The 115,343-nt window shown below is 45.9% G+C and carries 92 protein-coding genes and 1 other RNA gene (1 of these 93 cut by a window edge); 11 read left to right on the forward strand and 82 right to left on the reverse strand.

Translation table 11 applies throughout. From position 1 onward, the window contains the following. The 6 genes from thiI to MHH50_RS23730 all read right to left on the reverse strand — a co-directional run. Nucleotides 1-45: the 5' portion of a tRNA uracil 4-sulfurtransferase ThiI gene (gene thiI / locus MHH50_RS23705; RefSeq protein WP_340034636.1), read on the reverse strand. Its footprint begins 1,236 nt before the window's first position; 45 of the gene's 1,281 nt are visible here — the first part of the coding sequence; the start codon lies at nucleotides 43-45; its stop codon lies beyond the left edge, outside the window. Between the two features lie 9 nt (nucleotides 46-54). Next, nucleotides 55-1,206: a cysteine desulfurase family protein gene (locus tag MHH50_RS23710; RefSeq protein WP_076129021.1), complete on the reverse strand. Its 1,152-nt coding sequence runs from the start codon at nucleotides 1,204-1,206 to the stop codon at nucleotides 55-57. An 82-nt stretch (nucleotides 1,207-1,288) separates the two neighbouring features. Then, the gene (locus tag MHH50_RS23715) at nucleotides 1,289-1,993 is read right to left on the reverse strand and encodes a lytic transglycosylase domain-containing protein (protein ID WP_038572880.1); all 705 of its coding nucleotides are present in this window, start codon (nucleotides 1,991-1,993) and stop codon (nucleotides 1,289-1,291) included. A gap of 186 nt (nucleotides 1,994-2,179) precedes the next feature. Continuing rightward, complete coding sequence (locus MHH50_RS23720) at nucleotides 2,180-2,590, reverse strand: hypothetical protein (protein ID WP_038572882.1); 411 nt, start codon at nucleotides 2,588-2,590, stop codon at nucleotides 2,180-2,182. A 12-nt stretch (nucleotides 2,591-2,602) separates the two neighbouring features. Next, a complete protein-coding gene (locus MHH50_RS23725; RefSeq protein WP_036683762.1) occupies nucleotides 2,603-2,824 on the reverse strand; it encodes a DUF1540 domain-containing protein in 222 nt (73 codons plus the stop codon). A 166-nt stretch (nucleotides 2,825-2,990) separates the two neighbouring features. Continuing rightward, a complete protein-coding gene (locus MHH50_RS23730; protein ID WP_036683764.1) occupies nucleotides 2,991-3,488 on the reverse strand; it encodes a YpuI family protein in 498 nt (165 codons plus the stop codon). Nucleotides 3,489-3,804: 316 nt separating this feature from the next. On the opposite strand from MHH50_RS23730, the gene MHH50_RS23735 reads away from it, so the two are divergent. Next, the gene (locus MHH50_RS23735; protein ID WP_340033520.1) at nucleotides 3,805-5,739 is read left to right on the forward strand and encodes a S8 family peptidase; all 1,935 of its coding nucleotides are present in this window, start codon (nucleotides 3,805-3,807) and stop codon (nucleotides 5,737-5,739) included. 5 nt (nucleotides 5,740-5,744) lie between these two features. Here MHH50_RS23735 and MHH50_RS23740 read toward each other — a convergent pair whose 3' ends face one another. Beyond that, nucleotides 5,745-7,175 (reverse strand): PLP-dependent aminotransferase family protein, encoded by a 1,431-nt coding sequence (locus MHH50_RS23740; RefSeq protein ID WP_340033522.1) that lies wholly within the window; start codon nucleotides 7,173-7,175, stop codon nucleotides 5,745-5,747. A 93-nt stretch (nucleotides 7,176-7,268) separates the two neighbouring features. Here MHH50_RS23740 and MHH50_RS23745 point away from each other — a divergent pair, with 93 nt between their 5' ends. Beyond that, entirely contained in the window at nucleotides 7,269-8,489 is a 1,221-nt protein-coding gene (locus tag MHH50_RS23745) for a PLP-dependent aminotransferase family protein (RefSeq protein WP_076278785.1), read from the forward strand. 1,410 nt (nucleotides 8,490-9,899) lie between these two features. On the opposite strand, the gene rnpB is transcribed toward MHH50_RS23745, so the two are convergent. From rnpB to MHH50_RS23895, 30 genes are all read right to left on the reverse strand, one after another. Continuing rightward, nucleotides 9,900-10,302, reverse strand: an RNA gene (gene rnpB / locus MHH50_RS23750) — RNase P RNA component class A. A gap of 64 nt (nucleotides 10,303-10,366) precedes the next feature. Beyond that, nucleotides 10,367-11,482, reverse strand: coding sequence for a Nif3-like dinuclear metal center hexameric protein (locus MHH50_RS23755; protein ID WP_076098536.1), 1,116 nt, complete (start codon nucleotides 11,480-11,482; stop codon nucleotides 10,367-10,369). Next, nucleotides 11,458-12,228: a class I SAM-dependent methyltransferase gene (locus MHH50_RS23760; RefSeq protein ID WP_076192145.1), complete on the reverse strand. Its 771-nt coding sequence runs from the start codon at nucleotides 12,226-12,228 to the stop codon at nucleotides 11,458-11,460. The genes MHH50_RS23755 and MHH50_RS23760 overlap by 25 nt, the downstream gene beginning before the upstream one ends. A gap of 5 nt (nucleotides 12,229-12,233) precedes the next feature. Beyond that, nucleotides 12,234-13,058, reverse strand: coding sequence for a hypothetical protein (locus tag MHH50_RS23765; protein WP_036683797.1), 825 nt, complete (start codon nucleotides 13,056-13,058; stop codon nucleotides 12,234-12,236). A gap of 110 nt (nucleotides 13,059-13,168) precedes the next feature. Then, on the reverse strand, nucleotides 13,169-14,302 hold the full coding sequence (gene rpoD / locus MHH50_RS23770; RefSeq protein ID WP_036683799.1) for an RNA polymerase sigma factor RpoD: 1,134 nt from the start codon (nucleotides 14,300-14,302) through the stop codon (nucleotides 13,169-13,171). A 40-nt stretch (nucleotides 14,303-14,342) separates the two neighbouring features. After that, entirely contained in the window at nucleotides 14,343-16,178 is a 1,836-nt protein-coding gene (gene dnaG, locus MHH50_RS23775) for a DNA primase (protein WP_232061436.1), read from the reverse strand. Between the two features lie 24 nt (nucleotides 16,179-16,202). Beyond that, nucleotides 16,203-16,682 (reverse strand): DUF188 domain-containing protein, encoded by a 480-nt coding sequence (locus MHH50_RS23780; protein ID WP_076306386.1) that lies wholly within the window; start codon nucleotides 16,680-16,682, stop codon nucleotides 16,203-16,205. 162 nt (nucleotides 16,683-16,844) lie between these two features. After that, a complete protein-coding gene (gene glyS / locus MHH50_RS23785; protein ID WP_076129007.1) occupies nucleotides 16,845-18,920 on the reverse strand; it encodes a glycine--tRNA ligase subunit beta in 2,076 nt (691 codons plus the stop codon). Then, a complete protein-coding gene (glyQ, locus tag MHH50_RS23790) occupies nucleotides 18,913-19,800 on the reverse strand; it encodes a glycine--tRNA ligase subunit alpha (protein WP_036683820.1) in 888 nt (295 codons plus the stop codon). The genes glyS and glyQ overlap by 8 nt, the downstream gene beginning before the upstream one ends. Before the next feature lie 420 nt (nucleotides 19,801-20,220). Further along, on the reverse strand, nucleotides 20,221-20,976 hold the full coding sequence (recO, locus tag MHH50_RS23795; RefSeq protein ID WP_036683821.1) for a DNA repair protein RecO: 756 nt from the start codon (nucleotides 20,974-20,976) through the stop codon (nucleotides 20,221-20,223). 36 nt (nucleotides 20,977-21,012) lie between these two features. Further along, nucleotides 21,013-21,156: a YqzL family protein gene (locus MHH50_RS23800; RefSeq protein WP_076098533.1), complete on the reverse strand. Its 144-nt coding sequence runs from the start codon at nucleotides 21,154-21,156 to the stop codon at nucleotides 21,013-21,015. Between the two features lie 113 nt (nucleotides 21,157-21,269). Beyond that, on the reverse strand, nucleotides 21,270-22,163 hold the full coding sequence (era, locus tag MHH50_RS23805) for a GTPase Era (protein ID WP_036683823.1): 894 nt from the start codon (nucleotides 22,161-22,163) through the stop codon (nucleotides 21,270-21,272). Between the two features lie 674 nt (nucleotides 22,164-22,837). Next, nucleotides 22,838-23,257: a cytidine deaminase gene (locus tag MHH50_RS23810; RefSeq protein WP_076129005.1), complete on the reverse strand. Its 420-nt coding sequence runs from the start codon at nucleotides 23,255-23,257 to the stop codon at nucleotides 22,838-22,840. A 241-nt stretch (nucleotides 23,258-23,498) separates the two neighbouring features. Continuing rightward, entirely contained in the window at nucleotides 23,499-23,894 is a 396-nt protein-coding gene (locus MHH50_RS23815; protein WP_076129003.1) for a diacylglycerol kinase family protein, read from the reverse strand. Further along, nucleotides 23,894-24,391 carry an rRNA maturation RNase YbeY gene (ybeY, locus tag MHH50_RS23820; protein ID WP_076306385.1) on the reverse strand — a complete coding sequence of 166 codons (498 nt, stop codon included), beginning with the start codon at nucleotides 24,389-24,391 and terminating at the stop codon, nucleotides 23,894-23,896. The genes MHH50_RS23815 and ybeY overlap by 1 nt, the downstream gene beginning before the upstream one ends. Beyond that, entirely contained in the window at nucleotides 24,388-26,643 is a 2,256-nt protein-coding gene (locus MHH50_RS23825; protein WP_076185262.1) for an HDIG domain-containing metalloprotein, read from the reverse strand. Before MHH50_RS23825 ends, ybeY begins: the two co-directional genes overlap by 4 nt. A 14-nt stretch (nucleotides 26,644-26,657) precedes the next feature. Further along, the gene (locus MHH50_RS23830; RefSeq protein WP_036683834.1) at nucleotides 26,658-27,629 is read right to left on the reverse strand and encodes a PhoH family protein; all 972 of its coding nucleotides are present in this window, start codon (nucleotides 27,627-27,629) and stop codon (nucleotides 26,658-26,660) included. 15 nt (nucleotides 27,630-27,644) lie between these two features. Further along, nucleotides 27,645-28,826 (reverse strand): sporulation protein YqfD, encoded by a 1,182-nt coding sequence (yqfD, locus tag MHH50_RS23835; protein ID WP_076128997.1) that lies wholly within the window; start codon nucleotides 28,824-28,826, stop codon nucleotides 27,645-27,647. Next, on the reverse strand, nucleotides 28,823-29,116 hold the full coding sequence (yqfC, locus tag MHH50_RS23840; RefSeq protein WP_036683844.1) for a sporulation protein YqfC: 294 nt from the start codon (nucleotides 29,114-29,116) through the stop codon (nucleotides 28,823-28,825). Before yqfC ends, yqfD begins: the two co-directional genes overlap by 4 nt. A 172-nt stretch (nucleotides 29,117-29,288) precedes the next feature. Next, nucleotides 29,289-29,867, reverse strand: a complete 579-nt coding sequence (locus MHH50_RS23845) for a hypothetical protein (protein WP_340033523.1) — start codon at nucleotides 29,865-29,867, stop codon at nucleotides 29,289-29,291. Nucleotides 29,868-29,885: 18 nt separating this feature from the next. Further along, entirely contained in the window at nucleotides 29,886-30,890 is a 1,005-nt protein-coding gene (floA, locus tag MHH50_RS23850; protein ID WP_036683849.1) for a flotillin-like protein FloA, read from the reverse strand. Between the two features lie 55 nt (nucleotides 30,891-30,945). Continuing rightward, nucleotides 30,946-32,331 carry an NfeD family protein gene (locus MHH50_RS23855; protein WP_076306383.1) on the reverse strand — a complete coding sequence of 462 codons (1,386 nt, stop codon included), beginning with the start codon at nucleotides 32,329-32,331 and terminating at the stop codon, nucleotides 30,946-30,948. Nucleotides 32,332-32,449: 118 nt separating this feature from the next. Then, nucleotides 32,450-32,893 (reverse strand): GatB/YqeY domain-containing protein, encoded by a 444-nt coding sequence (locus tag MHH50_RS23860; protein WP_036683862.1) that lies wholly within the window; start codon nucleotides 32,891-32,893, stop codon nucleotides 32,450-32,452. Between the two features lie 15 nt (nucleotides 32,894-32,908). Next, nucleotides 32,909-33,082, reverse strand: coding sequence for a 30S ribosomal protein S21 (rpsU, locus tag MHH50_RS23865; protein ID WP_036657994.1), 174 nt, complete (start codon nucleotides 33,080-33,082; stop codon nucleotides 32,909-32,911). A 139-nt stretch (nucleotides 33,083-33,221) separates the two neighbouring features. Then, on the reverse strand, nucleotides 33,222-33,581 hold the full coding sequence (locus MHH50_RS23870) for a histidine triad nucleotide-binding protein (RefSeq protein WP_036683863.1): 360 nt from the start codon (nucleotides 33,579-33,581) through the stop codon (nucleotides 33,222-33,224). Nucleotides 33,582-33,935: 354 nt separating this feature from the next. Beyond that, entirely contained in the window at nucleotides 33,936-37,352 is a 3,417-nt protein-coding gene (locus MHH50_RS23875; protein WP_340033524.1) for an AAA family ATPase, read from the reverse strand. A 1-nt stretch (nucleotide 37,353) separates the two neighbouring features. Then, nucleotides 37,354-38,535: an exonuclease SbcCD subunit D gene (locus tag MHH50_RS23880; RefSeq protein ID WP_076128988.1), complete on the reverse strand. Its 1,182-nt coding sequence runs from the start codon at nucleotides 38,533-38,535 to the stop codon at nucleotides 37,354-37,356. 40 nt (nucleotides 38,536-38,575) lie between these two features. Beyond that, nucleotides 38,576-42,619 (reverse strand): helicase-exonuclease AddAB subunit AddA, encoded by a 4,044-nt coding sequence (gene addA / locus MHH50_RS23885; RefSeq protein WP_340034637.1) that lies wholly within the window; start codon nucleotides 42,617-42,619, stop codon nucleotides 38,576-38,578. A gap of 2 nt (nucleotides 42,620-42,621) precedes the next feature. Further along, the gene (gene addB / locus MHH50_RS23890; RefSeq protein WP_340033525.1) at nucleotides 42,622-46,134 is read right to left on the reverse strand and encodes a helicase-exonuclease AddAB subunit AddB; all 3,513 of its coding nucleotides are present in this window, start codon (nucleotides 46,132-46,134) and stop codon (nucleotides 42,622-42,624) included. Nucleotides 46,135-46,920: 786 nt separating this feature from the next. Next, nucleotides 46,921-48,345 (reverse strand): class I SAM-dependent rRNA methyltransferase, encoded by a 1,425-nt coding sequence (locus MHH50_RS23895; RefSeq protein ID WP_076281218.1) that lies wholly within the window; start codon nucleotides 48,343-48,345, stop codon nucleotides 46,921-46,923. A 99-nt stretch (nucleotides 48,346-48,444) separates the two neighbouring features. On the opposite strand from MHH50_RS23895, the gene MHH50_RS23900 reads away from it, so the two are divergent. Further along, entirely contained in the window at nucleotides 48,445-49,431 is a 987-nt protein-coding gene (locus tag MHH50_RS23900) for a Na/Pi symporter (protein ID WP_340033526.1), read from the forward strand. 54 nt (nucleotides 49,432-49,485) lie between these two features. Here MHH50_RS23900 and MHH50_RS23905 read toward each other — a convergent pair whose 3' ends face one another. The 4 genes from MHH50_RS23905 to MHH50_RS23920 all read right to left on the reverse strand — a co-directional run bounded on the left by MHH50_RS23905 (nucleotide 49,486) and on the right by MHH50_RS23920 (nucleotide 55,038). Then, entirely contained in the window at nucleotides 49,486-50,316 is an 831-nt protein-coding gene (locus MHH50_RS23905) for an energy-coupling factor transporter transmembrane component T (protein WP_076128979.1), read from the reverse strand. Next, nucleotides 50,313-52,019: an ABC transporter ATP-binding protein gene (locus tag MHH50_RS23910; protein WP_076278795.1), complete on the reverse strand. Its 1,707-nt coding sequence runs from the start codon at nucleotides 52,017-52,019 to the stop codon at nucleotides 50,313-50,315. The genes MHH50_RS23905 and MHH50_RS23910 overlap by 4 nt, the downstream gene beginning before the upstream one ends. Nucleotides 52,020-52,100: 81 nt before the next feature. Continuing rightward, complete coding sequence (locus MHH50_RS23915) at nucleotides 52,101-52,661, reverse strand: ECF-type riboflavin transporter substrate-binding protein (RefSeq protein ID WP_340033527.1); 561 nt, start codon at nucleotides 52,659-52,661, stop codon at nucleotides 52,101-52,103. Nucleotides 52,662-52,812: 151 nt separating this feature from the next. After that, entirely contained in the window at nucleotides 52,813-55,038 is a 2,226-nt protein-coding gene (locus MHH50_RS23920) for a hypothetical protein (RefSeq protein ID WP_076278796.1), read from the reverse strand. A gap of 209 nt (nucleotides 55,039-55,247) precedes the next feature. Between MHH50_RS23920 and MHH50_RS23925 the strand changes: the two genes are divergently transcribed. Both MHH50_RS23925 and MHH50_RS23930 read left to right on the forward strand, forming a co-directional pair. Next, nucleotides 55,248-55,982, forward strand: coding sequence for an AzlC family ABC transporter permease (locus tag MHH50_RS23925; RefSeq protein ID WP_036683898.1), 735 nt, complete (start codon nucleotides 55,248-55,250; stop codon nucleotides 55,980-55,982). Continuing rightward, nucleotides 55,973-56,299 (forward strand): AzlD domain-containing protein, encoded by a 327-nt coding sequence (locus MHH50_RS23930; protein WP_076192109.1) that lies wholly within the window; start codon nucleotides 55,973-55,975, stop codon nucleotides 56,297-56,299. The genes MHH50_RS23925 and MHH50_RS23930 overlap by 10 nt, the downstream gene beginning before the upstream one ends. Before the next feature lie 341 nt (nucleotides 56,300-56,640). On the opposite strand, the gene mtaB is transcribed toward MHH50_RS23930, so the two are convergent. From mtaB to MHH50_RS23965, 7 genes are all read right to left on the reverse strand, one after another. Then, nucleotides 56,641-57,984 carry a tRNA (N(6)-L-threonylcarbamoyladenosine(37)-C(2))-methylthiotransferase MtaB gene (gene mtaB, locus MHH50_RS23935; protein WP_076192111.1) on the reverse strand — a complete coding sequence of 448 codons (1,344 nt, stop codon included), beginning with the start codon at nucleotides 57,982-57,984 and terminating at the stop codon, nucleotides 56,641-56,643. A 3-nt stretch (nucleotides 57,985-57,987) separates the two neighbouring features. Then, nucleotides 57,988-58,752 (reverse strand): RsmE family RNA methyltransferase, encoded by a 765-nt coding sequence (locus tag MHH50_RS23940; RefSeq protein WP_340033528.1) that lies wholly within the window; start codon nucleotides 58,750-58,752, stop codon nucleotides 57,988-57,990. A gap of 179 nt (nucleotides 58,753-58,931) precedes the next feature. Beyond that, nucleotides 58,932-59,615 carry a site-2 protease family protein gene (locus tag MHH50_RS23945; RefSeq protein ID WP_076128966.1) on the reverse strand — a complete coding sequence of 228 codons (684 nt, stop codon included), beginning with the start codon at nucleotides 59,613-59,615 and terminating at the stop codon, nucleotides 58,932-58,934. 2 nt (nucleotides 59,616-59,617) lie between these two features. Continuing rightward, entirely contained in the window at nucleotides 59,618-60,670 is a 1,053-nt protein-coding gene (gene prmA / locus MHH50_RS23950; protein ID WP_036683907.1) for a 50S ribosomal protein L11 methyltransferase, read from the reverse strand. 209 nt (nucleotides 60,671-60,879) lie between these two features. After that, nucleotides 60,880-61,458 carry a DNA-3-methyladenine glycosylase I gene (locus MHH50_RS23955; protein WP_076192116.1) on the reverse strand — a complete coding sequence of 193 codons (579 nt, stop codon included), beginning with the start codon at nucleotides 61,456-61,458 and terminating at the stop codon, nucleotides 60,880-60,882. 104 nt (nucleotides 61,459-61,562) lie between these two features. Next, a complete protein-coding gene (locus tag MHH50_RS23960; protein ID WP_139329916.1) occupies nucleotides 61,563-63,239 on the reverse strand; it encodes a DUF4179 domain-containing protein in 1,677 nt (558 codons plus the stop codon). After that, nucleotides 63,199-63,759 (reverse strand): RNA polymerase sigma factor, encoded by a 561-nt coding sequence (locus tag MHH50_RS23965; protein WP_076128962.1) that lies wholly within the window; start codon nucleotides 63,757-63,759, stop codon nucleotides 63,199-63,201. Before MHH50_RS23965 ends, MHH50_RS23960 begins: the two co-directional genes overlap by 41 nt. Nucleotides 63,760-63,913: 154 nt before the next feature. Here MHH50_RS23965 and MHH50_RS23970 point away from each other — a divergent pair, with 154 nt between their 5' ends. Together MHH50_RS23970 and MHH50_RS23975 are read left to right on the forward strand one after the other, a co-directional pair. Then, nucleotides 63,914-64,168: a hypothetical protein gene (locus MHH50_RS23970; protein WP_340033529.1), complete on the forward strand. Its 255-nt coding sequence runs from the start codon at nucleotides 63,914-63,916 to the stop codon at nucleotides 64,166-64,168. 98 nt (nucleotides 64,169-64,266) lie between these two features. Then, nucleotides 64,267-64,422: a hypothetical protein gene (locus tag MHH50_RS23975; protein ID WP_179088332.1), complete on the forward strand. Its 156-nt coding sequence runs from the start codon at nucleotides 64,267-64,269 to the stop codon at nucleotides 64,420-64,422. An 87-nt stretch (nucleotides 64,423-64,509) separates the two neighbouring features. Here the strand turns inward: MHH50_RS23975 and MHH50_RS23980 are convergent, their stop codons facing one another. The 4 genes from MHH50_RS23980 to MHH50_RS23995 all read right to left on the reverse strand — a co-directional run bounded on the left by MHH50_RS23980 (nucleotide 64,510) and on the right by MHH50_RS23995 (nucleotide 67,163). Beyond that, nucleotides 64,510-65,421, reverse strand: a complete 912-nt coding sequence (locus tag MHH50_RS23980) for a methyl-accepting chemotaxis protein (protein ID WP_076281213.1) — start codon at nucleotides 65,419-65,421, stop codon at nucleotides 64,510-64,512. A 692-nt stretch (nucleotides 65,422-66,113) separates the two neighbouring features. After that, complete coding sequence (locus MHH50_RS23985) at nucleotides 66,114-66,488, reverse strand: hypothetical protein (protein WP_076281212.1); 375 nt, start codon at nucleotides 66,486-66,488, stop codon at nucleotides 66,114-66,116. A gap of 97 nt (nucleotides 66,489-66,585) precedes the next feature. Continuing rightward, nucleotides 66,586-66,765: a YfhD family protein gene (locus MHH50_RS23990; RefSeq protein ID WP_340033530.1), complete on the reverse strand. Its 180-nt coding sequence runs from the start codon at nucleotides 66,763-66,765 to the stop codon at nucleotides 66,586-66,588. A gap of 38 nt (nucleotides 66,766-66,803) precedes the next feature. Next, nucleotides 66,804-67,163, reverse strand: a complete 360-nt coding sequence (locus MHH50_RS23995; RefSeq protein WP_036683926.1) for a hypothetical protein — start codon at nucleotides 67,161-67,163, stop codon at nucleotides 66,804-66,806. 283 nt (nucleotides 67,164-67,446) lie between these two features. On the opposite strand from MHH50_RS23995, the gene MHH50_RS24000 reads away from it, so the two are divergent. Next, on the forward strand, nucleotides 67,447-72,003 hold the full coding sequence (locus MHH50_RS24000; protein WP_340033531.1) for a S8 family serine peptidase: 4,557 nt from the start codon (nucleotides 67,447-67,449) through the stop codon (nucleotides 72,001-72,003). Nucleotides 72,004-73,915: 1,912 nt separating this feature from the next. Here MHH50_RS24000 and dnaJ read toward each other — a convergent pair. The 16 genes from dnaJ to gpr all read right to left on the reverse strand — a co-directional run bounded on the left by dnaJ (nucleotide 73,916) and on the right by gpr (nucleotide 94,222). After that, nucleotides 73,916-75,040: a molecular chaperone DnaJ gene (gene dnaJ, locus MHH50_RS24005; RefSeq protein ID WP_036677487.1), complete on the reverse strand. Its 1,125-nt coding sequence runs from the start codon at nucleotides 75,038-75,040 to the stop codon at nucleotides 73,916-73,918. A 253-nt stretch (nucleotides 75,041-75,293) separates the two neighbouring features. After that, the gene (dnaK, locus tag MHH50_RS24010; RefSeq protein WP_036677488.1) at nucleotides 75,294-77,141 is read right to left on the reverse strand and encodes a molecular chaperone DnaK; all 1,848 of its coding nucleotides are present in this window, start codon (nucleotides 77,139-77,141) and stop codon (nucleotides 75,294-75,296) included. A gap of 175 nt (nucleotides 77,142-77,316) precedes the next feature. Continuing rightward, complete coding sequence (grpE, locus tag MHH50_RS24015) at nucleotides 77,317-77,898, reverse strand: nucleotide exchange factor GrpE (RefSeq protein ID WP_036677491.1); 582 nt, start codon at nucleotides 77,896-77,898, stop codon at nucleotides 77,317-77,319. A gap of 48 nt (nucleotides 77,899-77,946) precedes the next feature. Next, nucleotides 77,947-78,978 carry a heat-inducible transcriptional repressor HrcA gene (gene hrcA, locus MHH50_RS24020; protein ID WP_036677493.1) on the reverse strand — a complete coding sequence of 344 codons (1,032 nt, stop codon included), beginning with the start codon at nucleotides 78,976-78,978 and terminating at the stop codon, nucleotides 77,947-77,949. 103 nt (nucleotides 78,979-79,081) lie between these two features. Beyond that, a complete protein-coding gene (locus MHH50_RS24025; RefSeq protein WP_051490987.1) occupies nucleotides 79,082-79,573 on the reverse strand; it encodes an N-acetyltransferase in 492 nt (163 codons plus the stop codon). Between the two features lie 93 nt (nucleotides 79,574-79,666). Next, entirely contained in the window at nucleotides 79,667-80,839 is a 1,173-nt protein-coding gene (hemW, locus tag MHH50_RS24030) for a radical SAM family heme chaperone HemW (RefSeq protein WP_076105910.1), read from the reverse strand. Between the two features lie 185 nt (nucleotides 80,840-81,024). Then, on the reverse strand, nucleotides 81,025-83,301 hold the full coding sequence (locus tag MHH50_RS24035) for an FAD-dependent oxidoreductase (protein WP_340033532.1): 2,277 nt from the start codon (nucleotides 83,299-83,301) through the stop codon (nucleotides 81,025-81,027). 19 nt (nucleotides 83,302-83,320) lie between these two features. Further along, nucleotides 83,321-84,148, reverse strand: coding sequence for a carbohydrate ABC transporter permease (locus tag MHH50_RS24040; protein ID WP_076129699.1), 828 nt, complete (start codon nucleotides 84,146-84,148; stop codon nucleotides 83,321-83,323). 63 nt (nucleotides 84,149-84,211) lie between these two features. Continuing rightward, nucleotides 84,212-85,096, reverse strand: a complete 885-nt coding sequence (locus MHH50_RS24045; protein ID WP_249267723.1) for a sugar ABC transporter permease — start codon at nucleotides 85,094-85,096, stop codon at nucleotides 84,212-84,214. Between the two features lie 91 nt (nucleotides 85,097-85,187). Then, the gene (locus tag MHH50_RS24050; RefSeq protein ID WP_340033533.1) at nucleotides 85,188-86,492 is read right to left on the reverse strand and encodes an extracellular solute-binding protein; all 1,305 of its coding nucleotides are present in this window, start codon (nucleotides 86,490-86,492) and stop codon (nucleotides 85,188-85,190) included. Between the two features lie 95 nt (nucleotides 86,493-86,587). Continuing rightward, nucleotides 86,588-87,355, reverse strand: coding sequence for a response regulator (locus MHH50_RS24055; RefSeq protein WP_149647635.1), 768 nt, complete (start codon nucleotides 87,353-87,355; stop codon nucleotides 86,588-86,590). After that, a complete protein-coding gene (locus tag MHH50_RS24060; protein ID WP_340033534.1) occupies nucleotides 87,340-89,145 on the reverse strand; it encodes a histidine kinase in 1,806 nt (601 codons plus the stop codon). The genes MHH50_RS24055 and MHH50_RS24060 overlap by 16 nt, the downstream gene beginning before the upstream one ends. A 105-nt stretch (nucleotides 89,146-89,250) precedes the next feature. Further along, nucleotides 89,251-91,065 carry a translation elongation factor 4 gene (gene lepA, locus MHH50_RS24065; protein ID WP_036677511.1) on the reverse strand — a complete coding sequence of 605 codons (1,815 nt, stop codon included), beginning with the start codon at nucleotides 91,063-91,065 and terminating at the stop codon, nucleotides 89,251-89,253. Between the two features lie 140 nt (nucleotides 91,066-91,205). After that, the gene (locus MHH50_RS24070; protein ID WP_076185487.1) at nucleotides 91,206-91,691 is read right to left on the reverse strand and encodes a hypothetical protein; all 486 of its coding nucleotides are present in this window, start codon (nucleotides 91,689-91,691) and stop codon (nucleotides 91,206-91,208) included. A gap of 35 nt (nucleotides 91,692-91,726) precedes the next feature. Then, complete coding sequence (locus MHH50_RS24075; RefSeq protein ID WP_340033535.1) at nucleotides 91,727-93,064, reverse strand: stage II sporulation protein P; 1,338 nt, start codon at nucleotides 93,062-93,064, stop codon at nucleotides 91,727-91,729. Between the two features lie 156 nt (nucleotides 93,065-93,220). Next, entirely contained in the window at nucleotides 93,221-94,222 is a 1,002-nt protein-coding gene (gpr, locus tag MHH50_RS24080) for a GPR endopeptidase (protein WP_036677518.1), read from the reverse strand. 304 nt (nucleotides 94,223-94,526) lie between these two features. Between gpr and rpsT the strand changes: the two genes are divergently transcribed. Continuing rightward, entirely contained in the window at nucleotides 94,527-94,799 is a 273-nt protein-coding gene (rpsT, locus tag MHH50_RS24085) for a 30S ribosomal protein S20 (protein ID WP_036677521.1), read from the forward strand. Nucleotides 94,800-94,957: 158 nt separating this feature from the next. Here the strand turns inward: rpsT and MHH50_RS24090 are convergent, their stop codons facing one another. From MHH50_RS24090 to MHH50_RS24115, 6 genes are all read right to left on the reverse strand, one after another. Further along, on the reverse strand, nucleotides 94,958-95,446 hold the full coding sequence (locus tag MHH50_RS24090; protein ID WP_076281207.1) for a hypothetical protein: 489 nt from the start codon (nucleotides 95,444-95,446) through the stop codon (nucleotides 94,958-94,960). Nucleotides 95,447-95,483: 37 nt separating this feature from the next. Further along, nucleotides 95,484-96,503, reverse strand: a complete 1,020-nt coding sequence (gene holA / locus MHH50_RS24095; RefSeq protein WP_036677525.1) for a DNA polymerase III subunit delta — start codon at nucleotides 96,501-96,503, stop codon at nucleotides 95,484-95,486. 276 nt (nucleotides 96,504-96,779) lie between these two features. Further along, nucleotides 96,780-98,036 carry a zf-HC2 domain-containing protein gene (locus MHH50_RS24100; RefSeq protein WP_076310168.1) on the reverse strand — a complete coding sequence of 419 codons (1,257 nt, stop codon included), beginning with the start codon at nucleotides 98,034-98,036 and terminating at the stop codon, nucleotides 96,780-96,782. Next, complete coding sequence (locus MHH50_RS24105; RefSeq protein ID WP_036677530.1) at nucleotides 98,033-98,581, reverse strand: sigma-70 family RNA polymerase sigma factor; 549 nt, start codon at nucleotides 98,579-98,581, stop codon at nucleotides 98,033-98,035. The genes MHH50_RS24100 and MHH50_RS24105 overlap by 4 nt, the downstream gene beginning before the upstream one ends. A 308-nt stretch (nucleotides 98,582-98,889) precedes the next feature. Continuing rightward, complete coding sequence (locus MHH50_RS24110; protein ID WP_038572950.1) at nucleotides 98,890-99,126, reverse strand: hypothetical protein; 237 nt, start codon at nucleotides 99,124-99,126, stop codon at nucleotides 98,890-98,892. A 235-nt stretch (nucleotides 99,127-99,361) separates the two neighbouring features. Next, nucleotides 99,362-100,003, reverse strand: a complete 642-nt coding sequence (locus tag MHH50_RS24115) for a bifunctional 2-keto-4-hydroxyglutarate aldolase/2-keto-3-deoxy-6-phosphogluconate aldolase (protein WP_038572952.1) — start codon at nucleotides 100,001-100,003, stop codon at nucleotides 99,362-99,364. 346 nt (nucleotides 100,004-100,349) lie between these two features. Between MHH50_RS24115 and MHH50_RS24120 the strand changes: the two genes are divergently transcribed. Then, on the forward strand, nucleotides 100,350-101,300 hold the full coding sequence (locus MHH50_RS24120; protein ID WP_076179379.1) for a sugar kinase: 951 nt from the start codon (nucleotides 100,350-100,352) through the stop codon (nucleotides 101,298-101,300). A gap of 587 nt (nucleotides 101,301-101,887) precedes the next feature. On the opposite strand, the gene MHH50_RS24125 is transcribed toward MHH50_RS24120, so the two are convergent. From MHH50_RS24125 to MHH50_RS24155, 7 genes are all read right to left on the reverse strand, one after another. Further along, nucleotides 101,888-102,904: a LacI family DNA-binding transcriptional regulator gene (locus tag MHH50_RS24125; protein WP_076278809.1), complete on the reverse strand. Its 1,017-nt coding sequence runs from the start codon at nucleotides 102,902-102,904 to the stop codon at nucleotides 101,888-101,890. A gap of 72 nt (nucleotides 102,905-102,976) precedes the next feature. Next, the gene (locus MHH50_RS24130; RefSeq protein WP_076310165.1) at nucleotides 102,977-104,095 is read right to left on the reverse strand and encodes a hypothetical protein; all 1,119 of its coding nucleotides are present in this window, start codon (nucleotides 104,093-104,095) and stop codon (nucleotides 102,977-102,979) included. Beyond that, nucleotides 104,092-104,631 (reverse strand): RNA polymerase sigma factor, encoded by a 540-nt coding sequence (locus MHH50_RS24135; RefSeq protein WP_076307220.1) that lies wholly within the window; start codon nucleotides 104,629-104,631, stop codon nucleotides 104,092-104,094. Before MHH50_RS24135 ends, MHH50_RS24130 begins: the two co-directional genes overlap by 4 nt. A gap of 134 nt (nucleotides 104,632-104,765) precedes the next feature. After that, complete coding sequence (locus MHH50_RS24140) at nucleotides 104,766-106,829, reverse strand: glycosyl hydrolase 115 family protein (RefSeq protein WP_256717518.1); 2,064 nt, start codon at nucleotides 106,827-106,829, stop codon at nucleotides 104,766-104,768. A gap of 705 nt (nucleotides 106,830-107,534) precedes the next feature. Then, nucleotides 107,535-110,264: a ComEC/Rec2 family competence protein gene (locus MHH50_RS24145; protein WP_081390564.1), complete on the reverse strand. Its 2,730-nt coding sequence runs from the start codon at nucleotides 110,262-110,264 to the stop codon at nucleotides 107,535-107,537. 60 nt (nucleotides 110,265-110,324) lie between these two features. Then, entirely contained in the window at nucleotides 110,325-110,843 is a 519-nt protein-coding gene (locus tag MHH50_RS24150) for a dCMP deaminase family protein (RefSeq protein ID WP_076137388.1), read from the reverse strand. Between the two features lie 113 nt (nucleotides 110,844-110,956). Next, nucleotides 110,957-111,658 carry a ComEA family DNA-binding protein gene (locus MHH50_RS24155; RefSeq protein WP_076308797.1) on the reverse strand — a complete coding sequence of 234 codons (702 nt, stop codon included), beginning with the start codon at nucleotides 111,656-111,658 and terminating at the stop codon, nucleotides 110,957-110,959. Nucleotides 111,659-111,845: 187 nt separating this feature from the next. Between MHH50_RS24155 and comER the strand changes: the two genes are divergently transcribed. After that, nucleotides 111,846-112,697 carry a late competence protein ComER gene (gene comER, locus MHH50_RS24160; protein WP_036677548.1) on the forward strand — a complete coding sequence of 284 codons (852 nt, stop codon included), beginning with the start codon at nucleotides 111,846-111,848 and terminating at the stop codon, nucleotides 112,695-112,697. Nucleotides 112,698-112,758: 61 nt separating this feature from the next. Here the strand turns inward: comER and leuS are convergent, their stop codons facing one another. Continuing rightward, nucleotides 112,759-115,209, reverse strand: coding sequence for a leucine--tRNA ligase (gene leuS / locus MHH50_RS24165; RefSeq protein ID WP_340033536.1), 2,451 nt, complete (start codon nucleotides 115,207-115,209; stop codon nucleotides 112,759-112,761). Nucleotides 115,210-115,343: the final 134 nt, after the last annotated feature.

A 115,343-nucleotide genomic window follows, 5' to 3' on the forward strand; every position in this document is an offset into this window, starting at 1 on the left:
TTCTATACTATGGGCTCTGCCTTCTGCAGATTCCTTGTTCATCATGCTCATTTGTTACTTCATTCCTCCTTCAGCAATCTTTAAAGCTTGTACCGCAGTGGTTAATGCTTGCTCAAGCGCAGCGACATCCTCATCTGTATGACTGTCGCCAAGGCTAATACGAATCCCACCTGAAGCACTGGAGACATCTTTACCCATAGACAATAATACACGACTAGGCTCAGCCAGTCGTGAGGAGCAGGCCGAACGGGTGGAGACAGCCATCCCCAGTTCCTCTAGCTTGCGGGCGAATACCTCTCCCTTCATGCCAGGGTAAGAGAAATGCACAATATGGGGAGCTCCATCCTCTCTGCTGTTTATAACAAATTCAGGAACGGTTCGCAAGAAGCGTAATAATCGATCTCGGAGTGGAACCAACTGGGCAACGAAGGTTTCGCGCTGCTCACCACTCATGCGGATAGCTTTGGAGGATGCGACAATCGCAGGTACATTTTCAGTTCCAGCGCGTTGTCCTTCTTCATGAGAGCCCCCTGTAAGCAATGGGAATAGCTTAATTCCCTCTTTGATATACAGTAATCCCACTCCACGTGGGCCTCGAAGCTTATGAGGAGACAGGCTATAAAGATCCACCTGCCAATCCTTTAAGTCAACTGCAAGCTTACCATATCCCTGAACACCATCTACATGAAATAAGGTTCGCGGATTCACAGCTTTAATCAGCTTCCCCATCTCTTTAAGCGGTTGTATCGTTCCAATCTCGTTATTGACATGCATCACACTAACAAGCACTGTGTCGCGCCGGACAGCAGCAGCTACGCGCTCAGGATCAACAACCCCAGTGCTATCGGGTGCTACAAAAGTAACCTCCCAGCCCATTCGCTGCAATTGCAGGAAACTCTCATATACAGAGGGATGCTCTATTTTTGTAGTTACCAAATGGCGACCTCTAGTCTGATATTGCAGAGCAGCGCCTTTTATCGCCAAATTATTGCTTTCCGTTGCACCAGAAGTGAATAGAATCTCCTGCGGTTGTACAGATAAAGCAGTAGCGCATACTTCACGCGACCGTCTGATCAGCTTACCCGCTTCACTGCCCGCACGGTGCAAAGAGGAAGGGTTCGCATAATGCAGCTTCATAATTTGTTCCATCGTCTGCACCACTTCTTCATAGGGCGGTGTAGCGGCGGCATAATCCCAGTAAAGCATATGTCAAATGTCTCCTTTACTTCGTTGAGTGAACTTATTATCGAAAAAGGATCAAACGGTGTTTCCCGTTTGATCCTTTTTATTATACCGCGTATTGAGCGCGAGCGCGTTCTATTTTAAAGATATAAGATTGTGTCTCTTTTGGAAGCAGGCTAAGTTTCTCCAATAATTCCTGATCATTGGTTACTCCCAGATCTGTTACCCGTCCCGGCCCTGCGTTGTACGCTGCAAGTGCCATCTTTTCCTCTCCGCCAAAGCGTTTCAGTTGATAAGATAAATAACGTACGCCGCCATCAATGTTTTGCGCCGGATCGAACGAATCAGTAACCCCTAAGCCGCTCGCGGTCCCATCCATAAGCTGCATTAAACCTTTAGCCCCTGCCGAAGAGACCACATTAGGATTAAACGAAGATTCAGTATCAATCACTGCTTTGATCAGATCAATCGGCACGCCATATTTAGCACTCGCCTTCTGGATGAGATCATCATAGCTCGTAGGTGTGGAACCCGTTATTTCCCCGGAAATTATGTTATTGAAGGTTTCTGTTGTCCCGCCTATCTGCTGCCATAACAAGCTGCTGACTGAAGTTGCATCCGGGAGAGAAGTCAAATAGCTTGAACTTTCACTACTCGTTGACATTGCCTGAAGCATTGTCGCAAATCCAGAAGCTGAAACTCCCGTTGACCGTTCATTTCCATTCGCGGAGCTAGTTTTTTCGGTTGTAGCCTTAAGGTTGATCCATTTAAGCTGCCCTAACCCGTCGGTTACAGCGGGATTGATCTGCATGCTGGCGCACTCCTTTTTTGTCCTACTCGAATCATATATAAGGTTTCGCGTTGAAATTTCGATGAATTACGGCTTAATCTTACATTTTATCTGAGATTATTGCTATATGTTGGAATGAAAAAACAGACTTCAGACCCTGATATTTAGGTCTAAAAGCCTGTTTAGATCAAAGCCATTCAGTTCTTTCTAGCGCGCAAAGGGAATCATCACGAAGTAACTTAGTGTCGCAACAATCCCTAAGCCCATTGCCCATGCCCCAAGCGTTTTTTGCTCTTTGACATAGGAATAATAACCAACTACGGCAGCGATGGGTCCGAGAATAAAAGACCAGATGAACAATGAGGCGATCCCCATCCCCAGTCCAACATACCCCATTACCCGGCTTCCACTATATTCCGCTTCACTGTCCTTGCGTTCTTCCACTATCCGCGGGGCATCCCGAACCTGCATTGGAACCGGATTTACCTCAGCAGCGTATTCTTCGCGATGCTCTCTGTCCCGCCGAGGATAGTCCACTCTCCGCGGACGAAGAATGACTTTTCTCGGACCGGATTGTTCCCGTGATGAGCTTGATTCATTATCCTTTTCTGTGTCCATTCTGGCGGCCTCCTAAGCGTTCGGCTTAAACGTCAGACAACATGTTGCAGATGATGTACTGGCATGATCGCGGTGACCTTCATTTGTCATTTCTTCAGCATATTCTTCCTTATAACCATTGCCTACGTGCTTATCGATCTCGATGACAATTTCTTCAGCCCGGCATAAATTATGCTCGCCCCAATAATGACAATTGCTCACGCTACATTTTACTAATGGTTTTTCACTCGACATAATTATCACCTCGGCTTCATTATGTCCGCTCCATTTACCCGCTATTCGACAGAGTGGTTTCCAGTTGATGTATCGAGACAGGGCTTTTAATCCACGCAAAAAAGGACCAGCTCATTGTCATTACAAAATGACAAAGTGCTGATCCCTTTAGATCACTATTTAGAAGTTAAACCTGATTTTGCATACGTTTCTCGGTCAAATAGTCGTTCTCATAATAAATGAGATCATCGCGAAGATCTTCATACGTTTTGGTGATTTCTAGGATGATATCACGCGCGGGACGTACTGGCTTTTTGCGGAAACGGATTGCATCCTGACCTGTATAAGCGTAACGGCCATCTTCAGAATAGCTTTCATTTTTCGGATAAAAGAAGTTGTTCACGCCATAGTGATATACATTATAAAGCGCTTTCTGTGCAAAAGATTCATCGAATGTCGCACGACGCAGCGCAACGCCTAATTTCTCATATGACATTTCCGAGAACACTAATAGGTGACGAAGATCGGACAGAAAACCTTGGTAAAATTGTACGGTTTCCTCATCTCCCTCAACTACAAGCTGAGGCAATGCATGCTCATTTAGAAATACTTCCATTTTGTCGATTACCACTTTAAGTTTATCTCTCGTCGATTCACATAATTTCTGCACATTGGCTGCTGACATAGCGGTTGCTCCTCCTTATTATTCCCTGCTCTTGTAGTCAATAAAGTTAATCCTCTGAAAGAAACCGCCCTAAAGACGTATCTCTTTATTCTTGCAATATCAGGATGTGAACACAGAGAAGTCTAACCTTCTGAACAATTATTAAGAACAACATCTAATGAGGTATCTCTTACAAAATCAAGAAGACAATTCGAGATACTTATTCTCTCTGATATTATCATAAAAAACGTTAGGAAGGTATCCTTTTCTAAGATGCATAAAAGATACGCTCTCTTCTAAACCTATAGACATTACATTGCATAGAGGAGCGGAAATCATGTCACGAAAAAATCTAACAGTTGCAGGTTTGGTTACAGCAGCTTTTACAGTTGGGTTACTTACCTTTGCCCTGCGCCCTGCCACTAATGGGACGACCAGAGATGTCGCAAAAGTCGCTGTTCAGAATCCGGCTCCAACTTCAGCTTTGCATTCACCTCCAAATCCCTCTCAGGAAAAAACATTAAAGAAAACCTCCTTAAGCCAGGATGTGGAGGCAACAGATCATCTGAATAGAGTCGATGTCAGTAGACACTTAACTAAACTCCTGTCTGAAACAGACGGGATGTCTTCGATTCATGATAAATCAGTGTATGCGAAACGATTGCAGCAAGACCACGGGTTTATCTCCATGCTGATGTGGATCGATTTCCGCACACAAAAGACTGAGACCTTTAAGTCGTCTTTTCCAAAAGGAACCGAACAGGAGAACAAACAGCTTCTAAAATATCTCAATACGGCAAAATCAGCAATCCACGGTCATCAATCCTATGAATCTCCAACGTTTACAATCGGTAAAGAAAAATATTACTTTATCGCTCAGCGGAACAAAGAGAAAAATGTAGGGATTATTGCTCTTATTAACCAAAAGGTGCTTGGGCGTGTGGCAGACCATCAGCTGAAGAACCTGCGTCTCATTCCGTATCCTAAGGAAGGCAAATACCATGTGGAATCAGTCCATACCGATAATTTAAAGGACATCACAGTCAAGACCGGCCATGATAACGAAAATGCCAGCCATTTTTATGAGAATGAAATTGTAGTCCGTTTTAAGGGAAATGCTCCGACTCAGGGACAGCTCCAGACGATAACCGCCGATATCCACTGCAAGCAGCCACGCAAGCTGGGATATGCCTATATCTTTCGCTCTGAGAAGATGACCTATTATCAGCTGAAATCCTATTTCACCAACAAATGGCATCCCGAGTATACGGAACCTCACTATATGTATTTAACCAATGATACCATCACTAAAAACGCTGAAGGAACTGTCACGCCTAACGACATGTTATTCTCCACTTACCAATGGAACCTTCCGGCGATTGAAACTGAGCTAGGGTGGAATCTTTCCAAGGGTAGCAAAGAAGTGGTTGTCGCCGTAGTCGATACGGGAGTGCAGATTAGTCATCCTGATTTACAAGGTAAGCTTTTGACTGGTTATAATGCCATTACCAATGGTTCCACACCCGAGGATGATGTAGGTCACGGTACACATGTATCTGGAATCATTGGCGCACTTGTTAACAACGGGGAAGGTGTAGCTGGCATCAGCTGGTACAATAAGATCCTCCCTGTAAAAGCGCTAGATAACTCAGGTGCCGGAACGACTTATTCCGTAGCAGAAGGTATCATATGGGCAGCTGACAATGGCGCAAAGGTTATTAACTTAAGTTTAGGGAATTATGCCGACTCGCAGTTCCTCCATGATGCGATTAAATACGCCTATGACCGGGACATCGTGCTTGTGTCTGCAGCAGGCAATGATAATACAGAACGGCCTGGATACCCTGCAGCTTATCCCGAAGTGATTGCAGTGGCTGCTACAAATGCTTCAGGGGAAAAAGCCTCCTTCTCCAACTACGGCGATTATATTGATGTCGCTGCACCCGGAGAAAGCATCGCAAGCACCTATCCGGACAGCCAGTATGCCGCTTTATCCGGCACGTCGATGGCCAGTCCCCATGTCGCTGCGCTGGCGGGTCTGGTACGTTCACTGAATCCTAATCTGACGAATAAGGAAGTTATGGACCTTATGACCAAAAACGCTGTTGATCTGGGAACTTCCGGCCATGATAAATACTTTGGCTGGGGTCAGGTCGATATTTATAAAACGCTACAAGCGGCAAGCGGCAATCAAGTCCCATTGCAGCTTTTTCCGCAACATGTACGCCAGCAAATGAATCAATTAAAACAAAGAACAAATAACACCCCATAACCGTATCATTGCAAAAACCGGCCAAGTAAGCGCAGAAACCGCTGTAACCCTTCCTCCATTTCGAGTTCCTTCATTTGCGAATAGCAAAGACGGATGTGGCGGGAAGCCGTTTCCGCAGAGTAACAGACATCACCGGGTAAAAAAGAAATGCTCTCCTGCTCCGCCAAGTCATGCAGGCTTGCGATATCAGGAGAAGGGGGCAGCTCCAGCCAGAGATTAAGTCCTCCCTCTGGTAGAATATAGTTCACTCCAGGCGGCGCGTACAGCTTCAGAAGCTTCGCCGCCTTTTCCATACGACCACGGAGTGTAATTCGTAGCTGTGCTGCGTAGGCGTCGTATTTTTCAGCGATGAAGGGTAATACGGCCTTCTGTGTCAGCAAGGGACTTCCTAGATCACTCGCAGATTTAGCGGCGATCAGCCGGGACAGAATATTTCCTTCTGCAGCCACACAGGCGATTCGGCAACCAGGTGCAAGTACTTTGCTAAAGCTTTTCATATAGACTACATGTCCATCGGGATCCATTGATTTAATCGCCCTAGGTGGTGGTGCATGGAAATATAAATCACTAAATGGGTCATCCTCAACAATGAGGCAACGGTAGCTGCGCGCTAATTCCAGCAGTCGTTGTCTTCTTGTGATGCTCATAGTTACGCCGCTTGGATTTTGAAAAGTAGGGATAGTATAAATTAGCTTTGGCGGTCTTTGATCACACATTTTTGTAAGAACATCCACTCGCATCCCTTCACTATCCGTAGGCACAAAAATCATCTCTGCACCTCGTCCCGCAAAAACATCAATAGCACCAGTATAGCTAGGCGCCTCAAGATAGACTGTATCTCCAGGACCAACAAATGTACGAGCCACCAGATCAATGCCTTGCTGGGTCCCGCTGGTTATCATCAAATCGGAAGAAGTGAGTGAAACCCCACGCGATTTCAAATGTTCTCTCATGACATTCCGCAGCTCAAGATCTCCCTGAAAATTCCCGTAGGTTGCCATAAGCTCCGGTTGCTCTTTGACCAAGGATGCATAGGTGTCACCAATATCTTGAAGTGGCAGCAGCTCACTGTGGATGGCGGCTAAATGAAAGGGATATTTCACTTCTGAAACATCAAAATTCCGCCAAAGCTGAGCCCGCGGCAAATAATCATCATATAAATCCTGCCAGCAACCCTCTTCTTGACGTCTATTATGGGTTGGATCGGCTACAAAGCAGCCTTTACCCTGTCTGCAGTAAATAAGTCCTCGTTTCTCAAGCATATCGTAAGCCTTGCTTACTGTAACCTGACTCACGTTCAAGGTTATAGCTAGACTTCTAACGGAGGGCAGCCGGACACCTTGCTGAAGCAGTCCTGATGAGATCCGCTGACTGAGGGTTTCACTAATTTGATGGGGCAGAGTTTTGCTGCCGCTGCGATTCAAATCGATATGCATGAACCCTTCACCTCCACTGTTATATTCAACGCTTTACTGTTATACAGCACTCCTATTATGATAGCATCAAATCGAAAGGTGGAGAACTAATTTATGGATATCAAATACTCAACGGCAGCCAATCATCTAGGATCATCAGCAGTTCGGGAGATTCTAAAAGTTACACAAGGCAATGACATTATTTCACTTGCAGGCGGGCTGCCTGGGGAGGATTTGTTTCCCTTGGAGGCCGTACGTGATGCCTATAATCGTGTGCTCTCCAGCGACACCTCAGCGCTTCAATATGGGCTTACCGAGGGTTTTACTCCACTACGTGACAAAATCGCTGAAAGGCTTACCCGGCAAGGCATCCCGGTTACAGCCTCTGAGATGGTATTGACTACAGGCTCACAGCAAGCTATAGATCTGTTATGCAAAATATTGCTGGATCCCGGCGATGCAGTTTTTGTGGAAGCGCCCACCTATCTGGCAGCACTACAAGTGCTCGGTTCTTACCGGGCTGCTATACATTCGATACCAAATGATGAACATGGCATTCTGCCGGATCAGTTGGAAGAGCAGATTCGGATACATCGGCCAAAACTGCTATACGCAGTTCCGACCTTCAACAATCCGTCTGGAGCAACCTGGAGTAAAGAACGCCGCGAGAAGGTGGTTGAAATCTGCCGCCGTTACGGTGTTCTTATTCTAGAGGACAATCCCTATGGAGAAATAACCTTTGATGAAGATAAAACTCTATATCCACCCTCATTAGCCTCCATCGATAGAAGCTTCGGCGGGGATCATTGTGTAGTCTACACAGGGACCTTCTCCAAGATCGTCGCCCCTGCCCTACGCACCGGCTGGATTATCGGCGATTCCGAACTAATCAAGACCATCGCCAAGGCAAAGCAAGCAGCCGATCTGCATTCCAGCACCATCGACCAGCGTGCTTTAGATGAACTGCTGTTGCATTTTGATATTGAGCAGCATATCCGCCTCATCTCAAGAGAGTATCATTCGCGTATGAAGCTCCTGTCCGCGGAACTCAGATCACATAACTGGAAAGGAGCACATTTCCTCGAGCCAAGAGGCGGCATGTTCCTATGGCTTACCCTTTCCAAAGAGATCAATACTAAGGAATTACTCCCGCTGGCAGTGGAAAACGGAGTAGCGTTCGTACCCGGAGAGGTATTCTATTCAGCGGAGCCTCACAAAAACAAAATGCGCCTTAACTTCACACACACGCCACCAGAGCAAGTTCCTGTTGCTGTCCAGCGTCTAGAGAAAGCATTGGTACAATGGCAGCAAAATCAAAACATCGTTCGGTCGTAAACAACTGCTCGTAATCAATACCTACGATGGCAAAATAAAACGGCTTCTCCATCCTTTATTGGACGGGGAAACCGTTTTTTGTGAGCAGATTTCTGAGCTTTCACTTTTGCGCATTTGCAGAATGTTACATTTACGCATTTCTGCAAATCACATTTTTGTATTTTTACTTTTGTGGCACTACATAGCTCATTTCGTAATTTCACATTTCACATTTCACATTTCACATTCAGCAATTTTTGCTCGTCACATTTCGAATTGCCATTATTCAGCGCCTCTGTACAGCTTATTTCGTATTTCCACATTTCAGCGTTCCTGCACATCTCATTTCGTATTTCCACATTCGCATTTCTACACATCTCATTTCGTATTTCCACATTCGCATTTCTACACATCTCATTTCGTATTCAGCAAATTTGCACGTCATACGTCATATATCCCATTTCCCACATTTCGCTTTCCGCATCACCAAACATCCTCTAGTTACTCAACACATCTACCACTCAATTAACTCCGATTTCACAGCGAAGTACAGCCAGAGGTTCTTATTGATATGATGCTTCTGATACCAATCTTTCCGCAGAAGATTAGCCAAGCTCCGCATTGTTACAGTTTGCTAGCTACTAGTCTAATTCTGGCGTCAAAGTAACCATGGCGTTCGGAAGTTCGGGAGTTCTGAATTCTGGAGTTCTGAGTTCTGGAGTTCTGGAATTCTGGAGTTCTGGAGTTCTTGAGTTCTTGAGTTCTTGAGTTCTGGAGTTCTGGAGGTTTGTATCGGACCCCAGCGCTCTTATTTGCATCAATTCCGCTCATTTGGTTTGCTATCGGACCCCATAGTCACTATTCGATCCAAAACGCCCGATATCCACCCTATTTATGCCGAATAACGGCTCTCCAGTCCGAAACTCCTCCAAAAAGGCATAAAATACACAAATAGCTGCATCTCGGTCCGTTAGCATATCAGCTCATCAAACCATCAACCATCATCCATCATCCATCAACCATCAACCATCATCCATCAACCATCATCCATCATCCATCATCCATCATCCATCATCCATCATCCATCATCCATCATCCATCATCCATCATCCATCATCCATCATCCATCAACCATCATCCATCAACCATCAACCATCAACCATCATCCATCAACCACCAGCCATCTGCTCATCAACCACCAGCCATCTGCTCATCAACCACCAGCCATCTGCTCATCAGCCCATCAGCCGCTAGCAATTCTTCTAAAAAGTCTAATTTCTGCATATCACGTTCCAAATCCCTGCATGTTATCGCATTCACCGCTTTATATATTTGCCGTATCCGCATTTGTTTGCAACAAAAAAGGCGGCGTAAGCCGGGTTACCGGGATACGTCGCCGTTTGTATGGTGTTGTTATTATAACGTTGCAGTTAGGAAAGTTTGCCGTAAGCCGGGTTCTGTGCTCGTCGTGGTTCGATCGGGAACTACCCTCCCACCATAAGCGACAATCATCTATCTAGGCCATACATTACTGCACAGCTCCAGCGACCAACCTAGACGCGCCTCAGGCTAAGGCTGCTTATTCAGCTGCGTCTCATTAGGTCTTGCTCCAGATGGGGTTTACCAGGAACGAAGTCACCAGCGTTCCTCGGGGTCTCTTACACCTCGGTTCCATCCTTGCCTGTGCCGCCCTAAGGCGGCCATCGGCGGTCCATTTCTGTGGCACTATCCTTCAGCTCGCGCCGACTGGACGTTATCCAGCATCCTGCCTTATGGAGCCCGGACTTTCCTCCCGTGACGTCTTCACGTCACCGGCGATTGTCTGTCAAACTTTCCGAACAACATTATATATTATACAGACATCACATGTCTGGCACAAGCATTATTAAATGGCAATTTTATAGGAACTTAAATGGCTCCGTATTCACCTGCGAAGCATGCACAGCTGTATCATACTTATGCTCGGCCAATTTTCCAGCCATCCACTCCGCTACTTTCTCTTTCATGATCTTCTCCGCATTATGTCCCGGATCAATCAGAGTGATTCCGGCGAGCGCAGCATCCTGAACTGTATGATAATCCAGATCCCCAGTAACCAGGACATCCGCACCGCGGAAAATAGCACTGTTATAATACTTTCCACCCGAGCCGCCGAGAACGGCAGCTTTACGAATCGGACGGTCCAAATCACCAACAACCCGTACATGGTCTACCTTCAGGCCTTTTTTTACCGTCTCCACGAATTGTCCAAGGGTTGTAGGCTCTTTGAGCTTTCCTACCCGCCCAAGTCCTAAGCTGCGGCCTTTAAGATCCATTGAGTACAAATCATAGGCAACCTCTTCATAAGGATGGGCCTTAAGCATAGCCTGCACCACTTTATTGCGGATGGAGTGCGGGACGATCGTCTCAATACGAATTTCCTCGGCACGTTCCATCTTACCTTTTTCCCCGATATAAGGATCCGTGCCTTCTCCTGGAATAAAAGTACCGTATCCCTCGATATTGAAGCTGCAATGACTATAGTTGCCAATTGCCCCTGCTCCAGCATTCAGAATAGCATCCAGAACCTTCTGATGATGATCCTTCGGCACAAATACTACCAGCTTTGATAATTGCTCGGAGTGAATGTCTTTGATGGGTACTCCGTTTTCTATGCCAAGAGCTTCAGCCATCCAATCATTCATTCCACCTTCGGTGACATCCAGATTCGTGTGGCTGATGTACACCGCAATGTCATTCTTGATTAATTTTTCATACATTTTGCCCGCCGGTGTGTCTGTCTGGATTCCTTGCAATGGACGGAAAATAATCGCATGATGCGCAATAATCAAATTGCAGCCTAGACGAATCGCTTCTTCAACTACCTCATCATTCACATCTAAAGCAACTAATACATTAGTGATTTCTTTTTGCAGCGTGCCCAGTTGAAGGCCAATTTTGTCCCAATCCTCAGCTAAATGCTTAGGAGCCAGTTGCTCCATATACTGAATTACTGTTTGTCCCTTGGCAAACATTGTAGCACCTCCGTAATTTCCCTGATCTGACCTTGAATCTGTTTCCGTTTATGCTCAGCAGATTCGAGTTCTGAACGTGACAACGATGTTAAAATGCCTTCCAATTTCTGAATCTCACCCTGCCACTTAGCAAAAAACACAGCATTTGGCGCTTGAAGCAGCCATGGTCCCATTTGAAGCAAGGCCTCTTGCCCAAGGACTTTAGCGGAATCCCCCAAGGTTAATTCACGATATACACTTTCATTTGTAATTCCAGCTTCCGTATTTTCTGGTACAGCCGTCAATACTTCATATAGCTTCCCGTCTTCTTCCAAAATTCTCTCAGCTACGAGTACCCATTTATTATTTAATAACCAGCGGCGCAAAATATCCTCGCCTACATTCGGTTGAAGCAAAAGGGTTGTAACCTCTTTTAGCTTCCCCTGGCTTTGACCCCGGTCCAGAATCGCGGCAATTAATGCGCCTCCCATGCCAGCAATCGTGATACAATTGACTTCACCAGGTTCCAGAACCTCAAGGCCATCTCCACGGCGCACCGAGATCACCTTCCCTAGTCCAGCCTCTGCAACGCCCTTACAAGCAGCATCAAAGGGACCCGGGTTTACTTCACCTGCAATTGCAAACACAGCCTTACCGCTTTCGACAGCGGCCACAGGAAGCAAGGCATGATCGGAACCGATATCTGCTAATCTGCTTCCTTGCGGAATTTGCTCCAGCAATTGCTGAAGCCGATCTGATAATTTCACATTGTTCATGTTGCCACCCACGTTATCCATTTTTTTCGAAACCCAAACAACAAAGCTAACCCTGCTGCAATCTTTAGGATCAGCATCAATGAAATCCACTGCGGATAATCCTGTCTTAATAAAAGAGCGTCAAGCTCTGGCATGATCCAAAGCGATACTCCCACTGCAAAATAAACACTGGCAACACCTCTTACCTTATGATGCAAAAGCCAGCTTAACCATACCATCAGCACACACAATGGCAGCCATAGGAACTCCAGTTCAAATATAGAGGCCTCCGGGCTTCTTCCACCGAAGAACCCTGCATACAGTAATGCCCAAAAAGCAAAACCACAGTACTGCAACAAACCTATCCGGAGTAAAAATCCCAAAATACACCATAACAAGCCGCAGCACCCAATTAGAATAGGCCTCCAGAGCTGAGGATCCAGATCATGCAAATCAATCAGCCATAGCCCAAAACCAAGCGTTAAAACACTGCCCAGCCCCGCTAGGATAAGACTGATAACATTGTTCCGGTCCTTATAAACGGCGGAGTATCCATAACAAATAATTAATACAGATAGTGCGGTTGCAAGTTGCAAAGGCCAGGGAAAAACGCTAAAATAAAGACTAATCAAGAAAATCAAGGAAATAATTCCAAAAGAAAACAGCCAAATTTTGATGCTTCCTTGCTGTAAATTTCTCAGCGAAATTGGATTGTTATCCTTATTCGCATCCTCATCGTCATACAGATTGGTTAAGAAATCGCAATACTGCTCTGGCAGCAACCGGCTTTTTCTCCAATACTGAATCTCTTTTATAATGATGTCGCGTTTTTCCAAATTCACTGGCTCATCCTTCTTTCCAGATACACAAGGTCAACACATTTTTTACCAGCGTAAATTCAAATAAAAGAACCTCCTGCCACTGAGCAGCAGAAGGTCCAGTTCATGAAATACTATTCAAGGAAATCCTTAAGCCGTTTACTGCGGCTAGGGTGACGAAGTTTGCGCAATGCCTTGGCTTCGATCTGGCGGATCCGTTCCCGGGTAACACCAAACACCTTGCCGACTTCTTCAAGCGTTCTTGTCCGTCCATCATCAAGGCCAAAACGCAGACGAAGTACATTCTCTTCACGCTCCGTGAGCGTGTCCAGCACATCCTCCAGTTGTTCCTTCAGGAGTTCATAAGCCGCTGCATCCGCAGGAGCCAATGCTTCCTGATCCTCAATGAAGTCTCCTAGATGAGAGTCATCTTCTTCACCAATTGGTGTTTCCAAGGATACAGGTTCTTGGGCAATCTTCATGATCTCTCTAACTTTCTCCACCGTCAGTTCCATCTCAGCCGCAATTTCCTCTGGGGAAGGTTCGCGTCCCAGTTCTTGCAGCAATTGGCGAGAAACCCGAATCAGCTTGTTGATCGTTTCCACCATGTGTACAGGAATACGAATGGTACGCGCCTGATCCGCAATCGCACGAGTGATGGCCTGGCGAATCCACCAAGTCGCATACGTACTAAATTTGAATCCCTTGTTATGGTCAAATTTCTCTACTGCTTTGATCAGACCCATATTACCTTCCTGAATCAGATCCAGGAACAGCATACCGCGTCCGACATAACGTTTCGCGATACTTACTACGAGACGCAGGTTCGCTTCTGCAAGACGGCGTTTAGCTTCTTCATCGCCATTCTTAATCCGCATAGCAAGCTCAACTTCATCGTCAGCCGACAACAAAGGAACGCGTCCGATTTCTTTTAGATACATACGGACAGGGTCATTAATCTTGATCCCTGGTGGCAGCGACAGATCGTCATCAAAGCTGAAATCATCGCTGTCTTTATCCTCATTATCCTCACTTGGTCGGAGGCTGTTAACCTCTTCATCGTTCTCGTTTACAACCTCAATTCCCAAATCACTGAGTTGCTCGTAGAACTCCTCCATTTGCTCGGGGTCTTGATCAAACGGCGATAATTTCTCCATAATATCTTTGTAATTTAATGATGATCTTTTCTTACCTTGCTCAATGAGCTGATCCTTAACCTGATCCAAAGTAAATTCTGCTTCCAATTCAGTATGCTGATCGTTCGCCATAATTCGACTCCCTCCTCCCTAGGTACATCCTGTCAACATGTCATTGTCTCTCTAGGGCTATAATCTCACTTGCTATTTGTGCCGCACGCAAAAAGTCACCTGACTTTTCAGCCTGAATCATCTCTTCACGCTTCTGTTCCATTTTGCGTTGCAGTGGGTATTTCCGCACTTCACGAATACAATCATCTAGAACCTGCATATTCCAGTCCGGAGGGGTATCCATCATGGATATTGATGTCGCAGTTTTCTCCAGACGATCATCCTGAAGTGATGATAGAAACCGACTAATGCCGGGTGGTTTGCCTTGCGCGTAATAGGCATATAGATAAGCAGCAATTGCCGCATGATCAACGATGTTGAAATCTTCTCCGAGGCGTTCGCCTACATACGTGGCGGCTTCCGGGTCCTGAATCATAAAGGACAATAGACGCCGTTCCGCGACATGATAAGCGGGTAGTAAGGTCGGTGTCTGCACCTGCCCTTTTTTATGCCTACCATTATTCCACCTTTTGTCGTTATTATCCCCTTCAGGGATGTTTTTTTGCATCGATGCCCTAAGTAAATTACAATCCTGCTTCAAACTATCATAGGAAAGTTCGAGTTCAGCAGCGATTTCCTTCAGATAAACCTCTCGCTCTGTTGAGGAATGCAGTGAAGCAATAACTTCTAAGGCTTCCTTGACATAGGCGATTTTGCCATCTTCCTCTAGGAGTATATGGTTTTTTTTTAGATATATAAGCTTAAATTTTATGGATGAAACTGCTGAATCAATAACCTGATCTTTAAATCTTTCTCCTCCATGCTTGGAGATAAATTCATCCGGATCCACCCCGCTTGGCAGTAAGGCGATCTTTACACGCAGGCCGCTGCCTTCAAGCATCGGAATGGCCTTCATGGCTGCTGCTTGTCCCGCCCGGTCACCGTCGTAAGACAGTATAATTTCATCAGCCAGGCTTTTCATCAGTGCCACATGACCCTCCGTCAAGGACGTTCCCATCGTTGCTACGCCGTTATGCACACCCGCTTCCCAGGATGAGATGACATCTCCGTATCCTTCAAACAGGACGATTTGTCGAGTTTTGCGAATGGATGCTTTGGACTGGTGCAAATTGTACAATATCCGGCTTTTGTTAAACAATCTACTCTCCGGAGAATTTAAATACTTAGGTTGACCCTCTCCAAGTATTCTTCCGGCGAATGCGATTACCTTGCCTGTACGGTTGGCAATCGGAAAGATAATCCGGCCACGGAAACGATCCAAATAGCCTTTGCCCTCACCGCGGGCTGACAGAAGTCCGCCTTTCTCCATTTCCGCAAGATCAAAATTTCGTTTCTCCAAAAACTGCAGCAAAGTATCCCAGCGGTCCGGAGCATATCCGATCTGAAACTGATCAATCATTTTATCACTGAAGTTCCGGCCTCTTAAATAGTCCATAGCGGCTTTGCCGTGTTCCGTGTTCTTCAGCAAGTAATGATAGAACTTTGCCGACCATTCATAAGCTTGAATCAACCGGTCGCGTTCCGGATCAGGAGGAGACATCATACCTCCCTTACCTTCTGGAACGGGAATATCACTTTCTTCAGCCATTATTCTGACAGCTTCGGGGAAGGTTAATCCTTCGATTTCCATCCTAAATTTGATGGCATTTCCACCCATACCGCAGCCAAAGCAATGAAATACTCCCCGGTCGGGGGTAACAGTAAAGGAAGGGGTTTTCTCCGAATGGAACGGGCAGAGGCCCCATAAATATTTCCCCTGCTTGGACAAATGAACAACCTTACCGACTGTATCGACTATATCATGACGCGCAAGCACGCTTTCGATAACCTCTTCCGGAATATTGCCGTGTCCGCTAGCCACTTCAACCACCTTCATCTCTTAACAAATAAATATAATTCGCTATTGCTCCACATTCTCCTGCAAAAGTATTAAAAGTTTTGTCAGTTTATGTTGAAAATAAGTTTTTTCTTCTGCCGTTATGGGTTTTGGACCCTTGGAATAATGTCCCCGTCTTCGTTCCACGGCCCTGGCATGTCTTCCCTCCAACATAAAATCCATCTTGGAATTGTCGTATTTCTGACCACGAAATGAAAGCACACTGCACCGTTTACCTAATGCAAGTGCCGCAAGACCATAATCTTGAGTCAATACCACATCTCCTGCAGTAATATGATTGGCAATATATAGATCGGCACTCTGATCTCCTCGATCCACCTGCACAACCGTTACACCCTCTTCAGCTTTCAGTGCATGGTCATAAGAAGATACCATAAGTACCGGAACACCAAAGGTGCGACCTACCTCAGCGATCTCTTTTTTGACCGGACAAGCATCCCCATCCACCACTATCGTTCTAGACTGGGACTTCTCCATGATCATCACCAATTTCCCGTGTAATATATATACGCCCTCTCCGCAAGAAATCCTTCTTTCTAAGCATAAATACGGAACGGATGTCAAATGACGCATTGGCACCGTTCCGTATATTTATACCCCAAACCAACATTCTATACCATAAGATTCAAATTTTCTTGATTAAAATTACCAGACAAGCTTCGCAAAATCAGCGAACGACTTGGAGTCAGCATCAATACCCGCAAGCAGAGCCAAACGGTTAGCACGCACTTGCTCGTCCTCCGCCATAACCATAACGGAATCAAAAAATGTTGTAACGGCGTCTTTTAGACCCGAAAGAATCCGAAGTGCTTCTTCGGCATTTTTTGCCGCCATAGCTTCAAGGTAAGGTGCGTGAAGCTCCTGCCATGTATTAAAAAGCTGCAATTCAGCATCTTCTTTAAGTAAAGCAGGATCAATCACTTCACTGGTTGCTTTACTTGCCAAATTACTGACACGAGTAAGCGAATCTACGGTAATCTTGAAATCTGCTTGGTCGGACACAGCAGCCATAAGAGCACGGCTTCTGCCCACAACATCTACCACGTCGTCAAAACCAGCCGCTGTAACAGCGTCCACAACATCATAGCGTACATTGTCAGATAAAAGACGTTTTACACGCAGACCGAAGAACTCGTACAGGTTTATACGTAATTCATCTCCAGAATGTTTCGTATTTCCTGAATTTTCATGAATTTCAATCGCCGCTTCAAAAATTTCGCGCAGCGTAATTGGCAATTTATGCTCAAGCACAATTTGGACAATACCTGCAGCCTGACGGCGCAGGGCATATGGATCTTGAGATCCTGTCGGAATGATGCCGATGGAGAAGCAGCCAACAATCGTATCGATTTTGTCCGCTATGCTGACAACTGAACCTGCTTCTGTTGAAGGTACAGCATCTCCTGCAAATCGTGGCTGATAATGCTCGAAGATCGCTTTTGCCACAGTTTCAGGCTCGCCTGCTTTACGTGCATAATCTTCACCCATTGTTCCTTGCAGCTCAGGAAATTCATAAACCATTTGTGTTACAAGGTCGAATTTACAAATATCCGCAGTGCGACTTACTTCGGACACAGCAGTAGCTGACAGTCCAAGCTTCACAGCCAGACGATCAGAGATTTGGCGAATACGGCGCACCTTATCCCCTACGCTGCCCAAATCTTCATGGTAAACAATGTTCTCAAGCTTGGCTAACGCATCGTCAATCTTCATCTTTTGATCTTCTTGATAGAAGAATTTGGCATCTGATAGACGAGCACGAAGCACTTTTTCATTTCCCTTAGCGATAACATCCAAGGATTCTGCATTCCCGTTACGCACAGTTACAAAGAATGGCAGTAGCTTGCCAGCTGCATCAAAAACAGGGAAATAACGCTGATGCTCACGCATCGAGGTAATCAGCACATCCTGAGGAATCTCTAAGAAAGATGGATCAAAGGTTCCAAAGAGCACGGTTGGTGTTTCTACCAAGAACAGTACTTCTTCCAAAAGATCTTCTTTAATTGCAATCGTCCAGCTTTTCTCTTCAGCCAATTTGTTGATTTGATCCAGGATAAGCGTTTCCCGTTCCTTCACATCCACAAGTACATGCTGCGCACGCATGCTCTCCACATATTGTGCAGGCTCCGAGATTACAGTCTCTGTACCCAGAAAACGATGTCCACGGCTCACATTACCCGCTTTTACATCCGTAATTTCCAAATCTATGATCTCTTTACCAAAAAGAGCAACCATCCAGCGAATCGGACGAACGAATTTAAAATCGTAAGCTCCCCAGCGCATGTTCTTCGGGAAAGTCATTGCATTTACAATACCCAGAAGTCCTTCTGTGAGCAAAGAAGCAGTCTCTACACCCGCACTATTTTTTGTGGCATAAATATATTCCACGCCAGCTAGCTCTTTAAATGTAAATTGCTCTGGAGATACACCTTGACTGCGGGCAAATCCTAGTGCAGCTTTACTCCAGTCACCGTTAGCATCCAGCGCAATTTTGCGTGAAGGTCCTTTGACCTCTTCGCTAATATCCTCTTGCTTCTCAGCCGCGTCCTTAACAAATACAGCGAGACGACGTGGCGTCGCATATGCAGTAACTCCAGCATGGTTTATACGTGCAGAATCCAACCACTTGGACATTCTATCTTGCAGCTGTTCCATCGCAGCACGGATAAAACGTGCAGGAATTTCCTCCAGACCGATCTCAAACAGGATATCTTTAGACACGGTCAGCACCTTCTTTCTTCAGCAGCGGGAAGCCAAGCTTCTCGCGTTCCTCAAGATATGTTGCCGCTACGGAGCGGGCAAGATTACGCACTCGGGTAATAAATCCAGTCCGTTCAGTTACACTAATTGCCCCACGCGCATCGAGTAGATTAAAGCTATGTGAGCATTTCAACACATAATCGTAGGCTGGAAACACAAGATGTTTCTCCATCGCTCTACGTGCTTCCTCTTCATACATGTTGAACAGCGAGAATAACATTTTTACATCCGATACTTCAAAAGTGTAGGTAGAATGCTCGAACTCCGGCTGATGAAAAACATCACCATAAGTCATACCGCTTACCCATTCAAGATCGAACACATTTTCTTTATCCTGAATGTAAGAGGCTAAGCGCTCCATCCCGTAAGTGATTTCTACAGCAACAGGGTTAGCTTCGATGCCACCTACCTGCTGGAAGTAAGTAAATTGAGTGATCTCCATACCGTCCAGCCATACTTCCCATCCCAGACCCGCACAGCCCAGTGACGGATTCTCCCAGTTATCCTCTACAAAACGGATGTCATGCAAGAGCGGATCAATACCGAGTGCTTTCAAGCTATCCAAATAGATCTCTTGAATGTTATCTGGTGAGGGTTTGATGATTACTTGGAATTGGTGATGCTGATATAGACGGTTCGGGTTCTCTCCGTAACGACCATCGGAGGGACGACGTGAAGGCTCTACGTAAGCCACTCTCCAAGGCTCAGGACCTAGCGAGCGTAAAAAAGTCATTGGGTTCATCGTGCCGGCGCCTTTTTCTGTGTCATAAGGCTGTACGATGATACAGTTCTGTTCAGCCCAGAACTGTTGCAGTGTCAAAATCATCTGCTGGAAGTTCATAATACCGTCTCCTTCACTTTACAAGTTTTTCACAACAGCTTGCCTAAAACTTTCTACCATGGAGGCGGCACTTTTAGCTTCTGACAGCAACAAAAAGCCCCCGCCCCCATGCCTGATTAACAGACATAGGGACGAGAGCTTAACTTATTCTCCCGCGGTTCCACCCTACTTGATTTCATACCTTGTATAAGCAAGTTTGCTGCCAAAACAAGAACGAAATCCACTTTCATTCGCCGCATTCGTACTCCCGGGTGCCATGTTCATGAACGTTGTCCCGCTAGGCTTCCACTGCCCCCAGCTCGCTGAATAACGACAATACAGTCCACTACTTTCCCGATCAATGCACGCCTCTCCCCATTTGGAGCATAACGACGATCATATAATAAACTGAGCCTATAGTAACGGAAAAATCAGCTTTCGTCAAATCTTGTACTTGTCGAGCTGGTCTAGGAAACTTTGTGACTTCAGCTTTAATCCGAGTTGCACATCCATAAAGGCCCGCATAATTTTTTTCAGCTCATCCCGGCTGCTTTCCTTTACATCCACATTGCCTAGTCTAGTCAGATCAAGTCTGGCGAATAATCGCAGCAGCTTCAACGCACGAGCAGAGACCTCCATGGCTGGAGGGTCATTATGTTTACAACTGCGGCACAGTGCTCCACCAAGGCGAGGGCTGACCAGCAGTTGATCATCCGGCTTCTCGGCACCACAAATTACACAAGAATCGAATTCAGGACCATAACCGGCTGCCTGTAAGATTTTCATTTCAAAGACATTTATGATAACGCCGGGTTCCTTGTCCTCTTCAAGTGCATTAAGACAGGCCGTAAGCTGGCGAAACCAGAAGCTTCCCGTTTCCTCATCATGCAGAACACGATCAAGCAGTTCACACGCATAAGACGCATAAGCAGCTTTGATCAAATCCTCACGCAGCGGATGGTGCGACTTCGTAATTTCGCCAGAATTCAGTGTCCCAAGTCCTCCATTATTTCTAAAAAAAACAAATTCCCCAACGGTGAACAGTTGGATCAATGCAGCATGGCGGCTTTTGACCTTCTTTGCGCCACGCACCAGAACCCCTACTTTTCCCGCGTTCTCGGTGCAAAGCGTAATAATTGCGTTCCCCTCGCCGTAGTCCATGCTGCGGATGACGATCCCTTCCACCCTGTGTAGCATGCCTCTTCCCCCAACCATTCGGCAAGCAACCAGTCCTTATTGCGCTTCTTCATCACAGGCCTTCTCTTCCTCCACTAGCTGTAATCCACTATCTTCAAGCGGATGGCCAGCTTCCTTATACAGCAGGTAAGCATCGACGTCTCCTGTCATTGCAAAATACTTCCACGAAAAGTTTCGCATTCGTATTCATCCTTTCTTGGGAAAGACGATGTCTCTTATCAAGAATTAGGATGGTGCGATGGAGCAGGTTCTATCCTTGCAATTCCTACCAAACGAGGAATAACGGAATTAACTTAAAGGTCTTTATGGAAGCCCAAATCCCGCAGAACGCGGTCCTGATTGCGCCAATCTTTTTTCACTTTTACCCATAGCTCCAGAAAAATCTTCGAACCCAGCAGGTTCTCAATATCTGTCCGAGCCCGTCTGCCGACCTCTTTCAGCATTGCCCCTTGCTTGCCGATAATAATTCCCTTTTGCGAATCACGCTCAACAAAAATAACAGCTGAAACATGCACCACTCCATTAGGCTCAACCTTCATATCTTCGATGGCTACAGCAATAGAGTGCGGCACTTCTTCACGAGTCAAATGCAGAATTTTCTCCCGGATTAATTCCGCGCAGACAAATTGCTCGGGGTGATCCGTGATTTGATCTTCCGGATAATACTGAGGGCCTTCCGGCAAGTACTTGGCAACCTGCTCTAACAGCGTGTTAACATTGCTGCCCATCTTCGCAGAAATCGGAATAATTTCGGCAAAATCATGCAGCTTGTTATATTGAGCCATAAGCGGGAGCAGAGCTTCCGGCTCTATTTTATCGATCTTGTTGAGCACTAGAATCACCGGTGTCTTCAGACCATTTAATTGCTCGGCAATGTAACGGTCTCCACCGCCCAAGCCCTCTGACGCATCCACAAGGAATAACACTGCTTCTACTTCACCCAGTGTACTCATTGCAGTCTGGTTCATGTAGTCGCCTAGCTTGGACTGTCTTTTATGAATCCCCGGTGTATCCAGGAATACGATTTGTGAAGTGTTTGTTGTGTAAACACCATGGATTTTGTTTCTGGTTGTTTGTGGCTTATCCGACATAATAGCAATCTTCTGGCCAATGACCTGGTTCATGAGTGTTGATTTACCTACGTTTGGTCTGCCGATAATTGCGACAAAGCCTGATTTGAATTTCATATTATCTTCCTTCCATACTTACCTTCTAGTTCAATCTTTTTCAATCATTCAATCTTTTTTTAAAAGCTTTTTCGCTGCCCCTAAATCCCCCTTACCCAAGGGGACTCCACGGGTCCCGGTCCTCTGGACACCCGGAAATAGGAGCACCTGCAACGTTCGGCAGGATTAGAGGGACGGTCGTGCAGGAGCGCTTTTGTGCCCTGTTGGGAACACGCTACACTGTCACTTATTAACACGGTTCGCATTAAGCTCACCATAGATAAAGATTACTGAGATGCAGCTTACGGTCAGGGTTCAAGTTACGATGTGCAAAGTATCGCTGGCGGCTTTTGCCGTGGCGCTTACCTCGTAATGTTACTCTAAAAACACATAGTTTGCACCAGTTTAGCCTAACTTGGTAGAACTAGAACACTTTTAATTGTACTTTGTACAACTAATTTTAGGTTGAGTTTATGTTTTTGGTGTTTTAGTTGTATTTTGTGCAATTAAATCCTGTCTTAAGAGCCAAATATGGGCTTTATCATAAATTTAATTGTACTATCTGCAACTAAATTCATTTTTGTCGCGAAAGAGTAGCAATTTAACTGTACATTGTGCAATTAAAGTAGCAACCTTCGTCTAACTATGCCTGATTTGCCCTTAAACAGGCACAGGCATTAAATCAAAATCTCATTTTATTCTGGAGCTTGTCCTTGCTTCAGATCTACGGGACCAAAAGCGCCTGGAAGCAATTCTCCCACCGTAGTCTCAACGATATCACCCTTCATGTTCCCAAGAATAACCTTCATATCCGGCGAACACAACTCAATCATTACTTGCCGGCACACACCGCAAGGTGAAACGGGGCCGTCAGAGTCAGCTACTACGGCAATTGCTTTAAAAGAACCAACAGCGTGTCCATCCGCAATCGCACGGAATAGTGCTGTCCGTTCCGCACAGTTGGTTGGCCCAAAAGCAGCATTTTCCACATTACAGCCGTGGTGAATATGACCATCCTGATCAAGAAGGGCAGCTCCCACTCCGAATCGGGAATATGGAATGTAAGCTTTTGCTCGTGCTTTAATCGCCTCTTGCATAAGAAGAGTAGAATCCATATTTTGACCTCCTAAAGTTTTGTGAGTATTGACTTCATTGATTTTTCTTCGCACAAAACACACTTCGTAAACATCTAATTAGTTTCGTTTATCGTTATTTTTTCAGCGTGCGCTAAATTTTATCAGTGTACTTCATGAGATATATTCGGGTACATAACTCACTTCAAATTATTCAGTAACGAAAGAGGCGGAATCGCAAAACGCGGGTCCGCCTCTCCCCTGAATTGATTTTGTATCCTGATTATGACATAAGTCCGCTAATCCAGTCCATCACAGGGTGATAAAAAACATAGATCCCGACTAAGACAGCAAACACCGCCGTGAGAAGCACAGCTCCTGCGGCGGTATCTTTTGCTCTCTTAGCCAGTGGATGAATCTCTGGCGAGATCAGATCAACCGTCGCTTCAATCGCCGTATTGAGCAATTCGGCAGTTAGGACAAGCGTGATCGAGAACAGCAGCAACATCCAACTGGCCAGCGGAAGTCTGAACACGGCAGCGGCTATTAGCACAACCACCGCTAAACAGCAATGCACCTTCATGTTAAGCTCGGATTTGAATGCCGACACTAAGCCTTGCGATGCAAACCGAAAAGAGTGCCAGAACTTCTTGTGCCCTACCGCCGTGTTCTTCACCATTAGCGCGTCAACCCAACCTGAGATAGTACTTTTTCTTGCTTGGACATCATCTCTGCTTCTGAAGCTTCATCCTGATGATCATATCCTAACAAATGCAGAAATCCGTGAACGAAAAGAAAACCAAGCTCTCGTTCCAGTGAATGGCCATATTCCAGCGCCTGCTCCTGCGCACGAGTTACGGAAATGATTATATCCCCAAGTACGTCTGGAACATCTTCCAGCGCCTCGCCTTCCTCTACCTCGTATATAATGTCCAGCTCGTCCTCTCCGCTTTCATTCATAGCAAAAGAAAGCACGTCCGTCGGACGGTCAATTCCCCGATACTCCATATTCAACTCATGTATACGAGCGTTATCGACAAAAGTAAGAGCTACCTCGCCCTGATCGATCCCTTCTGCTTCACCTGCTTTTTGCAAAATGCTCTCCAGCAGCGTAATGAGATCGTCCTTTATCTCGTATTCTTCCTGCTCGTTATCCCAAACGATCTCCAAACTCATGGGTTAGGTGCCCCTTCCTCTTTTTTCGGCTTACGCACATCTTCTGGATATTCGATCCGTGAGTGGAAAATTCCCATAACCGTCTCCTTCAGAGTCCGTGCAATAATATCCAATTCTTTAATCGTCAAATCACATTCGTCAAACTGATGATCATCCAGTCGACTTTTAATAATCTTCTCAATCATCGTTTCCACCTGCAGAACAGTTGGCTTACGCAATGATCTCACTGCAGCCTCGACACTGTCGGCAATTCCCACTACAGCCGCTTCCTTCGACTGGGCTTTCGGTCCAGGGTAACGGAAATCTTCCTCGGTAAAATCAGGCTCGACACCTTTTTCTTCCGCCAGCTTCAGTGCCTTATGGTAAAAATAATGCAGGAACGTTGTTCCATGATGCTGCTCCGCAATATCACGGATTGGTTTTGGCAGCTTATATTCTCGTTGCATTTCCACCCCGTCACGGGCGTGGGCAACGATGATAGATTTACTAAGCTTCGGTTCAATAGAGTCATGTGGATTTTCCATATTATTTTGATTCTCGATAAAATAAAACGGACGTTTTGTTTTGCCAATATCATGATAATACGATCCAACCCGGCACAATAGCCCATCTGCTCCAATCGCTTCCGCGGCAGCTTCTGACAGGTTACCTACCATTACACTATGGTGATAGGTTCCCGGCGTTTCGGTAAGCAGTTTGCGCAGCAGCGGGTGGTTTGGATTAGACAATTCTACCAGCTTCAATGCCGATAGAATACCAAAGGTTGCCTCGAAAAAAGGCATTAGCCCAATCACAAGTACAGCCGTCAATAGTCCCCCTGCAAAAGCAAAACCAACCGAATACAAGGTACCTACCTCTTTCCATGCTCCTCCACCTAACAGTATCTGCATAAAGACTGTCAGACAGCCAAAAAGCGATACCATAATCCCGCCTTTAAGGAGCGTGGAGCGTTGACCCGCACGGTGAGTCGCAAAGATAGCCACGTACGAAACCACGATAGCAAAGAAACCAAAGTTAAAATCAAAGATTGAGTTCTGCTGCACATTCAAAATAACACTCGCCAGTACACTGAATAGAATGGAGCAGAAATAGGCCAAAGGCATGTCCAGAAGCATTGCAATTAACATTGCGCCAATCGCCACCGGTGCCAGGAATCCGATATAAGATCGGACATCGGTCTGCAAAACAGCGGCCAGCCGCATAGAGATAATAGTTATAACAAATACAAGCACCAGCATCAATAGCTGAGAATTGTTGTACTTAAAGCCTGAGGTGCCGCCTGAATAACGAATGAACGCAAGCAAACCGACGGAGAGCATCGCAGAGAGAATCAATAGGCCTAACTGTGGCCAGTAATTCACCTCATTGCTTAGTAGTCCATTCTCATCCAAAAGAGTGTAGAGCTCTGGAGTAATTAGCTGCCCCTTAGCAACAAGCGTGTCCCCTTGCTCAATGAATACATCAGGTGTGTTCTCCCGGGCTTGTACCTTTGCTTCCTTGGTAGCATCCTCATCGTAGAACTTGTTACTTGTGATCACAAGACGCACAAGCTCCTGAACAACCTCACGCGCTGTACGCTGGCTTAGAGAACTAATACTGACCTGTTCCGCTACCTTGGCGCGAGCGGTCTGCGCATCCGTAATCTGATCATTCATCAGCCTAGTCACAATATCTCGGGCGACAGGCTTCATCTCGATAATGTCCTGAGAGGTCAGGCGCGGAATCTTAATGTAAGTCTCTTCCGGAATGACATAGGTCTGCTCTTTGATGACAGATTGCATTTCATCCAAGAGGTGATCTGAATATGTAGCGCTGCCCCGATTGGAAGCTACGAAATTCAAGATGAAATCGCTGGCTCTCTGCGGGATTTCATCACGATAAATCCCCGTCTTATCGCTTTGCGAGATCAGATCATCCTGATTGAGGCGATCTATCCGGTCCAGCAGCGAGGTCACTAGGTTGTCTGCCCTCATCGGGATAATTTTGTACTTGGGAGATACGCTTTCGGCCGCTTCCTCAGCCGCTTTTAACGTAGCTTTGGTGTCCTTAATTTGTTTCGGTGCCGTTATTTCCTTTGCACTGTAAGTATTCTCTTTAATATCATATTTCTTAGGTAGCAATTCTGGCGACAAGCTGAAGTAGAACACTAGTCCGAGTAACAGGAAAAGAGCATAGCGTGTCACTGCGCTATACTTCCATCCGTTGTTCGTATATACAAATCCGCTTAATTTAGATGGTTGCTTTGAAGCCATGAAGACAATCCCCTTTATTGGAGGTTTTCGGCAGAGCGGTCATAGGCAACGATAATTTTCTGCACCAGGGAATGCCGTACTACATCCTGTTCCGCGAAGTAGACAAAGCCAAGTTCTTCTATGCCGGATAAAATCGCTTTGGCTTCAATCAAACCGGATTTCTTGCCGCGGGGCAGGTCAATCTGGGTAACGTCACCTGTAATCACCATTTTGGACCCGAAGCCGAGTCGAGTCAGGAACATTTTCATTTGCTCAGGTGTTGTATTCTGCGCTTCATCCAAGATGATAAATGAATCATCCAATGTACGTCCGCGCATATAAGCCAGCGGAGCAATCTCAATCAATCCCCGTTCAAGTGCCTTAGCCACCTGATCGGGCCCCATAACGTCGTATAATGCATCATAAAGCGGACGCAGATATGGATCTACCTTTTCTTGCAAATCCCCTGGAAGGAATCCTAGACTCTCTCCTGCTTCTACTGCGGGACGCGTAAGAACAATACGCTTAACCGAACCTTCTTTCAGTGCCGTAACTGCAAGCACCACTGCCAAGTAGGTCTTCCCCGTTCCTGCAGGACCGATTCCGAATACAATATCACGCTTCTTGATCGTTGTCACATAATGCTTCTGGCCGACCGTTTTGACACGGATAGGCTTTCCGCGAAAAGTTGTAGTAATTTCTCCTTTGAACAAATCGAGCAATTGATCAGCACGAAAATCTTTCGCCAGTTCCACAGCGTACTGCACATCACGTTCAGTAAGTATGTAACCGCTCCGAATGAGGGACAGTAGCACATTAAACAATTGCCCCAGCATGTCTACTTCCCGCTCAGCTCCACGAATCGTTAGCTCTGCTTCACGCGAATCAATAATGGCGGGAATTTCACTCTCGATGATTTTTAAGAATCCATCCTGCGGGCCAAACAGCGATTGCGCTTCTCCCGCATTTTGCAAAGATATACGAATGCTTGCAGTCTGTTCTGACAAGTAGCCTCATTCTCCTCAATTGTTTACTATTGGCAGTTCTTCGGAAATTTTTTCTTCTACTTCAAAGATCACTTTCATATAAACTTTACCATTCTCTTTCTTCTCATGCAAAACTTTTTGACTTTTGATGACGCTATCAACACCATATCGAGCTAAAATATCATTCTTCGCCCGCTCAATTCCCCTCGCTACTCCAGCTTCTGGAGTTATCGTATCCTTTGTTTCATTGATCTCCATTTCTTTCTCAGTCATCAGGCCCAGCGGCAGCTCAATAGAGCGCCAAGATAGCGGATCATGCTCTGTGAGCGTCTTTGAATTCTCAAAGGAGGATTTGCCATAACCCCACAGCTGAATAGCCCATTTCCCCAACACGAGATAGGTGCGATCCTTACGCTCCCCAGTGTAGGTGCTATTGGTTGTTTCAAGCGGAACCTCGATATTGTACTCATGCCAAACCAACCCCTTAACCTCACCCTTGGCTACCACATACTCTACATTTTCTTCGTCTCCAAGAGCACCGGAAATCAGGATATCCCCTTTTTTCACACGCGAATTACGCGCTACTACCGGTCTGCCCTGCTCCGCATATATTTCTGTTACCACCGCATCTGTTCGGCTAATTAAATGCCGTTGGCTAAGCAAAGGTTTGATATCGGGCTGTTTAGCCTCTACAACCTGAATTTTGATGCTCGTCCCCGTCCGTTGCAGCCCTATCCAAGAAACACCCGGTAAATGGGCCAGCAGCCCCTTAGAGAGCTTGTCCGGCTCCTCCAGACGCCATATCCACTGAAAAGGATACACACCCTCCTGGCGAGCGGCAGCCAATATATCCTCAGAAGCAATTTTTTCATTCCCTTCGACTCTAATACTCCATACCATCGTAGATAACATAAAAAGTGTAATTCCAAACATCAAAATACCTATGCCAAAAAATTTCCTTTTCCACAGCCGCGCCATAAGAAATGGAAGTCCGCTTCTACCGGTAACGTGCATACGACAGCCTGTCTTTTTTAAAATCGGCCGGAGGACATAAAAATCATCCAGAAGCAGCTTAAGGGAAGCGCCGCCCTCAGCGGGCCTCACATCCCAAATCATGATTCCTGCTTCAGAAATGAAATTAATAAATCGCTCCACCTGAGGTCCCGTCACATGCAGTGTAACGAACCCCCGCAGTGATGACAGAGGTGGCTCCTTCATGATCTCTCCTCGCTTTCGTTATATCTGATCTCCCCGATAACGCCTTCTACAGCCAATTCCTGGCCTAGAATATTTCGGATGACAAGTCCCTCGCCCGTGATTTCAAGCGATCCTTTAGCTAACGCGAGCTTAAGCTGACCAGAGGAAAAATGCAGCACGCCGCGATGATTCTCAATATGCAGTTCCTTATTGCCGATCAGGGTGATCCGGGGCATTTCCTGTAATAAGTCCTGTGGTAGATCCAGTACCCCGTTTGTCCATCCCCGCAGCCTGCGGCCAATACGGGTCATAAGTAGACGTTCCCCCTTCCTGCCTTCTGTACACCTTATGCGGCAACGCTTTTTTTTATGAGAAGAAGTAACAAAGGAGGACCCTTCTAGTGTGAAAAAAGCAAAAAAAGCCCCGGCAACCTATCGTAAAGATAGGAAACCGAGGCTTGATTGTTACTATGATCCGTAAATATTATCTTCGGGTGGAATGCGGCTGACGAGAACGCGGTGGACCCAGAATCTCTGCCCAGACTACACCATTGCGCAGGTCGTCCCGACTCCCTGTTCCATGTGTCTGGTCTGCCGCAGAGGGTGAGTTTGTGTTCTTATTCTTATTTGATCTTTTGGTATCTGCACCCGCTATCCCGTCAAAAGCAGATTGAAGGCGCCGTACCTCTTCTTGCATTCTTTGTGTGCGTAATTCAACTCCGTCATCGGCATGCTCCAAAGACATTCCTTCTCCAGTAGAATAATCTGGAGTTGGTATATACGCGGGTTCTGGAAAGGCAGGAGAGGCATCATACTCCCGGTTATCCTCTGACCTCAACTGTCGGGAAGAGGTGCTAACAGGAGCAGGAAATCCACTGCCAGACTCCGCTTGGCCCCCTCCATCGATATCCGGGCGCTTTACCCGGCGGAGCGGAGAATCCTCTCCGCCCCCAAAAGTGGGCATTCCCCCGCGAGGAGCTCCTTTGGGCTTGTTTTTAGTTGCTTTATTCACATTGGATACGATCGCGAATATAATAACCGCAATAATATAGATCCAGCTCATGGAGATTCACATCCCCTTTTATTTATTATTGTTAGGACGGTTATTGTCGTCCTGATCATTCATTTTGCCGAGAGAGCCCCGCATTTGGGTATCTGCCTCGATGTTTTTGATATTCATATAATCCATCACGCCGATTTGGCCATTTCTGAGCGCCTCAGCCATTGCCATAGGCACCTGAGATTCAGCTTCCACAACAAGCGCCTTCATCTCTACTACGCGCGCCTTCATCTCTTGCTCGTGAGCGACAGCCATCGCTCTGCGCTCTTCCGCTTTGGCTTGGGCAATGCGTTTATCTGCTTCTGCTTGCTCGGTTTGTAGATAAGCACCGATGTTCTTGCCTACATCGATATCCGCAATATCAATGGAGAGGATCTCAAAAGCAGTACCTGAGTCCAGACCTTTGGACAATACCGTCCGCGAAATCAAATCCGGGTTCTCAAGGACATCTTTATGGGAATCACTCGAACCTACTGTCGTTACAATCCCTTCACCAACACGGGCAATAATCGTTTCTTCACCCGCACCACCCACGAGGCGGTCGATATTGGCACGAACAGTTACGCGCGCTTTTACCTTAACTTCAATCCCGTTCTTAGCAACAGCCGCAACAACCGGTGTCTCAATTACACGAGGGTTAACGCTCATTTGCACAGCCTGCAGCACATCACGACCTGCAAGATCAATGGCTGCTGCGCGAGTAAATTCCAAAGGAATATCTGCACGTTGTGCTGCAATAAGCGCATTAACAACACGGTCTACGTTACCACCTGCGAGATAGTGACTCTCCAGTTGATTAATGTTCAGTCCAAGACCTGCCTTAGTCGCTTTAATCATTGGGTTAACGATACGACTTGGGGTTACACGACGCAGTCTCATCGCCACCAGCGTAATAATACTGATTCTAACGCCCGATGCTAATGCTGAAATCCAGAGCATAACCGGGAAGAAACTTAAAAACACGCTCAATACAATAATCACCACTACCGCGATGAACAGAATAGGAATCAAAGATGCTTCACCCATACTATATAACCTCCGTAAATTTGTTGTAGAACTATTATTGGTTCCAGTGTTTACCTTATTCCTTGATTTCTTTCACAACAATCCGTCCGCCCTCTACTTTAATAACAGAGACCGGTGCATTAGCACTAATAAAACTACCTTCTGTAACAACATCCACTCGTTCGCCGCCTATCATAGCTGTTCCTGAGGGACGAAGTGGAGTAATACTGGTTCCTGTAGCGCCTAATAAGCTAAGCTTCTCTTCTACAGGCACAAATCCCTGATCTTTAGTAAGGCTTTCCTTCAAAATAAATCTGTTCCATATCCCTCGTTCTTTAAAAATGACCGCAACAATTACTACAACTATAGTCGCAGCTACGAAAGAGATACCTAGACTGAGCAGTGCATGCTTATAGCTGTAAGCAGCTCGTACAACACCCGCTACAAGGCTGACAGAACCTAGGAGCCCCAATATTCCGAAGCTAGGCACAAAGAGCTCCAGCACAAGCATGACAAGCCCAATGATAAACAAGAGCCAAGTTTCCGCTCCGGCGAATCCTGCAACATAGTTGCCGAAGAAATATAACACAAAAGCCAACGTCCCGATAATTCCTGGCGCACCAAAGCCTGGAACAATCAGTTCAATGACAACGCCTGTAATCCCAATGAACAGCAGAATCGTCATAATAATCGGATTGGTCAGAAATTGCGACATTTTTTCCGCACCGGTATGCTCTACGCGAAAGATGTCGTCTGTAGTATATCCAAGCCACTGAATTGCCTCTTCAGGGGTATCTGTAATTTGATCAGCGTAACCAGCTTTTAAAGCTTCTTCACTAGACAAGGCAATGATTTCTCCCTGTGTCTTAGTCACTCCAAGCTCTGGCTTATCCACGACCAAATTATTATCCACCATTCCAGCAGCAATGTCTGGATCACGATCATTCAGAGCAGCAGCGCCGATCATTTTAGATCTCCAGTAGGATATCATTTTGGCATCATCGACTTTTTGACCATTCATGTCTACCAAGGAAGCGGAGCCGATCATACTGCCCGGCTTCATGATTATTGCACCTGCATTAAGTGCTATGTAACTGCCTGCAGAAGCGGCATCACCTTTAATATAGGCAGCTGTTGGTATTTCACTCTCTCTTACCATCGTCCCAATCTCTTCTGCCGATTTCACCAGCCCTCCAGGTGTATCGACCTCTAGTAGAATAAGGACTGCTCCATAATTAGCGGCTTCTTCAAATCCTCTTTCCAAAAAGCTTTGCAAACCCCGTTCAATCTTTTGATCTACCGGAATAATAAACACGGGACCTTTTTTCAGCTCACTGTTCGTAACCCCCGGTGTTTTCGGGGCTGCCCCGTCAGCGCTTACATTCGTTGCAAAGGGTGTCAGGAGGAGTAACAGCAGGACCACAGGAATGCTAGCTAACAGTATTTTCCGTAATCTTCTCAATGATTTTACCTCCCTTCTTTAGCTTGACCCAGAACTCATAACCCTTAATACGCTGAAATTGGATTTACGTTTCATAACATAGAAAAGCACCCCTTTTGCAAGGGGTGCTAGTGCTATATTATTGCAGAAATTGCAGAACCGCCTGGTTCACGAGTTTACCATCAGCGCGACCTTTGACCTTAGGCATCAGTGCGCTCATGACCTTCCCCATTTCGCTCTTCGAAGAAGCACCGGTTTCCTGGATGGTCTGCTGTACAATTACTTTAATTTCTTCTTCGGAAAGTTGCTCGGGAAGATATTTAATAATAATCTCGATTTCTGCTTTTGTACTCGCGGCAAGCTCGTCGCGACCCGCTGATTCAAATTCTTGGAGGGCATCTTTGCGCTGTTTGATTTCACGACTAAGGATATCAAGCACTTCGTTGTCGTCCAATGTTCTCTTCAGATCTATTTCAAGATACTTTATTGTAGAACGAACCATTCGAATCGTGGAGAGCGTGAACTTGTCCTTACTCTTCATCGCTTGCTTCATATCTTCGTTCAATCTCTCGCTAAGATTCATGCGTGGGTAATCCTCCTAAAACTTTCTCTTACGAGCAGCCTCAGACTTCAGCTTTTTCTTAACGCTCGGCTTTTCGTAATGTTTGCGTTTCTTCACCTCAGCCAAGACACCATCTTTTGCGATGGAACGTTTAAAGCGACGAAGTGCAGCATCAATTGTCTCGTTTTTGCGAACTTTCGTTTCAGACACAGGTTTCCCCTCCCTCCGACCATACCGTCCAAGAGCATAACACGGTTTATCAAACTCCATTATAGGTCAAACGGAAATAACGTGTCAACCTTCGTGCTATTCTTTTTTCTGGCAAGTTCTTCAACATTAAATGATTATGCTATGCGTGCGAAGCTGAGTTTCCAGTGAGCGCACCCAGCTTGGCTCCACCCAGCAGGTGATAATGAAGATGAGGCACAGCTTGTCCACTATCAGGTCCGCAATTATTGATTAAACGATAACCAGACTCAGCAATTCCAAGGTCTTTGGCGATCTGTTGGGCTACACTGTGGATTTCAGCAATTAGCGGAAGATCCTCAGGTGTAACATCATTCATTGAAGCAATGAACTTCTTGGGAATGATCAACACATGTACCGGTGCAGCCGGCTCGATGTCGTAAAATGCAAGAATACGTTCATTCTCAAATACTTTTTTGGAAGGAATAGTACCCTCAATAATTTTGCTAAACACGGTCTCCATAGAGTGCTTGCCTCCTAAAAATTGGTGAAATCCCACTTCATCATAAGATAATCATACAGGATAATCATCAAATACGAAAGCAGCAAGCAAACTCAGCATAATCTGCCCTAAACTGTATCTGTTACAGAATGAACCATTAAATAAATATATCAACACCGTTAGGCCTAAAAAAGACAAAAAAAAGAGAAACACCCTTCACAGCTTATAAAGCTGATTCGGCGGCGGACGTATGAAAAGGAGTTCATTCCCTGCCATACGTCCGCCGAGGTGTTTCTAAAGTAATGTCGGCTTAGCTGTATTATAACAGCGCGTTGATACTGTATCTGTGATAAGAATCACACACATTATAGATCTTCACATTTTTTCCAAAAGGATCCGAGATCCCCCTCCACCCTGTTCAGCAGGTACTACTACCAGCTTGCGTGGCAGTCGTGCCCGAAGCTCTGGAACATGGCTGATAATGCCGACAGACAGTTGGTCGTTATGCAGTCTTTCCAGTGAGGTAATTACCGTATCGAGCAATTCCGGATCCAGCGTACCAAAGCCTTCGTCCAAAAAGAAAAATTGCAATGGATACTGCCCCCGCAGCTGAATCTGTGCCGAAAGTGCAAGTGCAAGTGACAAGGAAGTTAAGAACGTCTCTCCGCCGGAAAGCGTGGAGACCGGTCTTCTTACACCACCGTTTCCATCATCACGGATTACAAAGCCACCACCCGAATCAACCTCCAGCGCATAACGCTGTTTGCTCAGGAAACGAAGCCGCTGGGAAGCAGACTGGCATACCTGCATCAATTGTTCCTCCGCAATATACTCAACAAAAGCATTTCCACGTAAAACCGTCTGCAATTTGGACAAATGATCCTGTAGAGAAGCATGTTCTAGCCGCTGGGCTTCGAGCTCCATCCAGCGAATATGCCGATGCCGCAGATCCTCCAGATCTCGCTCTGCGCGCGCTCTTGCTTGCAGCGACATTTCATCCTCTGACTTACACACGCTTAAGCTCTCCTGGCTAACTTGCCACTCCTCTTCACTTAAGCTGGCTCCGTCAAGCTTCTCTTCAATATTGCGCAGCTGCAATGAAAGTTCAGCTTCTTCCGCACGATGGGCACGTACCCGAGAAGAAGAAATTTCCCGCTCTTCAGGTGCGAGAGCTGCTCCTTCAACCTCAGCGGCGGAACTAAAAGGTGAAGAGGTTAAGCTTTGCTCCCACAGATGGCTTGAAGTCACATAATGCTCTCGAGCAGATTCTGCAGCCTGGCGGGTAATCGCTGCCTCCTTGATCTCATGCTGCGCTTTTTCAGCTGCCGTGAGATGTAATCGTTGGCTGGTCTCCACAGCTGCTAACAATTCCTGCAGACGACGCTCACACTCTGCTAGAAGAGGGGCAGCAGCGCGGCCATTAGTCCACTCCAAAAGACGCCGTTCTTTTTCACGCTGCAATTCTTCTTTGCCTTCCATCTGTGTATTCCACTGAGTAAGCTCTTTATCGAGTCCGGTGATGGTCTCCTGAAGATTCTGCACCGAAGCGCTTTTCTCATCCAGAAACTTGACACTGATTTCCAGTCGGGATCTAATTTCCTCAGCTTGAGCATCCTTGGCTAACAGCTCACGATAAGCTTTTTCTACCTCTTCCGGTGCCAAATCAGGGAACTGCTGTACCCAGTTCTGCCGCAATGCGGCTAGTTGGCCACTCAGTTCCTCGGCTTTGGCGGTTAGGCCTTCTACCCAGCTTCGCTCACCTTCGGCACCCGCTGCTTCTTTGAGGCATAGCTGCTGAACTTCCTGCATCGATTGCTGCCACTGTATCGCTGTACGGCGCAGTTCTCCAGACTGGCTTTTTAATGCTAAAAATGCAGCATCAAGTTCTGCCAAAGCCTTTTCATCTGGAATGGACTTATCGGTAGAGGAAACCTCAGTAGTGCTGACTTCTGAGCCTGCCGCTGCAGGATGATTTACCGTATCAAAAGCTCCATCACCAAACACCTGCTCCAGCCAAACCAGGTCCTGCTCCCGCAGACCACGGAACATATGGCGTGCTTCCAAAGCACGTCTGGACAACACCCGAGCCTGTTGAAGCTTTAACTCCAGTTCCTGTTGCTCTACGTTATCCTGCAATACAGCAGGGGCCGGGTGGTGTTCGCTGCCACATACAGGGCAAGGTTGTCCTGCTTCCAATTCTTTAGCCAATCCAAGCGACAGTCTGTGCAACTCATGCCCCTTGAGGGCCGCTTCCAAAGAACTGATATGTTGCTCCAGACTTTCTGCTGCGGTGCACGCAGCTTCTTCTGTCGCCAGCAGCTTCTCTTGATGCATCGCCGCCTCGCGGATCTGCTGCCCGCGAGAAGCTTCCTGCTGCCCGCGACGGCCCTCGGCCTCCGCGAGGCGCGCCTGCGCAGCCGCGAGTGCAGCGGCACGCTCGCGGCGCTCCTTCTCCGCCTTATCCCACTGGGATTCGGCGGAGTGCAGCCCTTGCAGTCTCTGCATCGCTTCTTGCAGAGACTGCCGCTCCTGGGAGCGGACACCGAGCGGCTGCAAGCTCTGCTGCAGCTCTTGCTGGCGCTTTTGGCCCTTGGCCAAAAGCTCACGCTCCCGGGCCATGCCCTCCCGCAGCTCCGTCAGCTTGCGGGAGGCCTCTTCGCGGCGCTCGCGCAGAGCCGCGAGTTCGCGCCGCAGGGCGCCGAGCTCGGACTCGAGCTCGAGCGCGCGGCGATAGGTGTCGGCCCCCTGCCGGAGGGCCGGCTCTTCCGCCGCAAGCGCGGCCTGCGCAGCAGCTGCGGCCGCAGAGGCATGCGCCGCCTCCTGCTCGGCAGCGGCGGCCAGCACCTCTTGACCCTCCGCGCGGGTCAATCGGCTCTTGAAGGCATCTTCCGCGCTTCGCCATGCTTTCAGCGCGGGAAGCCTAGCCTCGGCCTCGTCAGCTTGGCCGAGCTTCCGTTCAAGGAGGAGAATCTCCTCCTCCTTGGAGAGCAGTCCCTGCCGCTGCAATTCGCGGCGGGTCCGTTCCTCTTGCAGCTCGCGAATGCGCGTGAAACGCTCCGCGACCTGCAGCGCCGCCTCCAGCTTGCGGCGGCATTCCGCAGCATGCTGGGCTGCTTGTTCGAGGCGCTCCGCCGCTGCCTTTACATCCTCTTTGCCTGCGCTGCCAAGCCCCTGCTGCTCCGCTTCGAGTGCGCGGAGCGCAGCCTCATTCTCCTTCACCCGTCGGCTAAGCTTCAACGCAAGCTGATCGCCATACTGTTCCAAATGGAACAGGCGCTGCAGCATTTGTCGGCGGTCTACGCCCCGAAGCGATAAGAATTCGGCGAATTTCCCCTGCGGCAATACAACTGCTCGCGTGAAGTCATCCATTTTGAGCCCAATATGCTCTTCCACACAACGTGTAACATCTGCGAGTTTATCCGCCATAACGTTATCCCCGTCAGGTGTAACTTCAATGAAACGGCTAATGGTGTTACTGACTGTTTGCTCACCTGTCCGCTTGAACTTACGTTCAACGCGATAACGATGTGCCCCAGCGGAAGAAGTGAGCTCAAAGGTAAACGCCACGCTGAGTGAATCCTCAGAGTGATTCATAATCCCCTGTGTTCCATTAACGGCGCGCTCCACTTTGCCGTACATTGCCAAAGTAATAGCATCCAGCAAACTGGACTTGCCGCTGCCCGTAGGTCCAAAAATCCCAAACAGCCCGGTCTCACACAGACTTTCAAAATCTATTTCCTGCATTTCTCTATAACTCTGCAATCCTGCCACTTTTAATAAAATAGGCTTCACCTTAGTTCTCCTCTCCTTCCTCCGGCTGCTGCCGTTCTTCTTCGGTTAGCTGTAAGAACAGCTCAATCAAACGATCCTCCGGCTCCGCCCCGCCCGTCTGGCGCTGATAGAATTTACGGAACAATTCTTGTACAGGCATACGTGAACGGGAAATTTGTTCGAGCTCCAGCTCCATTTGCGGATAAATCGGACGAATATGAATGATCCCCTCACGTGATTTACGCAGGCGCTGAATATCATTCATCGACATAGCTTCACTGAGCCGAATCTCCAAATCTATAAAAGCGGTAGCATCTCTACCTTCATCCAACCAGTTATATACCTCTTGCAATCCCCCCGTAGAGCTCCATCTTACAAGTGGACGCCCACAGCGAAGATAGATTTCTTCGAAGGTCGGCTCACCGCCCGGCGCAACATCAATCAGCGTCACCGACTTGGCTTGTCCTGCTTCCGAAAAGCTATATGCCAGCGGGGATCCGCTATAACGGATCATCCCTTCCCCTTTTACACGCTGAGCGCGATGAAGATGGCCTAGTGCAGTATATTGCGCTCCACAGGATAAAGCAGAAGGGTCTACAGTGTAAGCCCCGCCCACCTGAATTGGGCGTTCCGAATCACTCTCTACACCTCCAAGCACATAAATATGGCTCATCGCCAAATTCACGGTTTGTGGCGTAAATTCCCGTCCCAACAGTTGCATAAGTTTGCCTACCCGTGCGCTGTAAGCTAGTCGAAGCTCCTCTTCCCCGCTGTCCCCAGCAAGCAACTCACCGAGACGTGCCTCAGAGGGATAGGGAAGGGCTGCGATTTTGGCAATCTCACCTGTCCGCGCAGCATGAACTGTCACTGGCTCTGAGGTTGGAAGTCCTACCAAGGTAATCCCCTGCCTTAATACAAGCGGGGAGACTGAAGATACGCGCTCCGGTTGGTCATGATTGCCGGCAATCACCACAAGGGGCCTGCCCCCTGAAGTCAGCCTGGCAGCAGCCTCATAGAATAATTGCTCCGAAGCCGCTGGCGGATTAACGGAATCGTACACATCTCCCGCCATCATAATCAAATCCGCCTTATGAAAATCGGCGATCTCCACCAATTCATCTATGAACTGCTCTTGCTCCTTCTGGCGGCTTCTTCCCTCCAGCGTACGGCCCAAGTGCCAATCCCCCGTATGCAATATCCGCATCTTCGTCCTCTTTCCCCGCTCCTATGCGGCAATGAATAATTTATAATTTCACAGCATGATCGCCGTCAAAAAAGTACAGCCAAATCTCGCTGATCGGTTCTCCCAAAATATCATGTAATGCCTTGCTGTATAACTCTAGCTGAAAACGATATTTTTCCTTAAGTGCCTCTAAGCCGCCCTGATGTTCTAATACAGAGTCCGTCTTATAATCTAGCAGAATAATCCGGTCCTCTTCACGGAACAGGCAGTCAATGACCCCTTGAATTAGCACAGCCTCACTAAAGCCTTCCTTATTGTTCTCAGGGGAAAGCTCCGAGACGGCTTCATTCATATAATCGAGCCCTCGATAAGCCTCACCTGCGGGAACCATATAACTGAACGGCATTTCTCTAAGCTTCCAAGAAGAAGCTATTAATCTACGTCCCAGTTCATTAGTATAAAAAGCTTCTATCTGATCGGGAGCTACAGCCTCCACCTGCTCAGCAGTTAGAATAGCCACTCTCTGAAGTCGGGCTAAGGTTTCTTCCACAACCCTAGGATCAACTGAACCCTCCAGCGGAATATGCTGCATGACTGTATGGTATGCTGTCCCGCGTTCCGCTGGGGTTAGACTGCGTTTTTCCATAAATTTCGGACGCCGCAAATGAAGACTGTCCGCACCTGCAACACTTGGACGTTTATCGGTTTCTATTGAGGTTGTAGAATTGCCTTCTTCCAGCAGATCAAAAGAGGGCTGCTCCTGCAACGACAACAACGCTTTTAACTCCGTAACAGAAGTTTTAGCCGGAATACCTGAGGCTGCCGCATACGGATAATTCCATTCCAGTCTTCTAGCAATTTCATCGCTAGTCTCTGTTTCATATATATTTACAGCTTCACCCTTATGCAGTGCTTCGAGTACAGCTTGCCGTTCCTCTACCTTCTCCTCAGTCTGATCCGTTGGCAGGAACGCCCCAGAATTAAGTTCGGAAGCATTTTGCACACTGATGCTCCAGTTGGAGACATCGTTGTGCAGCACCGTGGAGACGGTACCTTCTGAACCGCCCAGCTTACGAAGAATCGCCGCCGCAGGGTGCCGGATCAATGCCGGTCCAACCCAGTCCAAATAGCTGCGCCCTCGGGCCAGCAGATGATCTGCAAGCAGCAGCTCATCCCGGTTCTGTACGCTGCTCCAGCTAGCGATTTTGCGCGGCAAATCTCTTACAGTGCCTACTAGAATCATTTTATCTCTCGGACGAGTTAACGCTACATATAATACACGCATCTCCTCCGCTAATAATTCAAGCCGTGTACGCCGGTTAATAGCCAGATAAGGAAGTGTTGGGTAGCTAACTCGCGTTTCCCGTTCCACAAAACGCGGCCCAAAGCCAAGCTCTTTGTGCATAAGAAATGGCGAATGCAAATCTTGTCGATTGAACTGTTTTGCCATCCCGGCTACAAAAACAACAGGGAACTCCAGCCCTTTGGATTTATGGATGGTCATGATTCTGACGCCATTGCCTTCTTCACCGCCACCGCCAGCTACACCCAGATCTCCGCCGTTCTCACGAAGCCGTGAAATGAACACCAGAAAACGGAACAATCCACGCGCTGCGGTGTCATTCTCAAATTGCACAGCCCGATCATACAAAGCTTTAAGATTGTTCTGGCGCTGCGAGCCTCCAGGCAGTCCTCCAACCCATTCCAGATAGCCGCTCTCCCCATAGATACGCCAGATCAGCTCACTGAGACTACCTTGTCTAGCCGCATTTCTCCAGCTTTCCAGCTGTTCTAGGAAATGTCTAAGCTTGCGCTTCAGTTCTGGACTGATCTGCGGCAGATCTTTATCAGGTAAAACATTATTCTCGACGGTGCTTGCGGATTCAATCACATGAGCCGAGAAGAGGTCATACTCTTCTTCAGCCTCTTTTGCATATTGCATATCCACCGCCATCTGTACTGCTTGAAAATAAGGACCCTGACTACACATACGCACCGTAGCCAATTCTTCTTCCGTTAATCCGACCACAGGTGAACGAAGTACGCCAGCCAGCGGAATGTCCTGCTGAGGATTATCAACTATTTTTAAGAGGGAGAGTGCAATTTCCACTTCTGTAGCTTCAAAATAACCTTTATTCAGATCACCATAAGCAGGGATTCCTTCCATCCGAAGCTCTTCGATGATTAGAGGGGTCCAGATTCTTGCCGAGCGAAGCAGGATTACGATATCACCGTAAATAACCGGGCGCATAATCTTGAGTCCTTTATCGTAGATAAGCAGCGGCGATCCACCGGTCATCCCCGTCATTTGTGAAATACGCCGGGCAATTGCCCGTGCTTCCAGCTGCGCCGTCTCGCTCTCAATGGCTTCACTCTCCTGAAGTGGCGCCTCACCGTCTTCAGAAGTCTCTTCTGACTTCCCTGCTGTTGAACCACGATCTATCAATAATAACTCCGGTGCAAAAAAGGTATCGGGACCCTTCTCTGCTGCACCTGGGAAATTCGCTCCGTAAACAAGCTCAGCGCGTTCGTCATAATTAATCTCCGCTACCGTCTCATTCATAATCTGCCGGAAGATCATATTAACGGCATTCACAACCTCCATGCGACTGCGAAAATTACGGGCCAGATCGATAACCGAACCGCTAGACGATTCATTAGTAATTTCAGATGGATCATCGATTGGGTGTGAGCCAAAGCTGCGGTATTTATCCAGGAATAGCCCCGGCTCCGCCAGACGGAATCGATAGATACTTTGCTTCATATCTCCGACCATAAACCGGTTACCGGGTGTTTCACGGGATATTAGCCGCACAATCTCCTCTTGCACACTATTCGTATCCTGATACTCATCCAGCAGAACCTCATCGAATTGAGCACGGTATTCCATAGCTGCATCAGAAGGCAGGGAATGACCGGGCGTAGAGTCCGGATGGCGTAGAATTTGCAGACAATAATGCTCCAAATCACTGAAGTCGACTAGACCTCTTCCTGCTTTTTCAATTCTATAACGTTCACCGAATGCTATCACTGTCTCTGCAAGCTCTGCCATCAGTGGAGCCGCTTCGTTCAGCTCTTTCAAAAAAACCTCAGGCGGACGGCCAAACAATGCTTTCTGAAGATCTAAAATACTCTTCTTCACACTGTCGCGCAGTTCCTTCACCATCTCCTGCAGTCCAGGATCTGTCGAATCCTTCTTACAAGCCTTTAATTTTCCAAAATATACTTCCATAAAAATATCATATAATTCTGCCCAAGGTCGTTCGTTTACGGCATCCTGCAGTGCATTTACCATCTCAAGATCAGTGGTTAAATTCTCAGCATAGGGTGCCGGACCACCCGGTTGTAGTGCAATCTCCCGGCCTTGCATCAGCTGACTGGCTGCACCCGCAAGTGTCAGCTTCGCTTCTTCAAGAATGCTCAGCACCCATGGCGTTCCACCCAGACTTTCGGTGTCTGGCAATGAGAAATCAGCTGCAGTATCACGGAGCCATTGCGCTGGCCAAGGATGGCTGCGGGCGTAATCATGCAATCGCTGTATGAGCGCATGCACTGCATCATCACTGCGTTCACCACTGAACCAATCAGCGAGCTGCACAAATATGCTATCCTCGCCATCCGCACCTACCTCACCGTACTTTTCCTCCAGCAACTCTTCGAGCAGCTCCTGCCGCATCATCTCCGCTTCATGCTCATTTAATATGCGGAAACCCGGATCAATCGGAATCATTTGATAATAACGCCGGATCACTTCCAGACAGAAGGAGTGCAATGTTGTAATCGAAGCTTTGCCCAGCAGGGATAGCTGACGGCGCAAATGGTCGTTCTCCCCGTTCTCCTCCAGCTCCCGATCAAGGGCTTCCCTGATCCGCTGCCGCATTTCGGCAGCCGCAGCTTTGGTAAACGTGGCTACTAGTAGCCTGTCTACACTGAAGCCGTTCTCTTCCTTACTGATCTTTCGAATAATCCGTTCTACCAGCACCGCCGTCTTGCCGGAACCTGCTGCCGCAGCAACGAGGATGTCATCACCGCTCTCCGCAATGGCGCGCCACTGGTCATCACTCCATATACTTCCTTCCGGTTTCGCTTCTATTTCAGCCTTCATACTCAAGGTGTAGTTCCTCCTTTGCGGGACAGCAGATCCCATATAACGTCCTTCCCTGGCTTACCCAGATTGTTATAGCTGTTACCTTCCACAGCTTCATCGAACTGGCAGACAGGTCTAAAGGAACAGAATGTGCAGGCGGTCTCCTGCCCAATTCGGTACGGCTCAATCGCCACATCACCCTCTGTAATCCGTGTCCCGATATCCGAGATCGTCCCTCTAACGGAGGATAATAGATGGCTCCACTGCTCTGGTGTAGCTACTGAAGCACTGCTATAAAAGCTGCCGTCAGCTTTTACTGCTACAGGCACGATAGAAGAATACCCTTTGTCTAAAGTGGTATCCATCAGGGAGACAACCTCACGATCAGCTGTAAGCAGTCCTTTCATCTTGAAGCGTTTCAACAGCTCTTGCTCAGCCTGTTCCTTGTTCATCCCGTTGGATGAAGTTAACAACGGATCATGCACATGGAAATAAAGTGTGCCTGCTGGAAGTGCCGGCTGCCCCAGCCATTGCTCCGAATATGTCAGCAGCACATCCAAATAAGTCAGCATTTGCAGCGACAATCCATAATACACCTCATGCAGCTTGAGATCCTTTTGGCTCGATTTATAATCAATTACCCGCAGAAGAATTCCGTTCTCTCCACGGGCCATGTCTACACGGTCAATCCGGCCAACGACCTCCATCACACAGCCATTCGGCAGCGTAATTCTTAAAGGCGGCAACTCCTTATCCGGTCCAAAATCCAGCTCCAGCCCTACTGGCTCAAAGCTGCCCCGGCGGGCGTGCTCGCCCAGAATCACAGAAGCACGTCCAACAATATTCTTAAGCTTACGGGAGATGTACCCGTAACGTTTGGAGCTCATTAGAATTTCACCCTGCAGCATCGGAGATAGCCGTTCTACTGTCTCACTGGCCTCACGCCGACATTCATCCGGAGATAAGCTGCCCCAGCCCCGTCCCTCTTGTTTCAGTCTTATCGCCATATCACTTAGCGCAGCATGGAACAGCTGTCCAATATCAGGTGCTTGCAGCTTATATAACTGGCGCTCTTTCAGTCTTAGTCCGTAGGACGCAAAATGGGAAAATGAGCACGCAACAAATTTCTCCATCCGGGACACACTGCCCCGCAGTATTGAGCCACCATACAATCTGAGGCTTGTGCCACGCTTTAGCTTCGTTCCCTCATTACGATAGAACAGTGAACTTAGCAAACGTTCCAGTTGAAATTTACGATCTTCGTTCTTAGTAAACCAGTTATACACATCCCACCATAGCTCCGGAATTTCTGTTCCTTGGCGCCACTGCCGCAGCTGCATAATCAATGCGCGAAGACTCTGTTCTGGTTGACCAATGAAACCGAGATGGATAGGATTTCCGACTTCTATAGGTAGTCCCGAAGGGGGAAGTGCTGACAAGCTGTGCTCTTGAACCCTTGGGAACATTCTATGCAAATGCCGGATAACCTCAGAGGGAAGGAGAGCTTTGCCCTCATCATCCGCTGTAGCGTAGCTAATCCAGAGCTTTCGGCTTCCTGTCGTTAGTGCATTATAGATCAGAAACCGCTCGTCCAGCAGTTTACGAGAAGCGCCGGGAGCAAGCTCCATTCCAGCATTCTCTAGTACGGAGCGTTCACCTTCCGAGAGAATTCCATCTTCCTTAAACTGCGCAGGCACAACACCTTCATTAAATCCAAGCAAAAAGGCGTATTTAACCCCCGTTGGGCGAGTCCGATCCATATTGCCGACCAATACTTGATCCAGTGCGGGCGGAACTAGTCCCATTTTAAGTTCAGCAAGACCTGTCTCTAGAACTCCAGTGAACACTTCAAACTCAAGTCTTTCATTGCCCATCATTTCTACTATCTGATCTAGCAGATCAAGTACCTCACCCCACAACTGGCTATGTTCCCTAGCCTTCTCGGGTTGGCCCTTCTCCATAGACTTAACACTGAGTTTCTCCAGCTTTCGCGCAACATCCGTCTCTTCAAGCAGCTTGTACATTGCCGTACATAGTTCAAGGCCGCTTCGGCTTTTCTGGATTCGTTTCTCAAAAGCAAATAATGGACCTGTTATACTAGCACGGCATCGTTCCATAGTAGCAAGCAGTTCATCATCCATCTGTCTGCCGCCTTCCAGCGACAAGCTAGGAATACCTTTCCAGGAGCGGCCATCTGTCCAGCGGTACCCCTGAATCCCACAAGCCAGCACATAGTTTTCTAAAGCATCCATATCTTCACGCGTAATACTACCGTCTAGCGGAAGCAGAAGCTCCGTCTTTACGCAACGGAATACATCCTCATAACGCCAGCGACGACGCACTACATCCAATGCGGAACGTATAAACTCCACTAGCGGATGATGCAGCTCATTCACCTTCTGGTCCAGAAAAAATGGCACTCCATAATCTTGGAACAACGGCTGAACCAGCTGCTCGTAATCGCCAATATTGCGCATCAATACGGCCATTTCGCCATATTTTGCACCTTCATCCCGCGCCAGTCTAGTCATTTCGCGCAGGGCTCCCTCAACCTCTGCTCTGTGCGAAACTGCGGCGCCTATGGATATAGCCTCTCTTGCCAGTTCATCCGCATCTATCCAAGCCTTCCGGCGATCATATCCCCGTTCAAGGTGAGCAAGTACTGGACTTTCTTCAAAACGTGGAAGAACCATTGGCTCCAGCAGCTCGTCCCATACATCAATGCCCAGCTCTTCAGCAATTCCACGCAGTTTAATGTAAGTAACCGCAGTTGGGTGAAACAATTCAAGCTCATTCAACTGATCTCCATAGGGGTAAGGACGATCAATTGTAAGCGAAACCGTCAGCTTCGAAGCTTGCTGCATCAATTCTCGAAGCACTACGAATTCCTGCGGAGTAAATCCATGGAACCCATCTACCCAAATCTCTGCCCCGCGAATGTAGGAGGAATCTGGAATATGCTCAGCCAGTTCTGCTAAACGATCCTCTTCATCGATATAAAGACGGGACATTTCCTTCTCTAAATCGCTAAATACCAGCTGCAAATCATCCAGCTTACCCTCAAGAATAGGACTTCTTGCAATAGCTCCTCGCATAGCGGACAGCTGTTCCTCTAAATCAGTGGAACCCAAACAGCAACGTTTCATCTCCGTGTGCAGTTGGTTCAGACGTTCCACAAAACCCGGTCTGTCTGCTGAGGCACCGAATAATTTCAGTTCCTCTTTGCGGCGACTGATGATTTTGTAAATTAACATTTTCTTACCTTCTTCACTGATTGGCAGACTTGCACTGCCACCAGTTTCCTGCTTCACACGATAGGCAAGCCGCGAAAAACTCAGTGTCTGCGCCCGAAGGCTTCCCTTCACATTCCCTACGGTCAGAAGCCCCCGTTCTGCTCCAAAAGAACCTTGCTCTGGCACAAGAATAATAATCGGCGCACCAAGCGGTTCCTTTTCTAAGGAAGAAGAGATAGATTCCCATATTTTTGTTGTCTTGCCACTGCCCGAGCGGCCTAGTAAAAAGGTTACCGGCATAAATGATAGACTCCTTCCGTAGCGGAGAAAATATATAGAATACAGGGTGAAATATCCACCCATTGATTACACTCCAATTAAAAAAGTTCAGTGATTCCTCGTCCCCTCAGTATATCATAACCACACTAATCGGAACATGTGTTTGCTAGTATTTTCTAATGTTTTACAAAGGATAAACAGCTATGAGTACAAATAAAAAAAGCAAACCTCCGGATTTTGGCGGCTTGCTTTTTAGAGTGTTTAGTTTGTTTTTAATGCCAGTTGTGCAACGTTAGATAGGAGCTGCCAATGTCGGAGCATAGGGTCAATGTTAGACTGTTGGCGTTCAGCGTTCAGCGTTCAGCGTTCAATACTCAACACCCCGCACTCAACATTAGCACTCTACGCCGATCGTTTTGTAATCCGCATTCCGCATATCATAATTCAATAAGCATCATTCGTTGTTTACTATTTAGTATTCCGAATTTAACACTCAACATTTCGGCTAGGCTTGTTTCATTAATTACTTAGGGACCCAGGAGCCGTTATTCGTGGATTCAGTGCTGTTATGGCAACTTTTCGGACCCCACTGACGCTATTCTTCGAAAATGTGCTGCATTACGGGTGTTATTGGGGCAATAGCGCCTTTAGGGTCCGTAAGAATTCAATAATGGGCTGTTTACGCTAAATAGAGTCATCTGAGTCCGTTGGCAACTCCTTGCCTTACAGTCGACTCACGGTCACCCTACGACCAGCCCTTTTATCTTATTTGTTACTTGGCACTGTAAACCTTTTTGACCTTCAGGCTTATTTTTTACTCCGCACTTCAAAAATCGCAAACTTCAGATAGTGTCCTTCGTTAACGCCAAGTATTTGTGGATGGTCTTTGCCTGCGGCCCGCCATTCTACAAGTCTCAACACCTTGCCAGCATCTTTAGCTGCATCAGCAATCGTTTCGAGGAACAGATCTGGCTGCATATGGTAAGAACAGCTTGCGGTAACCAAATAGCCGCCTTCGTTCACCAGCTTCATCCCGTGCAGATTGATATCCTTGTAACCACGGCAAGCGCCAGCTACTGCACTTTTGGTTTTGGCAAACGCCGGAGGGTCCAAGATGACTACATCCCAAGTTCTTCCTCCACCTGCCGTCATCGGCTTGGATGTGTCGGTTTTGGCTGTTTTGCCTCCGGATTTAGGATTTGTAGCAGCTGCTGCCGTATCTGTTCCACTGGCAACTGTCGCCCGTTCAGAACGTTCCTCTAGTCCTTTAACCTGATTCCGTAGATATGCAAAAGCATCATCCACTACGAATTCAACACGATCGCTAAAGCCGTTCAGCTCCACATTCACTTTGGCACTCTCAATGGCGTGTGCTGAAACGTCAAGGCAGGTTACTTTTTTCGCGCCATACTTGCAGGCATGCAGCGTGAAGCTGCCCGTATGCGAGAAGCATTCCAGCACTGTCGCACCGTCCCAATAAGGGAACGTTACATGTTTGCCGCTCTTATTAACTGGTAAGGTCTGTAGTGAACCATCCTCAGTTTCAATTTCCTGTAGCGTAATGCCGCTTCGTCCTCCCCAGCCTTTCATGAGCGGAGCAATGGAAGCTCTATTCTCACGTTGGTCAAAGAAGTAACCTGTCTTCTGGCCCTCTTCAATATCAACGACCAGCTTCAGGCCATTCTCGCTCACGGTTACATGCCTTGGACATTCCCCGTACAGCACACCCGTTGTCTGCTCCATACCTTCAAGCTCGCGCACACTAACATCACTGCGCTCATAGATTCCGCGCGGTGCCATAACCTGCACCAATGCTTCGACGATTTCTGCACGCCGCTTGTCCATTCCGAGGGTAAGCAGCTGCACAACCAAAATATCTCCGAATCGATCTACAATAAGCCCCGGCAAAAAGTCCGCTTCACCATAAACCAAGCGATAAGCATCCGCACCCGGAAGGAACCGGTTTCTGTGTTGCAGACAATTCGCAAACCGTTCTGCAAAAAAGGCTGTATCCATGATCGCAAGGGGTCCCTGCGATACAATTCTTACCCGAATTTGTGACGCTGGATTGTAATATCCTACGGCCAAAAATCGGCCCTGATGATTAAGGACATCTACTAATCCCCCCGCTTCCGGATTTCCTTCTACCGATGCGACTTCACCTGCATAGACCCACGGATGGCCCTGTTCCAGTCTTTTTTTGCGATTGCGTTCTAAAATAACCGATGGCAATGACTTCAACTCCCTGTTTTTCTAAAAATGTTTTTATACATGTCCCATGCAATACATTCATATATTGGTGTACAACCCTCGTCCAAAGGAGTATGCCCTATGTTCAGTGATTTGCTGTTCCCTATCATATATGGTCTTGTTATCTTTCTAGCCGGCATGAAGCTGATGGAAACGGCGTTGTCCAAGCTAGCAGGCCCTCTATTAACTACAAGCCTAAATAGAGCTACCTCAACCCCTATTAAAGGAATGATTGCCAGCAGCCTGTTGTCCGCCTTACTCCAGAGCAGTACTGCTGTAACGGTGTTGACTATCGGCATGGTCAATGCCGGCCTGCTTACCTATGCCCGCACACTTGGCATTATCCTGGGCAGCAACATCGGCACCACATTAACTACAGAATTGATCGGACTTCAGATCAATACCATGGCCATGCCCTTGCTGGCAGCCTCGCTCAGTCTGTGGGCAGCGGCAGTTATTGCAGGCGAACTGCCGCCTACATCACGAGTGGCAGAGCTCTGCCACAAAATATCCCCGCCGCTGCAATTTATCAGTCTGGCTGTATCAGGCTTCGCCCTCGTCCTATGGGGCATCGCTGTCATGCAGTCTATCGGCGGAATACTTCAGGAAAGTGGCTTATTCCTCTGGTTCCTAAACCATGCCGCTACTAGTGCCTTATGGGGGCTCGCCGCTGGAGCGTGCCTAACAGCCATGCTCCATAGCAGCGCTGCTGTCATAGCTATGGCTATGAGCATTGCCGCCTCGGGTGCCATGCCGCCTGAGCTAGGTATAGCCATTGTGCTGGGCGCCAACGTGGGCACCTGTGTTACAGCGGTCATCGCTTCCATCGGCGGCACGCCATCCGGCGTCTTCGTCGCTTGGTCCCATGTTGCGCTTAATGTAGGTGGTGCACTATTATTCTTGCCCATGATCGGGCTGCTACAAGCAAGTGCTGCATGGATTGGTGGAGGCCCTGCTTCACAAATCGCCCACGCCCAGACCATTTTCAACGTAGTCTGCTCACTTCTAGCACTGCCATTATGCTACCTGCCTATATGGTCAAAACTGGAGAAACGTCTTCAGTCTTAACAAAAAGGTGCCGTTTATTATAATCCCAGTTTTCCACAACTGTACTATTATACTTCAATCGAAAATATTATAAAACCGCGAACCGTCGTAAAAAGTGATCACCGTCGAGAAAATTCCAATCAGCGCAAACAAAGCCAATGCAAAATAATCGTCTCTCGTGAACGGGCGACGGCTATACCAAGTTCGTTTGGTCTCAGTGCCAAAGCCGCGCAGCTCCATAGCGGTACTGATATTTTCAATCCGCTCGATACTAGTCAGAATTAGGGGCATCAGAATCGAAATGATATTTTTTAGCCGCTTAGGCAGCTTTTCTTTTCTAGAAATATCTATTCCCCTTGCTTGAGCAGAGAACGATATATTCTCATAATCTCGTTGAATATCCGGAATGTACCGCAGTGCCAGCGATACAGAATATGCAATTTTATAGTTCACTCCAACTCTATTTAAGGATGCTGCAAATTCACTGGGATTGGTCGTTAGAAGAAATAATAATGCCATAGGAATGACCACCGCATATTTCAGGGCAATATTGAATTGATAAAATAGCTGCTCCCAAGTTACCGTATACCGGCCTGCAATATGCATAATATCATGACGTGTCCCGTAAACACGTACGCCCTCCAAAGGAGAAAAGATAAAGATAGCTATATGATTAAGCAAAAAGAAAATCAAGATGAAATATAATACGAAAGCATAATCCTGAAATTGAACTTTGGAAATTCTAAAGGCAAGCAAACTAAATAACAGCATCACAATTAGACATCTTGTATCATATGTAATCATCCCCGTCACAGACCACACTACAAATAAAATCAACTTCGTAGCGCCGGTAAGACGGTGAATAGGTGAATCCTGCTTCGTAAAAGTTAACATTTTAGCCTTCATCCGCCTCGGCTCCTCCTATCATACGCAATGAACCTTCTTACGAACTCCTCCGGTTGTTTCAATCCAGCTTTTATAGCTAGGGCAAAAAGCGAGGTTTCTTTCAAGTTCGCTTTTTTCACCACATCAGTATTCGTTAATATTCGCTCAGGGCTATCATCCGCAAGCTTCACGCCATCAGCTAACACTATAGCTCTATCGGCATATTCCAGCATCAAGTGCATATCATGCGTAATCATAATGACCGTCATCCCCTGCCCCCGCAGCGTCAAGAGAAACTCCATCATTTCGTTATAATGCCTGTAATCCTGAGCAGCAGTCGGTTCATCCAAAATGATCACTTCCGGCTCCAGTACCAGAATGGCGGCAATCGTGACCCGTTTCTTCTGGCCGTAACTGAGCGCCGAGATCGGCCAGCTGCGAAAAAAATAAAGTCCGCACACCTTCAAGACTTGATGGACGCGTTCACGAACGAGCTCCTCAGGGCAATCTCGGAGTCTTAGTCCTAGGGCAACCTCATCATATAAAAGTGTCTTAGAAATCATATGATTGGGATTTTGCATAACAAAACCAATCCGCTCTGCCCGCTCCTTAATCGTGTCCTGAGCAATATCACGCCCATGCATCCGTATCGATCCGGAAGAAGGCTTATAGAAGCCACAAATGAGCTTAGAAACTGTAGATTTCCCAGCCCCATTTCGCCCCGCTATACAGACCATCTCTCCTTTATGAATACAGAGATTGAGCTTATCCAGCACCTGCTGATTTTTTTCGTATCCAAAAGAAATATCTCTTAGCTCAAGGATGGGTGGGTTCTCCAGCTTATCCTGGCGTGACTGATTGCACTCATACCAGATCTTAAGTTTATTAGAACACGCCTCCAACTGAATATCGTTCACATGCTGCGGATTCATATTTGCTGTAATCGAACATCCGGCATACTTCAAAGCCGTTAAATAGAGAGGTTCCCGAATGCCAACTTCTGAAAGCAACGTTGTGCTCAACAGTTCTGCAGCCGGCATATCCGCCGCAATACGTCCTTCATGGATCACAATAATACGATCCACCGCCCGATGCAGCACCTCTTCAAGACGATGCTCGATCATAATAACGGTTTTACCTGTCTCTTTATGCACTCGATCAATAAGCTCAATCGCTTTTGTACCTGTATAAGGATCTAAGCTTGCCAGCGGTTCATCAAAGAGTAGGATGTCCACATCACCTACCAGAACACCTGCCAAGGACGTTTTTTGCTTTTGTCCACCCGATAACTCCTGAGGAGAAGAGGCCAGAAAGTCGTGGATATCCACCGCTCTTGCGGCAGCCGCCACTTTGCTCTTCATTTCTGTCTGCTGAACCACATGGTTCTCTAGACTGAAGGCGATATCCTCACCAACCGTTAATCCTACAAATTGTCCATCCGGGTCCTGCAATACGGTACCTACCTGATTGGACAGCTCTGCGATACTCAGATCCTTCTGCTCCTGGCCTATAACCCGTAATGAACCTGATATTTCCCCTCTGTAAGCAAAAGGGATGAGACCATTAATGCAATGAGCCAGTGTACTTTTCCCAGAACCTGAGGGTCCCACGATAAGCACCTTCTCCCCTTCAACAATCGTTAAGTTAATCCCCTGTAGTGTGGGTTCCTGCTGGGCCCGATATTGAAAGCTGAAATCCTTAAATTCAATCATTACTTTTTTCATCTGAGACCTTCCTCTGGGTTAATGTGAAGAGAAAAAAGCCGGTGATTTCCACCGGCTTTTTAGCTTGGATATGTATTCCACTCAAGCTTCTCTAGTCAAGCTGCCCTGTTTCGTTCTTGTCTTAGCATACGCAATGGCTAGTAAAGATCCGATCACTGCCACCGAAGCTATATTTAATGCACCTGCGGTCAGTCCTTGCGTAAATACTTTATTAGCGGGTTCTGCATAGATCAGAATATCCAACACTGGGGCTACAAGGAACCAAGCTACAGCATTCGCTGCAATCTGAGCCAAATTAAAGCGTATTATTTCCTTCCGTCCGAATTCCCCGTCATGAATAGCGATTCTAGCTACTAACAAGCCAATAACCAGCCCTACAATTCCTGATGATATGACCCAACTGAACCATGGCGATCCATAAGATATCGTATCCTTCAGGGTATGCCCGATCAGGCCTATATATAATCCGGCAAACGGGCCGTACAATAGGGAGAACAATGCCAGTAATGCGTATGTAGTCTCGATGTTAGTGTTTGGAATACCCGAAGGAATCGAGCCGAATCTCCCCAATATAACGAATAAAGCAGAACCAATACCAATCGCTACAATCGTCTTGATCGACAACACCTTTTGTTTTGCCATGTTTTCATCTCCCCCAACGCATCTATTATGTTTTAAGTGATTATACATCGGAATAGTCGGAATTACTATAGAATCTAAATAAAAAAATCTGCAAAGCAACATAATGTTGGCTTTGCAGATTCATAGTTGATAATTCAGATCCTATTCTCTATTACTTCACTGTCACTGATACTGTAACTGTTTTGCCGCCTAGCTTTCCTTTAATGGATGTCGTTCCTTTACTCACAGCTACAATCTGACCACTTGCAGATACTCTCGCTACAGAAGGCTTGGAGCTAGTCCATACCGCACTTCCAGTAACAACAGCAGTCTTACCAGTATCATACTGTGCAGTCACAACTACATTCTGAACGGCTCCCGGAGCCATTTTCAGTCTGCTCTCATTAACGGTCAGCTTTGTTAATTTAGGAACTACAGTAATTTTGACACTAGCAGCAATCCCTTGGTAAGATCCTGTCAACGTAGCAGTACCTTCTGTTACTGCTTTAACGGTTGTAGCTTTAACCGTAGCAACCGCCTCGTTTGAGGACTCCCAATTCATACTGCTGGAGACATTCCCTGTCTTACCATTAGAATAATAAGCCGTTACCTTTATCGCTTTAGAGCCTTTAATGTTCATTTCGATAGCAGTAGGTTCTACAACTAGCTTAGTAACCTTTTGTTCAATGGTAACTGGGATACTGATGGTTTTATTAGCGTAAGTTCCCTTTAAAGTAGCAGAACCCTTCACCAGTCCTTTGATTACCTTACCGGAAGTTGTTGTCTTGATAATCGCATTCGTACCGGTAAGCTCCCATTCCATAGTTGCAGTAGCATCAAGTTCACTGCCGTTTTCCATCACAGCTTTTACTTCAGGAACAGCCTTCTCTTCACCAGTAACAATCACCAGGTTTTCTTCTGGTCCAAGCAAGACAAGGACTTTATCTTTCACTGTAACCTTTACTTCAACACTTTTTTCTCTTACAGCAGTTTTTGAAGTCGTTGGGTTTTCTGATTTTATTTTACCGATAACCTTCACAATACCTGCCGATTCAGCTACAATCTTGCCGTCTTTAATGGTGGCAATCTCATCATCCGCAGAGGTCCACTCAATATCACTACTAAGATCTAGCTTTGTTCCGTCAAGCTTTGTACCATTTACTTTTGGAAGGCTTACGGTGTCATCTGTGTAAAGCTCCAATTCCGTCTTGTCGGCTGCCAGTTCTGTGATCGTAGGATACACTGTCAGCTTAAAGCTTTTATTAATTCCTCTGTACTCTGCTTTAATAACCGAAGTTCCCACTGCTTTAGCAGTCACTGCCGCAGTATCGCTACCAGGCGTAACGGTTGCCGCCAATTGGTTATCCGAAGTCCATACTGCGCTGCCTGAAATGTTCGGAGTAGAATTCGCAGCATCGCGAACCTCAGCTTTAACGTTCAGGGTTTCGCCCATAAACAGGAATTGATCTCCTGTAGGAGTAAGTAGTAGCGCTTCATAAGGAGCACGTACATATACGTCTACTGTTTGTGTAATCCCTAGATAGGATACTGTAATTACAGCTTTACCAGCAGACAACACTTTGATCTCGCCTTTGTCTACTGTAGCTACACTAGCACTAGAAGAGGACCATTCTGCTTTCTCTGAAATATCATTTGCGCTGGATTTTGTAGTTTCTTTAGTCTCTGCAACCAACTTCAAAGGTGCATCTCCGACTAGCATCTCTAGTTCTTTAACGATTTTGTCGTCATGTTTAAGCTCAATTTCAGAATAAGGCAATTTCACTACAGCCTTAAAGGTTGCTGTTAAGGTCTTGTATTTGGCAGTGATCGTTGCTGTACCTTCACCAGCCAAAGTGATCTTACCTTCTGCAATGGTCAACACGCTTGTGTTGGAGCTGCTCCAAGTAGTATCAGCCGTTACATCCTTAGCAGAAGTCGCTGTTTCTCCACCAATCGCATTGGCTTTGACCAGCAGTTTATCCTCATCATCACCCAATTTGTAGTTCCCTTCAGAACTATATTCGAGCTTCAGTTCTTTAACAGGATGGGCTACCTCAACTTCAATGGTAGCAAGTGCATGATTATAAGTCGCTGTAATAATAGCTTTTCCACTGTCAATCGGAGTCAATAGGCCATTTACTACCTTTACAGCGTTTGTGTTAGAAGAATTCCATACAACTGCACCTGTCACATCTTTTTTAGATGAGGACCCTTCCACATTCGCATATACCTTAAGTTGCTTTGGCGTTTGTCCAACCGTAAGCTCTACTTTAGCGGAGCTTTCGAATTCAATCGAGTTGATATCACCGGTCGCTGCAAAGACACTTACCGGAAAAACCGCAGTAGCTAACAATATCATGATGAGGAGCATTTTCGTCATTTTCCTGTACACAGTCATTTGTTCTCTCCCTTAGGCTATAATGTCGTTCGGTGGTTTATCCCCACACTCTTTTACTTATATCGACAATTGTACCCTAAGTGTTTACCCCCTGGCTCTATAAAGCGAAATTCGGGACTTTCAGACTAGATAATACGGTAAAGGTTGATCAAAATATTAGGAAGTAATATGCTAACTACTAAATTCTTTCTTGAAACAAGGGGGCTACGATGAGTGCAGAGAACGTCCAACTAGAAGCAATCCCGTCTCCTAAACAGGAAGATAGCTTCCTTAAAGGGGTAAAAGATTGTATTCCCACACTACTAGGCTACTTAAGCATCGGACTTGCAGCAGGTGTTGTTCAAAAGACAGCCGGGCTCAGCATTGCTGAGATTGCCTTAATCAGCTTGATTCTTTACGCGGGCTCAGCTCAGTTTATAGCTGCTGGAATGATAGCTGTTAGCAGCTCGCCTGCGGCCATTATTATTACGATATTTATCGTGAATCTTCGCCATATTTTGCTTAGTGCAGCTCTTTCACCTTATTTCCGCCATCTTTCCCCACTGAGAAATATGCTGGTTGGTTCTTTATTGACTGATGAGACCTTTGGAGTTGCCATCAATCAAGCTTTGAATAAGCAGCAAATCAGTGAAAAATGGATGCACGGTCTAAATCTCACCGCTTATTTAAATTGGTTTCTTGCGAATGTAGCGGGAGCTTTTTTAGCTCAGTGGATCTCAGACCCTGATCAATTCGGTTTACAGTTTGCCTTACCTGCGATGTTTATTGGCATTCTTGTAATTTCCATGATTGACCGTAATAAAATCAAACTAGATTTGGTTGTCGCAATCCTTGCCGTGATCATAGCAGTAGGAAGCTCCTTCCTATTCTCCAGCAGTGTTGGAGTGATTATCGCTACAGTCATTGCTTCAACGATAGGGATGGTGTTTGAAAAATGGAAGTAAGATGGGATGTCTTTCTGATCATTCTAGGAGCAGCTTTTGTGACCTTTATTCCCAGGGTGGCTCCGCTCATGATCCTTAGCCGGTTTGAATTGCCAGAATGGGGAATGCGCTGGTTAAACTATGTTCCTATCTCTGTTATGGCAGCATTAATAGGTCAGGAGATATTTTTGAATGATGGGAAATTTTCGTCTTTAGCTAATAACATTGAGCTTTTTGCGGCATTGCCTACTTTTTTGGTTGCGATAAAAACCCGGAGCTTGCTAGGCACTGTACTGGCGGGGATTGTTTCAATCATGATCCTACGGATGTTTTTTTGATCCACTTCTACGCGTTGAAGTCACTATCGGACACAGTTGACCTTATTCGCAGCATTATCCCACTTTTGGAACACTAACGGACACCATAGTCGCTATTGTCATGAAAAACACCTATTATGAACCACTTTCTAAGGAATAGCTGCACTGGAGTCCGAAACTAAGCATAAAAGGCAAAAAAAATGCAAATAACGCCATCTGGGTCCGAAAGCATCATGAGATTGTTATGAATTGGTGGTCTAGACAGCAACAACTTAAAAACAGAGCAGCCCTTCCCCGCTAACGGGAAAATGGCTGCTCTGTTGTCTTTTACTAATATCTATTGCTTAACGGATATCAATTGCTTAACGGACAGCCTGCTGAAGCCCAGTCTGACTAACCCCGACCAACTCACCGCGGCATTCGTTCACGCCAGCTTCCGTTATCCTCACCTGACAAAGTTCTCCTTGGAGTGAATCTTCACCATCGAAGAACACCTGCAAATAGTTGTCGCTAAATCCATGCTGGATATTGCGCCCCGGCGCCCCTTTAGCAGCTCTTTCCGGAATAACACTTAATGTCTGGCCTACAAATTTGCGAGCATAAGCTATTTGCATTTCTTCCGAAAGATCAATCAGTTCCTGCACGCGTACATTTTTGATTTCTTCGTCGATCTGATTCTCCATCCGCGCTGCCGGAGTGCCCGTCCGCTTGGAGTAAGGGAATACGTGCATCTCGGAGTAATTAATAGCCTTCATGAAGTCGTAGCCGGCACGGAACATTTCCTCGGTCTCCCCCGGGAACCCAACGATAACATCCGTAGTAATCCCGACATCTGGCATCGCCTGACGGATCAGCTGCATTTTGGCGTAATATTCTTCTGTCGTATATTTACGGCGCATCGCTTTCAGCACATCATTATGTCCGGCTTGCAGCGGGATATGCAGATGACGGCACATTTTAGAGGAACGGTTCAGCACCTCCAGCAGCTTCTCATCGATCTGGCTAGCTTCGATAGAACTGATACGTACCCGCTCCAGTCCATCCACCTTATCTAGATCCCACAGCAAATCGGCTAGACGGTAATTATCAAGATCGTCACCGTAACCACCGGTATGAATACCCGTGAGAACAAATTCCTTATACCCTGCTTCTACTAATTGATGTGCCTGGGTTACGATACTTTTGGGATCACGGCTGCGGGAAAGTCCACGCGACCATGGAATGATACAGAATGTGCAGAAGTTGTTGCAGCCATCCTGAATCTTCATAAAAGCACGCGTCCGATCCGCAAAGCCAGGTACATCCATCTCTTCGAATTCACGTGTCTTCATAATATTACGAACAGCGTTGACCGGCTGACGTGAGGCTTCAATGTTCTTTACATGCGTCATGATCTGATCGCGGTCCTGGTTACCAATAACAAGATCGACACCAGGAATATCAAGAATCTCACCAGGAGAGGTCTGCGCATAGCAGCCAGTAACCGCCACGATAGCTTCCGGATTGCGGCGAACGGCACGACGAATCATTTGACGGCTTTTTTTGTCACCTGTATTAGTTACAGTACAAGTATTAATCAGATATACATCGGCGGGTCCCTCGAAATCGACCTGCTCGTAACCTTCATTTTTGAATAGCTGCCAGATGGCTTCGGTGTCATAAAAATTCACTTTACAACCTAAAGTATAAAATGCTACGGATGGCATCTCTTAAGCTCCTCCCATTTCTCCCGATTCATATAAAATACAAGAAGCGGCAACCATACCCGCTGTCTCACAGCGCAGAATACGCTGTCCTAGTCCTACGGAAACCGCACCAGCTTCTTCTGCCTTTTGGCATTCCTCTGGTGTAAAACCCCCTTCAGGACCTACTACAATCAGTACCTTCCCACCAGCCTGTGGTGAAAGCGAGGATAACCAAGGGGCAACACTGCTGCGAAGCTGCAAGCCTTCTTCTTTTTCATAACAGAAATAAACAGCATCATATTCACTAAAAGTCTGTAGCAGCTGCTTCCAGGATAACGGTGAGCCTACAGCCGGAACGATGTTCCGGTGTGCCTGCTCGGCAGCTTCTTTACAAATTTTACGCCAGCGGTCCAGCCGCTTACTTTCCTTGCGTTCATCGTATTGTACAATCGTGCGCTCCGACAGAAAAGGAATAAAACCAACGGCTCCAATTTCTGTACACTTTTGAATGACAGTTTCCATCTTATCGGCCTTGGGTAAGCTCTGAGCCACTGTGATTTTTATCCGCGGTTCATGCGTCATCTCCAGGGTTTCCAGGATGTTCACTGTCACTTCCCCTATTTCGATCTGAGCAATCTCCACTAACGCTTCACGGGAGACGCCATCGCTGACAATAAGCTTGTCCCCAACCTTACCGCGCATGACTTTGGCAATATGCCTTGCATCTTCCCCGTCAATTCTAACGTTATCTGCACCAAACTGCTCTGGTGTAACAAAATATCGCTGCATCTCTTCATCATCCTGTTCATGAATTCAGTAAGAAGAAACGGTAAAGACGCCTTAATAAAGACGTCACCCGTTTCTTAGAGAAATATAACTATGGATCAGGCGAAATTTAACTATCCTATTTTTCAACAAATTACATAATACAATGTTTAAGCAGGGTTGACCAGACTTCAGTCCCTACCTTAGCTGCCAAACATTCTTAGGAATAGCTGCACAAATGTTCTCGACATTTCACTAGCCCAGTGGCCAAGAGGATCGATGGTATAGGTTCGTAACCCTGGAATAAACAGAATTAATAAAAAGATAAATACAGCCCATTGCTCAAATTGCTGTAATCTGCCCCGAATGGAGCGAGGAGCAATATCCTCCACAATCCGGTATCCATCCAGCGGAGGCAATGGAATCAGATTGAACAAGAATAAAAAGAAGTTCCATTGAATAAAGGTGCCAAAGAACAGATAGACTGCCTCTAAAACGCGATCATTGGAGATCGACTCTAATACACCGGTTGCCGCAAGCACCCCATATATTAAAGCACCAATAATCCCTAGTAACAGGTTACTGATTGGGCCCGCAGCAGACACAATGACTCCCATCAGACGGGGGCGGCTAAAGTTATCACGGTTTACAGGAACTGGACGTGCCCACCCGAAACCAGCAACCAGCAGCAGTAAAATACCAAAAAAATCGAAGTGTACAGCAGGGTTAAGCGTCATACGTCCTAATAATCTAGCGGTAGGGTCACCGAACTTATTTGCGAAATAAGCATGACTGAATTCATGTACTGTAAAAGCAATTAAAATCGTAATGAGCAGAAAAGGAAGCTGATCCAGATCTACACGTATTATACTTTGCAATATATCCATTTTTACCTCTTTCCGGCTGTAAATGCCACCCAATCTTCTTCACGGGATACTTCCATAATCTCAAAGCCGGACTCTTGTAGTGCGTTAGCCACAAGCCCTTCTTTATCCTTGTAAATACCAGAGGTAATATACAAGCCTCCTGGCTGAAGTGCACGATACACATCATCCGTAAACAATACGATGATTTCTGCCAAAATATTCGCAACTACAATCTTCACCGGGAGTGTAACGCCGAGGCTATCCTCTGTTACTTGCTCCGCAGGTGTTCCCTCAAGAGTGTGACCCGGTCTAGCGGATGGCCACATTTCTCCAGCAGCCGTGTCAGCTACACCTTCACCGCCTAGCAAGGAGAGCAAGTCGCTTTCTTTTACCGTAATGAACTTTTCAAGTTTATTCAGTGCTACATTCTCGCGCGCACTTTCAACAGCTACCGGGTCCAAATCTAACGCCAGCACGGATTTCGCACCGAGCAGCATTGCACCTACAGCCAATATTCCTGAACCCGTACCAACATCGATTACTTCTTCGCCGCCGCTAATATTCTTCTCGAGCGCACGCAGGCACAAAGCTGTTGTAGGGTGAGTCCCTGTACCAAATGCCATACCAGGGTCCAGCTCAATGATTGCTTCATCTGGGCTCTCAGGTGTATATTCCTCCCAAGTTGGTTTAATCGTGAGACGCTCCGATACCCTGAGCGGTTTAAAATATTGCTTCCAAGCATGCGCCCATTCGTCTTCATCTACGGTTTTCCAAGAAATCAGCGATTTGCCCGGATCAATGCCGTACTCACGCAATTCTGCTACCCGTGGAGTCAGTTCTTCTATAACAGCATCCATATCCGTGGAATCGGCATAATAACCTTTGATTACCGCTTCCCCTTCTGGGATATCATTCAAGGGTTGGTCGTATAATTCACCGTAACGCGTATTCCGTTCTTTACTGAGTGTTCCGGATTCTTCAATAGAAACCCCACCCGCTCCTGCTTCATATAAAAAATTCGAAATCATTTCTTGTGCATCTTCTGTTGTATGTATCGTCACTTCATGCCATAACATCTTTATGTGATCCTCCTAAAGTTTTGTGAGCGTTAGCTTCATTGATTAACTTCGTGCAAAACTGGCTTCGAAAGCATAGGCTTAGTTTTGTGAGCGTTAGCTTCATTGATTGACTTCGTGCAAAACTGGCTTCGTAAGCATAGACTTAGTTTTGTGAGCATTCGCTTCATAGTATAACATTTCTTCTTGGGGTAACGCCAAACTACAGATCAACGCTCTGCCATGCCCGTGCTGTTCCTGCAAAAGCAATCGAGCGAATGATCATCTACCATCCCCGATGCCTGCATAAAAGCATAACATATGGTAGAGCCGACAAACTTCATGCCTCGCTTTTTTAATGCTTTACTCATTGCGTCAGACTGAGCCGTTGAAGCAGGGACATCCGCACGTGTCTTCCAATGGTTAAGTGTAGGCGCGCCCCCCACAAAGCTCCAGAGATAATCTGAAAAGCTGCCTGTTTCCGCACTAATTTGCAAATATACTTTTGCATTACGAATGATAGAATCAATCTTTAAGCGATTTCTAATAATCCCGGGATCGTTCATCAGCTCAGCAATTTTCAGCTCATCATAATGCACAATTTTTTCCGGATCAAATCCATCAAATACCTCTCTGTAATGTGCCCGTTTTTTTAAGACGGTGTACCAGCTTAACCCTGCCTGCATGCCTTCGAGCATAAGTAATTCAAACAGCTTCCGGTCATCATACAGAGGTTTGCCCCACTCTTCATCATGGTATGCGATATATAAAGGATCCTCATTAACCCAAGCACAGCGAGTGATTTCCATCCTTTTCTCTCCTTTACGCTAATCCTCGCTGAGTCCACTCAGCATCTACTCACTGTAAACGAAAAAAAGGGAAGAACACAAGGTTCCTCCCTAAAAAAGATTTTCTATGGCCGCAGCTGCACTCTTGTTTCTTTATCCGGATCGTCAGTCGTATAGAAGAATATATAAATAGAAGCTTCTGTACCTTTGAAACCCTTGTAAACATCAATGGCCTTATTGTTTCCATCCCCAGTGAAATTAACGGTCAGAGGTTTACCTAAAATACGCTCTTTCCCCAGTCCGATATGGGTCTGGTTAATTCCACCGAAGCGAGCATCTTCACTTTCAGTCTCTACATAAAGATCGGCACCCTGCATATAGTACGTCCATTTTACCGGGTATCCGCTAAGCTGCTGGATAAGCGTCTGTTTCTTATCAGATATATTCGTCAACAGAAGTGGTGTTTTTTCGTCCTTGTTAATTTTATAGCTGCCGTGCTGAGTCACCTTGTATTTAGCAACAAAGGTAATTGGCGTCTCTTCTGTGATTTCAAGGTCAACTGGCCGCTCAAAACGAAGCACTGTTAATTCCGGCTCACCTTCTGGAGATCTCCAGAAATTGCCCTCCAGCGTCTTGCCTGCTACTTCAAGAGTAGACTTTTGATACGGGAAATTATTGCCTTTCTCTTTACTTCTAATAGCGATTCGAATTTGAGTAGGCGTCACTACCATTTTCTCCAGCGTGTAATTAGGTTCGCCCTCTTCTAGCGGCAGATTCAATGAAGTATTTATGGTTCCGCTCTCCATCTGCTTTTTGCTTAATTGAAGATCAAAAGCTAGGGGCCCCTCAACCTTTTTCTCTTGTTTCATGTACTGCAGCTTGTAATTCACTTCTCCGCTGGAAATATCAGCCGCCTTAAAATATTGCTGGGACGTATATTCCCCGTTTTCTCCCGGTGTACCGAAAGCACCTCCAGCCAGCGAATTTATGAGCGTTCCGTTTTTGTAAGCCACTATATTTGGAAAGGCCCATTCTTTTGTTTCTGGCTGATCAAAAATGATTGCTGAAGAGAATAATATTTTTTCTTGTCCTTGGGTAAAAGGTTTCACCTCTATGCTGCGCATTCCTTCCTGTCCAATAGGAAACTTTTGTGTCTCCTGCGATTGGATATCCAGCGGTAAATCTAACTCCTGTGTACTAAAGGCTTGCAGATTATCTGCAACTAGTTGCACATTCACAGTATCCTTTTTCGGTGTCCAATCACTCTCGAAATATCCGTTGTAATGTTGATTTTTCTCATCCCATAACACATAACTGAACTCACTAGGACCATTCGCCCCATCTGCGCCCTTCAAAGTCATTCCATTAACATTCCAATTTTCATTTTCCAAGCGTTTTCCTACATCCAAAGTGAATAAGATAACCGTCCGATTCTCATCCACAATCGCTGTATGTAGCTTCAGAGTTACTCCATCCTGCGTCACTGACTGGTTCAGTTGTTGTCCGAGATTTTGGGCCAGCGCTGCTTGAACGCCTCCTCTTCCATGGAGCAAATTATCCCAATCATAATGCACTGCTGCATATACGGGTGCCGCTGCAATAAGTACTGAAAATGAAGCCACCACAGCTATTTTACTCCAGTTTCTCCCTCTGTTCCCGCTACCATTCGCCATACGAAGTTGTAGGGGAGTCATTGTACTGTTTTCTTGCTCTAAACGTCCCCACATGCGTTCAAAATCTGGATAAGGCACGCCTTTATCTTCATTTAAACGATGCTCCAGCATATTTTCTAACTTTTTCAAAAGCTTCGCCCTCCTTTAGTTCAAGTTGAACCCCAGCCTCCTGCAGGATTCTCCTCATTACCGTTAGCCCTTTATGCAGCCTAGATTTGGTCGTTCCAAGTGGAATGGACAGCAGATCCGAAATTTCAGCCAGACTGAAATCATGCATATACCTAAGTGTGAGCACCATCCTAAGTTTGATAGGGACCTGGCTCATATATTGCGCCCACTCGACCTCCGTCTCACGCTGCTCAATCTGCTGCTCCACAGCTGTTTCTGCCGTTTTATTAAAGAAATGAAGGTTGTCCGTAATCTTCTGTTGTAAAGTCCGTTTTCGTTTCAAATGATTGAGGCAATGGTTGACCGTTATTTTCATAATCCAAGCCTTGATATGCTCCACGTGCTCACGATTACTGCGAAATACGGTAATAAAGACATCCTGAGTCAAATCCTCTGCATCCGCCGCGTCATGCACCATATAGTAGCAAGTCCGGTATACATCTTTATTGTAGGTTTCAAATAACTCCCGGTTACTCTCCAAATTTTACGCCCTCCTTTCTTGACTGAGATATCTATATGACAACCAATCCTTGGAAAAGGTTCGTTTTTCTGAGCATAAACTATCGCTACTCTTAAAGACATAGAGAAAATCAAACAGGCTTAATAATCTGAATGAAGCAAATGGAGGAAGGACAATGACTCTTTTAACTACTGGTCCGATAGAAAACAATGTTAACTCAGAAGACAACACAAGACTTACACAACAGGTCACTGTCAAAATTGCTAATGGTAGCGGTCAGATTGCTTCCACAGTTCTGATCGAAGGCTACTACATAAATGAAGAAAGAATTCAATATGTAGGCGATCTGCTAGATGTGATGCCAAATCAGGTAATAACTAAAATTATTTTGCGGATTTTGATACCTTCGAATTTTTTTCACAACTGCTAGTTTGCCAGACCATCCAATCCAAATCTCATTTTGGGGTAAAGACAGTGCAGAGAAATTAGTAACCCAGCATCGATTAGCTACAGCAGAATTACTCGGATATGGGGCAACTGGGGGGACGGGGGGCTAAAGGTGGGACTGGCTCTGATGGGGCGATTGGGGACACCGGAGTTACTAAGGTTAGTGTTACTGTAGACGGAGTCATCACAAATCATAGATATATGATTCCTACCTTGATTGTTAACAAAATCGGATAATACCAACAATAAAAGGGTCCATCTCTTTTAAGTAGGAGACCGACCCTTTTTTGCTGATATTCAATCTATCAACATACATATTAACAATTAAAGGATATCCATAACCTCGCGCGCTTGTGTGTCGAGATTTTGTGCAGAAGAAGCAATCTTCGAAAAATCCTCCAACGCTACCAGAACCTGCTGCTGACTATCTTCTATATTTTCTTGCACTTGATTTGTTCCTATAGAGATCTTTCCAATTTCCAGCGTGATCGCATCCACACTATCCCGTACCTTTATGATCGAATCTTGTACCATGGAAGATAATTTTCTTACTTCTTTTGCCACTACGTCAAAACCTCGCCCATACTCCCCCGCATGAGCTGCTTCAATAGCTGCATTTAGGGCTAATAATTGCGTTTGCGAAGCAATATCGCGAATCGTTTGCACGATGCTATGAATCGATACAGCTTGCTTTTCAAGATTAGCTAGAGTATGTGTATTTTCTATCGATACTTCGGCGATTTTGTTGATGCTTCGTAATAATTCTTGACTGCGCTCAATACCTAAATCTGCTCTTTGATTCAAGCTGTCTGCCATCTCTTGCATCCGTTGGACAACATTACTCATGTTGTTTTGTCTTTGGGTGATATTAGTTGCTATTTTAGATACTCCGATGACTTGTTCATTGCTTTCATCAAATACTGGCATGTAGGTGGCTTCAAGCCAAACCGCATTTCCTTTCGAATCCATTCGTTCGATCTTATCCTGAAAACTCTTCCCTGTAAAAAGATCCTGCCAAAACCGTTCGTAACCTGGGCTATCTGCGAAATGTGGAAAACAGAACTCTTTATGATGCATTCCGTACATTTCATCTTTTTTATATCCCATGGAATTTGCAAAAACTTCATTCACATAAGCTACCCGGCGATCAAGGTCAAACCGGATAATAGCTAAATTTCTTTCTAAAGATCTAACAACAAGCTCATCAGTAACTCCTTGAGAGTGTACCAGCCCCATTCTAATTCCCCCTGAAAAAATTCAATAGTTGATTGGTCGTAGCTAGTATATTCGAACAATTATACATCCTTAATCTGTAGTGTGATATTAGCTATTTTACTTAAAATATTTATAACATCTGCAGACGTTAATATACTCGAAATGATGATAATTAGGGAAAACATCCCTAATGATGTGCAAGATTCGAAGGTTGATCTATCATTTAGGGAAATACTCCCCAAAAACTCATGAAATCAGGTCTTTTTCTATCTTTTCAGGGGATTTTCAGGGAGGTTTTCCCTAAAATCTCTTTTTTTCGAGCATTTAGAGAAAAATAGAGGGAGGTTTTCCCTAATTTCATTTTCCAACAGAAAAATATCTACAGCTATGTCGACTATGAGACCCCCAAATTCTTCTTAGCATTAGCCTTACTTATAAGCTAAAAGCTTGCCCTAACTTAGTTCATTTTTACTGATCCATTACCAAAAACCCCAGCTGCAAATATCAGCTAGGGTTCAAACTCTCAATTTCATTTTCAAATTCCTATCATTCTCAATCCCATTTAGCAAAGTATGGAAGTTCCTCCGTTTTCAAATGCACTCCAGCCAGGCTGCGGCGCAGCAAGCCACGCCTACCCTCACCTTCATGCAGCAGTTATCTGCAACCTGGGCGAATATTTTTCTTCTCCCATTGTACGCACAGTCAAAAGTATCTTACTTATTGGATTTATAATCTTTTATCTTAATCCCCAAAACCATATCCTTCTGATATGCGTCAGCTTGCTTCAAACCAATAATCCTTGGGTCCGAAGGGTAGTGACGTTCAAGATATAACAAAAATGCGTGATGAAACCTAATTTCAGCATCCAATTTATTCAGTTCATTCGGATGATTCTCTAGTTCGGTTAATTCTGCTTCCCATCGATACAAATCGCTCGCCTCAGAGCGCTCCATATGAACCTTCTCTGTCAGCTCCCGCAACTCACGATAGGCCCGTTTTACTTTTGGAGAGTACAACTGCTTCTGGTTCAAATAGGTTAATAATGCGATCAATAAGGCTAATCCTGTCCACAAAATAACGTTATCCATCTTTTCCCCCCACACTTAAGCTCTTCGCCCTAATTATACATGCCCAAACGCAAAAATACCCCACAAAGTGAGGTATCCGCCTTAGCTTTTTTAGCTGCTATTCTTTCTTTATAATCTCATTCAGCTGACGTTTGTCCGCTTCTTGTGCGCGATCCTGAGCTTCAATATCATCAAGATCGGCTTCCGCCGCCGAGAATTCTACATCCTCTGCTTTAGCTTCGTATAACATTTTCAATTTCTCCGTCTTGGAGAAGATTTGTGAGTTCTCTCTATCCATTGTTCGTCTCCTTTCTTCTTACTTAATGAAGTGCCTGATCAGACCATCCCGCCTGCTTCTTCAATTAAGCGCAGAGCCTGATCGTAGGACTCCGTATGCACAATAACCGTAAGCAAAATATCTCTCCCCGTTGGACCACCGTTACCACCATGACTCATCCCGCTAGAGCTGGTGTCCGCAGCTGCAAGTATGCCTGTGTGTGCATGCTCAGCAGTCATGGAGTCCATTCTGGCCACATTGCCTGTCACCGGATTTACCCCTGAGCTAAAGCTGGTACCTCCATATCTACTGAAGCGATCAATGGAAACTTCAATGGCCCGAAGTGCACGAAGCTTGCGCGCGACGCCTTCGGCTTCCTCTGGACTTTTAAAATATGCCAAAATATATCTTTCCGACATCTTATCCCCGCTCTCGCTTGAAATTCAGATATCTGTTGCATTCATTTATATTGTCTTAATTTCATTTGTTTTATGCTCTGATTTTCTTATATTCCACTTATCTACTGGGAATTCGACATTTTCCTCAACGCTTCGCTGCAATATGGTACTAAAGTTGTATATTCGATTTGAAGTTATAGCTGTAGAATAAATTTAATTTTCATAATTTTTTACATTTTATTTTGAGGAGGAGAACCACAGACACATTGCAATACAAAAAATTCATTTGGGAGGATGAACTTATTTGAAACGTACCTTTAAACACTCTATTCAAAGATTCGGTATTGGAGCGGCAAGCTTCGGACTGGCTGTGTCTGTTCTTTTTCCATCAGCTGCATTTGCGAACTCATCCCTTGAATCTTCAACCCTGGTTACGGATGTACAGTCTCAAAGTGTAACCCCTCATAACTATGCTGGAATACTCAAAGGTTCAGCACCAGTTTCAGTAATTGTGGAATTGACTAATAAACCAGTCAGTGTGTATGTAAATGAGGCAAAAACTTATTCTTTACGATCCTCAGTCTCCTCACAACGCAGTAAAATTATCTCAGAGCATAAAAGCTTTATTTCCTCAACACAGAAAATCGATGCCGATATCGGTTTTGAATACAGTGAGATTTTTAACGGGTATTCCATTACGCTGCCAGCCAATCAAGTAAACAAGCTGTTAGAGCTTCCAGGCGTTGCGGCTATCTATCCAAATGAAGAAGTACATGCACTAGCAGACAGTGTTGAAGTAGCGACATTACCTGTTACACGTTCCTATTCAGACAGCGGCAAGCTAATAGGCGCGGACAAACTACATGATTTAGGTTACACAGGCAAAGATATACAGGTAGCTGTTGTCGATACTGGTATTGATAAGAATCACCCTTTGTTAAAAGATAATTATAAGGGTGGCTATGATGTATATGATCAGGATGATGATCCGGCTGAAACAGCCCCTGATGCTAACTTCCCTCCAAGAGCAGGTACTCCTTACGAAACCTCGCATGGTACACACGTTGCCGGGACAATTTTAGATGTGGCACCTGAGGTAGAATTGTATGCGTATCGCGTACTTGGTCCCTATGGATCTGGTTCCACAGCGGATGTAATTGCGGGTATTGAGAAAGCAGTCGATGACGGAGCAGATGTTATTAACCTTTCTCTAGGCTCTAGTGTCAACCAAAGCTATTCCGCGAGTTCAATCGCGATAGACAATACCGTAAAATCGGGCGTGAACGTTATTGTTGCCGCCGGTAACGCTGGTCCTGATGCAGGAACACTGGGCGAACCCGCTGGTGCCCAACTCGCGCTTAGTGTTGGAGCTTCTACTACTCCGATAAATACCCCTTTCTTTGATATTGGTGATGTTAAAAAGATTCCCGGGACATTAGCCAGTTACTCCCCAGATTTAATCGATAATATTGCTGGCAGTAAGATCGTTTTCGCTGGTCTTGGGAGTCCTTCCGATTACAAAAATCTGGATGTCAAAGATAAGGTAGTGCTTGTTGATCGGGGCTCGCTGAGCTTCTCAGACAAATCTCTTAATGCCAAAGCTGCTGGTGCGAAGCTTTTGCTGATTGCCAATAATGAGCCTGGTGAAATCAGCCCCACCCTTGGTGCGCCTGGAGATTACATTCCTACCTACGGAATCAGTCAAGCCGATGGCAAAAAAATAAAAACTCAGATGGCTGCTGCTAAAGATATAATCAGTTACTATATAGCGCTTGAAGTAAATCAGTTAGCAAACTTCAGTTCTATGGGTCCAGGGATGCCCGATTATCTAATAAAACCTGATGTTGTAGCGCCCGGAGTCAATATCAACTCGACGATCCCTAGCTGGGATGGGAACTATGACCAAGCTTTCGGCTTGAAAAATGGCACTAGCATGGCAACCCCACATGTTGTAGGAGCTGTGGCTTTGTTACTGAGTAAAAACTCTGATCTGAAGCCAAATGAAATTAAAGCTCTGCTGATGAACAATGCTGATCCTATCTTTAACCGTGATGGGAATTCTTACTCCTTGTACCAACAAGGTGCAGGTTTAATTAATCTGGAGAAGTCGATAAACGCTAAATCCATTGCTAAAGTCGGTGAGATCCTTAACAGCGGTCTTCCCGGTACTGTTGAAATCCCTTATTACACAGGTTCCTTATCCTTCGGCTTACAGCCAAAGGGTGTTACTGTAACGAAAGCTGTCTATGTAGAGGACTTTAAAGGGAATGGAGAAACATACACCCTGTCCACCAAATGGCTGACAGAAGCTCCTACTGATATTAGTATTGATTTTGCACCAAACAGCGTTACCTCAGGGGCAGATCAATATGCACAATTTACACTCAATGTATCTAAAACAGCAAAAGAGGGCGCATATGAAGGCATCCTGTTACTTACCTCTGATACAGAAACCCTTCGTCTGCCATTTAACGTTGTTGTAGGTGACCAATTTAATGTAGCACCTATTAATCAGCTCTCTTTTGAAAGTCCACAAATTTCACCTAATGGTGATGGTCGCTCAGACGACACCACATTTACCTTTTCTGTCAATGAAGAGCTGGAAGGCATAAGTTTCGTTGCCTCTTCAAAAGATGCTCCCGCAACAGTTTTAGGTGAAGTTTATGCGATCGATGAGAAGATCTATCGTGGTGTATACGAAGTTCCAAATTGGGATGGAACATTAACAGACCTGGAGACCTCCGCCAAGTCTACTTTAGCAGATGGTCACTACTACATCATTCCTGTGCTTCCCAATGGGCAACTGCTCGAGAAACAAAAGGCCGAGTTCACAATTGATACCGAGAAGCCGCTAGTTTCCGGCATCACCATTGAGGAGTATGAACGCGAAGCGCCAACCGATCCTGGCGTGGCACAAATTAGTGGTTTCATTGATGATGACCTAATGGCCTATTATATTTCTAATACAAACCCTATTGGAAACTGGTTTACCGTATATGCCGAAGGCAAACATTATGATGGGAATGCTTATAAATTTGGCGGTGTGATTGCAAATAACGGTTCCTTTACCATTGATGTTCCTGTTAACGAGGGGCTAAATGAGTACAAAGTCCATGTGGTCGATAAAGTTGGCAATGGTGCAGACGACGATGATTACGTTCAGCGGCTGCTTTATAGCACAGGGGACGGAACTTTCACAGTAACTCCGGCTCTTTCTGCATCCACCATTGAAGTAGGACAATCTGTGACCGTTGATTTAGATTATTCTGTGACAGACGAGGTTTATGGCGTCTATGGGGCTTCATTCGGTGTCATATATGATGATTCCCTTGATACACCGGTAATCCAGCCAAGCGTACAGCTGGTTACGTATCAAGAGGAGCATTTCTCTAGTGTTCCACTTACAGAATATTCACAAACGTATGACCTTGGAGACGGCCAAAAACTGACACAATATAGTGTCAATCTGTCAGGAGGTGCTTATCACGGCTCTGGCTCACTAGCCCAAATAACCTTCGAACCAGCAACAGCAGGAGATTATTCCTTTGAGCTATATGATGTCCAGATTTGGAATGATGCCACAACATCAACCATCCCATCTGGTTTGAGAACAGTAAGTGTAACTGTAAACACACCTGAAAAACCTACACCAACGCCAACGCCAACACCAACACCAACGCCAACACCAACACCATCAGCAACGCCAGATCCAACAGAAACACCAACACCGACACCATCGCCTACATCGCCTCCATCTTCTGAGTCGTATGTACCTACAGCAGCCAGCACTCCCACTCCTGGACCTTCTTCGAAATCCGGGAAGCTAGTAGAGACAGCCGATCCAGCTGGTGGTAAAGCTTCAGCGGTGTTTAATATCTTAGATACTGCATTAACAAATTCGATTCAGAATGCAAAAGATAAGACTTCTGTACTTGATCTTAGCGATGTGAATTTCAATAAGTATAGCCAAGTTGTTATTACGCTTACCCCGGCGCAAGCTGAACAGTTGAAGAAATCGGAGAATGCACTCAGCCTTAACGGTAATGGGTTCAATGTTCTTATTCCAGCGGCAACCCTTCCGGATTTCATTAGCAGCAGTGGTTTGTTGCTTACGATAAGTCTGGCTGATGCTAGTGATGCAGCAGTGTTATCAGAAAGCTCAGCTGCGATCAATATTGGTTCTTCCATTCTTACCATCAAAAATGGTTGGACAACCGGAAAGCCGGTTACCCTTCAGCTTAATCTAAAAGACAGCAGTCTACGTGATGCTCGAAAAACTGCCGCCTATGCAGAAACAAAGGATCATAAATGGTCCTATCTGCAACCTGGATCTTTCTCTAAAGAAGGTATTCTACAGTTTACAGTTACTGGCGACGGCTCTTATAGCGTGGCATCCCGTAATGTAAGCTTCAAGGATATCGGCACACACTGGGCTAAAGGCGATATCGAAGTTCTTGCTGCTCATGGCATCATTGCCGGCAAAGGAACCGATGGCAGCTTCAAACCTGCTGACACCTTAAATCAAGCGGAACTGTTAACGCTCTTCGACCGTCTACTCGGAAAAGGTGACACATGGAATACTCGTATCAAACAAAGTGGTTCACGCGATGTGCTGACTCGCGAAGAAGCAGCCCTTATCATTGCTGAGGCCCTAGGCGCTGATCTTACAGTAGCTAAGACTCCTTTGAGCTTTAAGGATGCCGACAACATCGCTGCAGAAGCACGTAACGCCGTAGCCTATGCTGTAAGCAAAGGTTATCTCAAGGGCGTTGGTGCGGACAACTTCAATCCACAAGGCACTCTGACTCGTGCACAAGCAGCAACGATTCTGAGCCGTGTGTTTGAGGACCTACGTTCTTAAACAGTATCTAGTTGAACTCTCAAAGAAAGCCCCAGCAGCCATTTGGCTGCTGGGGCTTTCTCGTCTTAAGGTCACATCTGCGGCGTATACGAGGCAACTATCGGACACAGTTGCACTTAAACGCTGATTTATGCGACATTTGCCATGCCAACGGACCCCATAGTCGCAATTAGCACGAAAGACACCAACTTAATCGATATTAGCACGAAAGTCACCAATCATGAGGGCTTTTCTGGGCAATAGCTGCCCACACGAAAAACACCAATCATGAGCACTTTTCTAGGCAATAGCTGCACTGGAGTCCGAAACTTCGCTCAAAAAGCGATAAATTTGCAAATAGCGTCAACTGGGTCCGTATGCCTCCAGCGTCTTCCGGGTCCTATCCACTCGGATGATTATTCTCAGCGCTATCGGACACAGTTGCACTTAAACGCTGAATTATGCGACATTTGCCATGCCAACGGACCCCATAGTCGCTATTAGCACGAAAAACACCAATCATGAGCACTTTTCTAGGCAATAGCTGCACTGGTGTCCGAAACTTCGCTCAAAAGGCGATAAATTTGCAAATAGCGTCAACTGGGTCCGTATGCCTCCAGCGTCTTCCGGGTCCTATCCACGCAGAAGATTATGCTCGGCACTATCGGACACCGTTGCACTTAAACGCTGATTTATACGACTTTTGCCATGCCAACGGACCCCATAGTCACTATTAGCACGTAAAACACCAAATATGAGCACTTTTCTAGGCAATAGCTGCACTGGAGTCCGAAACTTCGCTCAAAAGGAGAAAAATTTGCAAATAGCGTCAACTGAGTCCGTATGCCTCCAGCGTCTTTTGGGTCCTATCCACTCGGATGATTATTCTCAGCGCTATCGGACACAGTTGCACTTAAACACTGGATTATGCGCTATTTGCCATGCCAACGGACCCCATAGTCGCTATTAGCACGAAAAACACCAATCATGAGCACTTTTCTAGGCAATAGCTGCACTGAAGTCCGAAACTTCGCTCAAAAGGCGATAAATTTGCAAATAGCGTCATCTGGGTCCGTATGCCTCCAGCGTCTTCCGGGTCCTATCCACGCAGAAGATTATGCTCGGCACTATCGGACACCGTTGCACTTAAACGCTGATTTATGCGACTTTTGCCATGCCAACGGACCCCATAGTCGCTATTAGCACGAAAGACACCAAATATGAGCACTTTTCTGAGCAATAGCTGCACTGGAGTCCGAAACTTCGCTCAAAAGGCGATAAATTTGCAAATAGCGTCAACTGGGTCCGTATGCCTCCAGCGTCTTCTGGGTTCTATCCACGCAGATGATTATTCTCAGCGCTTTCGGACTCAGTTGCACTTAAACACTGGATTATGCGCTATTTGCCATGCCAACGGACCCCATAGTCGCTATTAGCACGAAAAACACCAATCATGGGCGCTTTTCTGGGCAATAGCTGCACTGGTGTCCGAAACTTCGCTCAAAAGGCGATAAATTTGCAAATAGCGTCAGCTGAGTCCGCAAGCCCACCTAGATAATTCAAAGCATATAGTGTGTTTAAAAAAGCTGGAGACCAGTCGGGGGTTCCAAGGTTAAGGGTTCGCGGTTCGCGGTTCGCGGTTCGCGGTTCGCGGTTGCCGGGGTTGCCGGGGTTGCCGGGGTCACCGGGGTTACCGAATTTACCGGGGTTACCAGGTTTACCGGGGTTACGGGATTGGCCGAGTTAGCCAAACACGCAGAATTTCGCAGGTTCAAGCATCACAGCTCATCCAAAGAATTGCATGAGGTTAGTTAAATGGCCCTACCATAATCTCATGCTAAACAAAAACGCAGAGCAGCGATCCCCCAAGAACGGGAGGATCGCTGCTCTGCTGTCTTTTTCTATTCATTTACTGAATGAATGAGTTAGGATATCAGTCCCCGCGAAACGCACGTTTCACACGATCAAAGAAGGACTGCTCGTGCTCATGTGTGTTTTCTCCGTTCAGAGAAGCGAACTGGCGTAGCAATTCTTTTTGCTCTTCATTGAGCTTGCTAGGTGTCACAACAATTACCCGTACATGCTGATCACCTTGGCCAGATCCACGCAGACGTGGAACACCTTTACCTTTGAGGCGGAAGAAAGTGCCTGTTTGCGTTCCGGCAGGAATCTTCAGCTTCACTTTTTCGGTTAAGGTTGGAATTTCAATCTCATCACCAAGTGCTGCCTGTGCAAACGTAAGCGGAACCTCGCACATAATATCATCGTTCTCACGCACGAAGAAATCATGCGATTTAACACGGATAACAATATACAAGTCTCCAGCAGGACCGCCGCGTAAGCCACCTTCGCCTTCGCCAGTCATGCGCAGCTGTGCACCGTCATCAACACCGGCCGGGATACGCACATGGATCTTGCGTTGCTTTTTAACTTTACCCTGTCCGGCGCAAGTCGTACATTTTTCCTTAATAATCTTACCTGTACCACTGCAATGTGAACAAGGACGACGATTACGCATCTGTCCAAGCGGTGTATTCTGTACGAATTCCTGTTGTCCACTACCATGACATACGGAACAAGTCTCTGGTTTAGTGCCCGGTTTAGCCCCGGAGCCGTAGCAGGTATCGCAAGTTTCTGTACGTGGAATAGTAATATCGGTTTCTTTGCCGAATACCGCTTCCTTGAATTCAATGGTCATGGTATACTGCAAATCCCCACCGCGCTGCGGTGCGTTAGGATCACGGCGTCCGCCGCCTCCAAAGAACATATCAAAGATATCGCCAAGTCCTCCGAAGTCGCCACCACCGCCGCCTCCGAAGCCGCCCATACCTTGGTTAGGGTCAATATGGCCATATTGGTCATATCTAGCTCGCTGTTGTCCATCACTAAGAACATCATAAGCTTCTTTTACTTCCTTAAACTTAGCTTCAGCGTCATCTGCTTTATTCACGTCTGGGTGATATTGGCGCGCCAATTTCCGGTACGCTTTTTTCACCTCATCGTCTGAAGCATCTCTACTAAGGCCAAGCACTTCATAATAATCGCGTTTATCTGCCACTGCTTTCACCTCCGTGCATACATACTCAAATTCCTTATTACCTGTCAAACAAACCATTATACGATAAAACCTCAGGATCTGACCATCCAGATTCAGCGATGTTTATTCTTACAATATCAGAAGGCGCATTCGCAAAGAGTGTGCAATCTGATATTACAAAAGGAAAGTCAAAACACGGGATGACCCGGTTTTGACCTTCCCTTCTTAACTATATAAGAATTTATCAGTTTCCTATTACACTTATCGTATAAGGTTACCCTTGATTCTTATCTTCGTCAACAACCTCATAGTCAGCGTCAACTACATTATCTTTTTTAGGAGCGCCTTCAGCGGCTCCAGCGCCACCTTCAGCACCTTGCTCAGCTTGAGCAGCTTGTTCGTACAGCTTCATGGACAACTGTTGTACAATCTCAGTCAATGCTTCTGTAGCTGCATTGATTTCTTCAAGATTGTCAGTTTCAAGTGCTGCTTTAACTTTATCTTTAGCTTCATTTGCTTTTTCAACATCAGAAGCATCAGCTTTATCGCCAAGGTCTTTAATTACTTTTTCAGTAGAATACACGAGTTGGTCAGCACCGTTCTTCGCTTCCACCAGTTCTTTACGCTTACGGTCTTCCTCAGCGTGAAGCTCGGCATCCTTCATCATTTGTTCTACTTCTGCGTCGCTCAGGCCGCTGGAAGAAGTGATAGTGATTTTTTGGCTCTTGTTCGTGCCTTTATCTGTTGCAGATACATTTACGATACCATTGGCATCAATATCGAAAGAAACTTCGATTTGTGGCACGCCACGTGGTGCTGGTGGAATCTCGTTCAGCATGAAGCGTCCCAGTGTCTTGTTGCCATTTGCCATTTGACGCTCACCTTGCAGCACGTGAATCTCTACGCTAGGTTGGTTGTCAGCAAAGGTTGAGAATACTTGGGATTTGCTTGTAGGAATCGTAGTATTACGCTCGATCATCTTCGTGAACACGCCACCTGCAGTTTCAATACCCAGGGAAAGCGGAGTTACGTCAAGCAATACAACGTCTTTAACATCACCAGTCAATACACCCGCTTGAACAGCAGCACCAAGAGCTACTACTTCATCCGGATTCACACCTTTGTGTGGTTCTTTGCCAGTAAGCTTTTTGATAGCATCTTGTACAGCTGGGATACGTGTAGAACCACCAACCAGAACGATTCTAGTAAGGTCTGCAGGGGTCATGCCAGCATCAGACAATGCTTGACGAGTTGGTCCCAAAGTACGTTCTACCAGACCAGCAGTCAGTTCATCAAATTTCGCACGAGTCAAGTTGATCTCTAAGTGCTGAGGTACGCCGTCAACCACAGTGATGAACGGAAGCGATACAGTTGTTGTCAGTACGCCTGACAATTCTTTTTTCGCTTTTTCAGCTGCATCTTTCAAACGTTGCACAGCAGATTTATCTTTGCTCAGATCAATGCCTTGCTCTTTTTTGAATTCGGATACCAGGTAATCCATAACCACTTGGTCAAAGTCGTCGCCACCCAGCTTGTTGTCGCCGCTTGTAGCTTTTACTTCGAAGAAGCCATCACCAAGTTCAAGGATGGATACGTCAAAAGTACCGCCACCAAGGTCATAGACTAGAATGGTTTGATCTTCGGATTTCTCCAGACCATATGCCAAAGCTGCTGCTGTTGGCTCGTTCACAATACGCAGAACTTCCAAACCTGCAATTTTACCTGCATCTTTGGTAGCTTGACGTTGGCTGTCATTAAAATAAGCAGGAACAGTGATAACTGCTTGAGTAACAGTTTGGCCAAGATAAGCCTCTGCATCGGATTTCAGCTTTTGCAGAATCATTGCCGAAATTTCTTGTGGGGAGTAGTCTTTACCATCAATGCTTTCTTTATGGTTAGTACCCATGTGACGTTTAACAGAGCTGATCGTACGATCAGGGTTAGTAATTGCTTGGCGTTTAGCCGTTTCACCGACGATACGCTCGCCGTCTTTCTTAAAGCCTACAACCGAAGGGGTTGTACGCGCGCCTTCTGGGTTTGGAATTACTACGGCTTCGCCGCCTTCCATAACGGCAACGCAAGAGTTCGTGGTTCCTAAGTCAATACCGATAACTTTACTCACAATAATTTGCCTCCTCTAAAGTTATATGGAGCCTAAGCTCAATAAATTTATAAAAATATCAAAAAAATTCGATTGATAATAAACTATCCGGGCAACAGCCTGCAATCGGATAAATAGTAGGCAAAAGCACTGCTGCTTTATGGCGAGCAGAAACTGCCCGTCCTATATAGACAGACTACATGCTGACTTTGACCATGGCCGGACGAAGAACTCTATCTTTCAGAAGATATCCCTTTTGAACCTCTTCTGTAACGATACCCTCTTCGTACTCCTCGCTCTCAACCTGCATAATAGCCTGATGGTATTCAGGATTAAAAGGCTGTCCTACTGTTTCCATAGCTGTAAGCCCCTCAGCCTTCAATACCCCATCCAGCTGACGGAAAATCATATTAACGCCCTTCGCGAAAGCTTCGGATTCAGGATTAGCTGGAGTAGTGACTAACGCACGCTCGAAATTGTCCAGCACGGAAAGCAATTCCGTCAGGAGCTTGGAGGTAGCATATTGAGCCAACTCTTCTTTTTCCTTCTGGGTACGACGACGGAAGTTATCAAAATCAGCTTGTGCACGCAGTGCACGACCTTGATATTCATCAGCAAGATCCTGTAGGCGTTTCACCTCAGCACCTGTATCTGAAGCACCTTCACTAACGTTTTCAGCTGTAAATGAGTCGGCATCTGAGACTACTTCAGCCACAGGCTCCTCATTGATCAATTCCTCTTTGAATTCATTAGAATCTTGAACTTGTTCCTTTTTCAAGTTGTCTTCACCTCCTTAAAATCATTCACGAAATCATGTTGACTCTGTTCACTTATACCAGTGCGCCAGCATCGCTGTCAAATCTCGGGATAAAATGCCCAAGATCCCCATCACTCTTGCATATTCCATACGGGTCGGCCCAAGGATCCCAATGCTTCCTAGTGCCTGCCCATCAAGTGAATAAGTGGCGGTGATCAGACTACAGTTAGCGAACGCTTCGTGATTGTTTTCTGTTCCTATTCGTACTTGAATACCTGTGCCACCCACTGTAGGGGCCAGCATTTTGAGCAGTGTCGGTGTCTCTTCCAGCAGATCAAGAATACTCTTCACCTTGTCTACGTCTTTGAACTCAGGCTGTGTCAGCATATTCGTTGCTCCGCTGAGATAGATGCGCTGCTCTTGATCGCTTTCCAGCGCGGTGTCCAGCACCTGCATTAATTCTTCATAATGTGAGATGTGACGCTGCATTTCTTCGCCAAGCTCGGAATAGAGCCGAGTCTTCAGCTTATAGAGTGGTACATTGACCAGTTTACTATTCAGTAGGTTAACCACTTTCTCCATCTCGGAAACAGAAATCTCCGGCGGAATGTTCACCGTACGATTCTCAACTTGCCCCGTACTTGTGACGATAATGGCCACAGCGGTTGTATCATCTAGTGGTAACAACTGAAAATGACGCAATGAAGTATGAAAAACCTCCGGTCCCAGCAGGATGGAAGTATAATTCGTCATATTGGAAAGAATCATCGCCGCATGTTGGATTACCTGCTCCATTGCATTTAGCTTCTCGGCAAAAAAAGCGCGGATCGTGCCCATTTCTGCCGTTTCGGCGGAATTCCACGGTACCAAATGATCCACATAATATCGGTATCCTTTATGGGAAGGAATTCTTCCCGCCGATGTATGAGGCTGCTCGAGATAACCTAAATCCTCTAGGTCAGCCATTTCATTTCGAATCGTAGCCGGACTGTATCCTACATCTCCCCGTTTAGAAATGCTGCGAGATCCTACTGGCTCTGCCGATGAAATATAATCATCCACAATTGCATTTAGTATCATTCTCTGGCGATCAGTTAACATGTTATTCCCTCCTATCGGCTGTGGCTCCGATTCGTTAGCACTCGACTCAGATGAGTGCTAACCACTAATACAAAAATACCAAACTGACATTGACATTGTCAAGTCAGTTCAGTATCTTAAGCACTGCTATTTCATCGCAGGCATGCTGCTTTTTACAATTCACGCAATCTGTCCATACTTTTTCAGGGAAAATCTCTTTCTGGACGACTTCAAATCCATTTCTAAGAAAAAAATCAACAGCATAGGTTAGTGCCATTACCTTTGGGATTTTCTGGTTCCTAGCTTCCTCGACCAGCTTCGCCAATATCATGGAGCCTACGCCTTTACCCTTGCCTTCATCATTCAATCCAATTGAACGAATCTCTACGAGATCATTCCCGAGCTTGAAAAGTGAACCACAGCCTACGAATCTGCCTTCGATTTCGGCAACTACGAATTGATCGATCTGGCGTGTCAGCGCCTGCCGGGAACGGGGCAACATGATGCCGCGCTGGGCATACTCTTCTATCATTAGATACAATGGCTCAACGTCTTCTACCACAGCATTTCTACAAATCACCTGTGCGTCTCCCGCTGGAGACGAATGGCGAATCATTTCCGTCTTGGCAAGCACTTTGGTTCACCCCTCTGTTGATAATATGAATAAATATACAACAGAGTGAATTACAATTCAAGGGGTATTTTAAAATTAAACTTCTGTCAGGGCGCCTACAAATTCAGCAAAAACATCGTTCCCAAACAAGATTCCTTGCTTGCTGAGTCGGTAAACCCCTGCTTCTTGTTCCAACAGCCCTGCATGCAGCATTTTATGCAAGGATTTCTCGAATACTTCCTCTATTGAACGCCCGAATTGCGCCTGAAAAGCTTCATTAGAGACGCCCTCATGCATACGCAAGCCGACCATCATAAAGTCTTCCATCGCTTCTGCTTCTGAGATTGGGTATGCATCCAGTCGTGGCAGCCCTTTACGTGTGGCTTCTACATATGGATTTACGCCCTTAACATTAATATGCCGCTGACGTCCCACATATCCATGTGCTCCTGCTCCTAGACCATAATAATCTTCATTACGCCAGTAGGTGATATTATGGCGGCTCTCCATTCCTGGTTTCGCGAAGTTACTGATCTCGTATTGATTGTAACCCGCTTCCTTCATAGAGGACATCAACAGGAGGTACATTTGCAATTCATCTTCTTCATTAGGAAGAGGAAGCTTGTTCTTATTAAACAGCGTGTGAAAAAGAGTATTCTCCTCCACCTTCAAGCTGTAAATAGAATAGTGGGGTAGATCCAGCTCCAACGCCTTGCGGATACTTTCGCCCAACATCTCAACAGTTTGATTAGGCAGCCCAAACATCAGGTCAACCGAAAGATTATTTAGTCCAACTGCACGTGCATTCTCTAGGCTCCGGTATACATCATCTACATTATGAATCCTGCCGATGCCTGTGAGCAGCTCGTTCTGAAATGCTTGAACACCAAAGCTCACCCGGTTCACGCCGCCTTCTTTCATAACCGTCAGCTTGTCCAGATCCGTTGTTCCAGGGTTAGCTTCCATAGAGAACTCAATATCTTTATCCCAGTTGGGGAAATGCGTGCGAACAGACTTTAAGAAATAAGCCATTTCATCAGGTTTTAAAACAGTGGGTGTGCCTCCGCCGACGAAGATCGTTTTGATAACACCCGGAGGGGTGTTCTTGACGGTCTGCTCCATCTCTCGATCCAAAGCTTCGAGATAATCCATAACTGGCTGATCCTTGAGTACATAGGAATTGAAATCACAATAAAAGCACTTATTGGTACAAAAAGGGATATGAATGTATACAGCCTCAGGGGGACGGCCATTAGTCTTCGTTGTCATTAGCTGTCTCCTTTATATAAAAATATCGTTTGAATAGTGTAATCTAAAAAACAAGAAAAGGGAAGCCTGACGGCTTCCCTCCGAGGGCGTTCATTTATAAATGAACTCTATTTTATAATATAAGAAAGTATAAGTTTTACGTTATCCTATATATTTTGTATTTCCCGCAGAAACGGATACCGTCCCTATAAGGACGGCAAAGCCGTTGCTTCTTGATAAATCCGCATTTCCACAAGTTCGGCATGTACTCCACCGTTAGTTTCATGAATAACGATCCGGACAGCATCTGTAAGGACAGGCTTCTCTAATCGATGAACATTTTTCCGGCGATGGTTATCTTTGACACGGAGCATGACTTGCCACGCGCCATCAATGAGCAGCTCTACATCATAGTTCTTTACCAGTTCAGGAATCACTAGAAATGGCGTTTCATGGTGATGTAAGTTGATGAGATCTTCATTGACATCATCATTAAAGGTGAAATGGATTTCGGAGACTGGAGCAGCATCCGGGAGACGCGCCTCTACCCACTCCGATCTACCCGCGGTCATCGGCTCAGAAACCCAGCTATGTGGTCCCGCGAAAGGTCGAACATACCCATCAATGACTTTAGATGCAGCATATGCCGATGTTTCTACTGCAAAGCAGAAATGCCTGCGTACAAGTTGTTTCATGCTCCACTCTATCACCGGCTGATCTGGCTGATGATCCTCCAGCGCTGAATCAACAACGGATTTAGCACCTCGCTCAAATGTAATGACACCAGTGATTGGGGTTTCTGAAATATGCAATTGAAGGTGTTCATTAGCTCGAATAATAGCGAAGATATTACATTCACCGATAAGACTACATTTCTCCTCTTGTATCGGAACTTCAATCCAATGCTGTTCTCCAGCCTGTACTGTTAAAACATCAACCTGTTTGCACTCCGCCGGCACGTAATTTTCCGCACGTCCAGTCATCCAGATCTCCACGGTCAGCTGCGTCTGAATACTTGCTGACACAAGCAGCCTTAACCCACGGATACTTCCTTCAACCGGAAACAAAATCCCTACATCATGAGAAAGCTCATAAGCTTCGGCTGGACGATCCAGCAGGATACCATTCAACGTGCTGGATGCATGAATCTCGCTTTTTCTGGCGAGGTCCAGTGGATCTTCGTTACGTAATCCAATAATCGAAGCATCTTGCTTTAACATCACCTGTTGCAATTCATGCATATGCTGCTGGCGAATTTCACGTGGGGTCACACCTTTGATGACGGATAAAGCTGCACCTGCTCCAGCTGCTTCACCCATGATCGCACAGGTTGCCATAACGCGTGTTGTTCCAAAAGCCACATGAGATGCACTGATATTACGACCCGCGAAGAATAGATTCCGCACATTCTTCGAATATAGCGAACCAAATGGAATATGGTAGATCCCGTCCGCATGCAGATGCTTGGAGCCACTCTCTTGTGCGTACATCCCCTGTGGGGGATGTAGATCAATCGACCAGCCACCAAATCCAATACGGTCTGCAAATTCACGCTGCGCGAGAATATCATTTTGCGTTAGAATCGTATCGCCAATAAATCGTCTGTATTCACGTTTACCCGGAATCGAGCCAACCCACTCCAGCGTCATATTCTCGGCATCAAAATGGCCTGAGTTTTTGATATAATCCCAAATCCCATAAATAACAGAGGATAGTTCATCACGTATACGTTCATTCTCATCCACCGTATCAAGCTCGCCGCCCCACTCAATCCACCAGTAGTGACAGCCTGAATCCCCACTCCGAATGACCCGGCGGATCGGGATAGACGTTGTTGTAATATCCTTCGCGAATGAGGGTGCAACATAACGTACCGGTTTTCCAGTATCCTGTGTATAGAATAATAATGTACTGCCTAATGTAATATTATCAGGCACTTCAGGTGCCCATTCCTCATTAAATTCATGGCGGGCTTCACGTCCTAATCGGAAATCAGCTCCTGCCAGGAAGCCAACCAAACCATCACCCGTGCAATCGATGAACGCCTCACTCTTGAACGTAATCAACCGCTCAGATCCCATCATCCAACCAATCACACTGCGAATCGTCCGATCCTCTGCCTCACCTTCCGCTTCCACTTCACGTACATCGGTATTTAGGAACAAGCTGATATTCGATTCTGCCTTCACCGCTTCGAGCAAGGTTAGATCCCATAGATATGGATTCCCTTCCGGGTTCCGGTATTGATTCTCGATGAACAGCTCACCCATAATGCCTGTCTCACGTGCATAGCGATTTACACCATGTCCTGTTGCACCACATACCCATACCCGAACCTCTGAACTCGAGTTACCACCAAGTACAGGACGATTCTGTACCAGTGCTACCTTTAACCCAAGACGTGCTGCAGCAATCGCCGCGTTCATCCCTGCAAGTCCACCCCCGACCACTGTCACATCGGATTTAACCGTTTCTGTTCTCATGTCAGTATCCCTCCTATAGTTAGCCTTTCACAGCCGAGCTAGAAATTCCTTGAATAATATATTTCTGACCTATGAAGAAGATAACAATCATTGGAATGATCGCAGCCGACGAAGCGGCCATCATCCCGTTGTAATCCACATTGTTCTCAAGAATAAAATTCTGCAATCCAAGCGGAATGGTATATAGCTTAGGGCTCTGCAAAAATACAAGCGCATTCTCATAATCATTCCATTGCCAGGAGAAATCAAGAATAGCAAACGTAGCGATTGCCGGCTTCGCTAATGGCAGAATTAAGCGGAAAAATATTTTGTAATGCCCGGCTCCATCCAGAAAAGCAGATTCCGTGATTTCCTTAGGAATGCCCATGAAGAACTGCCGAAGCATAAATACACCGAAGATCGAGAACATGGCTGGAAGGATTAGGGCCAAATGCGTATTGTAAATCCCAACCCAGTTAAACATGATAAACTTAGGAACAAAAAGCACCTGCGGTGGAACCATCATCATGGATAGATATATGACAAATAGGCCATCCCGCCCTTTAAACGAAGTACGTGAAAATCCGTAAGCGGCAAGGGCAGATAGAAACACAGCTCCCGCAGTTCCAATAATCGATATCTTAAGTGAATTTAAATAATACGGAACAAAATCATAACTTCCTGTCCACACCCGAATATGATTGCTCCAGTTGAGAGATGAAGGCAGCCATTCGTTAAACACCTCGGCAGGTGTCTGAAAAGATGTGCTGAGCATCCATAGAAAAGGCACAATCATAAATAGTCCTAGAACAAACATGATGATCGTTACTGGCAGCTTCACCTTCATGTTTCCTGCTTTTTCATTCATACCGCCTGCTCCTTTAATTTATGGTTTCGGGGCCTCCCGCAAAGCTCCACTTTGTGGGTTTAATTAGTAATGAACCCAGCGCTTTTGGCCGATCCACTGAATGACTGTAATGACGAGAATGACGGCGAACAAGAACCATGAAATGACTGAAGCATATCCCATATCGTAATAACTGAATGCTGTTTTATAAACGAATAGTGATAAGACCGTCGTACTTCCGCTAGGTCCTCCAGCCGTAATGGCTTGAATAATCGAGAACGATTTCATCGTCATAATTAATCCGGTAATCATTAATAAAAAAGTTGTTGGACTAACAAGAGGCCATACAATTTTCCATGTTGTTTTGAATGTGCTTGCACCATCGATCCGGGCAGCTTCTAGCTGTTCTGTCGAAATTTCCTGTAGTGCTGCTAAATATATGATCATATTGTAGCCAAGCATCAGCCAGATCTGTACGATATCAATGGCATACATTGCGGTTTCCGTATCCGCAAACCACCCTGGCGGCGATGTTATGCCAATCCAGCGAAGCAGTTCATTGATGGGTCCCTGTGAAGGCTGAAATAGCAGCATCCAGACAAATGCAACGGCTACTCCACTAGAGATATACGGCAGGAAAAACATTCCACGCAATAATCCTTTAAGATACACACTGCGGTTTAGAAATAGCGCCACAATAAAAGCGAGCACCATCGATACTGGAACCGATATCAGGAATATCACCGTATATTTGATAGAGGCATAGAAATTATCGTCATGGAACAACCGTTTGAGATTATCCAGCCCGGTAAATTGCCAATTCGGATTTGAAAATTGATAATTCGTAAACATCAGGACAAAGGAAAAGATTGCAGGAATCACAAAGAATAAGAGAATACCAATCATATTCGGGAGAATAAAAGTCATGCCGATCCAGCCTTGTCTGTCCATCCAGCTTCTCCGCTTCACGGTATCGCCGCCTTTCGTATGCTGAAAAATGGGTACACGAAAGAGAAGAACGAAGAATTCTTCCCCCTTCTCTTTTGTGCCAGCTATTTCTTTATTTCATTAACTCTTGCGAACGGGTTTGCATATTTTTCATCGTGGTATCAATATCTTGCTTATTTAAGAAGTATTTTTCATACTCTTCTTTACGTGCATCAATGGCTTGTTGAGGTACATTAAGCTGGAAGGATGGGAATTTGCCGAATACAATATTATTCATTGAATCTGTATCATATTTGTCTTCTACACCATTCAAGAGAAGGCTCATCGCTTCCTTACTGTCCACACTCTTAGAGGCTGGAATACGACCCCCGCTTGCCATTGGCAGCATACCGCCATCCGCATACCATTTTGCGAACTCCCAAGCCGCATCCAGGTTCTTGGACTTTGCATTAAGAGCAAGCATGTCGCCCACACCGCCCGAATATTTATAATCCTTTTGATCTTTATTCACTTTTGGAATAGCGGCGAACGCGGTTTTGAAATCATGCGGATAGTCCTTCAAGTTGTTCGCATTGCGGAAAATAAACTCACCTGCTGCCAGCATTGCCGCTTTGCCTTGCAGGAACATGGTGTCAACCGGCATTTTACTGGTCAGCTGCTCCCCATATTCCGGTGTGGATTTGTCCACGAACATCATGTTATGCAATATTTCCAGTTGCTGTTTCCAGAGATCATTTCCAAAGTTTGAAGTACCATCCGCCTGTTTCACACCCATTCCAGCAAGCGTACCGTCCATCGTTGTTGCGAAGGAGGAATCTGCCTGCAATAATCCGTACACACCAGGTTTCGTTAGCTTCTTCGCATACTCCTCAAGATCTGACCAAGTCCAGTCCACCGCAGGAATCGGTAATCCTGCTGCATCCAGCATATCTTTGTTCAACCATACAAACGCCATGTTTTTCTTTGTAGGAATCCCATAGTATTTATCATTGATTTTCCACATCGCTGCGTCCTCGCCGATCTGGCTGTCGATATCATAATCTGTTTTCGTGCTTAGATCCAAGGCAACGCCTGCATCCATACGTTTCTGTAAATGAGCAAGATCGTAGTTCATGAAAAGGTCTATGTTTTGATTGGTCATCAAGGCAGTATCCAGCTTTAAGTTTCCAGCATCGTCATTTACATTACGGATATACTCGACTTGAATGTCTGGATGATCTTTATTCCAGTTATCAATTACAGCTTGAGGCCCGGCTTCTGCCGGAACTGCCCCCCACATCGTAAGCTTTATTTTCTCCTTTGCTGTTTGTCCATTTGCACTGCCCTGCGCATCATTACTTCCACTAGTACCACAACCAGCCAGCATCGTACCTGCTAATAAGACAGAAAGCACTGCAGGATACCACTTTTTCTTCATCGATATCTTCCCCCTTGGAAGGATTATGTGTTGTGCTCTACGTCTATAACTTTATCATCAGAGCGGATTCTGGGGGATGAACTACATTTGGGAAACTATAGAACGTTTTTTGGTTCTTTGCGAAATTCATTTGGCGTGACGCCACACCACTTTTTGAAAATTTTAATAAAATAATTATCGTTCTCAAAGCCCACCTGCTGCCCAATCTCACTAATTGTTAGCTTCGTCTCTGCAAGCAGCATTTTTCCAGCCTGAATACGCCGCTCTTGAATATAATTCGTCAACGTTTTCCCTGTCTTTTTCTTGAATAAGTCACTTATATAGCTGGCATCCATTCGTATCAACTCTGACATGGATTTAAGCGAGATGTCCTCAGAATAATGCTCTTCAATATAAGCAATTATTTTGTTCATCTCCACATGATCTGTCGGTCCCGTTTGTTGCTTCTCAGGAAACCATTTATCGGCCTTTTTCATCTTCACCATTCGCTCCAGCTCGGCATGAACCTTATCCATGGTCTGCTTCAAACCTTGGAGATCTAAAGATAGCTTCAGAATGTAGTCCGAAGCCCCAAATACGAGCGCTTGCCGGGCGTATTCAAATTCACTCAAAGCGGTCAACATTACAAATCGGCAGTCGAAGCCTTCCTCTCGCGCAACTTGAAGGAGCTTCACCCCATCCATCACTGGCATATTGATATCCGTCACTACCACATCTGGATGAAGCTCACGAATCATTTGCAAGCCTACTTCTCCATTCTCCGCCTCACCTATAATTTCAAACGGGATTCCAGCCTTTAAGAATAACTTCCGTATACTTTTAACCGCGGGTTGTTCATCATCCACAATTAACGTTCTCCACATGTGAGCTTACCTCCATCGTAAGGTTTTGAAATAAGAAGTGGAAAATGGATAATCACTTCAGTTCCTGTGTCTGATGATACAATGTCCATGCCTGTCCGTTGATTCTTGAACAACAGCTCTAAGCTCTCCCTAATATTCTGAACACCGATTCCTTTTCGTTTCCGTGCAGCCTTATTCAGCTGTGCTCTATCTATCCCCATGCCGTTATCTTTAACCTGCAGATATAGTTGCTGTCCAGTCACCTTAGCGGAAATATCAATTCTCCCTTGTTTCACAGACTGACCGAAGCCGTGAATCAAGCTATTTTCAATTAAGGGCTGAAGACAGAATTTAGGGATTAATGCGTACTGTAGTTCCTCGTTGATATCATATTGAATTTCAATCCCATGTCCGAAGCGTTGCCGCTGAATCTCCATGTAAGATTCTATGAGTACAATCTCATCCTTTAACAGAATCAAATCCACTTCAGTATTTAATGTTGTTTCCAATATTTTGCCTAGCGCAACACAAATTTCATAAATTTCATCATCATCTTTATCTAAGGCGATGCTCTTTATCGTATTCAATGTATTTAGTAGGAAATGTGGATTCATCTGCGAAAGTAACACCTGAAATCGAACGAATTGTTTCTGTTTTTCTTCAAGCTGAAGACGCTGCAACAGCTCATTTAAATCATGGATCATGATATTGAAACTCTGAGTCAGTGCAAGAATCTCTCCCCGCCCTTGCTCGGGTAATTTCATTTTGAGATTTGTTTTAGCGGTCATCTCCATCTTCTTCTGCAGCTTCTTTAGCGGCACTGTAATCGTCGATGATATAAAATAAGTTAATAGAACAAATAGCAGGAGTATAACTCCAAATACAGCAAAAAATCGTTGCTTCTGCTTATACACCTCAAGAAATAGCTGTGCTAGCTGTACCTTTTTAACGACATAACCATTCAACTCTTCGATGTAGCTGTATGTGTATAAGCTTTTCTCCTTCGGATCGATGATGGATGCAGCACGCTCTGTCTGCCGCTGGTGGTCACTCTTCACAATACTCTGCGCAATATCTGGAGAAAAGGTCTCATCCTTATCCGGATTAAGCATCATTCTCCCTGAGGCATCGAGCAGAAAAAAAGCCCCTTCCTGCTTACTCCCTAACGTTGATCTAGTAAACCACTCCTCATAATCGATACTTAGTCTTGCATAGGCATAAATGTTAAAACCATTATCACGCATAACCTCATAGAGGCTAAGCATTTTCTTACTTGTTGTACTTTCCCGGACCACATTATTCTTGTCATTCGGATTCCATATATATCGATTCGCTCCTTCTCGCTTCAATACTTGAACCCAATCTTCCGATTGGATTTCGTCGTAGCTCAAGGTTTCCCTCGGCATAAAGGAAGTGTATGCGTTTCCATGAAGGTCGATTAAAGTATAATACACCGTCGCTCCACTCATGAAGAATGTATTTTCAATCGCTCCAAACTTGTTTTCAACGAGCTTTTTTCTCGTGATTTCATCAGATTGCTCGGGATTCTTCATTATCGATAAAATCGTTGTATCTTGTTCAAGTAATGACCCTGTTTTCATAACGAGACTCATGAGATCAACAAAACCATTCTTAATCCCAATAAGCTGCTCTATGTTCTTCGTTTCCGCATTATCCTGAAGCATTTGTTCTGTCTCATTGAAGTTATACAGAACGAGTATGGCAATGGGTGTTAGTACCAACAGTAAGAAAGCTAACAAAATCCGATTCTTAAAGGTACTTGGCGTAAGTTTCAAATATAATCGCTTCACGAGGACTCCCCTCACTTTGTATGTGCTTACAATCCTTCCCCCTATTGTAATCTGCTCCTGCTTAAAAAAATAGAGCCGGGATATTCTCCCGGCTCTACCTATTTTCTACTCATCAATCTTCAGTACTGCCATAAACGCTTCTTGTGGTACTTCTACACTACCCACTTGCTTCATGCGTTTCTTACCTTCTTTTTGCTTCTCCAGCAGCTTCCGTTTACGGGAAATATCGCCGCCGTAACATTTAGCAAGTACATTTTTGCGCATCGCCTTAACGGTTTCACGCGCAACCACCTTCGTACCCACAGAGGCTTGAATCGGCACTTCGAACATTTGACGAGGGATAATCCCACGTAGTTTCTCACAAATGATACGTCCGCGGTTGTATGCACGGTCACGGTGAACGATAAAGGACAAAGCATCAACCTGCTCATTGTTAAGCAAGATATCCATCTTGACCAGATTCGAACGACGGTACCCGCAAATTTCATAGTCGTAGGATGCGTAACCTTTTGTACCTGATTTCAACTGATCAAAGAAATCATAAACGATTTCAGACAGTGGAATCTCGTAAGTAATCGTTACACGATTAGTATCAAGATACTCCATATTTACGAACTCGCCACGTTTGTTCTGGCACAGCTCCATTACGGTACCTACAAAGTCGTTAGGCACGATGATTGCTGCTTTAACATATGGCTCTTCAATGTAGTCAATCGTTCCGATTTCCGGATAATGTGACGGGTTGTCGATTTGAATCATTTCGCCATTGGTCAGCATAATTCGATAAATAACACTCGGTGCTGTTGTAATTAGCGGCAAATTGAACTCGCGCTCAATCCGCTCTTGAATGATCTCCATATGCAAGAGTCCAAGGAATCCGCAACGGAAACCAAATCCAAGCGCGCTCGAGCTTTCCGGCTCAAAGCTTAGCGAAGCATCATTAAGCTGGAGCTTCTCCAATGCCTCACGAAGATCGTTATAATCTGAGGTTTCAATCGGATACAACCCGCAATATACCATCGGGTTGATCTTACGGTAACCTGGAAGCGGCTCAGCAGTAGGATTCTTTGCGTCAGTGACAGTATCACCGACACGGGTATCTCCAACATGCTTGATCCCAGCTACGATAAATCCAACATCCCCGATGTTCAATTCATCGACAATGGTCATACGCGGCATAAATGCGCCAACTTCAATGACCTCGAAAGTCTTCTCAGTTGCCATCATCTTAATCTTCGATCCCGCACGGATTTTACCGTCCATTACGCGCACATAGACGATAACGCCTTTGTAAGGATCGTAATGAGAGTCAAAAATCAACGCTTTAAGCGGCTCTTCTGAATTACCGGATGGCGCAGGAACCTGCTTCACCACCTGCTCCAGAATTTCCTTGATCCCGATACCGGCTTTGGCAGATGCCATAACCGCTTCACTGGTATCCAGCCCGATAACATCCTCAATCTCCTGCTTTACCCGGTCAGGGTCAGCGTTTGGCAAATCAATTTTGTTGAGCACAGGTAGGATTTCCAGGTTATTATCCAGTGCTAAATACACATTGGCCAGCGTCTGTGCTTCAATTCCTTGAGCCGCATCCACAACCAGCAGTGCGCCTTCACATGCTGCAAGACTGCGGGAAACTTCATAGGTGAAATCGACGTGCCCCGGTGTATCAATCAAGTTGAGATAATACTCTACTCCATCGTCTGCACGATAGGTTAAACGCACGGCTTGCAGCTTTATTGTGATACCACGTTCGCGCTCCAGATCCATCTGATCGAGTACCTGTTCCTGCATTTCACGCGTGGTTAGTGCCCCCGTGTATTCCAAAATGCGGTCAGCTAGTGTCGATTTACCATGGTCTATATGTGCAATAATCGAGAAATTGCGAATTTGTTGTTGTCTTTTCTGAACGTCAGTCATTCCTTACCCCCACAGACAGCCTGATATTAATCCACTTATTATAACAGTACAAGCTTACTCCATCAATCCCGCGCTGGCCCAAAACAAAAGAAACAGCTATACACGATCCCGTGAAATAACCGTTTCTTCTAAATTTGCTGTTAATTTTCTGCCGAAGCGAACAATGAAACTACCCAGCGGATTCCCTTCTGGGAAGCCTGCTGCAAGAGACCTGCCGTCTTATCTGCCAGAACATCAACTGTAGGCTTTTGCTCCTCAGGAATTAGAATTTGCTCCGGAGATTTCGTACTATAATCATCCACAACTTGCTGAGGAGGATCTGCGGCTGGCGTTGTATTGCTATTTTGAGGCAAAGGAGAGACGGCCGTATATGCACCTGTGACAGGATCGATCACCATTGGCACATATACATAAGTCTGCCCACCCTGTGTCACACCATTCTTTTGCAGTTGTGGCTGTGGCTGCATGCCTGTTACTTGACTGGTGGGTGTAGTCGGGCTGGCATTCCAGCCGGGCAGAATCTTAGAGACTGTTGAACCACCGCTTCCGCCGAACTGCATCCCTAAGAGGATGCCAATCCCTGCCCAAATCCCGACCATAACCAGTTTTTTTCCGAAACGCGACATGTACACCACTCCTTTTTAATCCTTGGTAATTTATTTTAAGAAGCTCCGTTTGATTTCTTTGGTGTTGTAGTGGGATTCGCCACTTTTTCAGGTGCGTTCACCTTCTCAGCGTCATGACTGCTCCAGTAAACATCAGCGATAGCATCCGCCAAAATATCAGCCGTACGCTTTAATTCCTCAGCCGAATTATCAATTCCGCCCACTTCAATCAAAACACTATTAGGAGAGAGGGTCTGATTGTACTCCCCGTTATTTCCTTTACCCGCAGCTTTTCCCCATATCCCACGAGATATTCCCGGGTAATTCTTTTCAAGCTGTTGATGAATCTTATTGGCAAACTCTTCGTTCTTCTTCCAGTCTTTATTTGCATGTCCAATGATAAAATAGACCTGTGCGTAGCTTTTCCCGTCAATAACAGCTGTTGTTTTGCTATGACGCTGCGAATCGCGGTGAATGTCGATAAAACTATCCATTTCCTCATTTGCGCTGAGTGCTGATTTAACCAAGATCCGGGAATATTTATAGGAAAAGTTCCAGTTATAGTCGGTGATTTTGGTTGGAAAATCTTCTTTGGCATGAACCGTACCAATCCCGAGCTGTTCCAGTCTTTTCGTAATATATGATCCTACCAGCATTACATTTTTAGTTGAAACTCCGGAGCTGGGATTTTCATTTGCTGCCCCTAACAGAGGGTTGTAGGCCTCTCTAGGATGTGAATGATAGATTAGAATCCGTTTGATCGAGGTATCCTTAGTGCTGTCTGTGCCGCTTTGCAGATCACTCTTATCCGTCCCTTCCTCCGCTGATGGTTCAGGGGATGGTGCAACCGTCGCTTCAGGCTGCTGTGTTGTAGTATCTCCATGCTTGTCCCCTTCGTCCGGAACAGAAGTTTCTGCATCTTCACCACCCTCAGCCAGTTCATCAGTCCCAGGATGATAATCCACTGGTGCTCCTGTAGATCCACCTGAACCTTTCCGCAAAAGAAATGGATCATCCGCCGCCATCCCCGGCACTTCACGAGAGACTAGACTCTTAGGGTCACCTGGATTCACACTGGTTAGCAACTGAAATACGAAAGAAGTTACCTTTTCACCTGAAAAAGCGGAAGGCTCTTTACCCTGCGGTAAATGCGGCACCTCCATCCCCAGCAGCTCCATGAAAAAACCACTGGACAGGGAGGCAGCAAGCCCCTTCATTGAAGGAATGGGTGAAGAGCTAAGCTTCTGTCCGGCCAATCCACCGGCTCCAAGCAGCATAAAAAATACTAGCGAACCTCCGGCCAACAGCAGCATCGTTCTCCCCAGCGATAAAACATCCAGCATTTTTCCCCTTAAACGGCCGATGTTCCAAAGCTGAAACCATTTTTTATTCATTGTAGTTATGTCCTCCTCCAGCCCTCTGTAATCTCTTATACTCCAAATCTATGAGCGCAAGAGCAATACTAGAACCGAAAATGAGAGAATAGACATAAAGCCCGTACAGGATACCTTAATTCAGCATCCCGCCGGGCTAAACAAACCATAATTCAGTTAGTGGGTATACGCGCCAACATTCTCAGGATCAACCGCATCATGTAAAGCCGCATTCAAACCACTGGCCACAATATTCGCGATCCCTTCAATAAATTCATCGATTTCCTTGGGAGTGACGATCAAATCGTGCCCCAGGGGTTCAAGCACTTCCTTCACTAATGACAAGCGTTCCTGCTCAGAGATATCGTCCAGCATCCCCATGATTTCCTTCGTATGGTTTGCTCCTTGCCCGAAGTGATTTTTCATCATCTCCAGCACATTATTCACAATAGTTGAGGCATAGCAGACAGTGGGCACTCCGATTGCGATACAAGGAACACCCAGAATTTCTTGGGTTAATCCACGTCGCTTGTTGCCAATCCCCGAACCGGGATGGATCCCAATGTCGGCAATTTGAATCGTCGTATTGATACGCTCCAGTGACCGGGATGCCAACGCATCTATGGCGATAATAAGCTCAGGTTTCGTCCGATCCACGATTCCCTGCACGACCTCACTCGACTCAATTCCAGTCAGTCCAAGCACTCCAGGAGCAATAGCGCTCACCTTACGATAACCAGGGGAGATCTGATCCGGAACCAGCTCATAGAACTGCCGTGTAATGAGTGAGTTCTCCACCACTAAAGGACCCAGTGAATCCGGTGTAACATTCCAGTTACCAAGACCAACAATCAACACAGATGCATCCTTGCCAATCCCAATTCTGATCAAAAAGTCCTCAAATTCGCGGGCAAAAACTTCTGCCACCTTTTGCTGCAAGCCTGTATCTCCGCCACGCAGAGCGGGTACCTCAAGGGTTACATAGTTACCAATTGCGCGTCCTATTGCCTGTGATCCAGCAGCATTAGCTACACCAAGACGGGTCACTTTAATCCCATCAGACTCTTCCACTTCTTCGTTCACACCAGGGATCGGCGTTCGTTGTGGGCCTTGAGCCATTTCCTTTGCCTCTAATGCCAAATCGGTGCGCACAGAATATAGCTGCAGATCCGGTTCCATTGTGTACCAGCCTCCTAAAAGTTTTGTAAGCATACACTTCCATGAATTACTTCGAACAAAACTCACTTCGAAAGCAGCTGCTTAGTTTTGTAAGCATACACTTCCATGAGTTCATCCTCATTTGGCAAGCTTCTGCCTATGCTCTTTTGTCGATAGTGTGCGAGAGAAAGCCAATGTTTATGCAGGATACGGAGGTTTAATTTGAAAGCTTTAAGTATTGCTTTTTGCTACCGGTCATGCTAAACTATTTTAAGTTGTGAATCATTTGATAATGATTTCGAATGTCTTACAGGAGGTGAATGCAATGCCAAATATTAAATCCGCGGTTAAACGCGTAAACACGAACGAAAAACGCCGTGCACTGAATGCTTCCCAAAAATCCGCGCTTCGTACAGCTGTGAAAACTGCTGATGTAGCTCTGACTGGTACGGAAGTAGAAACTGCTCAAGCTGCTTTCCTAGCTGCTTCCAAAAAGCTGGACAAGGCCGTAAGTAAAGGTCTGGTTCATAAAAATGCGGCTGCCCGCAAAAAATCCCGCTTGGCGAAGAAATTGAACGCTCTTACGGCTCAAGCCTAAGACGACATTCATAATGAGCAATTGAAGAACCTGACCGCTATGCTTCATACGGTTAGGTTTTTTTGTGTCTATTAATTAATAATAAGTAGTATTAGTTACTTTTAAGAGATGTTTATTAAATGAAAGAAGACCGCCTCAGAGAGGCGGTCTTCTTTCATTTATTTATTCTCTTTTTTCATTTCATAATAGTTACCATCCCATAAAAAAATCATCGTTTGATCGTCTTTAACAATAAAACTGCTGCCGGGATTCGTCCAATTATTTATAGATACCGTCTTAACCGATTCCGTCTCGATGCCAAGGTCACTTAATTCATTTCTGTATTCGTTAAAAAAGTCATCCTTTGTAATGCTCTCTTCTTTATATTCAGGGTTCATAATTTCATCTTTATCAAAAGATGCCTTTTCTTGCGAATAAGTTACCCGCATGCCAATAAGCTTTTCATCCTCCGCTGCCGAGACAGGTGTAGAACCTACTAGACCTTGTACACTCCATTCCCCAAAATAAGAAGGTGCATCTGCAGAGGTATTCGAATTCGCAGGCGACTCAGAAGCTGAACCTGACGGTGAATTAGTATCCGTTTTGCCACAGGAACTAATTAATAGAACGAGTAACAGCAGTGCCGAATATTGAAATATTCTTTTCATAGTCAGATCATCTCCAATACTTTTTCCCCTTCTTAGCTCAGACACCTAAACGCAGCATGAACAGCTCCAGCCCTAGAACTTTGTCTATAGCCCCTGTTTTCATTTTATAATCCAGATCCGCCAATGCACTTAAGATTTGCCGTAATCGTTCACTGGAGAACTTATGGGCCTGCTCCCCAGCAAGTTTAACCGCATATGGATGCAATCCGATCTGTGACGCAATCTGTCCCTGCGAATAACTATGTGCTGATAAATCCTTAACCTGCAAAATAATGCGGAACTGCCGCGCAACCAACGCTGCGATCTTGATCGGTTCCTCACGCTGCTTCAGCAGCTCATATAAGGTATCAAGCGCCTTATCAAGACGCAGATTAGCGATATCCTCAACAAGCGTAAACACATTTTGTTCTGTACCACGGTGTACCAGACTCTCTACGGCCCCCGCATCCACAGTGCCGCCCTTACCAGCGAATAAACAAAGCTTGTCCATCTCTGCAGATAAACCTTGCAAGCCTGTGCCTGCATTCGTTATAAGAATTTCTGCCGTGCCAGGTGCCATTACACAACCCCGCTCACGAATTCCTTTTTCCACCCAGCGCAGCAGCTCTTCTGCTCCCAGCGGATTAAAGGCTAATACTGTGCCCACTGATTTGACAGTCTTCACAATTTTTTTACGCTCATCCAGCTTATCATTATTCACCATAAAGACGATTACACTGAAGTCTACAGGATGCTGCAAATAGTCACTTAAAAGATCTATACGATGCTCCAGTTTGGCATTTTCTTTGCCCGCTGTAAATAACGAGGCATCCCGCACCAGCAATAATTTACGTTCTACCATAAATGGCACAGTCTCCGCTTCTTCTACCACAGCCTGCACCGGCGTCTCAGAGAGATCAAAGGGAATAACTGCGAAATCACGATCCTCTTTAGCAATCAGCTGTTCTTCCAGCAGTGCCGTGAATTCATTCATTCGAAATTTCTCACTGCCATATAAAACATATAACGGTGAGATCTTCCCTTGTTTGATTTCTTTTATCGCCGTTTTGGCATCCATCCCGCCACTTCCTTTTCCATTCATCTAGCCCATTTTGTCCAGAGTTCTATTGTAGCAAAAAAAACTACAAAAATGCATGCAAAAACGGAGAAACTCTGGCAGCCATGGCCAAAGCCTCTCCGTTTAAGCGGCGCATCTATATAAACGACGGAGTGCGAAGCTCTAGAAACTCCGCATCCGGCGGTCATACCGATGTTCTGCAAAACCTATACTTTCTAGTTCCTGTCCTGTTGATATAGTATATTCAGAAACTTCGAAAAAAGTTCCAACCCCACTTTAATTTGTTGAAGATGAGGTTGGAGTGTTCGTTGGTGTCGCCCCAGGGGATACAGCCGGACTTGAAGAAGCTGCTTCCTGTACAGTGTACACCTTGGTTACATTCACACCATCTTTTTCAGTCACGTACGTAAACTTCGAGCTGTCCGCAGACCATTCACCAGAAATCCAATTTCCTTCCAGCGGGTAAGAGTTTACGGCTAACCGTTCTTCCGTTGAGCCCGCTGGCGACTTCTTATAAATCACAAGCTGCAGCCCAACAAATTCTATAGCATACTGACCATCAGGAGAAGTCCAGGTCTGCACATTAGGATCTTCAGAACTGCTTAAGCTCATAACTTCCCGTCCATAGTCATAAGGAATCTTTAAAGAATCCTCCATCAGCGGAGCAGAATCAGCTGCGCTGTCTGAATTCATATCAGCAGTTTGCTCCTTATTATTCACCTTTAGCTGATTGCTACTGGCATTACTAGAATCTGAATTTTGAGATTTCGTGGCGACATCCTGCTTTGGCGAAACAATTTTCTCTGTAGGCTTAGGATCTGCGCTTTGAGGCGGTTCGGTGATCGACCGCCCTCCAGCTCCAGCTCCCGCATCAGCTGCATCCGCCGGTGCACTTGGCATCGAGGTAGGGTCCACTGGTCCTGTCGCTCTATCTAAAGCGGCGTTATCTTCGTTCATTACCGGTGCATCCGTCTTATACTGCGCAGCGCCCTCGTTCTCTCCACCAGCGGCAGGTGAAGCTCCATCAGAGTTAGCAGTAATAGAAGCTTGTGATTCCATTGCTGTATCCTTAGTATCATCGCTGGCTGTTTTAGCACTATCCTGCATCCTTTGTTCTACTTCTGCCCCAGGCATTTTATCGGGCATATTAAATATTGCGATCCCTAATAGAACGGCAGCTGCAATAGCTCCAATGCCTGTCCGTGTTGCTATAGAGGTTCCCTTGGAAGGTTTACCACGGGAGCTTTCACGTGAAAATGGGACAACAACCTGCTCCTCAGATCTCACAGCACTCTGTTCACGACTGCTTCGATCCAATTCTGCAAGCTGAGGTAAAATAGAGTCAACCAGACTAAACGGGGGTTTCACGTCTGGCAACTGCTCCAATTCATTGGAGAGAAGTGTCAGGCGCTCAAAGACTTCCGCGCAGGAAGGACAATTATCGATATGACGGAACATCTCAACAATCTCATCTTGACTCAAATCTTTGTCTAAATAGCGGTGCATCCATTCCATCACCTCCGCGCATTTCATCCCGATACACCACCTTTCTGGTACTCCTGAAGTCTATTCTGCAGTTGCTGTCTAGCCCGAAATAAGTACGATTTCACTGTATTCAAGGGCAAATCCAGACAATCTGCAATCTCGTTGTAAGAAAAATCCTGTAAATAGCGCAGGACGATGACTGTCCGATGATGCTCGGGCAATTGATCAATCGCTTCGCGTATATCCTCAGCTAAATAAGAGGATAGAACCTCACGTTCCACATTGTGTTTATCCTGAAACACCATTTCATGTTCATCAATAGAAACTGTAGGTTTAGTTCTTCTGAATTTATCAATGCAAATGTTAGTGACGATTCGCTGAACCCACGTTTTGAACTGGGCCTTCTCCTCATATGAGCCGATTTTTGTATAAACCCGGATCAAGGCTTCCTGAGATGCATCTAACGCATCTTGTTCATTATGCAAAATGTAGAAGGCCGTTTTATATACATGTCCTTCAATTTCTCGCAATAGGGTGATTAGAGCGTCGCGATCGCCCGCTTGAGCGGCTCTGATGAGTCCCTGCTCCACCACGAAGGTTCCCCCTCTCTATGCAATCTTACTGACGCGCAAGACTGCGAATTTGTTGCAACCGTGTAATTAATATTTTTAGAATACCAAACTTTTCTTAGAACGTCATGTTAAGCCAGCCGTTACAACGCGCTATCCCGCATTGCACAGCCAATAATTCCTACTAAGCATACAGGGGAAACAACAATCATTCAAATACTCTTTTTCACTATCTTAGTAACAAAAATGACATCAAAAGAAACGGCCTATCCCCTTGTCGGAAATGAAGCCGTCTGTCTTAAATATTACCCTCCGGTATCGAGCAAGAAACTCTATTTATAGAGCGCAATTTTGCAGAGCATGAAGACCGCGTAGTTTTCCCTAGTCTCATCATCCACCACATAGGCTTCTCCATTCTCAAATAATTGAGGGTTATTGTAATTGCGCTCTAATCTGTAGATCTGCCCTTCCGTCACCTTACAACCATGGAATGCCGACTCAATTTCTACGTACTCAGCATCATCTTCATCCGCTGCTTGATACAGCTTTTTATCATTATAAGCAGGCATATACTCACTCCCGGCTGGATAATAAATCCTGACGTTCAGTCCATGTATCACTACTCTTCTATTATATAGTTTATTATCTTTATCCCGATTCTATACTTTCTAAAAAGCATAGAATAAAAGGAATAATGACAGCTCAAAGAAAATCAACATAAAAAGGCTGCATGGCCAACGTTTGTCAGCCACACAGCCTATAAATAAAAACGCGAATCTGGATTTCAATCTCCGTTCGAATACATTAAATCCCTTTTATCTCTTTAAACTTCGCCACATATTGGGCAGCAAGATCGGTAATCTGATCATATCGGCCATTCTTCGCCGGTGCAGTCAAATTCCCCCCAATGCCCACAGCCATGCAGCCGTTTGCAATCCACTTCTCCATATTGTTCAAATCCACGCCACCGGTCGGCATAATATTTACATGTGGCATAGGACCTTTAACCGCTTTTACATAATCCGGCCCGAAAGCACTGCCAGGGAACAATTTAAGCACATCCACGCCGTACTTCAGCGCTTCCTTCATTTCATTTAATGTCATGCAACCAGGCATATAGGGAATGCCATAAAGATTACACATCTTAGCTGTCTCCACTTCAAAAGAGGGACTAACCACAAACTCTGAACCTGCAAGAATGGCTATTCTAGCTGTTAACGGGTCCAAGACAGTTCCGGCGCCAATCACCGCACGACTTCCGTACTCAGCAACCAATCTCTTAATCGCCACATCCGCGTCTGGTGTAGTAAAAGTTACCTCAATATTATTTAGACCGCCTTCTATACAAGCAACGGACATCTTAAAAGCTTCCTCAGCACTATCTGCTCGAATAACCGCTACAACCCCGACGGATGCCACATTCTGCAATACTTTCATTTTCTTCATCAGTAGACTCCCTTTCTCTTGGTACGATCATAGATAAACAGGAAATACTTTTTTAGATAAACTTTTTTATTAAATTTACTAATTATTGCGTTTTGTTCTATAAGGAAATAGTAATAACAATACGATTAACAGTCAATACATTTTTATTACATCAGGTGCAAATAAGTAATAAAATTTAAGAAAAACCTTTATAAAACAAGGGTTTATGGAAACATTATTTTCTTTTTACGAAAAAAGTTTTTTGGTTAACAATTATTCTTTTATTGTACAAAACCGATTTATGTGATAATTTCAAATTACAAATCATTATACTGGGATAAAATCATTACCCTAGGAGGAACTAAAAATGAGTAAACAGCTGGATGCCGTCACTTTCGGGGAGCCGATGGCGATGTTTTATGCGAATGAGGCCGGTCCTCTGCATGAAGTATTTTCGTTCTCCAAAGCATTAGCAGGTGCAGAAAGCAACGTGGCTACAGGCTTGTCGCGTTTGAATCATCCTACCGGTTATGTTACGAAGCTTGGCGAAGATAACTTTGGCACATTCATTGCTCAGGCGATGAAGAATGAGAACATTAATACGGACAATATTACTTTTACTAAAGAGTATTCAACAGGCATGCTTATCAAATCGAAAGTGGTTACCGGCGATCCAAAGGTCGAATACTTCCGCAAAAACTCCGCGGCCTCCACGCTTAGTCTGGAGGATTTCGACGAGGCCTACTTCAATTCCGCAGGACATCTGCATGTTACAAGTATCTCCGCCGCTTTGTCCAAGAGCTGTCATGAATTTTCTATTCACGCTATGGAATTTATGAAGAGTAAAGGAAAGACGATCTCTCTGGATCCTAATCTGCGTCCTAGCTTATGGCCGGATACAGAAACAATGGTGAGTACCATCAATGATCTGGCTACACGCTGCGACTGGTTCCTGCCGGGACTCGGTGAAGGTAAAATCCTTACCGGACTGAGCACACCCGAAGAGATTGCAGACTATTACCTGGAGCGTGGCGTAAGCTTAGTCGTCATCAAGCTTGGCCCTGAAGGCGCTTACTATAAATCCTCTGCTGGGGAAGGTTACGTGGACGGATTCAAGGTGGAGCAGGTTGTTGATACGGTGGGTGCAGGTGATGGATTTGCGGTTGGCGTAATCAGTGCGATGCTGGAAAAGCTTCCGATTGCTGAGGCCGTCAAACGCGGCAATGCGATCGGTGCGTTAGCCGTCATGTCGCCAGGCGATATGGACGGACTTCCCACCCGTGAGGAACTTGCGAAGTTTATGCAACAAGAAGTCTAATAATTGCAAAAAGACACAGAGCAGCGATTCTCCGTTATTGGAGGAGCGCTGCTCTGCTTTTTGGGTTGCTGATTGGCTGCTATTGCTATGCTATGGCTTTGGCTTTGGCTTTGCTATGCTATGCTATGCTATGCTAAGCTTTTGCTTTTGCTTTTGCTTTTGCTTTTGCTTTTGCTTTTGCTTTTGCTTTTGCTTTTGCTATTGCTATTGCTATTGCTATTGCTATTGCTATTGCTATGCTTCAGCAGTGTAATCAGTTCGCTCTGGGGCTTTCGGACCCAAAAGACGCTATTTGCAATTTTTTTACCTTTGCGGCGTAGTTTCGGACTCCAGTGACACTATTCCTTATGAAAAAGGGCATTTAGCATGTTTTCCATGCCGATAGCTGCGATGGGGTCCGATAGTACTCCAAATATGGGATTATACTGCATATAAGGTCAGCTGAGTCCGATAGTGACTTCCTACGCGAGAATATTACCCAATCAAACCCAAGTTTAGTGTTTAGATAAAGTTAGGTCCAATAAAAGGGGAAGTGCCCAGCAAGCTAAGAAATAGCTGCTGGGCACTCCCCTTTTTATAGTTCAAACTTATTTGTAAGACTTCACCGACTGCCCTTGCTGCAAGGTCGGCGGGAAACGATATGTAATTGGAACAGAAGCTCCCTTATCCTCGATACAAGAGAGTATAATCTTGGCAGCCTGCATCCCCATCTCGTAAGCAGGCTGACGGATTGTCGTAATGACCGGATTATAAATTTGCGCGAATTCCGCATCATCTATCCCGATGACCGACAACTGTTCTGGAATAGAGATGGCATTTCGATTCGCATATTTCAGAATTTCCGCTAGTGTGATGTCGTTCGTAGCCAGCAGTGCAGTTGGCGGCTCCGGCAGTGCTAATAAGTGTTCCAGCCCCGAAGCTAATTCCTCTTTGGATACACTGCAAATATACTCCTCACGCAGCGTTATGCCCGCTTCTTCCATCGCTTTTTTGTAGCCACTAATCCGCTCTTTCCGAGGGGTAATCGCATGCTCCCCAATTGGAAGGGACACCAGAGCAATCCGCTCATGGCCTTGCTGAATTAGCTGCCCTACGCCTATCTTTGCCGCCATTTCATTATCCAGCAATAGACTCTGCGTGGTGATTCCATCTACTAGACGATCCATAAAGACTAGCGGGAAATCAGCCTCTACCAGCTTGCTATAGGCAGACGGGTTATTCCCTGTAGGAAAAATAATCAGCCCATCCACCTGACGAGCGATTAAGGTTTCTACATATTTGCTTTCTTTCTCCGTATTCTCATCTGCGTTGCATATGATCACTTGGATTCCGTGATGCTGCAGCTCATTCTCAATCGCCCGGATACATTGGATTGACAGCGTGTAGTCAATATTAGCTACGATGATCCCGACCATATGCGTCCGGTTCTGCTTCAGACTGCGCGCCAGACCATTTGGCTGATAATTAAGCTCCTCAATTACGGCCTCAATCCGGTTTTTCGTCGCTTCGCTCATATATTTAAAACGTTTGTTCAAAAATTGGGAGACCGTACTTTTCGAAACTCCCGCTTTTTGAGCCACATCATCAATCGTTAACTTCTTCATCGCTTCGGCTCCACTCTTCTCAAAAGAAAATACTTTATCAAAAAGTATAGCTTTTATTTAGTGATTTATCTACTAGGGAGTCTGACTGTAAAATTCCTGATACAGCTCATTTTGTCGCTCTTCTGATAAAAATGCCCAATCTTCATCTAACCACCCTGGTCCACCTTTCGTAAGAATATCAGCTTTATAAAGTTCTCCATTCATCTCATATTCCATGGTTAACGATTGTCCATTAATGTCTCTAAATCCAATGGTCGATGCAGGTGTTTGAATGCTTAAGGTCTCCATATCATAAAGCACTGTTTTGTCTTGGTATGTCTTATCTACCGGGTATTCTAGGTAACTAAATACGATCTGGTCATGCTCCTTATCCACTGCGATTATTGACTTATATTCTAATAGCTCCCAATCAAAGGACGTAAGCTCTTTCGGTACCACTGATTCTCCTGTCGCTGCTTTTTTAACATTTAGAATAAAAAATCTACCATTCTCCATAATGCCTGAACCTATAGTCTTCGTATAGGTAAATAGCAGAGCGTAATCGCCCGCTCCAAAAAATCCACTCAAATATTGATAAGTACTTGCCCCTCCTGCAAAAAGAGGTAAAGTATAAATCCTAGTAGCTGAAGAAGCCGATAATTCCGTCTGGTCCTTCGAGCTCAGGTAAAGAGTGAACGGTTCTGTAGGATGTGTGTACTTTGGCTTCTTGTAGTCCACCATCGGGGGTGGCGGCGACCAAAGGATTCCCGCTGTTGTCTCAACGGCATACGCTTTACTCTTATCTCTGTTCATTGGCAAAGGCATGTAGTATTTCTTACCGCTAATCTCAAATTCTACTGGACTTGTCGGAGGCTCTATCGCTTTATCATTAGTTGCAGGACTAGAAGAAGGCAGTATGCCTGCGCCTTGTGACTGAACGGATGACGAATGGATTGGCCCTGTGTTTTTCCATATGCCCATAGGGAAGGTAAGCGCACCTATCAACAAAATCGTAGCCAGACTGGTCAACACCACATTTTTATTTATCCAATAACGTTTGTAAGCTGAACTTTTATTCGCAGCAGCCTGTTCGATCCGCATCATTAACTCAGACGTAAAACCATCTTCAATGAAAGGATTTTTGCCTGCTTGCGCATACCAATCCGTCTGCCCGATCATCACTGGATTACTATCATCGGCGTTGCGTTTCATTCCCTCTCCTCCTTCTGGATAGCCTCTTTAACCTTCTCTCTCGCCCGCGCGAGCCGAGATTTCACGGTTCCTTGTGCTACATTCAGCAAATCTGACATTTCGACAATGGATAATCCATGTTGAATATCTAGCACAAGCACCTCTCTGTTCTTCTCTGGAAGGGTCATAATAATTTCCCAGATCCGGTTCGCATACTGATTGCCAAGGGCTTCTTTTTCCGCAGAAGGTGCATTAACAGCAGTAGGTTGATCACCCAAAGCTATGAATCTGCGCCAAAAGCTATTTTTGCTCCAACTGAAGGCCGTATTTCTGGTAATCGTAAGCAGCCAGGTTTTCATCGAAGATTGCCCCCGGTATTTCCCAACATTCTTGTACGCCTTCAAAAACACTTCTTGGCTGATATCATTTGCCTGCTCTCGACTTCTAGTTAAGAAAAAAGCATAATTCCACACATCCGAGCCATACGCCTCCATCATTTCCCGCAAACTCATTGCGGGCGCATACGCTGCTGTATATGGTATATCTTCGCTTAGCATGTTTCGCCTCACCTCTTGCCTAATAAGACTTTCCAAACTTGAAAAAGTTCCCTCTAAAATAAAAAAATAGGTCATTTATTAAAAAACACCACCGATGAACGTTTAAGCGTTCACTAGTGGTGTGTGGATATTTTTTAAAGAGAGCTGAATTTCTCCTGTAGCCGCCGTGCAAGCTCATCGTCTGATAACGGATTACGATGCGTATTTTCCAGATAGATATGCTTTTCGGTCTCGGGCATCAAATATTCCTTATACCATAAAAACATATCCGGACTATCCCCCTGAATCCGCAAAAATTTACGGGCCGTTTCTACGTGATCTATAGTGTTGGCAATATTGGTCAACCAATCAGCCCGATAAAAATGCTTCCACTGGCCGATCTCTGCCCGTAAAAGAGCCTGCTGGCCCTCCTTATAATCCCAAACCGCATGAGAAGCTTCGATAAACGCCTCTGGAAATCTCTCTTCTTGGTAACACATATACGCCTGGCAAAGAGAGGATAATCCTCTGCACCCGCTCCAATGCAGCTCAATTTGAACTAGCAGTTGAACATGCAGCCTGTTTCGCTCTTTTTCGGGTAAAAGTTCCATCACCTCTAGGCACTGCTTTCGCAGCAGATACCAGACTAGTATTACTCGCTCAGCTCGATCCCTGAACCATCGAACCTGCTCTACAAAAGGAACATCCCCTGAGGCCCAGCGCAGTCGCTCATCGCTCTCCGTCTTATTTTGCAGCCAATGCCCTATAATCTGCCTTGCCGGATGATGATAGAATTCATCGCCTGCGCGGTCGTCAGCATTAGGACCATATACTATGGTGTTTTTGAAGTAGCTTTTGTACAATTGTGCAATTCGCCCCTGCTGCGCTGTGTAGAAACGGTTAACGAAGGTCTGAAGCTGTTCATCAGCATCTGCTGTTCCATCCATCCACAACTTTGCTGTCAGATCTAATGTATAGAGATGAGGCAAAATATTCCCTGAATTCACTAGCAGATATTCACTAGCCCCTGCCGCAAATGCCCCCTGTAATTCCTCCACTATAAAGGACGGATCCGTTGGGAATTGTGTTAGATGATTGGAGGCCTGCAAGTCGTGGAAGGTGACGTGGTAATATACCCCGTTTTTGCCTTGATCTCCTGCCTCGGGTAGAGCAGGCACGCGCAGATTCAGATGGCCATGTCGTCGCGACACCATTTTACCGTATCCGTTATCCGCCCATATTTTAATAACACCTTCTGGCACTTCGATCTTTCCTTGTTTATACAGCTCCGCAATTTCTCCGTACATCGCCATACAGCACACAGGCTGGTCCACATATTCACAGATCATATCGTATTGCTTGCGAACTACAAATGAGATCAAATCGCCCCGTTTCTCCGGAGTATCAAAAGAGGGATCATTCTCCCAAAAAGGTTTATCGCCCTGTCCGCGAAAGGAGAGCACCCAGAGTGTTTTTTCATCTTTTTGCCGCTCGATAGCTTCTCTCCACAGCTGTTCAAATAATTCTGGATATTCTTTATAGCTAGCCTGCTTGCCCGGAAAAGCACGCAGGAACATTTGCGCACCAAGCGGCTCCGCATGATGATGTGTGATCCACAGTCCCATATCCACCGCAAGCTGATGATGAATTCCGTTTCTCGGCAAATCCGTCCCGGGGATTACCATATTTCCACCACAGCGCAGCAGCGCTTCAAAAACAGGCTCCCATACCTCCGCCGTCGGAGGATAATCCTCCTTCCAGCCGATAAGACACACTTCATCATTCACGAACCAACCTCGGTAGCGTACCTTTGGCTGAATGCTGTTGTAATCAGAAACAGGTAAATTGATCGCATCTTTCTTAACAGGAGGAAGCTCCGCCCAGAACCAGAAGGGATCGACACCAAGCACGTGGCGGCTATAATGAAGCATCCCATAAATAATGCCCAATTCATCGCGGCCGATAATATGCAAGATCCGATCCTCTTCACTACCTGTAAAACGCAAACAAAAACCCTCCGCCCATTCCGGGCAGCCATCATCCTCTGTCGCATAACGAATAATTACAGTAGCTGCTGCTCCTTGTACCGGAGCTTTTCCGAACACCTGCTCATGATCCCTGGCGATCATCCGCCAAGCATGTCCAATTGGATTACTGCGTTCCACTTGAACATCATATACACTTTCCGCTGTGACTCTAAATTCTGCATATGTATTCACTATCGCTTCATCTCCTAATTCGCTACAAAACACGGAGGACACAAGCTTCTCACCACCGCACTTTGCAACATAGTTTAAGTAGGCATAGAGTTTACCAGAATCTTCTATCTCTATTATAAAGCGTTTACATATATTGTGCATGCGTAATAATTACTGGAGGAGGACGGCGGCAACTGGATTAGAGCAGCTGGTGCTAGAAAGGACAACAGTTACTAGCATTAGAGCAGCTGGTGCTAGACAGGGACAACAGTTACATACTTAGAACAGCTGGTGCTAGAACAAATGAACTGGGATCATCAGCAAGTAACAGGAACTTATGTGAAAGTTAGTATCGCTACAACGATAATATGTAACTGAGGTGCTTTGATATGTTCATATGGAGCGTTTAGTTGCACTTTGTGCAACTAAAAAAGATCTTTCCAGCTCATAAAGTGATTTAGTTGCACTTCATGCAACTATTTCTGCTCAAAATTAGAAAATAGGCGTTTTTCCAGATTTTAAGTGTACAAAGTGCAACTAAATGAAGAACCAGCTACTTTAAATTGCGATCTATTGCACAAAGTGCAACTAAACAAGGTTTTAGATTTTATAGTGGTGTAAAAGACCACGAAAGGAGCTTTAAAGGGGCCTTAAAGGGACTTTATAGAGCCTGCGAAAATTAACATACACCAACCCAGCACTCAATCACATTACTCGACTACCTCCCTAATCCGCTCCCTCCGCCAACTTATGACGCACAATAATCCCTTCGGCCCGCACACGCATCTGGATCTCTCCCTGCTGATCCGTTCTATAAATAGCAGCTTGATTAGCTTTCAAACGTTCCAATACCTCAGCTTTCGGATGACCATATAGATTATTTACTCCTGCAGAAATTACCGCAGCGGCTGGGTGCCAAAACTGCAGCCAAGACTCGCCTGTTGAAGTTTTGCTCCCATGGTGAGCTACTTTCAAAACGTCAATGACAGGTCCTGCGTTAATGCGCTTTTGCAGGGCTTGCTGCACAATCTCCTCCTCGGCTTCCAGATCCATATCTCCGGTAAACAGAAAATTTCTTCCGTTCATCTCTAGACGAAAAACTACAGAATCGTGGTTCTGATCCTCCAGCAGTGGGATGCTATTCAGCATAGAAGAACCTGACGCTGCTCCCTCTCTATCTTGTTCTTCCGGCCATAAAAAGGACAGCTCCGTCTTATCATCCGGGGAAAGCCTCATTCCCTGATGTACGGCATACAGTTGAACATTGTTCTCCAGCGCAGTCCGCATCATCTCCATATAAGATTCACGGTCAGCGAGTGTGCCATTAAAAAGCAGTGCCGAAACCGGAATCGCCTCCATAACGGCTTGGAGTCCCCCGGCATGATCCTGATCCCCATGAGTCAAAATAATCGCGTCCAGACGGTGGATCCCACGTTTTTTAAGCAAAGGCACCAACACTTTAGCCCCTACCTCGAACGGGCTGCGGCGAATGCGCCATTCTTCTTTTTGCCCAAAATTTAACGTTCCTCCACCATCTACAAGAATATGAGCTCCTTTTGGTGTAGTGATGAGGATACTGTCGCCTTGCCCGATATCCAGGTAACTAATCGTCCCTTTACCCGCCTGACGTTCTGACTGATAACCCTTGTACAGCATTAGGCCCAGTCCAACCGCAGATAGTAGAACAATCGCTCCGCTCCAACGTACAATCTTAGGTTCATCCAAAAAATACTGTGCGCTCCCCGTTCCCCCAAACCCGCCGTGCTTGTTCACAGATAAACCAATCTCAGCTAACGGCCTCGTCTCATCCTCCATATACTGAGGTGTTGCGCGGGCTTCTACTCTTAGCTTGGCAGCATACAACAGCCCATACAATAAGACATAATACACTCCAATCCAAAGCAGTGAAGGCGAGCGCCAAATCAGAACTCCGCCAGCAAAACCATTAATCCATTCAACCGCATAAAAAGTAACGTTATTCAGCAGCTCCGTAATATGTGCCAAAAAAATCGCGGCATCTCCCCACAATCGTCCAAGCAGTAGCGCAAGCGTTCCTAACGGCAATACGATAAAAGTAATAAAGGGCACAAAAACCAGATTAGCCACTAAAGACAGCAGAGAAAATTGATTAAAATAATAAATCGTCAATGGAAATGAGACTAACTGGGCAACTAGAGTCACAGAGACGGCGCTTTTAAGCCAGCGTGGCAGTGCGCTCAGCAGAGGGTCCATAAGCGGAACGTAGACCATTAATCCTAAGGTCACCAGAAACGACAACTGGAAACTGACACTGAGCAGCATGTAAGGATTCCAAATCAGCATAACCAGTGCCGCTGCAGCCAAAATATTCAGTCCATCCTTCAGCATGCCAACTCGTGCAGCGAGCAATGCAATCATACTCATTAATCCCGCACGCACGATAGACGGACCCGCACCTGTCAACAGGACGTATACAGGAACGAGCACTAAGGTGACTGTTAGCGTGGTTTCTTTTGTCATCCGTAAGCGCCTGAATATAAATAAAAGAACACCAACATACACCGCAACATGCATACCTGAAATGGCGAGGATATGTGTCAAACCAAGTTGTGAGAACTGCTTAAAAGTATCCGGATCGAGATCATCCTGCATCCCAATCACCAAACCCTTCATATATCCAGAGTGGCGCGCTTGAAACAGCCGATCCGTCTCCGCTCCAAGAACTGCCCGCGCTTTATCATTCCAGCGTAAGATCATTAACGGATTCCATGAATCTGGAGCAGTTGCTTGCACATTTTCTGCACCTTGACTCTTTAGAAGCCAGTGAATCTTCTGCGTATGCAAATAGGCCCGATAATCAAACCCTCCGTAATTCCGCGCTGTTGCTGGCTCTTCAAGTACACCGTTTAGCGACACCTGATCCCCTCTGCGCCACTCCGCAGCAATAGCGATTTCTTGCTCGGCAAGTAGTTTGATCTGCACCATAATTAACTCCCCATGCACTCTTTTATCTTGTTCGTCCCGCGGATCAGGTGAAGCGGCATCTTCCTCAGTAATCAACGATAACTCTGAGAGCTTCATCGTGAAATCAACCCGGTCCCCGTCCCGTTCCACAACGGAAACTATCGTCCCCTTAGCCTCCACGGCAGTCTCATTCAACTCCGACAATAATCTCCCTAGCGCTTCAGGCAGGTGACTTAAATTACGGCCTTCATTCCATTCCCAATATCCAGCGGATAAACTAATCGCCAAACAAAATATCACCAGCTGTTTCCAGCTCATGTTCACCCAAACCCTCATACTAACCAGTAAAAATAGTAATCCAGCCCACGCCAACCATAAGCTAATCCCTGAGAATAAACACGCTGCTGCACTTCCAGCCACCCAACACACTGTAAAACTTAATAAGGGTCTCTCCTTCAAGCCTCCATTCTCCTCCTTTCGCAAGATAAAAAAAAGAACCTCTGCATACGCCATAAAAGCGCACGAGAGGTTCTTCCTCAAGCCATCTTATTCAATTAGGGTTGTACAATACAGCTACTCCGCTACTTTAATCATCGTTTCACTTGGCGGCTCATAATTCTCCAATTGGCGAAATACGATGCCTTTGGCAGCCATCATTGCTTCTACCTTTTCCATATCCTTACGGTAAGGACGATAATACACAATCTCCACAATACCGCTATTAGCCAGCATATTTGCACAGGTCCAGCAAGGCTCATCCGTCACGTAGACGGTACTGCCTTCCCGGTCAATCCGGTCTGTGAATAGCAAAAGATTCTGTTCGGCATGAATCGTGCGAATGCAGCGCTGTTTCTTCACCATAGTCTCTACGCCATCCACGATCTCCATCTCATATTGCTCCGAGAGCATACAACCTGCCTCTGAGCAATCAGGTACGCCCATTGGCGCCCCGTTGTACGCGGTACCAAGCAGCTTCTTGCCTTGCACCAGTACAGCACCTACATGTCGTCGTGAGCAGCGTGAACGAGTTGAGACCATACAGGCAATGTCCATGAAATAAGTATCCCAGTCTTTACGATAGGCAGTAGTCATAATCAATCTCCATATCCTTCTAAATAGTTGTTAACTATTGTAGCACATCCCCGCAAGTTTTCACTAGGACAACGGTTGTGGCACTTCCAACGATCTTCATTTCTTATTTATCTTCAAAATATTACTAAAGCTTTTAACTTCTCCAGCATTTTAGGTCCTATCCCCTTTACCTTTCCCAGATCAGACAGGCTGCGAAAGGTCCCTGCACGGTTGCGGTAATCCATAATTGCCTGAGCCTTCTTTTCTCCGATGCCCGGAAGATCCATCAGCTCCTTAACACCCGCAGTATTCACATTTACTTTACCTTCCTGTGAAGCTGCTGATATGGAAAGCTCAGTTGTCTCCTTAGCCGCAACAACTTTATCCCCTGCCGGCGTTTGCTTCCCTGCAATGTTTGGCATTTGAACTTCTGCCCCTGCTGGTGTTTGGCCTTCTGCCATTGGCGTTTGGCCCGCTCCTTCTGCTCTCTCCCCCGCAACTGCTGTCGAAGCTTTTTCAGCTTCCGAAGTTTGATCAGCTTGTTCTGCTTGCGCTGCCTCCTTAACCTTCTCACCTTCTTCAGCATTCCCAGCAGCTTCAGCCTGCCCTGCATCTTTCTCTAAATGTAGCTTATTTCCCTTCGTCTGATGACCTCCCTCACTGCCCCCAGCAGCTGGAGCGGCACCAGACTCAGCGATTCCAACCGCTTGCTCCATACCAACATTCAAAGTCTCCCACCCGGCAATCCCGGAATCGCCCTTGCTCCCTGCCGCCCATAAAAGCCCACTTCCTATTACAGCAGCAGCCACTCCGAGTACGATACTTCCTTTATTCATATTACTTTCCTCCTCACAAAAATTCTTCTTATGCCTTTTTGTGAATCTTCATACATTCCTGCGGCTGGAAACTCCTTTAATAATTCATACAAAACCTGTCATCTGTCCAAGTCTATCCTGCATACATATAACGAAGAGCATTCATGTCAGTTAGTAAATAAGCAACGCTAGAAAGGAGGAACCACAGGTGAAAGTTGGATTTATCGGAACAGGCAGCATGGGCAGCCTGCTGATTGACGCCTTTCTTTCTTCCGGAGCCCTGAATCCGTGCGATGTACTCGCCAGCAACCGCAGTCTGAATAAACTGCTGGAGCTAGAAGATCGTCATCCCGGCATAAACTTATGCGGAAGCAATAGTGAAACAGCGACTGGAAGTGACATTGTTTTTTTATGTGTAAAACCGCTGGAATTCAAAACCTTAACAGATGAGATCGGCCCTTATCTCCGTAGCGATCAAATCGTCGTATCCATTACAAGTCCCGTTCAATTGCAACATCTGGAATCCGCTTTGCCGTCCAAAATAGCCAAGATCATCCCCAGCATTACACACTGTGTCAAAAGTGGGACATCACTGTGCATATTTGGCAGCAGGCTTAATAAAGAAGACAGGCTCGTGCTGCTGCAGCTGTTGTCTTTCATAGGTGTTCCTTTGGAAATTCAAGAGGCCCATACCCGAATCGCTTCTGATTTCTCCAGCTGCGGACCTGCGTTCTTGAGCTATTTCATTGAACGCTGGATTGAAGCTGCGGTGGAAGTTACCGGGATTGAAGAGACGTTAATCAGCCGGCTTGCAGGTGAAATGCTGCTTGGAACAGGCAAGCTGCTAACAGAAGGAGAATTCACCCCGCAAGAGCTTCAAGAACGTGTAGCTGTCCGTGGTGGGATTACAGCAGAGGCACTGAACCATCTTCGCATTAGCCTTGAGGGCGTATTCGAACGTCTCATCATGACTACCCATGATAAATACGATGAGGATGTTACCAAGCTGGATGCGTTATTTGGGCATGACGGTATTATTCAAAGTCCCGTAGACCGTTAGAAAACAATAAAACCCGCAGCACGGAATTCTCCGTTGCTGCGGGCAATATTGCGTTCTTCGCTTAACCCACTACGATATTTACAAGCTTGCCAGGAACCGCAATGATCTTGCGTACGGTTTTACCTTCTACTGCTGCACTCACATTCGGGAGTGACAACGCATGAGCTTGCATCTCTTCTTGACCCATATCCTGCGGGATCAATGCGCGTTGTACGATTTTACCATTTACCTGAATAACGATTTCAACCTCAGCATCCACCGTCCATGCTTCATCATACGTTGGCCAAGCCACGTAGCTGATACTTCCTTCGTGACCGAGCAGCTGCCACAGCTCTTCAGCGATGTGAGGCGCCAGTGGTGACAACATTTGTACGAAGTGTTCAGCAGCTTCTTGGGACAAAGTTTCTTGCTTATAAGCATCGTTAATAAAAATCATCAATTGGCTAATTGAGGTATTGAAACGCAGATGCTCGAAATCATCAGTGACCTTCTTAATGGTCTTGTGCCAAGTGCGTTTGAACTCGTCAGTGCCACCGTCTGCTGTGATTTTGGTGCTCAGCTTACCATCTTCACTCACGAACAGGCGCCATACACGGGACAAGAAACGGTGAACTCCTTCTACACCCTTTTCATTCCAAGGTTTGGTTGCTTCCAGAGGGCCCATAAACATTTCATACACACGCAGCGTATCTGCACCAAATGCTTCTACAATCTCATCAGGGTTGATGACATTTCCGCGTGATTTACTCATTTTTTCATTATTATTTCCAAGAATCATACCTTGGTTAACCAGCTTATGGAAAGGTTCTTTTGTTTCAACTACGCCGAGATCATAAAGCACCTTGTGCCAGAAACGTGCATAGAGCAAGTGAAGCACGGCATGTTCTGCTCCACCAATATACAGATCTACTGGAAGCCAGGCTTTTTGCTTCTCAGGGGAGCAAAGCTCTTGATCGTTTTTCGGATCAATATAACGCAGGTAATACCAGCAGCTGCCCGCCCATTGCGGCATGGTGTTCGTCTCGCGGCGAGCCTTCATGCCAGTCTCAGGATCGATAGTTTCCACCCACTCTGTTACATTCGCAAGTGGAGATTCCCCTGTACCCGAAGGTTTGATTGCCTCTACATCTGGCAGTACCAGCGGCAGCTGATCCACCGGAACAGTCTTCATTGTGCCGTCTTCCAAATGCAGAATTGGAATCGGCTCTCCCCAGTAGCGTTGACGGCTGAACAGCCAGTCACGCAGACGATAAGTTACTTTGCCTTTACCTACGCCCTTCTCTTCCAACCAAGCAATCATCTTCGCAATCGCTTCTTCATTCTTGAGTCCATTCAGGAAATCAGAATTGACATGCGGGCCATCTCCGGAATAAGCCTCTTCTTCAACGTTGCCGCCTTGAACGACTTCCACGATATTCAGGCCGAATTGTTTAGCAAATTCCCAGTCGCGAGTATCGTGACCCGGAACTGCCATAATTGCTCCCGTTCCGTAACCAGCAAGCACATAATCTGCAATCCAGATTGGCGCCTTCGCACCATTCACAGGATTAATTGCATATGCGCCTGTGAAGACACCACTCTTCTCTTTCGCCAAATCCGTACGCTCCAGATCGCTCTTACGAGAAGCTTTTTCACGATATTCTGCCACAGCAGCACGCTGTGCTTCAGTTGTAATCACATCAACAAGCTCATGCTCTGGTGCCAATACGCAGTAACTTGCTCCGAACAGTGTATCTGGTCGTGTAGTAAACACGGTCAGGTTAGCTTCGTGACCTTCAATGTTAAAGTTCACTTCTGCACCTGTTGATTTCCCGATCCAGTTGCGCTGCATATCCTTGATGCTTTCGGACCAATCCAGCTCTTCCAGATCCTCCAGCAAACACTCAGCGTACTCTGTAATTCTCAGAATCCATTGACGCATCGGTTTGCGCACGACAGGGTGACCTCCGCGCTCACTTTTACCATCGATAACCTCTTCGTTGGCAAGTACCGTACCCAGTGCCTCACACCAGTTAACAGGTACTTCTGCTACATAAGCCAGGCCTTTGTTATACAACTGGATAAATATCCATTGTGTCCATTTATAATAATCCGGATCAGTCGTACTGATCTCGCGGTCCCAATCGTAGGAGAAACCCAGCGATTTGATCTGACGACGGAAATTATCGATGTTCTTATCGGTAAAATCACGTGGATGCTGGCCGGTATCCATCGCATACTGCTCAGCCGGAAGTCCAAAAGCATCCCAGCCCATCGGATGCAATACGTTGAAACCGCGCATCCGTTTGTAGCGAGAAACGATATCCGTCGCTGTGTAACCCTCTGGATGACCTACGTGCAGTCCTGCACCTGAAGGATACGGAAACATATCCAGTGCATAAAAATTGGGTTTTTCAGGATCTTCTCCTGTCTTAAAGCTTTTGTTCTCATCCCAGAACTTTTGCCATTTCGGCTCAATAGCCTGCGCCCGGTAACCAGTAGCGGGTATGCTATTTGTTTGGTTGTCGCTCATTGTCTGCTCCTCCTTGGAGTGTTACTTCTTAGATTTCTTATTTCTTAACCAAGCATATTCGCCCTCGGTGTCCATATAAGGACGGTAAGCATTTATGCGGGAAATATAAGACATGAAGTATTGCGTGAAACGTA

This window comes from Paenibacillus sp. FSL H3-0302, assembly GCF_037982245.1.
Lineage (GTDB): Bacteria > Bacillota > Bacilli > Paenibacillales > Paenibacillaceae > Paenibacillus_AQ > Paenibacillus_AQ odorifer.

Coding starts and splice junctions, on each gene's coding strand:
- MHH50_RS23985 (WP_076281212.1), bottom strand. CDS start 66,488: ATGGATAACGTTATTTTGTGGACAGGATTAGCCTTATTGATCGCATTA.
- MHH50_RS24130 (WP_076310165.1), bottom strand. CDS start 104,095: ATGAAACGCAACGCCGATGATAGTAATCCAGTGATGATCGGGCAGACG.
- hrcA (WP_036677493.1), bottom strand. CDS start 78,978: ATGTTAACTGATCGCCAGAGAATGATACTAAATGCAATTGTGGATGAT.
- addB (WP_340033525.1), bottom strand. CDS start 46,134: ATGCCGGTAACCTTTTTACTAGGCCGCTCGGGCAGTGGCAAGACAACA.
- MHH50_RS23905 (WP_076128979.1), bottom strand. CDS start 50,316: ATGAAGGCTAAAATGTTAACTTTTACGAAGCAGGATTCACCTATTCAC.
- hemW (WP_076105910.1), bottom strand. CDS start 80,839: ATGACAACGAAGACTAATGGCCGTCCCCCTGAGGCTGTATACATTCAT.
- MHH50_RS23735 (WP_340033520.1), top strand. CDS start 3,805: ATGTCACGAAAAAATCTAACAGTTGCAGGTTTGGTTACAGCAGCTTTT.
- MHH50_RS23725 (WP_036683762.1), bottom strand. CDS start 2,824: ATGTCGAGTGAAAAACCATTAGTAAAATGTAGCGTGAGCAATTGTCAT.
- MHH50_RS23970 (WP_340033529.1), top strand. CDS start 63,914: ATGACTCTTTTAACTACTGGTCCGATAGAAAACAATGTTAACTCAGAA.
- MHH50_RS23860 (WP_036683862.1), bottom strand. CDS start 32,893: ATGAATCTTAGCGAGAGATTGAACGAAGATATGAAGCAAGCGATGAAG.
- MHH50_RS23800 (WP_076098533.1), bottom strand. CDS start 21,156: ATGCGAAACTTTTCGTGGAAGTATTTTGCAATGACAGGAGACGTCGAT.
- MHH50_RS24150 (WP_076137388.1), bottom strand. CDS start 110,843: ATGACTACTGCCTATCGTAAAGACTGGGATACTTATTTCATGGACATT.
- yqfC (WP_036683844.1), bottom strand. CDS start 29,116: ATGACCCGTATTGGCCGCAGGCTGCGGGGATGGACAAACGGGGTACTG.
- recO (WP_036683821.1), bottom strand. CDS start 20,976: ATGCTACACAGGGTGGAAGGGATCGTCATCCGCAGCATGGACTACGGC.
- MHH50_RS23745 (WP_076278785.1), top strand. CDS start 7,269: ATGGATATCAAATACTCAACGGCAGCCAATCATCTAGGATCATCAGCA.
- MHH50_RS24155 (WP_076308797.1), bottom strand. CDS start 111,658: ATGAATAAAGGAAGTATCGTACTCGGAGTGGCTGCTGCTGTAATAGGA.
- yqfD (WP_076128997.1), bottom strand. CDS start 28,826: ATGAAGGAGCCACCTCTGTCATCACTGCGGGGGTTCGTTACACTGCAT.
- MHH50_RS23930 (WP_076192109.1), top strand. CDS start 55,973: ATGGAAGTAAGATGGGATGTCTTTCTGATCATTCTAGGAGCAGCTTTT.
- MHH50_RS24070 (WP_076185487.1), bottom strand. CDS start 91,691: ATGTCGCGTTTCGGAAAAAAACTGGTTATGGTCGGGATTTGGGCAGGG.
- mtaB (WP_076192111.1), bottom strand. CDS start 57,984: ATGCCATCCGTAGCATTTTATACTTTAGGTTGTAAAGTGAATTTTTAT.
- MHH50_RS23845 (WP_340033523.1), bottom strand. CDS start 29,867: ATGAGCTGGATCTATATTATTGCGGTTATTATATTCGCGATCGTATCC.
- MHH50_RS24055 (WP_149647635.1), bottom strand. CDS start 87,355: ATGTGGAGAACGTTAATTGTGGATGATGAACAACCCGCGGTTAAAAGT.
- MHH50_RS23975 (WP_179088332.1), top strand. CDS start 64,267: ATGGGGCAACTGGGGGGACGGGGGGCTAAAGGTGGGACTGGCTCTGAT.
- MHH50_RS23990 (WP_340033530.1), bottom strand. CDS start 66,765: ATGGATAGAGAGAACTCACAAATCTTCTCCAAGACGGAGAAATTGAAA.
- MHH50_RS24035 (WP_340033532.1), bottom strand. CDS start 83,301: ATGAGAACAGAAACGGTTAAATCCGATGTGACAGTGGTCGGGGGTGGA.
- MHH50_RS23810 (WP_076129005.1), bottom strand. CDS start 23,257: ATGGATTCTACTCTTCTTATGCAAGAGGCGATTAAAGCACGAGCAAAA.
- MHH50_RS24040 (WP_076129699.1), bottom strand. CDS start 84,148: ATGAATGAAAAAGCAGGAAACATGAAGGTGAAGCTGCCAGTAACGATC.
- MHH50_RS23870 (WP_036683863.1), bottom strand. CDS start 33,581: ATGGAGACCGTGTTTAGCAAAATTATTGAGGGTACTATTCCTTCCAAA.
- MHH50_RS24125 (WP_076278809.1), bottom strand. CDS start 102,904: ATGAAGAAGTTAACGATTGATGATGTGGCTCAAAAAGCGGGAGTTTCG.
- MHH50_RS23945 (WP_076128966.1), bottom strand. CDS start 59,615: ATGGATATATTGCAAAGTATAATACGTGTAGATCTGGATCAGCTTCCT.
- rpoD (WP_036683799.1), bottom strand. CDS start 14,302: ATGGCGAACGATCAGCATACTGAATTGGAAGCAGAATTTACTTTGGAT.
- dnaG (WP_232061436.1), bottom strand. CDS start 16,178: ATGAAGGTGGTTGAAGTGGCTAGCGGACACGGCAATATTCCGGAAGAG.
- MHH50_RS23900 (WP_340033526.1), top strand. CDS start 48,445: ATGTTCAGTGATTTGCTGTTCCCTATCATATATGGTCTTGTTATCTTT.
- leuS (WP_340033536.1), bottom strand. CDS start 115,209: ATGAGCGACAACCAAACAAATAGCATACCCGCTACTGGTTACCGGGCG.
- MHH50_RS24145 (WP_081390564.1), bottom strand. CDS start 110,264: ATGGCGTATGCAGAGGTTCTTTTTTTTATCTTGCGAAAGGAGGAGAAT.
- MHH50_RS24090 (WP_076281207.1), bottom strand. CDS start 95,446: ATGAAAAGAATATTTCAATATTCGGCACTGCTGTTACTCGTTCTATTA.
- MHH50_RS24135 (WP_076307220.1), bottom strand. CDS start 104,631: ATGCTAAGCGAAGATATACCATATACAGCAGCGTATGCGCCCGCAATG.
- MHH50_RS23715 (WP_038572880.1), bottom strand. CDS start 1,993: ATGCAGATCAATCCCGCTGTAACCGACGGGTTAGGGCAGCTTAAATGG.
- MHH50_RS23940 (WP_340033528.1), bottom strand. CDS start 58,752: ATGCAGCGATATTTTGTTACACCAGAGCAGTTTGGTGCAGATAACGTT.
- MHH50_RS24115 (WP_038572952.1), bottom strand. CDS start 100,003: ATGAAGAAAATGAAAGTATTGCAGAATGTGGCATCCGTCGGGGTTGTA.
- MHH50_RS23710 (WP_076129021.1), bottom strand. CDS start 1,206: ATGCTTTACTGGGATTATGCCGCCGCTACACCGCCCTATGAAGAAGTG.
- MHH50_RS24110 (WP_038572950.1), bottom strand. CDS start 99,126: ATGCCTGCTTATAATGATAAAAAGCTGTATCAAGCAGCGGATGAAGAT.
- MHH50_RS23925 (WP_036683898.1), top strand. CDS start 55,248: ATGAGTGCAGAGAACGTCCAACTAGAAGCAATCCCGTCTCCTAAACAG.
- MHH50_RS23730 (WP_036683764.1), bottom strand. CDS start 3,488: ATGTCAGCAGCCAATGTGCAGAAATTATGTGAATCGACGAGAGATAAA.
- MHH50_RS24050 (WP_340033533.1), bottom strand. CDS start 86,492: ATGAAGAAAAAGTGGTATCCTGCAGTGCTTTCTGTCTTATTAGCAGGT.
- ybeY (WP_076306385.1), bottom strand. CDS start 24,391: ATGAGTTTGGAGATCGTTTGGGATAACGAGCAGGAAGAATACGAGATA.
- glyQ (WP_036683820.1), bottom strand. CDS start 19,800: ATGAACTTCCAGCAGATGATTTTGACACTGCAACAGTTCTGGGCTGAA.
- MHH50_RS23915 (WP_340033527.1), bottom strand. CDS start 52,661: ATGGCAAAACAAAAGGTGTTGTCGATCAAGACGATTGTAGCGATTGGT.
- floA (WP_036683849.1), bottom strand. CDS start 30,890: ATGGGTGAAGCATCTTTGATTCCTATTCTGTTCATCGCGGTAGTGGTG.
- MHH50_RS24025 (WP_051490987.1), bottom strand. CDS start 79,573: ATGATTCGCCATTCGTCTCCAGCGGGAGACGCACAGGTGATTTGTAGA.
- prmA (WP_036683907.1), bottom strand. CDS start 60,670: ATGTTATGGCATGAAGTGACGATACATACAACAGAAGATGCACAAGAA.
- MHH50_RS23815 (WP_076129003.1), bottom strand. CDS start 23,894: ATGGTGAAGAACACGGCGGTAGGGCACAAGAAGTTCTGGCACTCTTTT.
- MHH50_RS23740 (WP_340033522.1), bottom strand. CDS start 7,175: ATGCATATCGATTTGAATCGCAGCGGCAGCAAAACTCTGCCCCATCAA.
- MHH50_RS24100 (WP_076310168.1), bottom strand. CDS start 98,036: ATGAAATGCGCGGAGGTGATGGAATGGATGCACCGCTATTTAGACAAA.
- MHH50_RS23780 (WP_076306386.1), bottom strand. CDS start 16,682: ATGATCATGGAGAAGTCCCAGTCTAGAACGATAGTGGTGGATGGGGAT.
- MHH50_RS23920 (WP_076278796.1), bottom strand. CDS start 55,038: ATGACTGTGTACAGGAAAATGACGAAAATGCTCCTCATCATGATATTG.
- addA (WP_340034637.1), bottom strand. CDS start 42,619: ATGAAGGCTGAAATAGAAGCGAAACCGGAAGGAAGTATATGGAGTGAT.
- MHH50_RS23995 (WP_036683926.1), bottom strand. CDS start 67,163: ATGTCGGAAAGATATATTTTGGCATATTTTAAAAGTCCAGAGGAAGCC.
- MHH50_RS23825 (WP_076185262.1), bottom strand. CDS start 26,643: ATGGCTTCAAAGCAACCATCTAAATTAAGCGGATTTGTATATACGAAC.
- gpr (WP_036677518.1), bottom strand. CDS start 94,222: ATGGAACCGGATCTGCAGCTATATTCTGTGCGCACCGATTTGGCATTA.
- MHH50_RS23955 (WP_076192116.1), bottom strand. CDS start 61,458: ATGGAAATCACTCGCTGTGCTTGGGTTAATGAGGATCCTTTATATATC.
- MHH50_RS23880 (WP_076128988.1), bottom strand. CDS start 38,535: ATGCGGATATTGCATACGGGGGATTGGCACTTGGGCCGTACGCTGGAG.
- MHH50_RS23755 (WP_076098536.1), bottom strand. CDS start 11,482: ATGTTTGCCAAGGGACAAACAGTAATTCAGTATATGGAGCAACTGGCT.
- MHH50_RS23720 (WP_038572882.1), bottom strand. CDS start 2,590: ATGGACACAGAAAAGGATAATGAATCAAGCTCATCACGGGAACAATCC.
- MHH50_RS23910 (WP_076278795.1), bottom strand. CDS start 52,019: ATGAAAAAAGTAATGATTGAATTTAAGGATTTCAGCTTTCAATATCGG.
- MHH50_RS24120 (WP_076179379.1), top strand. CDS start 100,350: ATGAGTAAACAGCTGGATGCCGTCACTTTCGGGGAGCCGATGGCGATG.
- MHH50_RS24075 (WP_340033535.1), bottom strand. CDS start 93,064: ATGAATAAAAAATGGTTTCAGCTTTGGAACATCGGCCGTTTAAGGGGA.
- era (WP_036683823.1), bottom strand. CDS start 22,163: ATGAAATTCAAATCAGGCTTTGTCGCAATTATCGGCAGACCAAACGTA.
- rpsT (WP_036677521.1), top strand. CDS start 94,527: ATGCCAAATATTAAATCCGCGGTTAAACGCGTAAACACGAACGAAAAA.
- lepA (WP_036677511.1), bottom strand. CDS start 91,065: ATGACTGACGTTCAGAAAAGACAACAACAAATTCGCAATTTCTCGATT.
- holA (WP_036677525.1), bottom strand. CDS start 96,503: ATGGATGCCAAAACGGCGATAAAAGAAATCAAACAAGGGAAGATCTCA.
- MHH50_RS23980 (WP_076281213.1), bottom strand. CDS start 65,421: ATGGGGCTGGTACACTCTCAAGGAGTTACTGATGAGCTTGTTGTTAGA.